Genomic DNA, 114,596 nt, shown 5'->3' on the forward strand with positions numbered 1-114,596 from the left:
TTGCCGTCATCGGCAGTCACGACGATGGTCGCCGTGCCCTCGTTCTGGGCCGTGCCTGAAATGACCCCGGTCTGGGCGTCGAACGTCAGCCAGGCCGGAAGAGGATCCCCATTGCCAAGCGTGGCGCTGTAGCTCAGCGCGTCACCATCCGAGTCGAAGAACGTATCGGTGGGAATGGCGATGTTGAATGTTTCACCAACGGTGACGGTCTGATCGGCAATCGGATTGGACACCGTGGGTGGGGTGTTTCCGGAAGCATCACCCACGGTCCAACGCAAATAGACCGCGTTGTCGGCGTAATACTGGTCGCTCCAGATCCATTCGGCTTCACTGCCCTCAGGAAGGGACTGTCCGGTTCCGGCCAGCCGTCCGGTCGAGGCCGTTCCATAGCTCGTCGCTTGCGCCCAGCCACTGTCGTCAAAGCCCGACTGGAGCCAGCCATCGCCCGAAACACTGGTCGCCACGCGCCAGTCCGTCCCGGACCCGTATCGCGTGCCGTCCTCATATGCGATATCGACGAATACCTCACCGGCCCCACCGGTGTCCGTCGCACTCAGCGCAATGACATCGCCTGCCTCGATATCAAGATCGGCCGTGTAGACCTGCGCCCAGCTCGAACCGGAAAGAACCTCGACGCCATTCAGATAAAACGTAAATAGATTGTCCGCACGGACGCTTACCGTCGCCATTCAAATTCCACCCCTACCAATCCTCGCTTTGGTCACGGCAAATGGCAGTCGGTCAATCAACCAAATACTGCCCCCCAGCGCGCCATGCACCAGCCGAGACAATATTCGTTAGCGTACCAACTTTATAGCTCCATCATGTGATACGGTATATCAATCGGCAGGTTCTTGCAGATTTGCATCGATAAGAGACTCATAGATCAGCTCTGCGACCAAATCTGCACCATCCTTGTTCACGTGATTGGTATCACTGAACAGGGGCCGTCCTTTTCCGTCTAGCGCCCTGCACATTGTGGAATCACAGAACAAATCATGCACGGGCACGACGTCGGCGCTGTCAATACCTGCCAGAATTGCGAATGCCTCGGCATTCCGCTTCTCGAATTCCTCACGCGTCACCGCCATTTCGTTTCGATCGACAGGTTGGCCAAATAGCCTGACCTTCTCGACATAGTCATGAACACGTGACGTGAATTCAGGACCAGGACCAAGAATGATCACATTCTTTCCTTCCGAATTCAGCTTCTCGATAGATTGCGTCAGCGCTGTTTCCAGAAGTTCGGGGTTCTCAGAAATGTCGGCAGATCGCACGCCATTCAAGGTCGCCGCGGACGGGACGAGCTTGTCACGCCACCCTTGGGTATAGATACCCCAGTTCAGAACCAGAACCACATCCCGGATACTCTCGTTCTGCAGTATCTTCTCGAAGGATACCTCTCGTTTTGGTCCGCACTGGTTCCCGTATCTGTTCAGCACGAACCCGAGCGCGGGCGGGCAGTACGCCTCGCTGAATGTCCAGAAGCCGCGATCATCCGTGACACCCAGATCATCCAAGGCGTCCAGAAGGGCGCCGGCGTGACTGTCACCAATGATCGCCGCATGAATTTCCTCACCGCCGACCGTGCAGATATCACCGGCCTCGATCTCATCAATGCTCCGCCGACCTTCGTTGAAGCAGTGCGTGGTCCGGACCGTGGGCAAATCTATCACAACCTGCTGCATCATCGGTCGATAGGGGTGGTAGCCCCAGGTAAGCTGTCCACCGACACCGACAGCTGCAATCGCGACCAGCGACACTGCGCTGAACCCGAATATCACGGGGCGAGAAACGGTATTCCTGTTCCGGAACGGCCGTTCGACGAATTTCCAGCTCAGATAGCTCAGCATGACGATCGCAGCGATCATGAGCGGCCAGGGACCGTCCACGGGTTCTTGGGACATCCTGTAGCGATAGAAGGCGAATACCGGAAAATGCCAGAGATACAGACTGTAGGAAATCAGTCCTATACCTGCGAGCAACCTGGACCCCAGCAAACGCTGAACTGGCGATCCCCTGCGGGAAAACAGGATGATGAGAGCGGCCCCGATCGTCGGCACGAGGGTATACGCGCTCGGATGCGGCGTTTCGTTGGTATAGAAGAAAATCGAAGCAAGAATCATCAGAAGGCCGGCGGTTTCCGCCAGGATGGCTGACTTGCTCCGTCGGCTCCCGCGCCCGCGATTGTGCAAATAGAGAGCACAGAATGAACCGATCAGAAGCTCCCAACCGCGCGTCGGCAACAAATAGAAACCGGCGGAGGGCGCATTGTAGGCAGTCCACTCGGATGCAGCCAGGCTCGCGACAAACATCAAAGCGAGACATGCAGCGGTAACCTTGTAGCCAAACCGGAAGATGACAATCATCACCACGGGAAAGATGATGTAATACTGTTCTTCGATCGCCAGACTCCACGTATGGAGGAGCGGCTTCAGTTCAGCTGCGGTATCGAAATATCCCGTTTCCGACCAGAACACGACATTGGACAGAAAGGTCGCAACCCCCAGAAGGCTCTGGGAGAAATCCTTCATGTCCTCGGGCAGAAGCCAGAACCAGGCGAACGGCAAACAACAGAGAACAACCAGCATCAGAGCCGGCAGAATTCGACGCGCGCGACGCTCATAGAATTTGATGAAACTGAATTCCTTGCGGGCAAGATCATCCAGTATGATGCTTGTGATCAGAAAGCCGCTGATCACGAAGAATATGTCCACGCCCAGAAATCCGCCTTCGGGAACGCGAAAACCGGCGTGATAAACAATTACAGATACAACAGAAATCGCTCTCAGGCCATCTATCTCGGGCCTGTACTTCAATTTCATCACACCCACTATACCCCCGAACTGAACTCATGACGCACGCAAACAGCAAGAAACACGCAAGACGTAACTTGGAGACAATTCGATTGGAAGCAAATTTTCGCCTATTTGCAATCTTCGTGTACGCCCGGGACGCGGATTGGAGATCACGTTTTTTTGTTGGCGCTCATGAAGGCAGATAGCGCGATACCACAACCCATTTCGATACCAAACGAAGCATCCAGCAGAACGAACTGAACCGGGTGGATTGCGAAAGCTATTCGATCGGTGCAGCCACACGGATAAAGTTGAAATTCGCAAAGGCGCTAGGATGCTTACCCTTGAGCAGGATCGCTGTCCGCCATGATGCGTGCCACGCCGTAGCCAAAGCGTCGACCGCCAATGCCTCCATCCTCGACCGAAAGCGCCCTGAAGAGAACGCTATGGGGAAGAGGATCCAAGTCGCTGATCTGACTAGATTATCTTTACCAACGCCCGCTCACCGCTGCCCAGGCGAGCCGTGCGCGTGCCGAAAACTCCGAGAGCACCAAACCCTTGGGGTCAAATCCGTCCCGACCCTTGCGGGCCGCATCGAGCCGCGCGGCGGACAGCGTGCCGTGCAGCATCACCGGCAGCGCCTCGTCCCCCACATCCCCGCGCCGGGCGCGGGCTCCCGCGATTCGCTCCGAGGCGCGAGCCGCTACATCCGCAGGCTCGAGGCCGCGCGGCAGAGGAAAACGCCCATGCGCCTCATAACCCGGCAGTGCTGCCAGAAAGCTCACCAGCCCCGCACCGCAGGCAAACTCCCGCACCACGCCAAGTGATCTGTCATCCGCGCCCAGAAGCACCGCGGCCAGCACCGCCACATGCCCCGCCGTCCGGTTCACATGCGCCTCGAGGGCCGCCAGATCCGCGAAGGGCGCCGCCTCCAGATCCCGCCGTCGCGCGTCGATGGTCTCGTCGAAAAGTGCCCGCGGCGGCCGCAGTTCCCGAATTGCCGCCGCTAGGGGCAGAACGACCTCGTGGCGACGCGGCGCGGCCCCGCCATAGATCTCCTCGAGCGCATCGCGCCACCATTGTAACCGGATCTCCGCCAACATCGGCTCGGACGCAACCCAAGGCGCCCGCGCGATCTCGAGATTGAAGGCATAGAGCGCCATCAGCCCGCCGCGCACAGCCTCCGGCGCCGCCATGGCCGCGCGCCAGCGGTCCTCGTCCCCGCGTCGGACAAGCTCGGAACAGGCCTCCGCGCTCACGCAACCCCCGCGACCTCGGCCTGATCGCGTACCAATTTCCACAGGATCGCGTCATGAACCGCCTGGAAACTGGCATCGACGATATTGGCCGAAACCCCCACAGTGGACCAGCGCCGCCCCTGCTTGTCCTCGCTGTCGATCAACACCCGCGTTACGGCCTCGGTGCCGCGCGTGGTGATGCGCACCTTGAAATCCACCAGCTTCATCTCGTCGATGGATGTCTGGTAGGGACCGAGATCCTTCGCGAGCGCACGCGACAGTGCGTTGACCGGCCCCTGATCCGCATGGCTCTCGGGGTCGCGGCTCTCGGAAACGCTCATCATCCGCTCGTCCCCGATCCTGACCACCACGACGGCTTCAGAGACCGTCACCGGTTCGCCTGCGGCATCGAGCCGCCGTTCCACCGTCACCCTGTAGCGCTCCACATCGAAGAATCGCGGCACGGGCATCAGCCCCAGCACCTCGCGCGCGAGCAACTCGAAACTGGCGGAGGCACTGTCGTAGGAAAACCCGCGTTCCTCGCGCGCCTTCACCTCGTCCAGGATGCGGCTCAGCCGTGGATCGCCCGCTTCCACCGCAATGCCCGCCTCCGCCAAACGCTTGCGCAGGTTCGACTGCCCCGCCTGGTTCGACATCGGCACGAACCGCGTGTTTCCCACCACTTCGGGCGGCACATGCTCGTAGGTGGTCGGGTCTTTGAGGATCGCGCTCGCGTGCAATCCCGCCTTGTGCGCAAAGGCCGAGGAACCGACGTAAGGTGCACTCCGGTTGGGCACGCGGTTGAGGATCGTGTCGAGCATCCGGCTCACCCGCGTCAGCTCCGCGAGCTTGGCCCGGCTCACCCCGATCTCGAAGCCGCTGGCATAGGGCTCCTTCAGGAGCAGCGTCGGAATGAGGCTCACCAGATTGGCATTGCCGCAGCGCTCCCCCAATCCGTTCAACGTGCCCTGGATCTGGCGCACGCCCGCATCCACCGCGGCAAGACTGCCCGCCACCGCCTGTTCGGTGTCGTTGTGAGTATGGATGCCGAGCCGGTCACCGGGAATGCCGCCCGCGATGACCTCAGCCACGATCCGTCCGATCTCGCCCGGCAGCGTCCCGCCATTGGTATCGCAAAGCACGATCCAGCGCGCGCCCGCCTCATGGGTCACCCTGAGGCACTCGAGCGCATAGGCGGGGTTGGCCTGGTAGCCATCGAAGAAATGCTCGGCGTCAAAAAGCGCCTCGCGCCGCAACGCAACCAGATGAGCGATGGAATCCCGGATATTTACGAGGTTTTCCTCAAGCGAGATGCCAAGTGCGGTATGGACGTGAAAGTCATGGGTCTTGCCCACGAGGCAGACGGAACCGGTCCGGGCATTCACCACTCCGGCGAGCACATCGTCGTTCTCTGCTGAGCGGCCTGCGCGCTTCGTCATTCCGAAGGCCGTCAGCTCCGCGCGCGCCAGTTTCGGCGAACTGGCAAAAAACGCGCTGTCGGTCGGGTTCGCCCCCGGCCAACCGCCCTCGATATAGTCGAGGCCCAGGTCGTCGAGCGCCTTGGCAATCGCCACCTTGTCCTCGGTCGAGAAATCCACGCCTTGCGTCTGCTGCCCGTCGCGCAGCGTCGTGTCATAGAGATAGAGCCGCTCGCGGGTCATTGTCCGTATCCTCCGCTGGTCGGTGGCAGCGCCCCGGCCCGAGGGTGGAAGCGCGAAGCGCGCCCGCCCTGGGGGGCGGGTCGGGCGCGCTGCCCGTCGCGAGCTCCGGGCGAAACGGCAGGTCTGGGCGTGAAAAAGGTCCTGGTCATCTCAGCGCCTCCAGTTTCGCCGCGTCGAAGTCGGGCGCAAGTTCCCAGGTCGCTCCCGCCGCCGTGTCCTTCACCAGAACCCCGGCTGCGGCAAACCCATCACGCAAGGTGTCGGCCCGCGCGAAATCGCGCGCCTTCCGCGCGGCCGCGCGCTCGGCCAGAAGCGCCTCGATCGTGGCTCCCACATCCGCATCCGCCGTGGGTGCTTCGGCCCATGCGCCAAGATCATCGCTTAGAAGCCCCAGAAAACCGGCAGAAGCCTTAAGGCCCGCGGCATCGCCGGCACTCGCGAGCTTGTGCAGTTCCGCGATGGCACCCGCCGTATTCACATCGTCCGCCAGGGCATCGACGACAGTCGAGGCCGCGCTGGAAGAGGGTTCGATGCCCTCGATCAGCGCCCGCCACTTGCGCAGCGTCTTGGTCGCCTCCTCCACCTTCGCCTCCGTCCAGTCGATGGGCTGGCGGTAATGGGTGGAGAGCAGCACGAAACGGATCACCTCGCCCGGCACACCCTTCTCGAGCAGGTCATGAACAGTGAAGAAGTTGCCGAGCGACTTCGACATCTTCTCGCCCTCGACCTGGAGATAGCCGTTGTGCATCCAGATCTTCGCGAACTGGCCCTCGGGATGCGCGCAGCAGGATTGCGCTACCTCGTTCTCGTGATGCGGAAAGGCGAGATCGATCCCGCCGCCGTGAATGTCGAAGCTCTCGCCCAACAGGTCATGGGCCATGGCGGAGCACTCGATATGCCAGCCCGGCCGGCCGCGCCCCCAGGGGCTCTCCCACCCCGGAAGGTCGTCGCTCGAGGGCTTCCAGAGCACGAAATCCATCGGATCGCGCTTGTAGGGCGCCACCTCGACCCGCGCACCCGCGCGCATCTCGTCGAGTGAGCGCCGCGAGAGCTTGCCGTAGTCGGGATAGCTCGAGACCGAGAACAGCACATGCCCCTCGGCGGCATAGGCATGACCCTTCGCCACCAGCGTCTCGATCATCGCGATCATCTGGCCGATGTATTCCGTCGCCCGCGGCTCGAAACTCGGCCGGAGCGCACCGAGCGCGTCCATGTCCTCGTGATACCAGCCGATGGTCTCGTCGGTGATGTCGCGGATCGCGCGACCGTCGCGCTGCGCCCGTGCGTTGATCTTGTCGTCCACATCCGTGAAATTGCGCACATAGGTCACATGGCTTTCGCCATGGACATGCCGCAGCAGGCGAAACAGCGTGTCGAACACCACCACGGGGCGCGCGTTGCCGATATGCGCCCGATCATAGACCGTCGGCCCGCAGACATACATCCGCACGTTCCGAGGGTCGATGGGCGCAAGGCGTTCCTTGGCCTTCGTCCGGGTGTTGTAGAGCGTGATCTCGGTCATGTCGCCTCGCACTGCCTCGGATCTGCTGCCTTGTCGGCGCGGCGAGCTATCACATGTATCCGGAAATGGGAACGAAGAAGCGCGCCGCGGAACGGGTCAGCAGCAAATCGAGAGCGTAATCAGGTCAGCCTGCTTCTTCATGGGCCATGGATGCCCCAGACCGACCCGATTTTCAAGACCGAAGGCGCAGGGCCCTATTTCCTGCGACGCGCAGAGCGTCCCAGTTCGACTGCCGCGAGGAACGCCTCCGCAAGATCGTCCACCCCGATCTTCGCCTTCGGCAGAGGCTGACGCACGCGCGAGGCGGATGCGAAAGCCACCGCCAGAAGCGCGACCAGGAGCGACACGCAACCCAATATCGCCGAGGCCGCCACCGCGCCCAGATGCACCTCCATCCAGAGCCAAAGCGCCGCGCCGAGGAACCCTAGCCCCCCGATCGCGGCCACCAGCGCCAGGAGAGACCAGAGGATCGACCGAACCAGTGCCCGAGTGCGCAGCTCGGCCGACAACATCATGTGTTCGCGGATCATGCGCTTACTTGCGGGCCGAAAGCAGACCGAAAAGCATGCCGATCCCGGCCGCGATCAGAAGCGCCGTGGCGGGCCGCTCGCGCACCGCGTCCGTCGCCTGCTGGCTCAGATCGTCCGCCGTGCCGCGCAGGTAGTCGACCTGGTCCTGGCCCTTCTGACGCGCGAGCTCGTAGCGCCGGCGCCCGACCTCGACCGCCGTGTCCTTCGACTGGAGCCCCAGTTCGCGCAACGTGCCGACGATCTGCGACATGTCCGCCTTCAGCGTCTCGATATCCTGGGAGAGCTTCTCGGTGCTCACCTTTTCCGCCACGTCGCCCTTCGTTTCGTTTGCCATCCGACTTGCCTCCAAATGTCCTGATAACCTGATCTTAGGTTAGAACTGTGGTCAGCCGGTGCAAGCCTTCGATCTTGAAGAACGCATGAAATCCGCGGGTCAGGCCACCCGGTGGAAAACCTGCTCGCCAAGCCGCCGCTGGAGATAGGCGCGATTGAGCTCGGCCACGTCGAAGAGGATCTCGACCTCGTCCATGTCCCAGGTCACATCCGCCCCCGCCTTGCGTGAAAGCGCCAGGAACGACTTGTTGCCCGGCATGGTAAAAGCCACGATCTTGCGCACGCCCCGCTGCGCCAGAAGCCGCGCGGCCGTCTGGATCAGATAGGTGCCCACGCCACGACGGCGCAGCCCGCGATCGACGGAAACCCCGACCTCGGCCATGTCGCCGTTAACCGAAAGCTCGGCCATTGCCCGGATTGCGCCGGGCCGGTTGAACGGGCCGGACCAGAGCGGCCCGTCGTGGGCCGTGATCGCGAAGGAGCTGCGCTCCCAGATCCCTTCGGCGTGGCGGACCAGATGCGCGTCGTTGACCGTGGTGCAGAAACGCATCCGCCGGTCTTCCGGGTCAAGCGCCCGAAGATGCGCAATGATTTCAGGCTCATCGCCCGGTTGCGCCTCGCGGAACCCCAGCCCCGCATGTCCCGCACAGGGGACGGGAACCGGGTATCCCAGGAAACTGATGTGCGGCAGCCCGTATGCCATCTGTTTTTTCCTTACTGACCACTCTACCGGCATTGCGCGCGCTTATGGTTAACAAGACCTTTCCGCCGCCAAGGTTTTCGCTGCATTTGCGAAACCCACTTGAACGAATGTTCAATTATTGCACGCAGTGCATTCCTAAGAAGGACATATTTGCCAATCCGATTATTTTGCAATGCAGCAATTGACACGAGGTTAACCGCGTGTCGCCTCCGGGCCACAGTTCGCCCTTAACGCGAAACCCTGCGTCAATGATCGCCAAATCGGTAAGGTCTGGAGAGCACCAGTATTTTCCGAAGCGCGCTCGCTCCGACCGCGCCCGTGAGGCCGAGGATTCCAACCCAAGGGGCCGGAATTCACTTTCACGTCAACTGGTATACCAGCGAGGCAGATGCCTCCCCTACCGCCCCCTGATTCGCGGATCGAGCGCATCGCGCAGCCCGTCACCGATGAAGTTGATGCTGAGCACCGTGAGCGAGATCGCCAGCCCCGGCCAGATCACCCGCGCGGGCGTCAGCGTCATGAAATTCGCCCCGTCATAGAGCAGCCGCCCCCAGGTCGGGAAATCCGACGGGAAGCCGAGCCCCAGGAAGCTCAGCGCGGATTCGGTGATGATGGCGTTCGCAACCCCCAGCGTCGCCGAGACCATGATCGGCGAGAGGATATTGGGCAGGATATGGCGCGAGATGATCCGCCGCGACGGCGTGCCGATGGAGCGCGCCGCCAGTACGAACTCCCGCTCCTTCAGCGCCAGCACATCGCCGCGCACGATCCTCGCGGTCTGCATCCAGCTCGTGATGCCGATCACGAAGACAATCAGCAGAAAGATCCCCGATTCCGGCCCGAACGCCGAACGCAGCGAGTCGCGAAAGAGCATGATGATGACGAGCAGAAGCGGCAGAAGCGGCAGCGCAAGGAAGAGATCCGTCACCCGCATAAGCGGACCGTCGAGCCAGCGGAAGAAGCCCGACAGAACGCCCACGAGGGTCCCGAGCACAAGCGAAAGCAGCATCGCCGTCACGCCCACGAGAAGCGACACCCGCCCGCCCTGAAGCACCTGCGCGAAGAGGTCGCGGCCGATGTTGTCGGTGCCCATGGGATGCGCGAGCGAGGGCGCGGCGTTGCGCGCGCGCACGTCGATGTAGTTCGGATCGACATTGTGAATCGCCGGCCCGAAGATCACCGCGAAGACGATCACCAGGAAGATGATCATGCCGAGCATCGCTCCGCGATGGTGGCGGAACTGATACCAGACATCGCTCCAGAGCGAATGCTCGGGCGTCGTGATGTCTCCGGGGCTGGTCTGGGCGGTGGCGTCAGTCATAGCGGATCCTCGGGTCGAGAATGCCGTAGAGCAGGTCGGCGATCAGGTTGAAGAGCACGATCAGGATCGCGAAAATGAAGGTCAGCGTCTGCACCAGCGGAATATCCGTGCCCTGGATGCCGGTGATCAGAAGCTGCCCCAGCCCGTTTACCCGGAAGATCTGCTCGGTGATGATGGCACCGCCGAAGATCTGCGGCACGCCAAGCGCCACCACCGTCACCACCGGGATGAGACTGTTGCGCAGCACATGCACGAGCAGCACCTTGCTCTCGCCCATGCCCTTGGCCCGCGCGGTGCGGACGTAATCCTGGTTGAGGTTGTCGAGGGTCGAGGCGCGCATGAAGCGGCTCGTCTGCGCCGCGAAATAGAGCGCCAGCACCCCCACAGGCATGATCATCTGCTTCACCTGAAGCCAGAACGTCTCGAGGTTCGTCACCTGGAGGTTCGTGTCGTAGATCGAGGGCAGCCAGCCGAGCTGCACCGAGAAGATCACGATCACGAGGAGCCCGGTGAAGAAGGTTGGCACCGAGAACCCGACCATCGAGAAGAACGTCCCGAACTGATCGAACCAGGAATACTGCTTGTAGGCGGAGATCACCCCGATCGGAACCGCGATGAGCGTGCCCACCACGTAGGACATTCCCACGACCCAGAGCGTCTGCGGCATCCGCTCGACGATCAGGTCCACCACCGGGGAGCGGGTCTGCCAGCTGATGACGCGCATCCGTTCGCCATCGCCCACGGTAATACCCGTCATCTGCTCGAAGACGTTGAGCGGCTCATTGATGCAGAACTGCTCGAGCCACTTGAGGTAACGCACGAAAAAAGGTTCGCCGAGCCCGAGGCTCATGCGGATCTGCTCGCGCACTTCCGGCGGGATCGTGAGCGGCAGGTTGGAGGTCGGATCCCCCGGCGAGAGATCCAGCAATGCAAAGATGATGAAGCTGATCACAAGCAGCGTCGGAATGGCGAAAAGCAATCGCCGGATCGTATAGGTAAACATGCCGGGGCGTACTCCGTCGGCTGGGCGGATGGCGCGCTCACGCCACCCGCCGCGCTGGGATCATTCCACGCGATACCAGTCCGCGGTGTTCCAGATCTCGCTGTCGACCGGGTTCATGACGACACCGCCGAGGGTGTTGGACTTCGCCGCCACACGACCACGATAGACCAGCGGGATGTACGAGCCGGAATTGACGATCATGTCGTTGAGCTTGATGATGATCTCGGCCCGTTCCTCTTCGCCCGCGGTCTTGCCGAGCTCGGCCCAGAGTGCGTCGTATTCTGGATCGCAATGTCGCGCGTCGCCGCTGCCCTGCCACTGGGTCTCGGGGCGCGGCACCTCGGCGCAGGTCCAGTCGCCCAGATACTCTTCCGGGTCCGTGCCGTTGTAGTTGTTGGCGTATTCCTGCACGTCGGCATAGAATTTCTGGAACGTGTCGGGCGAGCCCGGATCACCGCCGAAGAACACCGCACCGTCGATCTGGCGCAGTTCCACCTCGACACCCAGTTCGTTCCACCACTGCTTGATCAGTGCCTGCGCGGCCTGCCGCACGGAGTTCGTGGAGGTCTGGTAGAGCACGCTCAGGCGCACGCCGTCCTTCTCGCGGATGCCGTCGCCGCCGCGCGTGTAGCCGGCCTCGTCGAGCAGGCGGTTGGCCTCGTCCATGTCCTGGGTCATGCACCAGTCGTTGTTGGTCGAGACGTTGATCTCCGGCATGGGGATGATGTTGCAGGTGATCTTGCCCGCCGCACCATAGCCCGCCTCCACGAGGATCTCGCGGTCGATGGCGAGGCTCAGCGCCTTGGTCACCGCCTTGTCGGTCAGGAACGGGTGCGGATGCGCCAGCGTGGAGCGCTCGTCACCCAGTGCCGGGTCCGGGTTGGACTGGTTGATCATCAGGCGCTCGACCAGCGATCCGAAGGCCGCGATGATTTCGCCGTTCCCCGCCGCTTCCATCTGCGCCAGGATCTCGGGCTCCACCTGCGGGTTCCAGGCATAGTCGAACTCGCCCGTTTCCAGCACCGAGCGCGCCGCCGAGGCTGCATCCCCGCCCCCCTTGATGAGCGCGGAGGCAAATGCCGGCTTCTCGGGATCGCGGAAATTCGGGTTGGCTTCGAGATAGACAAGGTCGTTGGCCTTGAAATCCTTCACCACGAACGGCCCCGTGCCGATCGGATAGAAGTTCGCCTCGGTGCATTCCGGTGCCCGCGCACCCATGCAGTCCGCGAACTGCGATTGCTGGATGATCGGCGAGAAATGCCCCACGAACGGCCCGTAGGGATAGGGCTTCGGCTCGGAGAAGGTCACCTGCACCGTCAGGTCGTCCAGCGCCTCGACATTCTCCACGCCGGAAAAGTTCGTGGCCTGTGCGCAGCCGCCTTCGGGGTGCATGCAGTATTCCCACGTGAAGACCGCGTCCGCCGCCGTCACCGGCGAGCCGTCGGACCAGAGCAGGCCTTCCTTCAGCTTCCAGGTGATGGTGGTGAAATCCTCGGAGAAGCCGCCGTTGTCCAGCGTCGGGATATCCTGCGCGAGCCAGGGCACCATCTCGCCCCTCTCGTTGAACCGCGCCATCGGCTCGAGCACCAGGCTGGAGGCCTCGAGATCCTTGGTGCCGTTCGACAGGAACGGGTTCATCGTCGAGATCGCCTGCCAGTAAAGGATGTTCACCTGCCCATCCGTGCCGCGCTCGGCGAAGGCAGATGTGGCACCGAGGGTCGCCATCGCGACACCCGCCGCCAGTATGGGTCTCAACTTCATCCGTTTCTCCTTGTAAATCGCTGCTTGCATTCAGAATTCCCGGTGGCTCGGCTCACGCGGCCACCTGCGCTTCCTCGATCAGGTGACAGGCCACCCGCCGCCCCTCGCCCGCGTCCCTGAGTTCCGGCACCTCCACACGGCACCGGTCGAAGACCTTCGGGCAGCGCGTGCAGAAGACACAGCCCTTTGGCGGATTGCTCGGGCTCGGCACGTCCCCGGTCAGCACGATCCGCTCGCGCGCGCCCTCTGCTTCCGGATCGGCCTCCGGCACCGCCGAGAGAAGCGCCTCGGTGTAGGGATGAAGCGGGTTGGCATAGAGCCCGTCGCGCGGACCGATCTCCATGATCCGGCCCAGGTACATCACCGCCACCCGCGTCGCGAGATGGCGCACCATCGAGAGGTCGTGGCTGATGAAAAGGTAGGTCAGACCGTGACTTCTCTGCAGATCTTCAAGCAGGTTCACAACCTGCGCCTGGATCGAGACGTCGAGGGCGGCAATGGGCTCGTCGCAGACGATGAAATCCGGGTTCAGCGCCAGCGCGCGCGCAATCCCGATCCGCTGCCGCTGCCCACCGGAAAACTCATGCGGATAGCGATTGGCAAAGGAGCGGTTCAGCCCCACCTGGTCCATCAGTTCCAGCACCCGCGCCCGCATCTCCCTGCGACCGAGGGCGGCGTGCTCGGCCAGGGGCTCGGCGATGATCGAGCCCACGGTCATGCGCGGGTTGAGGCTCGCTTGCGGGTCCTGGAAGATCATCTGCATCCGGGTCCGCAGCTTGCGCAGCGCATCCCCCTTGAGCCCGGAGATCTCGCGACCGTCGAGCTGGATGGAGCCGGCCGTCGGATCATAGAGCCGCAGAAGCGCACGCCCCGCGGTCGATTTCCCGCAGCCGCTTTCCCCCACCAGCCCCAGCGTCTCGCCGCGTGCGATCTCGAAGCTGAGATCGTCCACCGCCTTCACCACGCCCGTCTGGCGCCGGAAGAGCCCGCTGTAGATCGGGAAATGCATCTTCAGGCCATCCACCTGCACCAGCGGCCCGGCCTCGGCAGGAGGCTCCGTCACGGCTTCCTCCGCTTCCGGCACCTCGCCCGCGGCACCATCCTCGCGCTGGCCCTCTTCGTCCGTGCGACCCAATTCATCCGCCACGATAGGCCTCATCGGTTCGGAAATCCCACCAGCAGGCCACGTCATGGCCATCGGCCACGAAGCGGCGCGACGGGTTCTCCACCCGACAGCGGTTGAACACATGGCTGCACCGCGGCGCGAAGGGACAGGACCGCGGCTCCTCCATCAGGATCGGCGGCTGTCCCTCGATGGAGGCGAGCCGCTCGGCGCGCGGGCCGGTTAGGTTCGGGATCGTGCCGAGAAGCGCGCGGGTATAGGGATGCTGGGGCGCGCGGAAGATCCGCTCCACCGTGCCGTGCTCCACCACATGACCCGCATACATCACCATCACCCGGTCCGCGATCCCGGCCACGAGACCGAGATCATGGGTGATCCAGATGATCCCCATCCCGAGCTTCTCGCGCAGATCGCGCACGATCTCGAGGATCTGCGCCTGGATGGTGACATCGAGCGCCGTCGTGGGCTCGTCCGCAATCAGAACCTTTGGATCGCAGGAAAGCGCGATGGCGATCATCACCCGCTGGCGCATGCCCCCCGAGAACTGGTGCGGGAAATCGTCGAGCCGCCGCCGCGCATCGGGAATGCCCACCAGGTCGAGCAGATCGGCGGCCCGCGCCCGCGCCGCGCGCTTCGAGAGGCCCAGATGCTTCCGGATCGGCTCCACGATCTGGTAGCCCACGGTGAAGACCGGGTTGAGGCTCGTCATCGGGTCCTGGAAGACGAAACCGATCTCGCCGCCGCGCAGCCGCCGCATCTCCTTGGCCGACCGCCCGCGCACTTCGCGCCCCTGGTAGAGGATCGAGCCCCCGGCGATCTTCGCGGGCGGGCTCGGCAACAGCCCCATGAGCGCCATCATCGTCACGGACTTGCCCGATCCGCTTTCGCCCACGACCCCCAGAAGCTCGCCTGCCTGAATGGAAAAGGTGACACCATTGACCGCATGGACATCGCCGTCGCGCGTCGCGAACACTGTCTTGAGATCCGACACCTGCAGGATCGGATCCGATCCATCCAGCATATGGCTACCCCCTTGTATCCGACCGCACGCCTTGTCATTCACTCGACCAAGGCGCATGGAACCAGCAATCAACGCGATGACTAAACATCAACTTCCAAAGCCGCTCAACAGTCAACTGCGTCTTGACGCTCCGGGGCAGAATCCCGAGGCTCGCGCTTCAGATGTGAAGGCTCCCCAATGCAGAACCGGTTCAGCACCCGCGACATGCTCGCCCGCCTGGTCTCTTTCCCGACGGTCTCCACGCGGAGCAACCTCGGCCTGATCGGCTTCGTGGACGCATACCTCGCCTCCCACGGCGTGCCGACCTGGCGCGTGCCGGACGAGACCGGCGAGAAGGCCAGCCTCTTCGCCCGGATCGGCCCCGATGTACCCGGCGGCGTGGTTCTCTCGGGCCATACCGATGTGGTGCCCACCGAGGGCCAGGACTGGTCGAGCGACCCCTGGACACTGACCGAACGCGAAGGTCGGCTCTTTGGGCGCGGCACCTGCGACATGAAGGGCTTCTGCGCGGCCAGCCTCGCCATGGTGCCGGAAATGCTTGCGGCGAACCTCCAGCGCCCGATCATCATTGCGCTCAGCCATGACGAGGAAATCGGCTGCCTCAAGGCACCCGAAATGATCGACGCGATCCTCGCCACCCTGCCGCGCCCCGAAGCGGTGATCGTCGGCGAGCCCTCGGACATGCGGGTCGTGACGGGCCACAAGGGCAGCTGGGAATTTCACGGCCATGCCCGCGGCTACGAGGTGCATTCGAGCCTCGTCCACACCGGCGTCTCCGCCATCTCCATGGCCGCGCGCATGGTGAACTGGACGAACGAGGTCATGGCCGAGAACGCCCGCAACGCCACCGACAACGCATTCGTGCCGCCCTTCACCACGCTCCATGTGGGTGTGATCTCCGGGGGTACCGCGAAGAACATCACCGCGCGCGATTGCAGCTTCATCGGTGAAATTCGCGTCATGCCCGACGAGGACATCGGCGAATGGCAGAAGACGATGGAAACCGAGGCCGCCAGGCTCGAGGCGGAAATGCGCGTTATCCGTCCCGAAGCCAGCCTCACGCTCGAGAGCACCATCACCATTCCCCCGCTCGAACCCGAAGCCGACGGCCCCGCCGAGCGGATCGCGCGCAGCCTCACCGGTGACAATGGCACCCATGTCGTCTCCTACCAGACCGAAGCGGGGCAGTTTCAGGAGAAAGGCCTCTCCACGGTGGTCTGCGGCCCCGGCTCCATCCTCCAGGCCCACCAGCCCGACGAGTTCATCACCCTCTCGCAACTCGACGCGGCAGACGATTTCATGCGACGCCTCATCGACCATCTCGCGAACTGAGTACCCCACATCGGCCATGGACTCTCGGAGACCCGAAGCATGACCCGCTCGCACCGCTTTTGCCTTCCGGGGGGCCGCTGGCTGGCCTGGCACGAATGGGGCACCCCGGAGGGCCGTGCCGTAATCGTCTGCCCCGGCGCGGGCATGGCAGGCCCAATGCCGTTCGGAGAACGCGAAGCCGAACGGGAAAGCCTGCGCCTGATCTCAGTTGATCGTCCCGGTCTTGGCGGCTCCGAGCCTGACAGCGGCAAGAGCTTCACCAGTTTCGCGCGGGACGTGCGCGCTCTTCTGGACCATCTCGGCCTCGATGCCGTCGCGGCAATCGGCTTTTCCCAGGGTGCGCCCTTTGCGCTCGCGCTGGCCGCGGAAGGCGTCGTTCCGGCGGTCTCCCTTGTCTCGGGTCAGGACGAGCTGGCACACCCGGATGTGCTGACGCAACTGCCCCCGCCGGTGGCCGATTTCGTCCGTCGTGCCGCGGGCGACGGCCCGGCGCTTGAAGAGGAAATCACGGCGACCGCGACGGCCGATTGGCTCTGGCAGATGATCGAGACCATGAGCAGCCCGCAGGATCGCGCCTTCTACGCCAGCGAGACCTTCGCCCAGCTCTATCGCGCGAGCCTTGCCGCGGGCTTTCGGCAGGGTGCCGCCGGTTATGCCCGCGACACGATCCTCGCCCTCGCGCCCTGGCCGTTCCGGCTTGAGGATCTCGACTGTCCGGTGCGGCTCTGGTTCGGGCGCGAGGATGCCAGCCCGGTCCATTCCCCCGATCTCGGCGCCACCCTCGCCGCGCGCCTGCCGGATGCCAACCTGAACCGGATCGACGGGGCCGGCAGCGCCATTCTCTGGACCCATGCCGACGCGATCCTGCGAGAGATCGCACGGGGCATCTGACGAAACGGAGTATCGGGCAACCCTCCGCCCCAAACACAAACACCCAGGCCAAGGGCCTGGGTGTCCGGTCGCGTTCGACACGGGTTTCCTCCCTTCACGTGAACCTCACTCGCGGTCCGCCCGAATATCGCCGATCACTCGGAGATCAGTTCCAATGCCGCGCCCGCCGCCGATGCAGCGCCTTCCGTGGAAAGATCGCCCAGCGAGACGATGCCCACCAGCTTCTTCTCGCGATCGACGACCGGCATCCGGCGGATCTGCTGCTCACCCATGTTCCGGGCAACTTCGCCGACATCCTGATCCTGGTAGCAATAGTAAAGGTCGCTCGACATGGCGTCTCTCACGGCACTGTCCGCCGCCTTGCCCTGGGCCAGTCCGTTGATGACGATGTCGCGGTCCGTGATCGTTCCGATCAGCCGATCGTTCTCACCGACCGGGATGAACCCGGTATCGATCCGGCGCATGATTTCCGCGGCCTCGGCCAGCGTCTGCTCGGGCGCGACCGTCACAGGATGATTGCTCATGACGTCCTTGATCTGCATGTCTGACTCCTCAATTTGCCTCTGCGGCATTCCAGCCGCGTCTGAGTGTGCCAACGCGGGCCGGGCCCGATTGTTCCGAGAAAGAGCCACAAGGGGCGTCACGATCCGCGGATCATCGCCGCGACGGGGTCCATCCGGCATCGAGGTCCGCACGGGGATGCGCATTGCCCACATGCCGAATTCGTATGTATGAAATCTGCATGAGATATGCATTTAATATGCATGAGCTAAACCCCTGTTCGCCCGAAGAAACCCGGCCCGCGCGCCCGTCCCGCGCCGCTCCCGGGTCCGGGCAAGCCCGGATCCCTGCCGAACCGCCTGAAAGGACACCATGCCAGTCGTCAACCGCTTCGCCGATCTCGCGCCCGCAATCACCGAATGGCGCCGCGACATCCACCGCCACCCGGAGATCCAGTTCGAGACCCACCGCACCAGCGCCCTCGTCGCCGAAAAGCTCCGCGCCTTCGGTTGCGACGAGGTCGTGACGGGTCTGGGTCGCACCGGCGTCGTCGGCGTGATCCGGGGGCGCTCGAACGGTTCAGGCAAGGTGATCGGGCTGCGCGCGGACATGGACGCCCTGCCCATCCTTGAGGAAACCGGGGCGCCCTACGCCTCCGAAACACCCGGTGCCATGCATGCCTGCGGCCACGACGGGCACACCGCCATGCTGCTCGGCGCCGCGCAATACCTTGCGGAGACACGGAATTTCGACGGCACGGCGGTGCTGATCTTCCAGCCCGCAGAAGAAGGCGGCGGTGGCGGGCTCGAGATGGTGCAGGACGGGTTGATGGAGCGTTTCGGCATCCAGGAGGTCTACGGCCTCCACAACGATCCCACCCGCCCCCTGGGCGAGTTTGCCACCCGCCCCGGCGCCTATCTCGCCTCATCCGACAATTTTCGCATCGAGATCACGGGTCGCGGCGGCCATGCCGCCTACCCCCACACCTGCATCGATCCCACGGTCGTCGCGAGCCAGGTCGTGCTCGCGCTCCAGACCATCGTGGCGCGCAACATGGACCCGGCAAAGGCCGCCGTGGTCTCCGTCACCGGGCTGAATACCGAGGGCTCGGCCTTCAACGTCATTCCCGAGCGGGCGAAGCTGCGCGGCACCGTGCGGGCCCTCGATGAGGAAACCCGTGATTTCATCGAAGGCCGAATGAAGGCCATCGTCGAAGGCACCGCCGCGGCCGCCGGCGCGCAAGCGAGCCTCGATTACATCCGGGGCTATCCGGTCACCGTGAACCACGCCGCACAGACCAGCTTCGCAACGGACGTCGCTCGCGAGATCTCCGGCCCCGACAGCACGCTCGGCGACGTCCCGCCCGTTCTCGGTGCGGAGGATTTCTCCTACATGCTCCAGGCCCGCCCCGGCGCCTTTCTCTTCATGGGCATTGGCGAAGGCCCCGCACTTCACCACCCGAAATACGATTTCAACGATGAAGCCATCCCAACTGGCTGCTCCTACTGGGCCAGGCTCGTGGAGCGCGCGATGCCAACGGCGGGCTGACCCGCGCCAAACTGAGGGTCGCCGCAAGGAGGGCGCAAGGCAGCGCCCCCCTCCATCGGGCTCTAGTGGCCCGAGAATACCAGGGTCTGAACCGGGCCGAGCATGACCTGGATTCGCAGGATCAGCGCGTGGATCAGGCCCACCGTGTCGACCATGTGCAGGAAGAGGTAGGTTCCCAGGCCGAGATCCTCGTCATGCAACCGGTCGTGGTTGTTGGTGTAGGCATTCGCCAGACACTTGCTTCCCGGCGGGATCTCGTCGAACTGCCCTTCATAGAGCGGCTCCATGTAGACCGTGAGCGTGCCGGGGCGCGCCGAGTCCTGCAGGTCGATGAGCTGATCCGTGGGCCGGATCTGCCCCGCCGAAATCACGTTCTGCACATCCGTGACCACCATGGGATAGATCTTGAAGGCCCGCGTGAAGCAGCTCACCTCGGCCACCGTGCCAGGCTTCACGACCGTTGCAGCGAGCTGCCCGAAACCCGCCTGAACCCGCCCGAAGCCCGCATCCGCAGGGATCAGGATGCCCGCAGGTCGAAGGATCGGATTGAGATAGTCGCCCGGACGCAGGGTGAACTGCTCGACCGTGCCATCGACACCGGCATAGATCACCGTCTTTTCAAGCTCCACCTCGGCCTGGGTGAGAGCTGCACGCGCGCTGGCAAGCTGAGCCGGGAGAACGGTTTCGAGATTGTTCTCCGCAACCGTCTTCTGTGCCTTCGCCGCTTCGAGCGCCCCCAGGCGCCCCTGAACGGCGTTCTCGAGCTGTTCGAGCTCGCGGGTCGTGACCACATTCGGATCGCGCGCCATGAGCGCGACGCGGGTCTCGTATTGTTCGAGCGCCTGCTGATAGGCCCCTTCCGCCTGCTGGATCAGACCGTCCTGAACCAGGATCTGGGATTGCGCGACCGAGAAGCTCGCCTCGACCTCGGCAACCTTCTGCTCCGCCGCCGCCACGGCCGCGCGCTGGGTCGAATCGTCATAGGCAAAGAGCCGGTCGCCCGCTTCGACGAACTGATCGTTCCCGACATAGACCTCGCGCACCCGGCCGCCGACTTCCGGCAGGATCGTCTGGGTACGGAAGAACGGCGTCACATTGGTCGTCGTCGGGTGGTAGAAGAACACAATGGTGATGAGGGTCACCGTCAGGAGCACGCAGGCCGTGATCCCCCAGCGCAGCTCGTACCACATGGTGAAGAAGGTGATTTCCTTGCCCCAGCGCTTGCCCTGGAAATGGCGGCGCAGGAAATAGTCCGGAAAGACGGTCAGAAGCGAGCAGAGAAAGAGTTCGACCATCGGTTCAGACCTCCCCGCCCCGGCTCTGCGTCTCGCGGGTCACCGGCTCCGCCTCGGGTGCGCCCGTCCCGGTTGGTGCCGGGTCGAAATCGGGCTTGATCCTCCGGCCCTCCCGACGTTCCAGCGAATCCGCGATGGCATTGAGCGGCGTGCTGATATCCGGCCATCGGACCACGGCAATGAAGAGCGCCAACACCCAGTAGATGTTGTTGTGGGTGAAGAGCGCGAGCAGAGCGAAGATCGTCACCGCCTGCTGCTGGGTGTGGTTCGTGGAGTGCGCCATGCGCTCCGGGACGGCATGCAGCCTGAGGTAGAGGTTACCGATCACCAGCAACAGGCCGATCATCAGCCAGACCGTGAAGGTGAAAAGCCCGTCGCTCCCATCCGGTCCCGGCAGATACCAGGGGATGTGATGCGGGGCCAATGGGTGAATACTCGGGTCCATGGGGTCTCCGGCGCTCGATGCTGCCCAAACGATTGTCTGCCGGGATAACTGGCAGACCAGTCATCCGCAATCACTTCCTGATATCGAGAATCCGACGGGAAGGTAATGCGGCCTGAACAGGCAACACCCACCCTGTGACAGGCCTGAGGCCCAATATACGATCATTCAATCTTGCACGACACAGCCAATTAAAACAGTCTCTACTTGTTCAAAACGCATTCCACCGCAGCTTTTGAGAAAAACCCGCAGTAAATAAATGGATTTTCTGCCATGGCATTTTCACATTCCCACGAAATTTCCGTGGAGTTCACCGGCTACGATGCGATCGACGGCCTCATCGCCGGAGAAAAATGGGAGAATCCGGAGATCTTCTACAGCGATCCTGACAGTCGCGCCGACTTCGGAGATTGCTACAGGTATGACACCGACGAGGACGGCATCCTTGTGCTCGACGAACCCGGTTTTGGGCAGATCAGCAACCTCCAGCTCCGGTCCGTCCATCTCGGGCTGAACACCGCCTCGCTCTCCCGCTACGAGGCTGCGCAGGCCTTTACCGTCAGCGGGTTCACCAATCTCGAACTGACCTATGCTGGCAGCGGCAGCACGGAGGCCGAGATCCGCGTCACAAAGTCATCCGATTATAGCGGTGGCTATGCCTTCTACCCGGACGACAATGAAGAAGGTGGCGACGTCTGGCTATCGGACTTGGACCCGCAGATCGGGAATGACCATCACCTGATTGTCCTGCACGAACTTGGCCATGCTCTCGGGCTCAAGCACGGCCACGAAGAGGGATACAGCGATCGCCTGCCTGCGCAGGTCGACAGCAACGAGTTCAGTATCATGACCTACCGCACCTTTATCGGCGGCGGGACGGAGGACGAAGATATCGGCGCCTACGAGGAATGGGGCGCCCCCCAGACCTTCATGGCACTCGATGTGGCAGCGCTCCAGCACCTCTATGGCGCGAATTTCGAAACCAATGCTGGCGACACGGTCTACCGCTGGAGCCCCGACAGCGGAAACACCATGATCGACGGCGAGGATGCCCTCGAACCCGGCGAAAACCGCATCTTCGCCACGATCTGGGATGGCGGTGGCATCGATACTTACAACCTCTCGGACTATGACACCGCGGTTTCGATCAACCTTCGGCCCGGCCGCTGGTCGGTCTTCTCGGAAGACCAGCTTTCGTATCTCGGCGGCGGCCCGAACGACGGCTTCGCCCGCGGAAACATCTTCAATGCACTGCAATACGCACAGGACCCCCGCTCCCTGATCGAGAACGCCAGGGGAGGTTCGGCGGGCGACTGGCTGCGAGGCAACGTGGCCGACAACACGCTCCAGGGCAAGGGCGGCGACGACAGTTTGCGCGGCGACATCGGGGCCGACACGCTCATCGGCGGCAAAGGCAACGACATCTTCGTTTTCCGGAGCCATTCGGAATCAAGAACATCCGACTTCGACACCATCATGCGCGGCGACGGCTCACGCGCGTTCAAGAAGCCGGGCGACGGGAAAGGTGACCTCATCGATGTCAGCAAGATCGACGCGAACTGGGGGACAGTCAGAGACGAGGCCTTCAAATTCGGCAAACAGACCGGTGAAGGGCGGCTCTGGGCGGAAAACAGAGGCAGCGACACCTACATTTTCGGCAATACGGACGACGACGCAACAGCCGAACTGAAGATCGTCATCGCGGACGGCTCGAACCGGGCCTCGGACTACACAGCCAACGACTTCATCCTCTGATGGACCGTCCAGCCCGGCCAGGCCCGGCCAAATAATGGTTGTCGCCACGGGCAGGCGCGTTAAGAGTCCGGCAACGACCCTCCGGAGCCTCCATGACACTGAAGATCTGCACCTGGAACATAAATTCCGTCCGGCTGCGCGAACCCATCGTGCTCAAGCTTCTGGCCGAGGAGGCACCCGACATCCTCTGCCTTCAGGAGACGAAATCCCCCGTCGAGAAGGTGCCGCTCGAAGGCTTCCGCCAGCTCGGCTACGAGCACGTCGTCGCGCGCGGCCAGAAGGGCTACAACGGTGTGGCGATCATCAGCCGGGTGCCGATCGAGGATGCAGGACAGCGCGATTTCTGCGCCAGGGGAGATGCGCGCCATGTGGCGGCACGGCTTCCCTCCGGTGCATTGATCCACAATTTCTACGTCCCCGCCGGCGGCGACGTGCCCGACCGAGCCGTGAACGAGAAGTTCGGCCACAAGCTCGATTTCCTCGAGGAGATGCGCGGCTGGTTCGGTGCAGAGCCGCCCCGGCAATCCATCCTTGTCGGCGACCTCAACATCGCCCCGCGCGAAGATGACGTCTGGAGCCACAAGAAGCTCCTGAAAGTCGTCTCGCACACGCCGATCGAGGTCGAGAGCCTTGCGGCCGTCCAGGGCTCCGGCAACTGGATCGACGTGACCCGCAAGGACATCCCCGACGGCCTGCTCTATTCCTGGTGGTCCTACCGTGCCCGTGACTGGGACGCCGCCGACAAGGGCCGCCGCCTCGACCACATCTGGGCCAGCCCCGATCTCGCGGAGAAATCCGGTGGCAGCCGCATCGCCCGCCATGTTCGGGGTTGGGACAAGCCCAGCGACCACGCGCCCGTCTTTGCCGAATTCGAGGTCTGAACCCATGATCGACAGCGAAATCGAAGGCCCCGTGGGCCGCATCACCCTGAACAAGCCCGAAGCGCACAATTCGATCAACCGTGCGGCCATTGCCGAGATGTCCACGCTTCTCGAAGAATGGGCCCGGCTGGACGAGCTTCGCGTCCTCGTCATCACCGGCAGCGGCAAAAGCTTCTGCGCCGGGGCCTCGCTCGGCGATGTCGCGGGCAGCGACTGGACGGAGAACCCGCTCACCGCGCTCTGCGACAGGATCGAGGAATTTCCCGTCCCGACCATCTGCCGCCTCAATGGCGGGGCCTATGGCGGCGGGGCCGAGCTCGCGCTCGCCTGCGATTTCCGGGTCGCGGCAACCGGCGTGAAGGCCTTCGTGCCACCCGCCCGCCTCGGCATCCACTACGAGCCCGCCGGCATCCGCCGCGCAATGGACCGGATGGGTCCGCAGGCCGCGCGCCGCATGTTCCTGCTGGCCGAACGCTTCGAGGCCGAAGACCTTCTCTCCCTCGGCTTTCTCGACTTTCTCGTGCAGACCGGCGAGCTGGACACCAAGGTGGGCGAGCTTACCGAGATCCTCTCCAGCCTCGCGCCCCTCGCCCTGCGCGGCATGAAGCGCACGATCGTCGAGCTTTCCCGCGGCTGCCTGGACACCGAGGCGGCCCGCGCGCGCGTCAGGGGCTGCTTTGCCTCCGCCGACCACGCCGAGGGCATGCGCGCCCAGCGTGAGAAACGCCCACCGGTTTTTCAGGGAAAGTGATCCGATGACTGCACCTCGAGACCCCCGCGGCTTCCTCCGGTCCCTCTTCGACGCAGCCGTTGCCGCCGCGCAGCCGGAACGATCCGTCGCCGCTTTCCTGCCCGAGAAACCTAAGGGCCGGACGGTGGTGATCGGCGCGGGCAAGGGGGCGGCCCAACTTGCCCAGGCCTTCGAACAGCACTGGGATGCGCCGCTGGAAGGCGTCGTCGTCACCCGCTACGGCTACGCCGCGCCCTGCGAGCGGATCGAGGTCCTCGAAGCGGCCCACCCCGAGCCGGACGAGGCCGGACTTCTGGCCGCCAAGCGCCTTCTCGACACGGTTCAGGGTCTGACGGAAGACGATCTGGTGGTCGCACTCGTCTGCGGTGGCGGTTCCGCGCTTCTGCCCGCGCCCCCCGAAGGGCTGACACTGGCGGACGAGCTGGCCGTCAACAGGGCGCTTCTGGCCTCCGGCGCGCCGATCACCCAGATGAACACGCTCCGCAAGCATGTCTCCGAGATCAAGGGCGGGCGGCTTGCGCGCGCCGCGCATCCGGCAAAGGTCGTTTCACTGATCGTCTCGGACATTCCCGGCGACGATCCGGCGATGGTCGCCTCCGGGCCGACCGTGCCCGATCCGGCGGGGCCGCAGGCCGCGCGCGAGATCCTCGCGGAATATGCGCTCGACCTGCCCCAAGCCGTGCGTGACCACCTCGCCAGCGACGAATGCGCCGCCCCCAGCCCCGACGATCCCGCCTTCGCGAACAACGAAGTCCATATCATCGCGTCGGCCGCGGTCTCGCTCGAAGCCGCACAGGCCAGGGCGCGCGAACTCGGTGTCGAGGCGGTGATCCTGTCAGACGCGATCGAGGGCGAGAGCCGCGACGTGGCCCGCGTCCATTCCGCACTCGCGCGGGAGATCGCTGCGCGCGACCGTCCCTTCACGAAGCCGGTCGTCCTGCTGTCGGGGGGCGAAACCACCGTCACGCTCAAGGCCAAGGGCAAGGGCGGGCGCAACTCCGAGTTCCTGCTCTCCCTCGCGCTCGATCTCGACGGGATCGAAGGCGTGCATGCCCTCGCCGCCGACACGGACGGCATCGACGGATCGGAGGACAACGCAGGCGGCTTTGTCGATGGCGGCACCGCAACCCGGATCCGCGCAGCCGGCGCCGATCCCCGCGCACTTCTCTCTGGCAACAACGCCTGGACCGCGCTCGACACGGCAGGCGACCTGCTGGTCACCGGCCCCACGGGCACCAACGTCAACGACTTCCGGGCGATCCTGATCGTCTGAGACCTATCCGTAGACACGATCCGGCGGTTCCGCCCCCGTTTTAGTGGCGCGGCGCAAGGATCTCGTGGTTCTGCCCCCACCCGTGCGGTTTGCCACATCCTGCACGGGCGCATTCAGGCATCTCTTCCCATGTCAGGCGCGCTCGAGAACTTGGCGCCGAATTAACAGGGAAGGAAATTTCAGATGCAGGGTCACATGATGCTTTTCCGGGACGCAATGTGTCGCTCGAACCGCCACCCGGCCAGCACCGCATTTCGTCCATTCAGACGCATCCGCGATGGCGTGACCCCGAAACCGAGCGCCTTTCTGGGCAGCGCCACTGCGGGCACCATCCGCGCACTCCCCGCGAAATCGAAAACAGGGCCCGAAGGCTGATCCTGCCGCCCCTCAGGGTTGACGTTCGAGAACCTGTTCTGGGCCTGACCGGTAGGTCAGGCCCTTTTTCTGTCCGGCATCCAGAAACACGTCGGTCATTTCCCTGAGCCGGTCATGGGCCGGGGCCTTGATGCAGACCGGATCTGTCGCCGTCGGATCGCCCGCAATCGCCATCGCCTGGCAGCGGCATCCGCCGAAATCCTTCAGCTTGCGCTCGCAGGACCGACAGGGCTCCTGCATCCAGTCCGTGCCGCGAAACGCGTTGAACGCAGCACCGCGATACCAGATCTCGGCGAGCGGCTTCTCGCGTACGCTATCGAACGTGAGGCTCGGGATCGTCTGCGCCGCATGGCAGGGCAGTACCACGCCATCGGGCGCGACATTGAGCCCGGTCGAACCCCACCCGCCCATGCAGGTCTTGGGGTATTTCGCGTGGTAATCCGCCGGCACGTAGTCGATCACCAGCACGCCCTTCAAACGCTCTCGGGCCTCACGCACGACGGCACTCGCCTCCCGCGCCTGGTCGAGCGAGGGAACCAGCGTCTCGCGGTTGAGCATCGCCCAGCCGTGGAACTGCACCGTGGCAACCTCGATCCGTCGCGCCCCCATCGCCACTGCCATGTCGAGCGCATCGGGCAACTGGTGCATGTTCTCGCGGTGCATGACGAAATTGAGCGTCAGCGGGATGTCCCGCGCGCCGATCCATTCGGCCACCGCCATCTTGCGCGCATAGCCGCCCCGATAGCCGCCGATCCGGTCGGCCATCGCCGCATCGGTGCCCTGAAGCGAAAGCTGGATGTGATCGAGCCCGGCCTCGTCGAGCTGGCCCAGCCGCCGTTCGGTCAGGCCGATCCCGGAGGTAATAAGATTGGTGTAGAGCCCCGCCTCGCGCGCCGCCGCGACAAGCTCGATGATATCGCGCCGCGACACCGGTTCGCCGCCCGAGAGATGCAGCTGCAACACGCCAAGCTCTGCCGCCTGCCAGAACACATCCACCCAGGTTTCCGTGTCGAGCTCGGTGTCCTTGCGCGCAAGCTCCACCGGGTTGGAGCAGTAGGGACAGGATAGCGGACAGCGGTGGGTCAGTTCCGCCAGCATGGCAATGGGGGGCTGCACGGTCATGGTCCCACCTCCAGAATGCGCCGCTCCGCCAGCGCCTCGATGAATTCGCCGCTGTCTCGGGCCACGTCCTCGATGGGCGCCCCGAAACTTTCGGCCAGATCGCGGGTGATCGCGCCGAAATCGCGGGTGCCATCGATCCGCGAGAGGATCGCATGGCCGATCTGATCGAGCGCGATGGCGCGTTCCGGCGCAAGCAGCACCCAACCGCCCCGCACCCTGTCCTCATGCAGCCGCACGCCCCTCGGCATCCGCGGCACGCTCTGGGCCGCGAGGCTCATTGTGCCGCCGCTTTCGCAGCCATCCCCTGTCCCGGTTGCCAGGCTCCGGGCGGAATGCGCGCGGGCGAAACGTAAGCCGCGTCAAGCGCATCGAGCTGCGACCAGAGCACATCGGTCTTGAAGGTGAGCGCCGCCGCCGCCGCATCCTGCTTCTCTTGCGTGTCGGCATGATCGAGCACCCAGGCCAGCCCGAAGGCCACGTCCTTGGGAGCCTCGTTCAGCCGGTTGCGGAAATAGGACAGGCTGCTGTCATCGGCGAAGTCGTAGTTCTGAAGCAAGCCCTCGATCCGGGCCGCATGGATCGCGGGGGCGAAGAGCTCGGTGAGCGAGGCCGCGACCGCCTCCAGCAAAGTCTTGTCGCGCACGAACCGGACGTAGGCGTCCACCGCGAAGCGCGTCGCGGGGAGAACCCCTTGGGTGCTCGCCACGTAGTCGGGGTCGAGCCCAACCGCTTCCGCCAGCCGAAGCCAGCGCCGAATGCCGCCCTCGTTGCCCTCGCGCCCGTCGTGATCCTCGATGCGCGACCGCCAGGCCCGGCGCAGATCCGGATCCTCGACCCGGCTCATGAAGGCCGCATCCTTCATCGGAATGCGCGCCTGGTAGTAGAAACGGTTGATCACCCAGGCCCGCACCTGGTCGGGCGTGCATTGCCCGCCATGGAGCCGGTGATGAAACGGATGCTTGTCGTGGTAGCGCTCGGCGCCGATCTGGCGCAGCCTGGCCTCGAATGCCTCGCGAGACTGGGTCATAGCGTGATCTCCATGCCGTCCTGCGCGATCCGCCACCCGGCGGCTTCGGCCTCGGCGCGCTCAGGCGACACTGGCCGCAGAACGGGATTGGTGTTGTTCATGTGAACGAAAATCTTCCGGGCAATCCCCATCTCCGCCATCGCGGCAATCGAACCCTCCGGCCCGCTCATCGAGATATGCCCCATGCGCCGCCCGGTCTTGGTGCCAACCCCCGTGCGCTGCATTTCATCGTCGGTCCAGAGCGTGCCATCGAAAAAGAGGAGATCCGCACCCCGAATGCGATCCGCCAGCCGCTCCGTCACCAGCGCGCAGCCGGGAATGTAGAAGATGCGCTCCGGCCCGCAGACAAGCTCGACACCCACGGTCTGCTCACCTTCCAGATCGGTCTGCACCTCGGCCGCCTCCATGTAGAGCGGAACCTTGCCCGGCACGGGAAAGAGTGTCGCCTCCATTCCCTCCAGCAGGTCAAACGGCGTTCCCACCTCGATGGACTGTCGCGAGACCTTCTCCGCCGAAAGCGCATCGAAGATCGGATTGGCCGACAGAACCCCGTGGATTTCCCCGGTCGCGAACAATGTGAAAGGCTGCTGCTCCCGCAACGAAAGGAGCCCCGCCACATGGTCGATGTCGCCATTCGTAAGGAGCACCGAGCGGATCGGACTTTTCCGCGGCCCGGTGGGATGCAGACAGGCATTCGCCGCGATCTGCTCGCGAATGTCGGGCGAGGCATTCAGCACCGCCCAGGTCTCGCCGTCGGCGCTCACCGCAAGCGAGGACTGAGTGAGGGATGGGATCGCCCCGGACCGGGCCAACCCGCAATTTTCACAGCCGCAGTTCCACTGGGGCAGACCCCCGCCGGCTGCGGCGCCTAATACGCGTGCGCGGAATGCCATCATGCCCTCCGCGCGTCAGCCATTCAGAACAGGACGTCCTGATCGTCCTCTGCGGGGCCGTACATGTTGATTTCCATGCCGCAACTTACTTCGCGCAGAGCAGGTTTGGTCCAGGCCATTATAGTTCCTCCGGTTGGTTCGATCAGATTCTTCTGCATCAGTAAGCGAAGTATATGGATCGTCCCTCCGATCCGGCAACATCAATTCCCACAGACAATGCCTAGACATTGGTCGCAGCGCAGATCGCCGCGCATCGCGAGGCCCGACCCGTCACTCCGCAAGCGGCGCGAGCTCGAGAAAATCGTCCAAGCTCAGACGCTTGAGGCAATAGTCCGGCGCAAGGCCGAGCCCGAGCGGATCGGCCACATTCTGCGCCCCGTCGACCGATTGCACGCTGAGACCCCCGCCCGTCCCGCCGAGGTCGCAGTCCTCACCCTGCACCGACAGCCCCGGTTCGAGTCGCGCCGTGATCGTGAAACTGCAGGAGCGCAGGACGCCCTCCGACGAAGGCGCGATATCGCCGCAAAGCGCCGATCCCGCGCGGAACTGCTTCACCCCGAAGACGAGACCCTCTCCCTCCGCCCGCCAGGCACCCATCGTCGTGCTCTCGAAATCATTGGCCGTCACCAGACCCGTTTCGGCGTCGATCGGTTCGTCGTGGCCCTCTTCGGCCCCGAAGATCACCGCTCCGTCCGCCTCGAAGGCAACCATGAGCCCCTCGCGCACCGCGCCACTCGGCAGGTTGAGCACCACAAACCCGTGATAGACACCGGCAAGATTGGAACCCGCCCCCTGGGCGTGGACGAGGACCGGCGTGCCGCATGGGCCGGCGGCAAAGGCGGAAAGGGCAAGGATTTTCGTGACAGAGGTCATGTTTCAGGCTCCAGGATGCGCGCGTCGAACTCCTGCGCTTGAACTGCAATCCCATCGCGCCGGAAAACCGGACACGAGGCAGCGACACGCCCTCACTCTACCACGAAACCGGAAACCGCAAACCGCCCTACTGGTGCAGCGTCAGCTTCTCGTCCGCCCGGTGCCGCCCGATCATGATTGCGGCCATCACGAGCCCCACGTGACTGAAGGCCTGCGGGAAATTGCCGAGCATCTGGCCCTTGTGTGGATCGTATTCCTCGGCGAGCAACCCGAGATCATTCGCAATTGCCAACAGCCGCGAGAAAAGCTCCTCCGCATCCTCGATCCGCCCGAGCAGCGCATAGACCTCCACGAGCCAGAAGGAGCAGAGCAGGAACGCGCCCTCATGGCCGTCGAGCCCGTCATGCCCGTCGGTCTGGTAGCGCAGCAGGAAACCGTCGCGCATCAGCTCGCGCTCGATGGCCTCCACCGTTCCGACGATGCGCGGGTCGGTCGGCGGCAGGAACCCCACAAGCGGCAGCATGAGCAGGCTCGCATCGACCGTGGTGCTGCCGTAGTACTGGGTGAAGGTGCCCAGTTCCGCATTGTATCCCTTCTCGCAGACCTGCACGCGCACCTCGTCGGCAAGCCCTCGCAGCCAGACCTCCTCATCATGGTCGCCCGCGGCCTTCGCGGCCTTCGAGGCATGATCGAACCCGACCCAGGCCATGACCTTGGAATAGACGAAATGCTGCGGATCGCCGCGCACCTCCCAGATACCCTCGTCCGGCTCGCGCCAGCGTTCGGCGAGGAATTTCATCACCACCTTGCGGTATTCCTCCTGCCGGTGGTGACGCGGCAGCCCGCGCCGGGTGGCGAGCGCCAGAACATCCGCCACCTCGCCATAGACATCGAGCTGGAACTGGTCCGCGGCCGCATTGCCGACACGCACCGGCTTCGAGTTGGCAAATCCCGGCAGCCAGTCCACTTCCCACTCGGTCAGCACGCGTTCGCCCGCGAGCCCGTACATGATCTGGAGCTGGTCGGGCGAGCCCGCCACGGCCCGGATCAGCCAGTTGCGCCAGGCCTCTGCCTCGCGCCGCAACCCGCATTCGAGAAAGGCTTGAAGCGTGAAGGCGCTGTCGCGCAGCCAGCAGAACCGGTAGTCCCAGTTCCTCACGCCGCCCATCTCCTCGGGCAGCGAGGTGGTTGCCGCCGCGGCAATCCCGCCTGACGGGATGTAGGTCAGCGCCTTGAGCGTCAACAGCGAGCGCATCACGTTGTCCTGCCACTTCTTGGGCAGCTTGCGCGGCAGGCGGATCCGATCGGTGAAGGCATCCCAATAGGCCCGCGTCGATTCCAGCGCTTTCTGCGCGGGGGGCGGCTTTGCCACGCCACCGAAGGAAGGCCCGTGCGACAGCACGAAATTGCGCACCTCCCCCTCGGCCACGGTGAAATGGCCGACCGTGTGCAGATCCTCGCCATGCAGTTCCACGTCCGAGTGCAGGATGTAGAGATCCGGCCCGGCAATCGCGTGCCACTCCCGCGGCCCGTCATGCTCCACCCACGGCACGGTGCGGCCATAATCCGCCCGGATGCAGAGATCGCAATCCATCGCCACCCGACCCTCGATCCCTTCGACCTTGCGGATGATGGTCGGCGGCCCCTCCGGCATGGACATGAAATCGACCACGCGCACCGTCCCGGTATCGGTTTCGTGGATCGTCTCGAGGATCATGGTGAAAGGCTCGTAGGAGCGCGTGGTGCGCGCCTTGCCGGCGGGCGCAATCAGCCAGCGACCGTTCTCGCGCGTTCCCAGCAATGCCGCGAAACAGGCCGGGCTGTCGAGCCGCGGCCAGCAGAGCCAGTCGATGGACCCGCTTTTGGAAACCAGCGCGCAGGAGCGCCCGTCCGCAATCAGCCCGTAATCCCCGATTGATCTGGTCGGTACTTGCACATTCATGGGCAGACTGCCTCTTTCTCAACATACTCGGGCACAGACTTCCCGAAAGAAACGGGGTTCACAAGACCTTGGGGGGGGAACCTTTCCAAACTGTTCGCTTTTCGAGCATACGGCGCGCGTCGGTTGCAATCCGAACACAATGAGAAACCTGCACCCGCGATCCTGCCTCAACCTCACACTCTGCCCGGAAATCCGTTCCCGAACGGTAGTTTCTCCGGCATGATACCGGGTCGGCCGGGGGTGCCTAACCGTGCTTCCCGCGACTCTCAATCCACGTGGAACACCTCTTCCATCGGCGCCCACCATTCCCCCTCCTTGGCGGAGGAAAGTGGCGCCTGGCACGGGTTGCAGTAGGTCCACCAGCGCTGCGTCTCGGGATCGGCGGCCATCTTGGCCTCGTCCGCTGCCCAATCCGACCCATGGTATTCGAAATGGGCGAACAGCAGGTTCTCCGGCTCGCGGAGATAGATCGTGTAGTTGCGGATGTTGCACTCCGCGATCTTCGCCAGCACCCCGGGCCAGACATCCGCATGCAGCCGCTTGTATTCCTCGATCTTCTCGGCGTTCACGCCGATCACCTTGCCCATTCGAACCATGTCAGCTCCCCCTGCACTCTTTCTGTCTCGCGCCATATACCAGTGCGATCAATGCCTTCTGTCCCCGAGCGTAGTTGAATCGCCGCGCGACACAAGGGGCGGGATGCGCTAGACAGACTGCAACGAACGAAGGTACGAAGGGGAGGAACCATGCACGAAACCAAAGGCGCGCCCGAGGAGATTCTCGACACGCATCTGCATCTGATCGACCGGGTGCGGCTCGACTACTCTTGGCTCAGGGGCGCAGGCCCGCTCGACCGCGACTGGACGCTGGAGGCCTACGCAGCGGAGGCCCGCCGCATCGGGATCGGTGCCGCGATCCACATGGAGGTTGATGTCGATCCCGAGTATATCACCGCCGAAACCGCCTGGATCGAGGAACTCGCCGCAAGCGGCATCTTCCCCATTGCCGGGATCATCTCCTCCTGCCGCCCCGAACTGCCCGGGTTCGAGGCGGAAATCGAGCGCGCCCAAAGCCGCTCTGCCGTGGTCGGGTTCCGGCGCATCCTGCACGAGGTGCCCGATGACGTCTCGCAGACCGAAACCTTCCGCGCAAACATCCGCAAGCTCGGCGCAGCCGGCCTGCCCTTCGACATCTGCATGCTCGCGCGCCAGCTTCCGCTCGCCATCGAACTGATCGACAGCGCCCCCGAAACCCGCTTCGTGCTCGATCACTGCGGCGTTCCCGACATCGGGGGCGGCGAGTGGGACAGCTGGGCCACCAACATCCGCGAAATCGCCAGGCGCCCCAACACCTTCGCCAAGCTCTCGGGCGTCATCGCCTATGGCGGACCGGACTGGACGCTCGCCGAAATCTCCCGCTACGTCTCCCATGTCATCGACTGCTTCGGCCCCGCGCGGCTCTGCTGGGGCGGTGACTGGCCGGTCTGCACGAAGGGCGGCGGCCTCTCCACATGGGTGGCAGCCAGCCGGGCAATCATGGCATCCCTGAGCGCCGAGGAACGCGCCCGGATCTGGCAGGGCACCGCACGGGATATCTGGAACCTCTAGCGCCCTTCACCCAAGAAGCCCCCGCGCCGCGAGATTGGCCATCAGGGCGCGGGCCCCGAACCACCAGGGCGCGCAATCGGTGCAGAGCCGCACGGTATTGGTCAGCGTGCCGAGCCCCGGCGCGGAAATGCGTACCACATCACCCAGCTCGTGGGTGAACCCCTCACCGGGCAGCTTCCGATCCGCCACGGGCGCGAACAGCGTGCCGAGATAGAGCATCAGCCCGTCGGGATACTGGTGATGCCGCCCGATGGTCTGGGCCACCAGATCCTCGGGTGCGCGGCTGATCTCGGCCATGGAGGAATGACCCCGCATCTCGTAGCCGTCCGGGCCGCGCACCGTCACGGTCAGCTCCAGGTCCCGAATGGCCTCGATCCCGAAGCCGTCATCGAAGAGCCGGATCATCGGCCCGATCGCGGCAGACGCGTTGTTGTCCTTCGCCTTGCCCAGCAGCAGCGCCGAGCGCCCCTCCACATCGCGCAGGTTGACGTCATTGCCCAGGCTTGCCCCCACGATGCGCCCCGTGGAGGCAACCGCCAGCACCACCTCGGGCTCGGGGTTGTTCCAGGTCGAGATCGGGTGCAGCCCCACATCCGCCCCTGGCCCCACGGCGGAGAGCGGCTGCGCCTTGGTGAAGACCTCCGCATCCGGCCCGATCCCCACCTCGAGATACTGGCTCCAGAGCCCTTCTTCCTGCAAGGCCGCCTTCACCCGCGCGGCCTCATCGGAGCCGGCCCGCAGGTTGCGCAGCGAACGTCCGATCAACCCGCCGATCCGGTTCCGGATCGCCTCCGCCCGCGAAGGATCGCCCGCCGCGCGCTCCTCGATGACCCGCTCGATCATCGACCGCGCGAAGGTCACACCGCAGGCCTTGATCGCCTGAAGATCGCAGGGCGCCAGAAAATGAAGCGCTGCCGCATCCCCTACGCGCGCCGATGCGATCTCCTCCAGCGCTCCCAGATCCCGTCCCGGCGCGGATCGCACGTAGCCCGCCGGATCGTCCATCTCGCAGATATCGCGCACCAGCGGCGCAGCGGCGGAGGTGATGTCGATGACCCGGCCCTCGCGCAGGGTCACGACCGCAGGCCCCCGCACCTCCGGCAGCCAGACACGGCCCAGCCATGTTCCCGTCATGTCGTCGATCATGGCCCCTCCCCAATGCGCCGTTCATCCCGGTCCTCCCCTCGATAGATCACGGAGGGCGACAGGAAAACCGCGCTGAAGGTGGCAGGGCGTCAGCCCGGCTTGCTCCAGGCAAGCGCCGGGTCGCGGATCGAGAACTGTTGCAGCCCCTCGATATCGCTCACCCGCACAAAGTGCCCCTTGACCTCGACGCCCGCTTCGCGCTTGAGCCGCGAAAACGCCCGCGACAGGCTCTCGGGCTTCATGCCGAGCCGCCCGGCCAGCAGCACCTTGTCATGCGGCAGGTTGAATTCCACGGCTCCCGCCTCCACGCCGGCCTGATCGAGCAGGAACCGCGCCACCCGTTGCGCACCGGTTCGCGCCTTGAGATCCTCGATCTGACGCACAAGCGCCTGCATGATCTGGCAACTGGCGGTGAGCAGCGCCGCAAGCGCATCGCGATCCGAGTCTATCGCCCTCAGGAGCAGGTCGGCCTCGATCTGCAACAGCCTGCAATCGGAAACCGCCTCACAGCTCACCGGATAGGGCATTCCGCGACAGGCCACGGTCTCCCCGAAACTCTGCCCTTCGGTGAACACGGCAATGACAGCTTCCGCGCCGCTCTCCGTCATCCGGTAGACCTTCACGCATCCTTCGAGCACGAGGAAGAACCGCCGCGCCGGTTCGTTCTGCAGGAAGATCGTCTCGCCCCGTGCGTAGGAGCGATCCATGCCCTGTGCCAACAGGTTACACGCCAAATCCCGCGGCAGCGCCGAGAGCAGAACGGAATTCCGCGCGACCTTCGGAAGGTCCCGCTCTGCCGAAACCCCGCGAGGCGCCGCGCCGGAATGAATCTGGGCTGCGCCGTCCTCCGCGAGCAACTCGTCCAGCGAGTCCAGCTCCTCATCGGTATGCATGTCGTCCCCGCCCTGACCTCTTTTGGTCCCATGCATACTGCTCCTCCCCCGTGAGTCGACATCAGTCGCCGCAACTATTTCGGCTCGCGGTTGAACCTAAGGGGACGGGAAGAGTCTAACGTTGCGATATCGCAAAGTGCGGATGGAAATATGCGGCAAACTTGACGCCGGACCTTCGGGAGACGGCCGATGACCACACCGCCCATTTCTCGGCACACGCCACTTGCAGAGCTCTACCACCGCTGGCCCGAAACGGTACCCGCGTTCATGCAGAGGGGAATGCAATGCCCGGCCTGTCCCTTCGCGCCATTCCATGACATCGCCGATGCCGCCCGCGAATACGGGCTGGACCCGGACGTATTCGCCCGCGCCCTGCGCGAGACAGTCGAGAGATCTGCCGAAGCCGATTAGGACGAAAAGCAGGAGCTTGACCTCGGCCGGAGATTTTCATCGTAAGGTCCTTCGCGCCGCAGGCGCCACGATCATCGAGCGGGCGACCCGCATCGAGATCGACACCAGTATCATCCTTCCGTTCGCGCAACCTGACTTGAGTATTGATCCGTGAGAGGCGCAATCTTTCGCTCCCACTTACGGCCCTTTGAGTCAGGTCTCGCCATGCTGCCTTATTTTGCTCGTTCCACAAAGGCATCAAGCATCGCCTCGGCGCCCCTTTGTATCTCTTCGGATTTGGAGAGATGGATGCGCGCGTAGGTGATTTTCAGCGTTGAGTCGCGATACCAGCTGAACTGTGCGCATTGTGGATTGCGGAAGGGCGGTTGCTTTGGCGAGCAATCGATGAGTAGCGAGACAACGCTGCCCTCGCGCTTGAAGAAGATATCACTACCGCGGTCGCTATTGGTGCGGAAGAAGCCGTTTTCGACAGGATAGTGTCCGAATGGGTCCGCCCCTTTTGCGTAGACGCCGAACGCGTGGAGCAAATCAGCGTCTGGTTCCAGGCCCGGTCGAGTGGCATTAAGCAGAACATTCATGGTCATCTGCGGACCGCCATCGCGCCCCTCCATCTGTTCGCGGTTCTCCCGCGTCCAACCTTCGAAGGTCGGGAGCAGCACACGCAGCAGGAAGCCGCCTTCTTCCGTGTCGCAGCCGATTGGCGGATAGCGGAAGTAGTTGCCGGGAATGGCGTAGCGCGTTCCGCTCACCCGAAGAAACACCGGGTCAAAGGATTTGTTCGGCATATACGGAAGCGGGAGCGCGCTTTCGGCGGCTTCCGCTGCCTGCTCGCATCGGTCATTCGGATGGCTCCAGCCAGGCAAGAAACCCAGGTGGCTCATGACCATCACGACTGCGATCGCCAGCAAGGCAACTTGCGTCGGATTTCCTACTGAACGGCGGAGCAAATGTTTCATTGGAGGCAGCATTCGCCCGATTTTGTTTGTGACCGATTAACCCGGCTGGACAGCTTCCGGGTTGCCAGTGCGGAACACCTCGCGCATCCCTCCCGTTCCGGACGGCCCCGTCGGCGAAACAATGCGGACAAGGACGCGTTTCACGCAATCTGACTTGAGGATTGATCCCGTGAAACGAGTAATCTTCTGCTCCCTCTCCACCCATGGGATCAGGTGTCGAAGCACTGTCCTAATTGGCTCTTTCCACAAAGGCATCGAGCATCGCCTCAGTTCCTTTCTGTATCTCTTCTGATCTAGAGAGGTGGATGCGCGCGTAGGTGACTTTCAGCTTTGAGTCGCGATACCAGCTGGACTGTGCGCATTGTGGGTTGCGGGGTGGCGGTCGCTGCGGATCGCAATCGATGAGTAGCGAGACAGCGGTGCCCTCGCGCTTGAAGAAGATGTCGTCGCCGCGGTCGTTGGTGGTACGGAAGAAGCCATTTTCGACTGGATAGTCTCCAAATGGGTCTGCTCCACGCGCATAGGCACGGAACGCCCGGAGCAAGTCTGCATCTGGCTCCCGACCCGATGGGGTGGCATTAAGCAAAACATTCATGGTCATCTGCGGACCGCCATCGCGCCGCTCCATCTGTTCGCGGTTCTCCCGCGTCCAGCCTTCGAAGGTCGGGAGCAGCACACGAAGCAGGAAGCCGCTTTCTTCCGTGTCGCAGCCGATTGGCGGATAGCGAAAGTAGTTGCCGGGAATGGCGTAGCGCGTTCCGCTCACCCACAGGAACACCGGGTCAGAGGATTTGTTTGGCATATACGGAAGCGGGAGCGCGCTTTCGGCGGCTTCCGCTGCCTGCTCGCATCGGTCCTTCGCATGGCTCCAGCCAGGCAAGAAACCCAGGTGGCTCGTGGCTATGACGACTGCGATCGCCAGCAAGGCAACTTGCGTCGGATTTCCTAGTGAACGGCGGAGCAAATGTTTCATTGGAGGCAGCATTCGCCCGATTTTGTTTGTGACCGATTAACCCGGCTGCACGGCACGCGGGTCTCAATCTGGTTCACGCAGTGGAAACTCCCGGTATAAACGTGCGGAAGTCCGCGTCCCATTCTCGGCTCGCAGCCTGCGGGTGATACTTGATGGCCCGCTGAATGAACTCCGTGAAGGTGATCGACACACCTCAGCCGGAGGCCCCCGGCAAGGGGGCTTGTCGCTTCGGCGAAGAGGCATGATAGCGCGGGTTGCACTTCTCGGGCGGCTGCTTCATCAGCAGACCACGGTGCCCTTTGAAGGCTCTCCGGTAATGGCTTTGCCCCAGGGCGCGCCACTTGTCAGAGATGACTGCTCGAAGCGTTATGGCACCTAAGCCGATGTTTCCGAAGCGCTATCAAGCTGAGTCCACACAAAGCTTGGATTGCGCCGAGAGTTAACAGTGTCTTGAGCAGGGTATGTATGGATTCCATACGGTTTCCATACGGTTTCCATACCGAAACCCGACGCGATTTTCCGCGTTCTGGCGCCGGATCTTTAGATCGCCGGGCGGCACGCGCTCAGATCGGGCGCAATGCGGATCATGTCCCCAAGCACCTGTCCCGCAACGGTTTTTCGCCGGATCAGCGCGGCCGGAACGGTAATCGCGGCCCTCAAGGCGTCCTCCAGCCCGACGCCCACGAGTCCGACCAGATTGCGGACCGCCGTCGTAAGATCGAGATCCGCCCCCGCCAACGTCCCGTCCTCCAGCGTCAACCGGCCCGCATTTCGCCGTATCATCCGCCCCCCGAGTCGAAATTCGGACAGGTCCGATCCCGCCACCGCCATGGCATCACTGACCAGGAAGATCCGTCCCGGACCAGCCTTCGACGCCCATGCCGCGCGCATCGTCGCCGGATGCACGTGGATGGCATCCGCGATCAAGCCGGCCGAGAGCGCCCCATTGGCAAGCGCGGCACCAACAAGACCCGGCTCCCGGCTTCCGAGCTGGCTCATGGCATTGAACAGATGCGTCGCAACCCGCGCGCCAGCCGCTGCATAGCGCTGGCAAGTCTCGAAATCCGCGTTCGTGTGCCCGATCGAGACGATCACCCCGGCCCGAGACAACGCCGCCACCTGCGCCTCGGACACACTCTCGGGTGCCACCGTGACCATCAGCGCAGGCAATGCCCGGGCCGCCGCAAGAAGATTGTCGAAATCCTCCGGCTCCATCGGCCGGATAAGCGCGGGATCATGCGCGCCCTTGCGGGCCAGCGAAAGATGTGGGCCCTCGAGGTGGAGCCCTGCGACCCCCGCGAGCCCCCTTTGCGTCGCCTCGATCGCCGCGGCAATCGCGGCAGCGGTTACCTCGCGCGTATCGGTGATCAAGGTCGGCAGGATCGCAGCTACGCCGAGGTTCCGATGGGCATCGACCATCCGTTTCAGGGTTTCGACGGAGGGATCGTCGTTCAACATCACCCCGCCGCCCCCATTGACCTGCAAGTCGACGTAACCCGCGCTCAGGATATCTCCCCCGAGATCGACGGCATCTTCCGTATAGGGGGCATCGGCCTCCGGGATCAGGGCCGCAAGCTGCCCGTCTTCGAACCGCGCCACATGGCCGTCGTGGAGCCTCTCACCGTCGAAAACGCGCCCGTTGCGAAAGGTGACGACCTTGCCGCTCATAGCGTTTCCGTGACCTTGTTGAGGTGGCGTGGCTTGTCCGGGTCGATGCCGCGATGAAGCGCCACCGTCTCGACCATCCCGTAGAAGGAGACCACCATGGCAATCGGATCCGTGAGCCAGTGGTCCGTGCGCACATGAGGCAGTTCCGTCGCGCGCCGGACACGCCCGGTCGTGGCAAAGACGCGCGCACCCTTGGCCGAGAGTTCGTCCGCCGTCGCCGCAATGCTCTCCTCCGCTGCGTCCCCGGCGGCAAAGGCGATGACCGGAAAACCCTCCTCAACGATCGACATGGGCCCATGGTGCACCTCGGCCGAGGAATAGCTCTCGGCGTGAATGAGGCAGGTTTCCTTGAACTTCAGAGCGGCCTCGTTCGAGATCGCCCAGGACGGGCCGCGACCCAGGGTGAAGAGCGAACGACCCGAAATGGCCTCTGCCGCACCCGACCAGTCGCAGCGCGTCGCCGCCTCCAGCTGGGCCGGCAGCGCGCGGATCGCGGAGAGAAGTTCCGCCTCTCCCTTGATCTCGGCAACGAGCCAGAGACCGGCGACGAGCGACGTGACAAAGGTCTTTGTCGCCGCAACGCTCAATTCGGGCCCGGCATGGATCGGCAGCGTGGCAGCGGCGACATTGCCGAGCCGCGAGTCCGGGTTGTTGGTGATGGCGACTGTCATGGCACCCGCCGCGGCCAGGCCTTCGGTCATGCGCGCGATATCTGGGCTCTGCCCCGACTGCGAGATCGCGATGCAGAGCGCGTCCTTCGCCATGAGATCGACGCCATAGATCGAGGCAACCGATGGACCGATGGATGCCATGGGCCGACGAAGAATGAGCTCGCTCGCATATTTGAGATAGCTGCAGGCATGATCCGAAGAGCCCCGCGCGACCGAGATGAGGAAACGCGGGTCAAGCTCCCGCGCGGCCCCGGCCGCCGTGGCAATGGCCTCGGCCCCATTGGTCAGCAGGCGATCGACCGCTTCCGGGATCTCGAGGATCTCCCGACGCATCAGCGTCTGTTCACTTGGCATGTCTGTGCACTGGCCTTTCGTCATCTAGAGTCGCAACTCGGCCACGAAATCATAGCCGTCGCCGCGGTAGAGGGAGCGCGTGAGTTCTGCCACGCGACCGTCCGCAAGGAAGGAGGTCCGCTCGATGCGGAGACCCGCGGCACCTTCGGCCACGCCGAGAAGGTCTGCCTCGCGGGATTCGAGATTGATCGCGGAGATCTTCTGCACTGCACGCACGGGCCGTTTGCCGAGCTTGTCTAGCACGTCATAAAGCGAAACGGTGACCTCGATTGGGTTCGGCAGGATGCTGAGCGGAAGCGCCGCCCGTTCAAGCGCCATCGGCCGCCCGTTCGCCTCGCGCAGCCGGTAAATCCGCGCGACCTGCTCGCCATCCTTGAGGCCAAGCGCCTGCACTTCATCCGGTGCGGGCATGAAGACTCCACGTTCAAGCCAGCGGGATGTGGTCTCCACCCCCCGGCGCTCCATGTCTTCCGTGAAGGAGGTCAGGTGCGATAGCGATTGCTCGACCCGTGTCAGCGGCTCGCGCACGAAGGAACCAGACCCCTGCCGCTGCTCGATGAGCCCGTCACGCACCAGTTCGTGGATCGCCTTGCGGACCGTGACCCGCGAAAGCTCGGTGATCTCGGCGATCTCCCGCTCGGGCGGCAACGAGGAATTGGCAGGCAGAAGCCCGGACGAGATCCCCTCCTCAAGCCGCCGGCGGAGCTGGACGTAGCGCGGCCCGCCGGCCTGCCCGAGCCATCCCTCCGGCCGCAGGAAGTCAGTGGCGTCCATCGGAAATCTCCCTGGCAAGGTCGCGCGCAAGTGCGAGCGCACCATCGAGCGGCTGGCCTTTCGGCTCCGCCAGGCCGGCCTGCATGTCCATGGGCAGGAACCGGGCAAAATGCGGCCCGATCCCGCCGGTCAGGCATAACGGGAGACCGGGCGTCCAGCCGATCTGCGGCAGGGTGTGCGCGATCCTGGCGGCACCCTCCTCCATGATGCGCATTGCCAGCGCATCGCCGCTATCGGCGCCTTGCGTCACCAGGGGAGCCAGAGCGCCGAACTCCGCTGGCGTGGCCCGTCCTGCAAACGCGACGATTCCGCCCGTGCCGCCGTATTCGGAAAGAAGCCGCGCCGACAACCCGGAGGGCGCAAAAAGCCCATCGGCCTGATCGAGCGCGACGCGAAGCGCCCTGCGCCCGACCCACTGTGCCGAGGCCTCATCGGCCAATACAGGCCCCCAGCCACCGATGACGCGCATTTGCCCCCCGACCTGGGCGGCGAAGAACGTGCCCGTTCCGCAATGTGCCAGAGCACCGTCACGCGCCCCCAGAACGCCCCGCACGGCAGCCGGGCGGTCATCCTCGATCCGCACACGCGCAAGCGGAAGCGCCATGCGCAATTGGTCCGCGATCTCTGCCGATGTCATACCGGCGAGCCCGATGAAAGCGGGAACATTCGTCAGTGCGTCGAACGCCATACCGGTCTTGCCGGCCAACGCGTCCAGCCCGTTCAGAATCTCACGAACCGTCGCGTCGAAATTGCTCGAAACATTCGCCGGCCCCGCCTCGACGACCGCAACCGAAGGGCCACAATCGAGCGCGAGGCGGCAACGGGTTCCGCCTCCATCAATCCCGATCACCATTGGTTTGCCCGAATCGCTCATGAAAATACCTTTATAATACCTATAGCGGCATTAACAGCCCTTTCCACAACCAAAACCCGCCATGTGAGCGCAGATCTCGGGTTAATGGACTGATATTAAGCAACCAATCCTGCTTTCAAGTGACCTCCGTAAAAAATGGTAGACAAAAGGTATTGTAAAGGTATCGTGACTTCACCGAGGGGAGATTCGATTGATCAGCGTCACGACAGAAGCTCGACACCAGAAAGCAAGTGGACTGGACGCGCGACCCCTGCGCGAAAGCGCCGAGATCCTTGCCGAAGGCCAGATCGCGGCCGCCACCTCTCTCCGTGGCGCTCTGGACCACCTACCCGCCGCAGCATCCGCCATGGCCAACACGATCCGCACCGGGGGCGTGCTGCACTATCTCGCCGCCGGCTCTTCCGGCCTGATGGCTGCGGCCGACGCGCAGGAACTCGGCGGGACATTCTCCATTTCGGCAAGCCAGTTGCGCATCCACATGGCAGGCGGCCTGCCCACCGGCGTCGAGATGCCCGGTAACACCGAGGATGCGGTCCACGGGCTCGAAGAAGAACTGACAGACATCACGCCGCGCGACACGATCATCGCCGTCTCGGCCAGCGGAACGACCCCTTACACGATTGCCGGCGCCAAGTTCGCCCGGCAGCAAGGCGCGACGATTGTCGGGATCGCCAACAATCCGGGCTCGGCGCTGATCGAACTGGCGCACCACCCGATCCTGCTAGAGACGCCCCCCGAGCTGATTTCCGGCTCGACCCGCATGGGCGCGGGCACGGCCCAGAAGATTGCGCTCAATGTCCTGTCGACACTGATGGCAATCGACCTCGGCCATGTCCATGACGGAATGATGGTCAATCTTCGGGCAGACAACATCAAGCTTCGCGCGCGAGCTGCCGGAATCGTTGCGAAAATTTCAGGTTGCGGGGAGGATGCCGCAAGGTCGGCGCTGCAAGCGGCCGGCGGTCGCGTCAAGACTGCCGTCCTCATCGCCGCCGGCGGGCTTTCCCTGCCCAGCGCCCAGGATCTTCTCGACGAGACGGGCGGACACCTTAGAGCAGCTCTCGCACGGCTGACTTGAAGCCGGCACTCAGACATCAACCGGGAGACCAAAGATGAAAAGCAGAATACTCAAACTCGCCCTTGTAACTTCCGCTCTCTCGGCCGTCGGCGCCCAGGCCCAGGACGTGACGCTCACCATCGAGAGCTGGCGCAACGATGACCTGACGCTCTGGCAGGACGAGATCATCCCCGCCTTCGAGGCCCAGTATCCGGACATCAAGCTGCAGTTCACGCCCAGCGCACCGGCGGAATACAATGCCGTTCTCAATTCCAAGCTTGATGCAGGTTCGGCCGGAGATCTCATCACGTGCCGGCCCTTCGATGCCTCGCTCGCGCTCTTCGAGGCCGGCCACCTGACCGACCTCAGCGATCTGGATGCCATGTCGAACTTCTCCGACGTGGCAAAATCGGCCTGGCAGACCGATGACGGCTCCGCGACCTTCTGCGTTCCCATGGCCAGCGTCATCCACGGCTTCATCTACAACAAGGAAGCCTTCGAAGAGCTCGGACTGGAAGTTCCCGAAACCGAAGACGAGTTCTTCGCGGTTCTCGACGCGATCAAGGAAGACGGCACCTACATCCCGATGGCGATGGGCACCAACGACCAGTGGGAAGCCGCCACCATGGGCTACAACAACATTGGTCCGAACTACTGGAAGGGCGAGGAAGGTCGCCAGGCGCTGATCGCCGGGGAACAGAAGCTGACCGATCCGGCCTGGGTCGAGCCCTATGCCACGCTGAACCGCTGGAGCGCCTATCTGGGTGATGGCTACGAGGCGCAGACCTATCCCGACAGTCAGAACCTCTTCACGCTCGGGCGTGCGGCGATCTATCCGGCCGGTTCCTGGGAAATCGCGGGCTTCAACACCCAAGCCTATTTCGAGATGGGCGCCTTCAAGCCGCCGGTCAAGGAGGCAGGCGACACCTGCTACATCTCCGATCATACCGATATCGGGATCGGGATGAACGCAGCCACCGAGCACCCCGAAGCCGCACGCACGTTCCTCGCCTGGGTGGCAAGCCCGGAATTCGCCGAGATCTTCGGCAACGCCCTGCCGGGCTTCTTCCCCCTCTCGGACACGCCCGTCGCGCTCGAGGACCCTCTGGCCCAGGAATTCGCCAGCTGGCGCGAGGAGTGCGACTCCACGATCCGCTCGACCTACCAGATCCTGTCGCGCGGCACCCCCAATCTCGAGAACGAGACCTGGGGCGCATCCGCAGCCGCGATCAAGGGCACATCGACCCCCGAGGAACTCGGCCAGAAGCTCCAGGACGGCCTCGCAAGCTGGTATGAACCGCAGCAGTGACCTGACGGGCGCAACCTGATCCGGAGGTCTCAATGAATCGCCCACGAATACGCTGGCACATCCTCGTGTTTCTGGCGCCGGCTGTCATCGTCTACACGGCGGTGATGATCTTCCCGCTCTTCAACACGCTTCGGCTCGCGCTCTACAGCAAGGTCGAACAGGAGCGCGTGTTCGTGGGCCTCGAGAACTTCCAAACCCTCTTCTTCGACCCGATCTGGGCCGACCAGTTCTGGAACGCGCTCGGGAACAACTTCTGGTTCTTCCTGATCCACATGCTCGTCCAGAACCCGATCGGCATCGCGCTGGCCGCTCTTCTGAGCCACCCGCGCCTGCGCTTTGCCGCCCTCTACCGCTCGGCGATCTTCATCCCCACGATCCTGAGCTTCGTCATCGTGGGCTTCGCGTGGAAGCTCATCCTTTCGCCGATCTGGGGCATCGCGCCTACGATGCTGGATGCGGTCGGCCTCAAGGTCCTGTTCGCCCCCTGGCTGGGCCGCGAAGAATATGCGCTAACCACACTGGCGCTGATCTCGGTCTGGCAGTTCGTCGGCATCCCGATGATGCTGATCTACGCCGCGCTCCTCTCGATCCCCGAAGAGATCCTCGAGGCCGGAGAGATCGACGGCATCACCGGCATGTCGGCCTTCTGGAAGATCAAGCTGCCCCTGATCCTGCCCTCCATCGGGATCATCTCGATCCTGACCTTCGTGGGCAACTTCAATGCCTTCGACCTGATCTATGCCGCCCAGGGCGCCTTGGCGGGACCGGATTTCTCCACCGACATCCTCGGCACGTTCATGTATCGCACCTTCTTCGGGTTCCAGCTCCAACTCGGCGATCCGCACATGGGGTCTGCCATCGCCGGTGCGATGTTCGCGATCATCCTCGTGGGCGTCTGCATCTACCTTTTCGGCATCCAGACGCGGATGCGCCGCTATCAGCTCTAGGGGGATCGCGATGAACAAGGCCCGCAGCAACCCGCTTAACACGGCCGCCATGCACGGTGCGCTGATCCTCTACACGCTGATCGCACTCTTCCCGGTCTTCATCATCCTGATCAACAGCTTCAAGGAGCGCCGCGCGATCTTTCGCGAGCCCCTGGCCCTGCCCGATGCCGAGAGCTTCTCGATGATCGGCTACCAGACCGTGATGAAGCAGGGAGATTTCTTCCTCTACTTCCAGAACTCGATGATCGTCACCGTTGCCTCGCTCTTCTTCATCCTGCTCTTCGGGGCGATGGCAGCCTATGCGCTCAGCGAATACCGGTTCCGGGGCAACATGCTCATGGGGCTTTATCTCGCGCTGGGGATCATGATCCCGATCCGCATCGGCACCGTCGCCATCCTCGAGATGATGGTGGCAACCGGCCTGGTGAACACGCTCTGGGCGCTGATCCTTGTCTACACGGCACAAGGCCTGCCGCTCGCGGTCTTCATCCTCAGCGAGTTCATGCGCCAGGTCTCGGATGACCTGAAGAATGCAGGGCGCATTGATGGCCTTTCGGAATACACCATCTTCTTCCGGCTTGTCCTGCCGCTGGTGCGCCCCGCGATGGCCACGGTCGCGGTGTTCAACATGATTCCGATCTGGAACGACCTCTGGTTCCCGCTGATCCTGGCACCCTCAGAGGAAACCAAGACCCTCACGCTCGGCAGCCAGGTTTTCATCGGTCAGTTCGTCACCGACTGGAACGCCGTCCTCTCCGCGCTCTCCATGGCGATCCTGCCAGTGCTGGTGCTCTACGTGATCTTCTCCCGCCAACTCATTCGCGGCATCACCTCGGGAGCCGTAAAATGATGCGGGTTCTAATCGCGGGTCTGGGCAACATGGGCAAGAGCCACGCGCTGGCCCATCACACCCATCCCGGCGCGGAGATCGTTGGCCTCGTCAATCGCTCGCCCGTGGATCTGCCCGAAGAGCTTGCCACCTATCCCCGCTTCACGAGCTTCGAGGAGGGTCTGGCAACCTCCCCCGATCTCGTCGTCATCGCCACCTATTCCGACAGCCACGCGGACTATGCCTGCATGGCGATGGAGGCTGGCGCGCATGTCTTCGTGGAAAAGCCGCTCGCGACCAATGTGGCGGATGCACGCCGCGTCGTGGCCAAGGCCCAGGAAACCGGCCGCAAGCTGATGGTTGGCTACATCCTGCGCCACCACCCGAGCTGGGTGCGGCTGATCGGAGAAGCCCGCGCGCTCGGCGGACCCTTTGTCTTCCGCCTCAATCTCAACCAGCAGTCCTCGGGCGCCGAATGGGAAACCCACAAGGCCCTGATGGCCACCACCAGCCCCATCGTCGATTGCGGTGTTCACTATGTGGACGTGATGTGCCAGATCACCGACGCCGCACCCGTCCGCGTTCACGGCATCGGGCTGCGCCTCACCGACGAGATCCCCGAGGGCATGTACAACTACGGCCAGTTCCAGACCCTCTTCGCCGATGGCTCGGTCGGCTGGTACGAGGCCGGCTGGGGACCGATGATGTCCGAGACCGCGTTCTTCGTGAAGGATGTGGTCAGCCCCAATGGTGCGGTCTCGATCACGGAGGCCGACAAGGGTGCGTCTTCCGATATCGACGGTCATACGAGGGTGGGCGCGATCCTCGTCCACACCCCCGACGGTGATCGCCTGATCGAGATGCCCGAGGAACCAGGCCACCAGGCGCTCTGCGACGCCGAACAGGCCTACATGCTGCGCGCCATCGCCGAGGATATCGATCTCTCGCGCCACATGAGCGATGCCGTCCAGTCGCTCGCCATCTGCCTGGCCGCGGACGAGAGCATAAGGACGGGCAGAGCCGTAGACCTGAAGGATTTTGCATCATGACCGCCCTCGCGCTGACCGACGTGAACAAGTCCTTCGGTGACACCCATGTCCTCAAGGACATCAACCTCGATGTGGAGGAAGGTCAGTTCGTGGTTTTCGTCGGCCCCTCGGGCTGCGGGAAATCGACGCTGCTGCGGGTGATCGCGGGACTCGAAGACGCCAGTTCGGGCGAGGTCCGCATCGGCGGTGAGGTCGTCAATCTCACGCCTCCGTCGCGGCGCGGGATCGCCATGGTGTTCCAGAGCTACGCGCTCTACCCCCATCTCAACGTGCGCGGCAACATGTCCCTCGCACTGAAACAGGAACGGAAATCGAAGGAGGTGATCGCCGAGCGCATCGCCACCGCCAGCCGGATGCTGAACCTCGAACCCTATCTCGACCGCTACCCGTCGGAGCTCTCCGGGGGCCAGCGCCAGCGGGTCGCCATCGGACGCGCCATCGTGCGGAAGCCCAAGCTCTTCCTCTTCGACGAGCCGCTCTCGAATCTCGATGCCGCGTTGCGCATGAATACGAGGATCGAGATCGCGAACCTCCACCGCCAGCTTGGCGCCTCGATGATCTATGTCACCCATGACCAGACCGAGGCCATGACACTGGCCGACAGGATCGTCGTCCTGCGCGATGGCCGAGTCGAGCAGATCGGCAGCCCGATGGAGCTTTACAACAACCCCGCCAACCAGTTCGTTGCGGGGTTTCTCGGCTCGCCTTCGATGAACTTCTTCCCCGCGTCACTCGTTCACGATGCAGCCGGTGACACGATGGGAATCCGACCCGAAGACCTGTTCATCTCCGGCGATGGGCCAATTGCCGCGCGGGTGAACCATGTGGAGCACCTGGGCGGGGACACCAACGTGATCGCGCAGGTGCAGGAACACCAGATCACCGCCCGTCTCTTCGGACAGCACCCCATCCGCGAGGGTGAGGACGTGCGCTTCGGCTTCCACCCGCAAAAGGCCTTCCACTTCGGCCAGGACGGCCTGCGGCTCTGATGCCGGGGGGTCACGGCTCGCGAAACGGTCCTGCCCTGCGCGACTGCGCGAAGGTGTCCCGCCAGAGCGCGAGGAACCCCTCACGCTTTTGCCTGTCGAGACCGACAAGCAGGACCGGTGACAGCGCAACGGGCCGCAGGACGGCCTCGCTTTCCGCGGCCGGATCGAGCCAGCTTCCATCCGATGTCGTGACATCCACGAAGAGCTCATCGGCGGCCAGAACCCGCTGCCCTGTGTCGGAGAGCAGGAAATCCAGCAGAAGACCGGCGGAAACGGGGTCGCGGGAATATTTCGGGATCAACGCCCCCCGCGCCAGAACGAGCGTGTAGTCCTGCGGTGCAACCACGATGAGATTGTCGGCCTCCCGCGCCCGTGCAAGTGCGTAGGATCCCAGCACGTTGTAGGCGAGCAGATACTCCCCGCTCGCGACCCCGTCTATGATCTCCGCCGAGCAGCAGGTCGAAACTGCCCCGGACCGCGCGAAGGCCTCGATCAGGCTGCCAAACGTGGTGGCCTGCTGTGCATCGAGAAAGGCGAAGAGATACCCCAACCCCGAGGCTTCGATATCGTATGTCGCGACCTTGCCGGCGAAACGGCTTTCTGGCGAGCGCAGCAGGTCGATCAGGTCGAAGCGCGTTCGGGGCGCTTCCGATGCCGGCACGAGATCACGATTGTAGACAATGACCGCCGGTTCGCGGGTGATGCCGAAGACCTCGTTTCGCCAGTTGAGATTGTCCGGCAGCGATGCCGTGAGACCGGAGACATGCGCGCGCGCGCAACCGTCATTGACGAGCTTGACTTGCAGGTCCACCGCAGAGCTGATCACCAGATCGGCGCTCGAAATCCTCTTCCTGCAATCCTGCCGGGTCAGGGCATCGAGATCGTTGGATCCCCATTGCTCGTAGACAACCGCTATGTCGGGACTGTCGGCCACGAAGGCCTCGAGCACACCGGCAAAGAGATCGAGATCGGTGGTTCCCCGGACCGTGACCTCCAGTGCCGCTTCCTGCCAACCGAACCGCCGGACGTGCTCGGGCCCCGGCTGGGCGAAGGCCGCTTGGGCAAGCCAGACGGCAAGCATGGGCGCAAACTTCAACGATGTCATTGCGGTCCCTTCTCGCGCAACGGAAGCCTGATCGAGGCTTCGAAACCCGAAGGAGAAAGGTTGCGGAATTCGAGCCTGCCGCCCTGCGCGGCGGCGACCGAGGCGACGATGGCCAGCCCGAGCCCGGCGCTGTCTGCGGATGCACCGCTCCTGCGTGCAAAGCGGGTTCCCGCATCGGTCCAGTACTCTTGCGGAAGTCCCGGTCCCGCATCCCGAACCGCGATGGATGCCACGCCCTCACGGACCGAGACGGACAGGAACACGGGCTCCTGCCCGTGATTGAGAGCGTTTGCCGCCAGGTTCTTCACCGCTTCGACCAGCGAAAGCCGGTCGCCATCGCACCAGACCGGATCTTCAGCCAGTTCCAGCTCCACCGGACGCTCCCGTCCAAAATGGGCATGCTCGACCTCCTCCATTGCCGCGATGGCCACCTTGCGCAGGTCGAGCCGCTCGAGCGCGACCGCATCGGCCCGGTGAATGATCAGGGCATGTTTCAGAAGCTGATCGGTCAGCCGGCCAAGATTGACCGACCGGGCATGAACCCGCTCGAGGATCTGGCGCAGCCTCGCCGGGTCCTCTTCCTCGGCGGCCAGCTCTGCCTGCGCCCGCATCGCGGCAATCGGTGTGCGCAGCTGATGAGAGGCATCGGCAATCAGGTTGCGCATGATCTCGAACTGCCGGTCCAGCCGGGCCATGAACCGGTTCAGCGCCTCGACCAGGCTGGAGACCTCGCGCGGCGTCGCGACATCGATCGGGGTCATGTCCTGGGGCGAGCGCAGGCGCAGGGCGCGTTCGATCCGGCGGATCGGTGCCAGCGCGGAGAAGACGGCAAGCGCGGCCAGTCCCGCCATCACGAGGGTGATGAGCGCCGCGGTGACCAGCGCGTTCCGGGTGATCTGCGCTGCAAGATCCTTGCGCGCTTGAAGTGTCTGCCCCACGAGCACATCGATCCGGCCGGAATAGGTCCGTTCGGCGAAGGGGCGGCTGACACGCACCGCGCGGATCGGTTCCCGCGCAAACTCCGTCCGGAAGAACCGGACATCCCCCTCGGGCGGCACCAGCTCTTCATAGCCGGTGATCAGCCGGCCCATGGCGTCATAGACCGCATAGACCACGCGGTCGTCGGGCGCGAGGGCGAGCAGCTCGAACGCGGACACCGGCAAATCTATGACCACCTCGCCACCCTGCAGCGTGACGGAACCTGCAATCTGGTTCGCGGCACCGACCAGAAGCCGGTCATAGGATTGTTGCGCCGCATTGCGGCCAAAGGAAAAGGCGGCAATAGCCACCCCTCCGCCGCCGAGCGCGATGATGACCGCAAAGGCGAGGCCGAGACGGCGCGCAAGCGACCCCCCACGCATCGGCCCGGCGAATTCAGGCATCTGCGACAAGCTGATAGCCAAGCCCGCGCAGCGTCCGTATCGCCACTCGGCTGGGTTCGAGTTTCCGGCGCAGGCGTGCAACGTAGAGCTCGACCGTGTTCACCCCGACCTGTTCATCTTCGAAGGAATACATGCGTTCGAGGATCTGCTCCTTCGCGATGACCCTGCCCCGGTTCGACAGCATGATCTCGAGCAGGCTGAACTCCCGGCGGGTCAGCGAGACCGGCTCGCCGCCGATCTCGAGTGTGCACCCGGCCGGGTCGAACACGAGATCCTGGAACTCGATCCTTCCACCGCGATCCGGGGTCGACCGCCGCATGAGGGCCCGAACGCGTGCCTCCAGTTCGCGAAGATCGAAGGGTTTGACAAGGTAGTCGTCCGCACCCCGATCGAGCGCCGAAATGCGCTCGTCGATGCCGCCGCTGGCGGTCAGCATCAGGACGCTGGTGGGTTTTCGGGCCGAACGCAGGGCGGCCAGCGCATCCCGGCCCGAACCGTCAGGCAGGCCGATATCGAGGATGGCGATGTCGTAGTCCTGCACGGCGATGCAATCGAGCGCATCCGCCAGCGTCGCTGCATGGTCGACAGCATCCCCCCGCCGGGCGAACGCGGCAACGATGGCCTCGGCGACATCCGTGGCATCCTCGAGCAGCAGGATGCGCATCCTTTCCCCCTTCATACAGACTTCTTGCTTGTTGATGCGAGAATACGCCCACACCAACAGGGTGACAATTCGGGAAACGGAAAGGTTGACAGGTTCACGACAGTCTGGCCCGTTAACAACGGGAACTCCGGTGCATCAAGCCCGAAAGTACGGGCGGCACCGGTTGAGACACCCATGTGGGAGGAAAAAAGAATGTTCGGAATCAAAACCATCGGCGGCGGCGTTTCCGCAGCCCTGCTCGCAAGCTCCATCCTGGTCGGCCCGGCGCTGGCCTTCGAACCGGAGCAGACCGAGTGCATCGCCCCGGCAAATCCCGGCGGCGGCTGGGACTTTACCTGCCGGCAGTTCGGCAAGGTCGCGCAGGACCTGGGACTCATCCCGGGCACCATGCAGGTGACCAACCTCGCAGGCGGCGGCGGCGGCGTTGCCTTCGCAGAGGTCGTCAACAAGCGCGGTGACGACAACGATCTCATCGTGGCGGCCTCCACCGCAACCGCGACCCGCCTCGCGCAGAACGCCTATCCCGGCAACACCGCCGACCAGGTTCGCTGGCTCGGCGCACTCGGTGCCGACTATGGCGTGATCGGTGTCGGTGCCGACAGCGAGATCAACACGCTTCCCGAACTGATGGAGCAGATCAAGGCAGACCCGCGTTCGATTGCGATTGGCGGTGGCTCGGCCGTGGGCGGCTGGGACCACCTCAAGGCTCTTATCGTGGCGAATGAAGCCGGCGTGGAAGACGTCCGGAACGTCAAATACATCGCCTTCGCGGGCGGCGGAGAGGCCATCACCCAGCTCCTTGCCGGGTCGCTTCAGGCCTACAGCGGCGATCTCTCGGAAGCCAAGGGCTTCGTCGATTCAGGCGATCTCAAGGTCCTCGCGGTTCTGGCGCCCGAACGTCTGGAAGGCGAATTCGCGGACTTCCCGACCGCCATCGAACAGGGCATCGATGCAGAAGGCGCCAACTGGCGCGGCTTCTACGCGCCGGGCGGCATGACCGACGAAGCCTACGATTACTGGACCTCGACGATCGGCGAACTCTACGCCAGCGACGAATGGAGCCAGGTCATGGAAACCAACGGTCTTGCACCGCTGGATCTCACCGGCGCCGACTTCCAGCAGTATGTGGACGAGTCGATCTCCCAGATCGAGTCGCTCTCGCGCGAGATCGGCCTCATCAACTAGGCCTCCTCACTGAAGACGGTGTCTGCTTCCGGCCCCACTGGCCGGAAGCCTTTTCGCTATTCCATTGCTGGAGGTCTCCATGAGCGACCGCATATTTGGCGGGATCGGGCTGATCCTTGCCATCTTCTTCGGCGTGCAGGCTACGATGATCGAGGTCGCCTTCATCAGCGACGTGGTCGGCCCGTCCGTCTTTCCCCTCATCGTCGCTACCGTCATGGGCATATCGTCGATCTACTTTCTTCTGAAACCCGACCCGGAACCAGACTGGCCCCAGGCAGGTCGGCTGGCGGAGATCGGCTTTGCCGTTCTCGTGCTCTACGCCTATGCGCAGCTCCTCCCGGTGCTCGGTTTCGTGATCGCGACGATCTTTGCCGCCGGCTATCTCGCCTGGCGCCTCGGTTCCAGGCCGCTCGAAGCCGCCCTGGTCGGGGTCGGCACATCTGTCGGCATCTTTGTCGTCTTCCGGTTGATCCTCGGCCTCTCGCTGGCGCGCGGCCCCCTCGGTTTCTAGGAATCTGATCCATGGACGTACTCTCATCACTGGGTGACGGGTTCTTGGTCGCGCTGACCTTTCAGAACCTCGCCCTCGCTCTCCTGGGCTGCCTTCTGGGGACCATCATGGGCGCCTTGCCCGGCCTTGGCCCCTCGAACGGCGTTGCCATCCTCATTCCCCTCGCATTCACGCTGGGGCTCGGCCCGACACCGGCGCTGATCCTGCTCACATCGGTCTACTACGGCGCGATGTATGGCGGCCGGATCTCCTCGATCCTGCTCAACATCCCCGGCGACGAGCCGGCAATGATGACCTGCCTCGACGGCTATCCGATGGCCAGGAAGGGACAGGCTGGGCAGGCCTTGGCACTTTCCGGCCTCGCCTCATTCGTCGGTGCCTTCTTTGCCACCTGGGGTCTCGTCTTTCTTGCACCGCAGCTCGTGAAGGTCGCACTACTCTTCGGACCTGCGGAGTATTTCGCCCTCTTCGTCCTGGCATTTGCCACGCTGGGCGGCATCAGCTCGACCAATCAGGCGAAATCGGCCTTTGCCGCCGCCCTCGGCCTCGGCCTCGCCATGATCGGCGTCGATACCCAGACCGGCGTGCCCCGCTTCACCTTCGGCGAGGTGCATCTCTATGACGGGATCGACTTCCTCGTGGCGATCGTCGGGCTCTTTGCGCTGTCCGAGGTCTTCATCTTCCTCGAGCACCGCGGCACCGACAAGGATGCCTCCACAGGCCCGAAGATGGAGATCGGCCGGATCGTTCCGCCCTGGTCGATGATCCGCTCCTGCATCCCCACCATGGGACGGACCTCAATCCTTGGCTTCATCGCGGGCGTGCTGCCCGGCGCAGGCGCCTCGCTCGGCTCCTTCATCTCCTACTCGATGGAAAAACGTCTGGTAGACCGGAAGAATACCTTCGGCACCGGCGATCCCCGCGGCGTCGCGGCCCCCGAGACCGGCAACAATGCCGCGGCCGGCGGAGCCCTCGTGCCGATGCTGGCGCTCGGCGTGCCGGGGTCGGGCACCACCGCCGTTCTGCTTGCGGTCTTGCTCGCGCTCAACATCACGCCGGGGCCGCTGCTCTTCACCCAGAACCCCGACGTGGTCTGGGGCCTGATTGCGGCGCTCTTCATCGGCAACTTCATGCTGCTCCTGCTCAACATCCCGATGGTGGGCCTCTTCACCCGCGTCCTGATGGTCCCACCGCGGATCCTGATGCCGATCGTGGCGATGATCTCCTTCGTCGGCATCTACGGCATCTCCGGCTCGACCTTCGATCTCGTCGTGATGATCCTCTTCGGGATCGGCGGCTGGGTGCTGCGAAAGCTTGACGTGCCGCTCGTGCCCATCATCCTCGGAACCCTCCTCGGCAACGAGATGGAGGTGAACATGCGCCGCGCGGTCAACATTTCGGACGGGGATTACACGGTCCTGTTCGGCTCGCCGCTGACCATCCTGCTCTGGACGATCGCAATCGTCGGTTTCGTCGTCCCGATGGTCTCGGGCAAGCTGCTGAAGCGCCGGATGCAACTCGCAAGGACCTCCGGTGACGAGGCCGACCTGGTCGACTGATATTCGGTCCACCCCGGCAGCGCGCCCATACAGGTGTGCTGCCGGACTATTCTCCGCATTGCGGCCTCCTCGGGATTGGGTTAGACACCGCGCCCATTCCAGAAACAGAGGACTGCCGCCATGGCCGCCCGCATTCTTGCGGTAGACTTCGGAACGTCGAATTCTGCCGCCGCCATCCTCGACGGATCGACCCCCCGCCGCCTGACGATCGAACCGGGTGCGGAAACCCTGCCCACCGCCGTGTTCTTCCCGACGGAGAGCCGCGAGATGCTCATCGGGACGGCCGCGATGGAGGCGCTGATCGGCGGCGAGGAAGGCCGCTACATGCGCGCGCTCAAGAGCGTTCTGGGCACATCGCTCTTCCATGAGGAACGGCGCATCGGCGGCAAGCGCCGCACACTCGCAGGGATCGTGACAGCCTTCATCGAGGCAATCAAACGCCGCGCGGAGGCACAGACGGGGGAAGTGTTCACCAGCGTGCTCTCCGGTCGCCCGGTGCACTTCCATACCGCCGATCCCGAGCGCGATGCCCGGGCGGAGGCGGATCTGCGCGCCTGCTACGAGGCGGCGGGCTTCGAGGACATCCGGTTCCGCTTCGAACCCGAAGCCGCGGCCCTCTCCTCCCACGGCCTCGGAAAAACGGGCGAAACCGGCCTGATCGTCGATATCGGCGGCGGCACCTCGGACTTCAGCGTGTTCCGCTCCGGAACCGACGGCATCGAGATCCGCGCAAGCCACGGCATCCGGCTCGGCGGCACGGATTTCGACCAGGCGATTTCCATGTCGCACGCAATGCCGCTCCTGGGCCGGGGCGGCGAACTGCGCCGTTCGCTCGGCGAAGGTCTCCTGCCGGTGCCGAACGCGATCTATGCCGATCTCTCGTCCTGGGCGAAGATCCCCTTCGTCTACACTCCCGAGACCCGGCGCGCAGTGAAGGACATGCAGCGCCACGCGGTGAAGCCCGAGAAAATCGCGCGCCTCGCAACGGTGATCGACGAGCAACTTGGGCATGAACTGGCCTTCGCGGTGGAAGCGGGCAAGATCAAGGCAAACTCCGGCGACGCTCCGGCGCGGATCTCTCTGGGATGTGTCGAACCGCAGCTCACCGCCCCGATAGATCGCCAGTCCCTGGACACCGCCCTCGAGGAGTTTCGCCGCCGCCTGCGCGAGGCCATGGAAGAAACCCTGCGCCTCGCAGGTGCCGCGCCACGCGACATCGGGTCGATCATCCTCGTCGGCGGGTCCAGCCTGATGCACATGGTCGCAACGGAGGCGAGCGGCATCTGCCCCGATGCCGAATTGCGACGGTCCGAGGCCTTCACGGCGGTGGTCGACGGTCTCGCCCTCTCGACAGGGGCGCGCGAACTGCAAACGTCCTGATCTTCGGGCCTTCCGCCATCTCCCTCTTGGCGGAACGGAACACGCCGGGTAAGACGTCCCTCCGACACGGAGAGACAACCTTGACGACAACCGCAGATCCGCAGACCGGGGCCCGCATCAACCGCGCGATTGCCCAGGAAATTTCCGCCACGCCCCAGCAGGTCGCCGCGGCCGTGGAGCTTCTCGACGGGGGCGCGACTGTGCCCTTCGTCGCGCGCTACCGCAAGGAAGTCACCGGCGGGCTCGACGACACCCAACTGCGCAACCTCGCAGACCGGCTGGCCTACCTGCGCGAGCTGGAAACCCGGCGGGGGGCGATCCTCAAGTCGATCGACGAACAGGGCAAGCTGACCGACGACCTCAGGAAAGCCATCGCGGGCGCGGACACCAAGGCAACGCTCGAGGACATCTATCTCCCCTACAAGCCCAAACGCCGCACCAAGGCGATGATCGCGCGGGAAAACGGGCTCGAGCCGCTCGCGCGTGCCATCCAGGCCGACCGCACCATCGCACCGGAAAAACTGGCGGAAGCCTATCTCACCGAAGCCGTGCCCACGGTGAAGGACGCGCTCGGAGGCGCACGCGACATCCTCACCGAAGAGCTCTCGGAGAACGCCGATCTTATCGGCCGGCTGCGCGAGTTCATGCACCGCGAGGCCTTCGTTTCCACCCGCGTCATCGAGGGCAAGGAACAGGCGGGCGAGAAATTTCAGGACTATTTCGACTTCCGCGAGAAATGGTCCGACATCCCCTCCCACCGCGTGCTCGCCATCCTGCGCGCCGCGAAGGAGGAGGTCGTGACCATGGAGATCGCGCCCGACGCGGACGAAGGCACCGAGCGGGCCATCTCCATGATCGCCGCCACGCTTCAGACCCGTAGCGATGCGCCGGGGGATGTCTGGCTGCGCACCGTGGCGAAATGGGCCTGGCGGGTGAAATTCTCCACCTCGCTCTTCGTCGACCTGCACGGCGACCTGCGCGCGCGCGCCCATGAGGACGCGATCACCGTCTTCTCCCGCAACCTGAAGGATCTGCTGCTCGCGGCTCCCGCCGGCGCGAAAGCCACACTCGGCCTCGACCCCGGCATCCGAACGGGTGTGAAGGCGGCGGTCGTGGACCGGACCGGCAAGCTTCTGGAGACCGCGACGCTCTATCCCTTCCAGCCGAAGATGGACGTGCGCGGCGCACAGGCCAAGATCGCCGAGATGGTGGCCCGGCACGGGATCGAGCTCATCGCCATCGGCAATGGCACCGCCAGCCGCGAGACCGAACGCCTCGTGGCCGACACGATCAAGCTGCTGCCCAAGGGCAAGCCCGTCCCCACCAAGATCGTCGTCTCGGAGGCGGGCGCCTCGGTCTACTCGGCCTCCGAACTAGCAGCACAGGAATTTCCCGATCTCGACGTGTCCCTGCGCGGCGCGGTCTCCATCGCGCGCCGGTTGCAGGACCCTCTGGCCGAACTGGTAAAGATCACGCCCCAATCCATCGGCGTCGGTCAGTATCAGCACGACGTCGACCAGCGCCGACTGGCCCAGGCCCTCGATGCGGTGGTCGAGGATGCGGTGAACGCGGTCGGCGTCGATCTCAACATGGCCTCCGCCCCGCTTCTCGCACAGGTCGCGGGCCTCGGGCCGTCGCTTGCGCAGTCGATCGTGGCACACCGCGACCAGAACGGCGCCTTCCCGTCGCGCAAGGCACTGCTCAAGGTCTCCGGCCTCGGCCCGAAGGCTTTCGAGCAATGCGCGGGCTTCCTGCGCATCCGCGATGGCAAGGAACCGCTCGACGCCTCGTCTGTCCACCCGGAAGCCTATGACGTGGCGCGCAGGATCGTCGCTGCCTGCGGGCGCGACATCCGCGAGATCATGGGCGCATCCGGCGCGCTCAAGGGTCTGCGCGCACAGGAGTTCGTCACCGACACGTTCGGCCTGCCCACCGTCACCGACATCTTCGCGGAGCTCGAGAAACCCGGCCGCGATCCGCGCCCCGAGTTCAAGACCGCGACCTTCACCGACGGCATCGAGGAGATCAAGGATCTCAAGCCCGGCATGAGCCTCGAAGGCACCGTCACCAATGTCGCGGCCTTCGGCGCCTTCGTCGATATCGGTGTGCACCAGGACGGGCTCGTGCATGTGAGCCAGCTGGCCGATCGTTTCGTGAAGGACCCCCACGAGGTGGTGAAGGCCGGCGACGTGGTCCGCGTCCGGGTCGTGGAGGTCGATGTGGCGCGCAAGCGCATCGGGCTGTCCATGCGCAAGGATGCGGGCGCGGCCCAGAGCGGGCGGCCGCAACGATCCGACAAGCAGCCGCCGCGCGGGCCGAAGCCGGGCCGTGCGCCCCAAGGTGGCGGCAAGAGCGGGCCGAAACCCTCGCAGACCGGCGGCCTCGGCGAAGCGCTCCTCGCTGCGATGAAGAAGAAATAAGGCAAGGGGTGCTTCCGACCCGTCACGACATCGGTGCTGGGAAACAATAGCACGGAACAAGCCGAAGGCGCCGTGCCTGCGACGGCCCGTCCGGGCGGGCTGGCGCATTGTCGATGCCGGGGCACACCGCGGGTTTGGGCAATGTCGTCACCGTCAATTGCGTCGAAAAGACAGCTCTGCGCCACCCCCCGGTCCGCCGCCGGCCCGGCTTTGCAAACGGCGGCTCCCCGCCCTTCTTGATGGGGCCGTTACAGGCACCCGCGCGATCGAGCACCTGCCGCGAGCGGCGGGAAGGTCCGCATTCCGGGCCAATACGCTTTGCGCATACCGCAAAATCGTATGCATGGAATATGCATTGTTTATGCATCGCCCTGAAGCGGTACCGGGAGGGGTCTGGCTCTGCCTTTAAAGGGGCTCCGTGTCCTGTCACGCGGGGTTGACCCTACCCCATGCCAGACCGGCATCTCCGATCAAAAGGAAACCGTATTCACCCGGTCTGGCTTGCGACACATTCGGCACGCCACCGCCGAAATTCGGCACATATTTGCCTGAAAGGCATTGTGGTTTTTCCCGCATCATTCTGAAACTGTTCGGAAACTTCGGGATACCCTATCGATGTCACTCCCCAGACATCGTGAGCAAAGGGTTCCCGAATGCGATCAGCCTGTCTTCTCCCACTCCTCGGATTGCTGCCAGTTGCAGCCCTCGCCGGCGATGTGCCGGCACCCGTCGATCAACATGACCTGAACCGCCTCCTGCGCGAGGGTGAGCCGGGAGAAGCCTTCCTCTACGCGTTCGAAGCCGGCGACGAATTGACCGAAACCAGTTTCGACGCCACCCGCGGCGTCGGCGCGCATATCGGCGAAGGTCGCAGATTCACACGCTTTCCACGCGCCGATCTGGATGGGCCGAAGGAATGGGCAAACCACTTTCCGCCGCGCGAGGGCGGCGCAAATGCAACCTCCTGCATTGCCTGTCACAACGCGCCCTTTGCAAACGGAGCCGGCGATGTTGCGCTGAATGTCGTGGTCGACCCGAACCATACCGGCGATCCGAGCATGTTTCTCGAGCGCAATACGCTTCCGCTCTTCGCTCTCGGCATCCCTCAGCGGTTGGCGGAGGAGATCAGCTCTGACCTTTACGAACAACGGGACGCAGCGCGGGAACGGGCCTGTGCAACTGGCAGCGCCACGGCCCAGCTTGCCTCGAAAGGTGTCGATTATGGCATCCTTGAAATCACTCGCGTGAACATGGCGCCCTGCAAGGTTGAGATGGACACGTCGAAACTCGATGGCATCGACGGAGATCTCGTGATCAAGCCATTCGGCTGGAAAGGGAACCATGCAACCATCCGCGGCTTTACACGGGATGCCGCTCACAACGAACTTGGCCTGCAGGCGGTGGAACTCGTAGGGGATGAGGACGGCGATTTCGATGGTGTCCTCCACGAACTGAGCGTGGGCGACATGACTGCGCTTACGATCTACATGGCCGCGCTTGAACGCCCGGTCAGCACGCTCGAACTGGCCGAACTCGAAATTATGAACCTCACATCGCAGGTCCGCGCCGACATTCACGCCGGCGAAGAACTCTTCGAACAGGTACGATGCGCGACGTGCCACGTGCCCGAAATGACATTGCTCGAGCCGGTCTTCAGAGAGCCCAGCAATGTGGTGGGGTTCCACGACACGAGCTTCCCGGACGGATCCCCGCCGCTCTCACATGGCCTCTCCCCAGAGGCGGCCATAGCCATTGACCTGACCACCGATCAGCCCAACAACCAGATCGTTACTGATGACGGGAAGTTGCATCTGCTCGGTGGGGTTCCACGCAATGCGGACGGCACTGCCGTGGTGCGCTGGTTCACCGATTTCAAGCGCCACGACATGGGCGAGGCGCTCGCCGATCCCGACGACGCTCTTGGCCTCGGCGCGGAGATGTTCCTTACTCGCTCGCTCGCCGGTGTCGCCTCCACCGGCCCGTGGCTTCATGACGGCCGCGCGACTTCACTGGAGGAAGCCATCCTGGCCCATGGTGGCGAGGCAGAGGCAAGCGCTTCGCTCTATTCGGACCTTGAAGCCGCCGACCGTGAGAAGATTATCGGGTTTCTCGAAAGTCTTGTAATGTTCGAGGCGGCAACCGAAGAGGCGGAATAAGGGCTTGTTAAGCGGCAGCACGGGCAAGGCTGGGGCCTGGGGCCCCGGAAGACTGGTCAGGCGTTGACTATAGCGACATCCAGGCGAGATTCCGACGTGTCGATATCGACCAGCGCACCTTTGCCCATGATCACCTTGCCGGCCACGCGGGAGGCCATGACGATCCGCTCGCGGACAGAAAGTCCTGTATCCGCTCCGGCAAGGAAACCCGCATTGAAGCTGTCGCCTGCTGCTGTCGTGTCCACGACCCCTTCAACTGGTGCGCAAGCGACGTGCCCCGCATCGCCGTAGTCCGTGAAATAGACGTCGCCGGGGCCGTTCTTGACGATCACTGTTGTCGCGCCGGCCTCTGCATAGCGCGTGGCGGTCGCCTCCGGATCCGCGTCCCCGAAATGGTCCGCTTCATCCTCGAAGGACGGCAGCACGATGTCGCTGACTGCTGCCCCACGCATGATGGTCGAAGTCATTTCCCCGGCGTCAGACCAGAGCCGTGGCCGCAGATTGGGATCGAAGGCGATGGTCTTTCCCTCCAACCGTGCAGCCAACAGCGCATCAAGCAGCGTGGTGCGGCCCGCCTCGTCGAGAATGGCAAGCGAGATCCCGGAGAAATAGATCATGTCGCCGCCGGTGAGCGCACCGGATAGGGCCGCCCTTTCGTCCGCAAGATGGCGTGCAGCGGAGCTTTCCCGCCAATAGGAGAAACTGCGCTCTCCGTTCAGAAGCGAGATGATGTAGAGCCCAACCGTATACTGGGACAAGCGACTGATCTGTTCGGTCCCGATTCCAGCGGTATTCATCGCCCCAATCATCTGATCGGAAAGCGCGTCGGTTCCAGCCGCGGTGTAATAGGAAACCGGGAAATCCGGACGCAATTTCCGCAGATACCAAGCCGTGTTATAGGTATCGCCCGCAAACCCGAGACGATACTCTCCGTCCGTCTCTGCTGGCGCGAACTCCGCCATGCATTCGCCAATTGCCATGAAGTGCACTTGGAAGTTCCTCCTTGTCTGAGGGACGCGCAAGGCGGACCCTCGAAGGCTCCGCCCGGCGACGCGGCGATCAGCTGAAGAGCATGCCGCCGTTGATGTCCACGTTTGCGCCGGTGATGAACGCCGAGTCCTCGCAAGCAAGGAAAAGAACCAGGTTGGCAATGTCCTCGGGCAGGCCCTGCCGCCTGACGGGTGCCGAAGCCTCGAGTGCCCGACGTGCCTCATCCTTGGTATGGATGTTGTGGAAATCTGTATCGATCATGCCCGGGCATAGTGCGTTGACGCGAATGTCGGGTCCGAGTTCCTTGGCCAGTCCGCGTGTCATCGTCATCACGGCGCCTTTCGACGTGGCGTAGGCAACCGCACCGGGACCACCACCATCGCGGCCCGCCTGACTGGCAAGATTGACGATCGCACCGGTGGACATATGCGGCAGGCAGGCGGAAATCATCAGGAAAGTGCTGGTGAGATTGAGTTCCATCACCGCATTCCAGTGCTCGAGCGACATCTCCTTGATCGGAACACGGGATATCAATCCGCCCGAGTTGTTCACCAGGATATCGACCCCACCGAACGCCTCGACCGTTTTCGCGACCAGCGCCTCGACATCGCCCTGCTTCGAAAGATCGCCCTGCAATGCGATGGCTTTGCCGCCCCCGGCTTCGATCTGCGCTACGGTTTCGTTCGCGCCCTTGCTGCTTGAGAAATAGTTGATGACGACATTGGCCCCCTCGCTTGCCAGTTTCACGGCACAGGCACGCCCGATATCGCGTCCACCGCCGGTGACAATCGCGGTCTTTCCCTGAAGTTTCATCGACTTTCCCTCTCGCAATGCGCGGCCGCCTCGGAGCGGTCACGCGAATTGTCCTTGATTGAACGTGTTTCCGGACCCGCCCAGACGTCGCCAGATGACGAGCGGAGAGCGGATCCGGTTATTTCGAAGTTACTTCTCGAGCTTCAGGAAGTAGTCGAAGATCTCCGGGACATTGCCATTGCCCATACCCGCATCGACGGCGGCCTGAAGGTTGTGCGAGGTCCCTTCCGCGATCTCGGCCCGCGTGCCCAGATCCTCAGCCATCTTGAGGAAATAGCCGAGATCCTTGTTGGCGTTGGCGATCGAGAAGCCCAGATCGCTCACCCCGTCCACGGCGTAGTTCTTGCAGAAGCCCATGAAGGGCGAGTTCGACGGACCGGTCGACATGATGTCGTAGAGTTGCTGACGGTCCACACCGGCGCGATCTGCCACGGCAAAGGCCTGGCTCATGGTGCAGACGGTGGTCATGCCCATGAAGTTGTTGATCAGCTTGGTGGTATGACCGGCTCCAAGCGCACCAAGATAGAAGACATTCTCGCCCTGTTCGTCGAGAACCGGCCTGACCTTGTCGAAGGTCTCCTTGTCGCCGGCGGCCATAATGTTGAGCAAACCGTCCTTGGCGTGGGCGGGTGTGCGACCGAGCGGCGCATCAACCATGCCCGCACCCTTGGCGGCGAGGTCTGCCCCGATCTTGCGGGTCGAGGCCGGGATGGAGGTTCCGAAGTCGATCAGAACGGCACCTTCCTTGATCCCGGCGAGGATGCCCTCGTCGCCGTACACGACCTTCTCAACCACTTCGGACGTAGTGAGGCAGAGCATCACGATGTCGCTGGCCGCTGCGAGTTCCTTGGGTGTCGAGGCTTCCTTGGCATTGCCGCGCTCCAGGACCGCCGCGACGGCATCCTTGTTGAGGTCCATAACAACCAGCTCGAAACCCTTCTTCTGAAGGTTTTCAACCATGTTGCCGCCCATAAGGCCGAGGCCGATGAAGCCGATGACTGGTTTGGTCATGCTCGGTGCTCCGATATTCTGTCTATTGAATTGAGTGGTTCAGATGAAATCTTCACGGTGTGGGGTGAAGATATCGAGGAGTGTGCCCGCCTCGAGGCATGTCGCCCCGTGGACAATGTTGGGCTGCTTGTAGAGCGAGTCCCCCGCGGAAACGACATAGGTGTCGTCCCCGACCTTGAACTCGAACTTGCCGGAGATGACGTAGGTGATTTGTTCGTGGGGGTGGCTGTGAAGCGCTGCCACGGTTCCGGTCTCGAAATGAACTTCGACGCACATCACATTGTCGTTGTAGGCAGCAACCTTGCGCGTCAGCCCGCCCCCGGCATCGAAAAGCTTGTTCTCACCTGCGGGAAAGAAGTTCTTTACGGTCATCAAACATCTCCATGACGTGTCTTGAATTCAGGGGAGTGCCGACCGGACCTGCAAGGCCCGCTCGGCAATCGCCCGTGTCTGTTGCGGGTCAGGTGTTCGCCAGTTTCTTCATGACGACCCTGAACGAGTTCTCGTCCGAGTCCGTGAAATAGAGATCCGCGTCGTAACCCTGGTCGTCGAGGAAATGGAAGATGCGCTTCGGCTCGGTGAGCTTGTAGGGAACCAGCAGCGTTGCGATCCGGTGGCGCGTCGCGGCCGGATATTGCGCGGTCAGGCAGGTGCTGACCGGGAGACCCTCGTATTCCTTCGGATCGACATCGGGGAACCCCGTGTCCTGCGTGATCTTCGGCTTTCCGGCCTCGGACCAGACGACCTGACCATAGAAGCCCGCGCGCTCGCCGGTATTGCGGAAGGAGGTCTTGCCGAGTTCGAACGGGTTGTTCGCATGCAGCAGCCATTCGACAGTAACCGGCTTCTCCGCGTCGACCTTGTCCACGATCACGAAGTAGCTGTTGCGCACGAAATAGATCTCGCGCTCGGCCAACGTGACCTCTGGAGAAAGGCTTTGATAGGCAGGCGTCGCGTCACCGCAGATGTAGATATGATCCTCTCGCTCTTCGGCGGCGACGATCCTGCCGGTCGCGGCCATGGCCTTGGCCTTGTCCTTCTCGGCATACTGACCCTTGCCATTGATCAGGATCGCGTTCTTCGACCGGGTCTGACGCCGCCACAGGCGGTGCATCGTAGAATTGAACGCAACGTAGTGCCCGGACTGGATCGCCAGATCCTCTCCATAGCCCGCAATGCAGAACGCGTTCTGATCGCCGTGACTGTGACTGATGGAGCCAAAGGGCGAGGACTTGAACACGAGCTGGATATGGTTGTTAGGATCGTCCATGGCATGCTGCACGCCGACCCAGCCGATGCCGCGGAAATGGCGCAAGCCCCCTTCGGGCGACGTGGCCTCGACCTCCGGATAGTCGGTCCGGAAGACCATGTCGTCGAAGTTGGTGTCCCACCAGCCCCAGTTGTAGAACGCCCCTTCGGTGCCCGGATTCAGGCGCAGGTTCTCTTCGCAATACCACTGGTAGGCGCCATTTCCGGTCACGCCGGCATACTGCCGGAGGTTGAGCCCGGTCTTGATGCAGGGAAGGTCGCCCATGGTGCTGTCGTCCCCAAAGGTTGCGCGGCGCGTGTTGGGCGCCTTGCAGAACAGCGGGAAGTCACCGGTGTTGCGGAAGAACGGCCGCTTGTAGAGATCAAGCCCGGTGTAGGACTTCAGCCGGTTCGCCGCATCGATCAGATAGGCCATGCCCATCATCCAGTAGTTGGTGCCTTCGGCCCAGCCACCGTCACTGTCGCCCCAGGGGGAGTAGACCGTGTAGAGAAACTCGATGCAGTAATTCAGCCAGTCGCGAACCTCGTCGTCCTCGTCCTCGCCAAGAAGTGCAATGCAGGCAGGCACGATTGTCAGAGAGACCGAACGCACTGCGTGACTGTCATAGGGGAAAAGGTGGATCTTGGCGTTGATGATCGCGTGTTCGGCGATGTCACGGGTCCGCTCCAGCAGGGACGCCCGCACCGCTGTCCGCTCTTCATCGCTCAGGTCGTCGTGCAGCCAGTCATAGCCCCATGCGAGCGCGTTGTTCACCCGGTAGGCCCACTCGTCTGTATAGGCCCTTGAGGTCACGCCCATCGGGTCCCAGGATGCGACTTCGAGCAGCCACTCCTTCGCACGGGCGGTCATCTCGTCGTTGCCGGTAACCTTGCCACCTATGGCAAGATGACGGATCGCGTACCAGGCTTCCTGGAGATCGATATAGGTCTGGCGCCAGATCGGGGCGACACGCTTGTTGTTCGGGTAGCCCGCCGGCTCCTTCATGACCTCTCGATTCATCCAGGGCAGGACCGATTTCTCGTAGAAGTTCGACCAGCCACAATGGTCCGGATCGGCCTTCACGGCCTTCTTGAAGTCCTTGAGCCTATTCGGCGTCAGCCAGAGCCGCGGGTGGGCAGTCGTCGCGCCCTCGAAGCGTTTCTCGCGGCTCGGTAGCGGCGTCTCCGGCAGGTCCTCGGTGATCGTGAAGCTACGGGTCGTGCTCCAGTCGCTCAGTCTCTGGCCGGTTTCAGCATCGGCAACGGCATAGCCCCAGTGCCAGCGGCCCGGTGCCAGGGCAATATCGGGCGTAAAGAAATTGAGCGGGATCGGCCCGAAAACCTGCGTGCTGTCCTCGTCGAACCCCGCATCGGTGGAGAGGCGAACGAGATAGCAAGCCTCTTCCTCGATGACGGGAAGCCAGGTAAAACGCGGCGGATTCTCGGCGAGTTCCGTCTGTTCATCGGGAGAATATTGAATTGTGAGCCGGCCAGGCTTGGGCTGGTCGAGCGGCGGAAGAGGCTTGTCGAGCATCGGGTCGGTTCCGTTCTGCGCGAGTGAATTTTGGTGGGCGGCCGGATCGACCACCCACCCTGTTCAATGGATCGAAAGCTTCGCTCAATCGTACTGGCGTTGATAGGCCGAGTTCATCACTTCGATGACTTCTTCATACCCCATCTTGTCCAGCGTGTTGATGTAGCTGTCCCAATCTGCAACCACGTCACCCGATCCGAGGATCCATGCCTGCTGGCGCTCCAACATGTAGGTCTCGATCGACGGCCAGTAGCGGTCATAGATTTCCTGTTCGTCCTTGTCGAATGCCACGCCCAGGAACTGATCGACCAGCAGATCCTCCGAGTCGTAGAGCTCGATCCCTTCACGTGCGGCCTGCGACGTCCACTGCCATTCGTAGCGGTAGTCCATCCAGTAGCCCCGATAGATCTGCGCGCCTTCGAGGTACATCTGGCTGTTGACCGGCGTGCTGGAGTTCAGAACCTCCGGCTTGTAGACCGGCTCGCCATCGACCATGTCCCAGGTCTTGCCCTCGACGCCAAAGTTCGACAGGTTCCGGCCTTTTTCCGTGAACCAGAAGTCGAAATACTTGATGGTCTCGACGGGATGCTCGTTGGCATAGCTGATCGCCCAACCATCCGGCTTGATCGGAATCCGGCGGTGCTCTTCCATGCGCACACCGCTCACCGAAGCAGGCGGCAGGAACGGGACGAAGTTGAAGCCTTCGATCTTGTCCTGAAGCGCGTCGTTGTAGCCGGAGGTCGACGCGAACCAGTCATGGGTCATGCCGCCGAGGTCTTCCGAAAGGAGATAGTCGCGCGAGGACGAACCGCGGGTAAAGATTTCAGGGTCGATGAGGCCCTCTTCATACCATTTCGCGATATTGGCGATGCCGTCGCGGTATGCTTCCTGAGCGTATGGATGGACGATCTGACCTTCGTCATTCACGTAAAAGTCGTGATAGGTGTCGGATCCAGAGGACCGCGCATCCCAGAAGGTAAGAAGCCGGTTCACTTCCTCCCAGTCGCGGGCGAAATACGGCACTTCATCCTTGCGACCGTTGCCGTTCGGATCTTCGTTCCGGAAAGCGGTCAGCACTTCGTAGAGTTCGTCTACGTTTTCGGGTTGCTCGAGACCCAGCTTGTCGAGCCAGTCCTGACGGATATACCACGCCCGGCCATACTTCCCGTCCGGAAGATACGGGATGTAATAGATGTTGCCGTCATAGGCCGCGATGGCCTGCTTCAGCTCGGGGCGCTCGTCGAAGAAGGCCTTGATGTTCGGCGCATGCTCGTCGATCAGCTCATTAAGCGGAAGGAAAGCGCCTTCGGGGCCATACTGGTTGACCGGCTGCTTGATCCGGTTTCCACCGACGATATCGGGCAGATCGCCCTTGGCCAGAAGCAGGTTCATGGCCTCGTTGTTGTCGGTGGTATTACGGCCGGACGTGTCATCCACAAGGTGGATGCCGGTCAATTCGCGCGCGACCTCTTCGACCGGGTAGATCTTGCTGGTGTCGCCACCGGGCCCATAGCCCTGGGCGCGCGGCCAGTGCATGTGAATGCTGAGTTCCAGCGGGTCCTCGACGATACGGTAATCTTCGTCCTGGGCCAATGCCGGAACCGCGGTTGCGAGAACGCCGGCCAGGGCGATGATGGATGTCGTGTTTTTCATTCTGTTATCCTCCCAAATAGAATTCGTGGTCATTCCTTCACCCCGCCGAGCAGGATGCCCTTGGTGAAATACTTCTGCAGGAACGGGTAGATGAGCAGCACCGGAATGATCGAGCAGACGATGATCGCGGCACTGACGGTCTCGAACGAATACGCTGCGGTCAGAAGCGAGCTTGCGAACTCCTCGTCATCCGATAGCTCGACGATGACGTGGCGCAAGTAGACCTGCAGCGGAATTTTGTTCTCGTCCTGCAAGAGAACCATGGCCCAGAAGAAGCCGTTCCAGCGCGACACCACACAGAAGAGGGCAACCGTGGCGATGGCGGGCTTGCTGAGCGGCATGTAGACCTTCCAGAGCACCTGGAACTCATTGGCGCCATCCATCCTTGCCGCCTCCTCGAAGGACTGTGGAATGCCCTCGAAGAAGTTGCGCAGAAGGATGATATTAAAGCCGTTCACCGCAAAGCCGATGATGATGCCGAAGTAGCTGTCCAGCAGCCCCAGGTCCCGCATGTTCAGGAAAAACGGGATGAGCCCAGCGTTGAACCACATCGTAAAGGCAACCATCAGGTTCCAGAACCGGCGCCCGTAGAGCTGCGGCCGCGAGAGTGCGTAAGCACCCGGAATGATGAACAAGAGGCTCATCAGCGTGCCGAAGATCGTGTAGATGAACGTGTTCCGGTAAGAGATCCAGAACATCGGCTCGGACAGCACCTGCTTGTAGGCCTCAATGGTGAAGCCCACAGGCGTCAGGAGGACGTTGCCCGCGCGGGCTTCGAACCCGGTGCTGAGCGAAAGCGACGCGATGTAGATGAACGGGTAGAGAGTCGAGATCGTGAAGATGCCGATCAGCACCATGTTCATGATCACGAAAGCCTTGTCCCCGCGGGAGTAGAGGTTGGTATTAAGCATGGTTCCTTCCCCCTACCAGAGCGAGGTGCGCGAGTAGCGCTTGGAGATCGAGTTCGCACTCATCACGAGAACGAAGGCGACAACGGCGTTGAAGAGGCCTGCGGCAGCAGCGAGGTCATACTGTCCGCCCTGGAGACCCTGTCGGTAGATGAAGGTGTTCACCACGTCCGCAGTCTCGTAGGTCGCTGGCTGATAGAGCAGGATGATCATCTCGAAGCTCACCTCGAGCATGTTCCCGATCCGTATGATCAGCATGATGATGATCGTCGGCAGGATCGAGGGCAGCGTGATCTTCCACATCATCTGCCAGCGCGAAGCGCCATCGACGACCGCACTCTCGTAGAGCGTGGGTGATACACCGGCAATCGCGGCAAGATAGACGATCGACTGGAACCCGGACTCCTGCCAGATGGTGGTTCCGACGAAGATCGGCCTGAACCACTCCGGTTTTGTCAGGAAGTAGATCGAGTCGAGCCCGAACCAGCCCATGATCGTGTTCACGATACCCGCCGAGGGCGAGAAGGCCGTGATGACGATACCTGCAATAATCACGGAAGAGATGAAGTGCGGCAGGTAGACGATGGTCTGTGCCGTCTTCTTGAAGGTCTGGTGCAGGATCTCGTTGAACATCAGCGCCAGAAGGATCGGCATCGGGAAGCCGAACAGAAGGCTCATGAAGCTGATGTAGATCGTGTTGCGCAGCGCGCGCAGGAACTGGTCATTGTTAAACAGGGTCTCGAAATGCTCGAAACCGATCCAGGGGCTGCCCGCGACACCGCGGAAAACACTGTAGTCCTTGAAGGCGATCTGAAGCCCATACATCGGCTTGTAGAGGAAAACGAGCAGCCAGATGATGGTGGGCAGCAGCAGGACATACAACTGCCATTCCCGGCGCAGATGGTCGCCGATGATTTCGATCCGCTTGCGCCTGCGGGACCGCTGCGCCTCGCGTGCCTCGATGACCAGCTCTTCGGTGGTCGTACCTTCGATATCGGTGGTATCGGTCATGCCGCACGCACCTGCCCGGGCAAGGCATTGCCTGTCTCGGCATCGAAGACATGGATCAGATCGGGCGAAACGCTGAAGCCGGAGATGTCATCAAGGCGGTTCATCTTGCCGACGGTCTCGGTCCGGATCACGAAGGGCGAACCGGCCAGTGTCGTATGGATGAGCGCCTCGGACCCTAGGGTTTCGATCAGGTCGACTTCCACATCGACGCGGTTCGGTGAGCTGTCGTCCTCGACGGACACGAATTCGGGACGGATGCCGATGACTACCTCACGGCCGGCACTGTTCTGCAGGGCAGATAGTGCTGGTAGACGCACCTTCTGTCCGGCGAATTCCGCGACAGGGGCATCCGTGCCGGAAGCCACGGTCGCACGCACCATGTTCATCGGCGGGGCACCGAGGAAGGCCGCGACGAATGTGTTGGCCGGGTTGAGGAAAAGCTCCATCGGCGAACCGATCTGCTCGATCCGGCCATCCCGCATGACGACGATGCGGTCGGCAAGCGTCATCGCCTCGACCTGGTCATGGGTCACATAGATGCTGGTGGCACCAAGACGGCGGTGAAGCCGCTTGATCTCGGCGCGCATCTGCGTCCGCAGCTTGGCATCGAGGTTCGAGAGCGGTTCATCGAAGAGAAAGACCTTGGGGCGGCGCACGATGGCACGGCCCATGGCAACACGCTGACGCTGACCGCCCGATAGATCCGCCGGACGGCGCTCGAGGTAGTCCCGCAGCCCGAGAATGCCGCTCACTTCCTGAACCGACGCCTCGATCTGCTGCTTGCTTTCGCGACGGATACGAAGACCGAAGGCAATGTTGTCCGCGACGTTGAGATGGGGGTAGAGTGCGTAGTTCTGGAACACCATCGCGACATCGCGATCCTTCGGCGCGACGCGGTTCATCACCCGCCCGTCGATGGTAAGCTCGCCACCGGAGATTTCCTCCAGCCCGGCGATCATGCGCAATGTCGTGGATTTGCCGCATCCGGAAGGTCCGACGAGAACGACGAATTCCTTCTCCTGCACGTCCAGGTCGACACCATGCACGACCTGCGCAGCACCGTAAGCCTTTACGATGCCTCTTAAACTGACTCCGGCCATTACTCCTCCCAAGCCTTGCTTGTTCGTGCGGCGCGTTTGTCGGCCGCTTCGTTTGCTTGCCCCTCACGAAGCCTTGCGATTCGTGCTGGACTTTAATGTGGTATACTAGTAATCATACTGGAATACTAGTATGAAAATAACGAACCATAAGATGCCCGAATACGGGGAGGGTAAGACACGATGAAAGATTTGGATACCGCCGTCAGACGATGGCGCGGACAGGATTTTTTGCACTCGAGCGCACGGATCCGGTCGCCAGGAAACCGGGCTGGAAAGGCTGTACACAGGTCAAAATTGACCTATGCTAACAATCTGCATTATTCTCGCATGAGCCGTGGGTTCGCTCACGGCACCCGCCAGGCCCTGAAGAAGGTGCATGTCCATGTGCCCGATGGTTCGGATCGTGAATTCGAACCGGTTCATTCGGTGCCCGCACGGGCACATTGTCCGAAGGGTCAGGTGGTTTGTGAGGATAGTGACGGTACGGTGGATATGCTGAAGCACAGCCCGAAAGGCTGTTACGAGGCAACCGCGGCATTCGGTGAAACCCGAGGGAGGCGACGCTCGCACTGGGCGGACGTGGCATAACGAAAACATGAAGAATGAAACAGGGGTTTCAGCAATGGTGCAGATCAACCAGATCCGGGACCGGCGGACGAGTGTCGAACGCATATTCGACTACCTGAACGACGAGATCAATTCGATGCGCCTCAAGCCGGGAGACAGGATCTCGGAGGCGGAAATCGCGGCCAAGTTCGGCGTTTCGCGGCAACCCGTTCGAGACGCCTTCACGCGCCTCGCCAACCATGATCTGCTCCTAATCCGCCCCCAACGTGCGACAGAGGTCAAGAAGTTCTCCCCGCGCGACGTGGAAAAATCGCGCTTTGTCCGCGCGGCTGTCGAGGCAGAGATCCTGCGTCGTGCGGCGCGGCGCTGCAGTGTGGCGGGAGCCGCGCTGCTCGACGATTGTATCGCGGAGCAGCATGAGGTGCTCAAACAGAAGGATTACAAGGCCTTCGGCGCACTCGATTACGCGTTCCACGAAGCACTGTGTCACGTGGCCGAGGCGGATTACGCCTTCGAGGTGATCTCGATGGAGAAGGCAAAGGTCGATCGCCTCTGCACGCTGAGCCTCTCACAGGAAGACCGCATGCCGCTGCTCGTGGAGGATCACGAGGCAATTGTTCGCGCCATCAAGAACGGCGATCCCGAAGCGGCGGTCGATGCGGGCATGTTGCATCTTTCCCGCCTTGATGCGACGATCGCGCAAGTCTCGAAAACCAACGCAAACTATTTCGAGAACGACCTCGACTGATCAGGGTTCTGGGGCGCCCCCCTCTCCCTGCCCCACCTGCGCGCTCTTAATCTCTCGGTGCGTGCCGGTACACCAACAGGAAGCGTTCGTAGTATTGGATACGGACGGCTTCTCTACTCATTTGATGGAAGACCCATGTCTGGTTTCCGCTGCGAAGCGCCCTCGGCCGGCGCCGTGTTTCGTATTGCCTGGCCCCTGACCCTCAAAGCAATCATGCTGCACGGCGTCGTCGTCATCGACGCCTACCTCGTGTCCCCGCTCGGAGAAACCGCGCTCGCAGCGTTGGGGCTCGCCTCAGCAGTCGCCGGGCTGGTGCTCGGCGCACTTCTGGCCTTCGCCAATGCAATGCAGATCCGCACCGCCCAGGCGGTCGGCACCGGCGAGATGACCTTTATCCGTTCGGCGTTCGTGTCCGGTCTCGTCACCAGCGGCATCGCGGTCAGCATCGGACTTGTTCTGGTCTGGAGTTTCGGGCGCGATCTGCTTGCCGCCGTTGCGCATGATCCGTCCATCGCCGGCGAGGCTTGGCGCTACCTGTCGGTCTTTTCCATCGTCCTGGTCATCGAAGCCTTGGGCCAGCCCCTTTCGAGCTACTTCAATGGTAGCGGCGAAACCCGGACGCCATTCCACAGCTACCTCCTTGCAGTGCCGGTAAATGTCGCGGCTAGCGTAGTGCTGATCCACGGCCATTTGGGCCTGCCCGCGTTCGGCGTCGCCGGGGCCGCCATGGGGTCGGCCGTCGCCGCGCTCGTGCAGGTAGGATATTTGGGCTTCTGCATTTCCCGCCGTATGGCTGATTTCCGCCGCGCAAGAGGCTGGCAGGGCGGCACATTCTCCCGCGCGCTATGGCGTCACCTGGCCTTTGCATTGCCGATCGCTGCGACATTCGTCAGCGCGACCGCGGCTACCCATGTCTGCTCGATGATCTATGCCCGTCTCAGCGTGAACGAATTCGCCGCGCTTACTCTGATCACGCCCTGGGTCATGGTCGTCGGCACGGTCGGCATGTGCTGGGCGCAGGCCACCGGCATCATCGTGGCCCAACTCCTCGGTCAGAAAGCCTCGAGTGACATTCTCGATCGCTTTCTCGGTACCGCGTGGAAAGCGGCATTCGTAGCGGCAACGCTCGTTTCCGCCATCTATGCCGGGGTCTGCCTTGCCTCACCATGGATCTATCCGACCCTGCATCCGGAAACCCGCGCCACGCTGCTGCAATTCCTCCCGATACTCGTCTTCCTGCCCTTCCCGAAGCAGTCGAATGCGATCTGCGGCAACACGCTGCGCGCGGGCGGGGAAACCATCTATGTCATGAACATATTCGTCTGGGCGCAGTGGCTCTTCCGCGTGCCGGCGACCGCCCTGCTCGTGCTCTATTTCCATCTGCCCGCGGCCTGGGTGTTCTCTCTCATCCTCATCGAGGAGGTCATCAAGTTTCCGGCCTTTCACCTGCGGCTCTTCAAGGGGCGCTGGAAAAAGGGCATCGACCCACAATAACTCCGCGCTTCAGATGAATTCGAGCCAGACGAGGCGAATGGAGAGGATCACGAGAAAGACCATGATCACGCGATCAAAGGTGCGCGCGCTGAACCGCCGCCCGATCCACTCGCCCACAGGCAGCGCCAGGAACATTGGAACAAGCGCCGACAGCCCCAGAATGGCAATCTCCGGCGTGAGCAGGCCGTAGTAGGATTGCACCGCCGCCTGCCCCACGCACATCACGGCGAAGAAGCTGGAAATCGTGTGTATGAACGCCATTCGGGGCATCCGCATCGCATTGAGAAACGTGACCGAGGCCGGCGCCGAGATGCCGGTCGCGCCTTGAAGCACGCCTCCCGTGAACCCGGCGGGCATGACCAGGGCATGCGCACGTGAGGCTCCGATCTGCACATCCGGACGGGCAAGCCGCAGCACGATGTAGCAGATGATGATCCCCACCATTGCAAGCTGCATGACGGTGATCGGCAGCCATACAAGCAGGCTCGTCCCGACGATGGCCCCTGCAACACCCGACGCTGCAAACTTCAGGCCGAAACCGCCCTCGATACGGTCGGCGCGGTATTTCCAAACCTGCCAGAAATTGGTCACGGCATTCGGCATCACCATCAGCGCAACGGCGATCCGGACGTCATAGACCGCGCTGATGACCGGAATGGCAATGACAGGAAGCCCGGCACCCGTTGCCCCCTTGAGAATGCCGCCGAGAAAGAGCGCAACGAAAACGGCCGCCAATCCCGCGGGATCGGCAATGGAAAGCTGTTGCATGGGACCTCAAGGCAATGACCTGCACAATGCGCGCAAGCTGTAGCAAACGTCCGCTCACGGCAATGTACCCGAATGTATGACTGTGAGGCAGGGAATGCCCCCTGAAATATTGGCTTGGATGTTGGCCCTTGCGCAACGCGTATCACCACGGCTTTCTTGCATTCCGCGCCCGAGACCTTTCCACAGGAGGCAGCCGAATGACCAATCACCTCTATGACGCCCTGTTCGCGCCGCACCGCGAGACCGACAGCGTTTTTCTGCGCACGGATGACGGGAAGGAGATCTCCTATCGCGCTTTCGTAGCGCGCGCAGCACAGATTGCGAACGTGCTGACAGGCAGCGGCGTAGAACCGGGGGACAGGATCGTGGTCCAGGCACCCAAACATGCCGACATGCTCGCCCTGTACGCTGCGACGGTGCAATGCGGCGCGGTTTTCCTGCCGCTGAACACGGCCTATACCGATGCGGAATTGAACTATTTCGTCACCGACGCCGAACCGCGCCTAGTCGTCTGCGACAGCAGGGCAGAAAACCGCCTAAAGACCATCGCGAACGCCGCTGGCGCCGCATTGCTCACACTCGACCTCAAGGGAACCGGCAGTCTCCAGACCGCTGCCGACAGCGCCCCGAGCCAATTCGAGACCATCCCACGGAAGTCGGGAGACCTCGCTGCCCTCCTATATACCTCCGGCACCACGGGCCGCTCCAAGGGCGCGATGCTGACCCACGAAAACCTTCTGAGCAACGCACGCACCCTTGTTTCGCACTGGCGGATCGAACGGGACGATCGGCTGATCCACGCCCTGCCCATCTTTCATACCCATGGCCTCTTCGTTGCGATGAACACGGTGCTTCTCGCGGGCTCGGAAGTGCTATTCATGGAGAAGTTCGACCTGGAGCGGATCATCACGGCTCTGCCCTCGCACACGCTGATGATGGGCGTCCCGACTTTTTACACCAGACTGCTCTCCGACCCGCGCCTCGACACGCAGAGATGCGCCAACATGCGGCTCTTCATCTCGGGAAGCGCGCCGCTGCTCGCCGAAACCCACGATGCTTTCGCTGAGCGCACGGGCCACCGCATCCTCGAGCGATATGGCATGACCGAGACCAACATGATTACCTCGAACCCCTATGACGGCGAGCGTCGCGCCGGCACCGTCGGCAAGCCGCTCCAAGGCGTGGAGGTGCGGATCTGCGACGACGAGGGCAACCCGGTGCCGCAAGGCGAGGTCGGCATGATCGAGGTGCGTGGTCCCAATGTCTTCAAGGGCTACTGGAACATGCCGGAGAAGACCGCCGAAGAGCTTCGCAAATCAGGCTTCTTCATCACCGGAGATCTCGGCCAGTGCAGTGCGGACGGGTATCTCTCCATCATCGGCCGGGCAAAGGATCTCATAATTACCGGCGGCTACAATGTCTATCCCAAGGAGATCGAGGACGTTCTGAACGCCCTCCCCGGTGTCGAGGAATCCGCTGTCTTCGGCGTGCCCGATGCGGATTTCGGCGAGGCCATCGTTGCCGCGATCGTGCCCTCGCCCGGAGGCGCCCCCGAGGAGGAAACACTACGCGCCGCCATGAGCGACACGCTTGCCCGATTCAAACACCCCCGCCACTTCGTGACCCTCGATGCCCTCCCGCGCAACACCATGGGCAAGGTCCAGAAGGCCCAGATGCGTGCCGAGTGGAAGGAGCCAGCCTGCGAAGGGACCGATTGACGCCTGCGATAGCCGGCCCCGCATCACGGGCATGGTGCAGATCAGACACCCGCAAATGTCCGTTCCACCGCACGGGACAGGCGGTCGACCATGCCATCTAGTTCCGCCTCGGTGGCGATGAAGGGCGGTGCCAGCAACACATGGTCTCCCAACCGGCCATCCCGCGTACCAGGCATCGGATAGCAGATAAGCCCCTCGGCAAGTGCTGCCTTCTTCAGCTTGCCGGCGAGCCCCAGTTTTGGATTGAACGGGCGCTTCTCGCTCCGATCCGCGACAAACTCGAGACCGCGAAAGAGACCTCGACCGCGGATATCGCCGACATGTGCATGCTGCGCAAAACGTTCCTGCAACGCCTGCTCGAGATATGCACCTCTCGCCTGCACCTGCGGGACAAGATCGCGCTCCAGCATTTCCTGCACGACCGCAAGCCCCGCGGCGGCGGCCACCGGATGCCCGACATAGGTATGCCCATGCTGGAAGAAACCTGACCCTTGGGCGATGGTTTCATAGATCTGTGCCGAACACAGCATCGCGCCAATCGGCTGATAGCCCGCGCCGAGCCCCTTGGCGATACAAAGGATATTCGGCGCCACACCATCCGCCTCGCAAGCAAAGAGATGCCCGGTTCGGCCCATGCCGCACATCACCTCGTCAAGGATCAGGAGTACGCCATGCCGGTCACAGATCTCGCGCACCCGCTTGAAGTAGCCGGGAACGGCCGGCACCGCTCCGAGGGTTGCGCCGACCACCGGCTCGGCGATGAAGGCCATGACCGTCTCCGGGCCAAGCCGCAGGATTTCCGCCTCCAGCTCGTCCGCCACCCTCTCACCGTAGGCTTCCGGGCTTTCGGCATCGTTCCGATCGGCATATTCGTAACAGGGCGCGATATGGCTCATCTCGACCAGCAGCGGCGCGAACTGCGCCCGACGCCACGCATTCCCGCCCGCCGACAGGGCACCCAGTGTATTGCCGTGGTAGCTTTGCCTCCGCGCAATCAGGTGCCGACGCTCCGGTTCGCCCCGTTCGAGATGATACTGCCGCGCCAGCTTGATCGCCGCCTCCACCGCCTCCGATCCGCCGGAAACGAAATAGACCCGGTCGAGACCGCCCGGCGCATGCTCGACCAGCAGGTCAGCCAGCGCTTCCGCCGGCTCGGAGGTAAAGAATCCGGTATGGGCGAAGGCGAGCTTGTCAACCTGAGCCTTGATCGCCTCGCGGACACGGTCGTTCGAATGACCGAGACAGGATACTGCCGCGCCGCCTGACCCGTCGAAGTAGCGCTTGCCCTCTGCGTCAATGAGAAAACATCCGTCTCCGCCCACGGCGGTGGGCAGGTCCGAATGACAGTGGCGTGGAAACACGTGGCTCATGAAAGCCCCCCTTCAAGTTGAGAGCGCAGCGCTGCAATCGAAGCTGCATTGTTGGTATGTGGCCTGCCATCCGGGCCGACGAGGCTGTTCTCGAAACCCGCCCGCAGCTTGCCACCTTCTAGCGTAGCCGAAACCAGGCAATCATGCTCGGCAGGCCCGAAAGCACAGACCATCCAGTCCGTGGCATCGGGCATCGCCTCGCGGAACGGGCGGAGATCATCGGGGGTCGAAACCTGTCCCGCCGCGTAACGTCCCAGAACGAAGATCACCCCATCCTGTCCGGGCCGGACGACACCGCGCCCGCGCCAGTTCCGCAGAAGTGCGACATCGCCTGTGTCATAGAGGATGTGCTGCACTTCGGTGCCCTGCTCGGCGCAGGCAGCGTAGATGCGCGGCGCCAGATCCATGTCGCGCGCGATCTCACGGATCGAAATTGAGGCCCAACCGGGCGCCACTCCCGTGAGGCAGTCGAGTTGCGCGCCGACGTCGAACAGCCCGGCCGCCTCGGTCGTGATCTGAACGCGCATACCAGGAACCTTGAGAGCCAGTTCGCCCAGCGCCTCCCGGTATCGTCCGGCATCCAGCGAATGAACGCCATCGGCATCGCGCACATGAAGGTGGAGCGCATCCGCGCCCGCAGCGGCGCAATCCGCAGCGCAGTCCACGATTTCGTCGATCGAGATCGGCAGAGCAGGATGCTCCGCCTTGCCCCGCCGGGCCCCGTTCGGGGCAACCATGATGAAGGGTCTTTGCATCGCTCAACCCTCGATCCGCGCCACGAATTGCAGGCTGAACCCCTCGAACCCGTTCGCCTTGTAAAAGCGATGCGCATCGTGACGCGAGAGCCCGCTGCATAGCCGGATATGATCGCACCCGTCCGCCGCCAGCCGCTGCGCCTCGGCGAGCAGATCACGTCCGATCCCGCCACCACGAAGCTTTGGCGAAACCACGAGATCATCGATATAGAACGTCCGCCCCCAGCACAGATCGTCGCTGATCCGGTAGCCGAGCGCTCCGATCATTGCCTCACCGTCCCAGGCCGCAAGCACGCGGTAGCCTTGGGCTTCGGCCCGCGCAAGCCGCTCCGTGAATTTCGCCTCATCGAGCGTGCTGCGCAGGATCCTCAGGAGCGGTGCGGCCTCCGCCGCGCACGGGAGAGCGGTAATCCGGATCATGCCTTCATCCTCCTGCCTTCGGGGTCGAAGAGTGCCCCCCTCACGACGGTAGCACCGAACATCTCGCGTGCGATATCGATCTGCACCTGCGCACCATGGGCAAGCGTTTCGAGCCCGTGCGCGAGCGCCACCGGTTTTCCGACGCGGTAGCCGAAGGCGCAGGAGGAAGTCTGCCCAACAATCTTCTCATCGAGATAGACCGGCTCATGACCAAGGGGCACCGCGCTTGCATCATCGAGCACCAGCGAGAAAATCCGACTGCTCGCACCCTCTTGGCGCGCTTGGGCCAATGCATCGGCCCCAATAAAGCCGCCTTCCTTGCGAGTCGCGAAATCAAGTCCGGCCGCCACCGGCGTCACGTCTCCATCAAGTTCGTGCCCCATGGCGCAGAACCCCTTCTCGATCCGCATCGAGGTCTGAGCATGGAGCCCGGCAGGCACGGCACCTTCTCCCGTCAGCGCCGTATAGAGTGACTTGGTATCGGCAACCCGGCAGGTGATCTCCCACCCCGCTTCCCCGACATAGGACAACCGCGCTGCCGTCACTTCGATCCCGGCGATCCGCAACTGCCCGAGCTTGAAATAGCCTGGCAGTGCCGGCTCTGAAGCGCCCAGTTCCGCCACGATCCGGGCTGCGTCCGGTCCCATCAATCCAAGTGTGGCATAGCGCTCGGTCACATCCGCCAATGTCACGTCGAAGCCCTCGGAATGGCGCCGAAACCAGGCGAAATCGCGCTTGATCGCATTGGTCCCGGTGAAAAGCCGATAGCGGTCCTCGGCGAGCCGATGCACGGTTATGTCGCTTTCATAGGTGCCGCGTTCATTCAGCACCGCCGAATAGATCACCGACCCGGGGGCGCGCTGAACCTGGCCTGCGCAGGTGCGAGACAGGAACGCCTCCGCGTCCGGTCCGACCACATCGATCTTGCCAAATGGTGAGGCATCGAAGATTGCCGCCTTCTCATGCGCAGCGCGCACCTCCGCCTCGACATTCCCAAACCAGTCGGGCCGGCCGAACTTGAGTGCGGGTTCCGCGGCCTTGCCGAAATAGAGCGGCCGCTCCCAGCCATAGACCTGGCCGAAATGCGCCCCTGCGGCGCGGTACTCCGCATCAAGCGGCAGACGACGCAAACCGCGAGCGGTTCGAAGCTGCCTCCCCGGATAGGCTATTTCGTAGTGCGTGCCCAGAATCTCGGGCGCGCGGACCATCAGGTGCTCGACCGAGTTGAACACCGGCGCGAAACGCTTGGCATCTGCCTCCGACAAGTCATAAGCCGTGTGTCCGTGAACAATCGCATGCGCGAGGTTCATTCCCGCACCGCCGCCTGACGCGATACCCACCGAGTTCATACCGCAGCCGAGGAACAGCCCCCGCGTCTCGGCCGTCTCGCCCAGCATGAAGGCACCATCGGGCGTAAAACTCTCCGGCCCGTTGAGCAGCATCTTCACTTCGGCGGTCTCGAGAGCGGGGAGCCGATGAAGCGCGTTCATCATCATCGGCTCGAAATGATCCCAGTCTTCCGGCAGGAGACCGAACTCGAAGGTTTCGGTCAAAACGCCCGGCGCGATCGGCTTGCCCATCGGCTCGAAGCATCCCACCAGCAATCCGCCGGAATCGTCGCGGATATAGAGGTGATTGTCATGGTCGGAGAGCGTCGGCGTGTTTCCCGCGATCCCGTCGATGGGTTTCGTGAGTAGGTAGAAATGTTCGCATGCCAGAAGCGGAATCTCCGCCCCAGCCATAGCACCGACCTCACGCGACCAGAGGCCGGTGCAAAGCGCGATCGCGTCACATGAAATCTCGCCTTTCGTCGTCTCGACCCCGGTGATGCGTCCGTCTTTCGTCAAGATACCGGTCACGCCGGTGCGCTCGAAGATCCTCGCGCCATGCGCCTTGGCGCCTTTGACCAGCGCCGCGCAGACATCCGAAGGCGAGACACGTCCATCGTCTGGCGACCATACCGCCCCCAGAACATCTTCGGCATTCATCAATGGCCAGCGTTCCTTGGCCTCCCCGGAGGAGATAGACCGCGCATTGAGGCCGTAGGCATGGGCCAGAGCCTCCTGTCTCCGAATGTGCGTCAGCCGATCCGGACTCGTGGCGAGCGATAGCGACCCCTTCTGGATCCAGCCTACCGATTGCCCGGTCTCCTTCTCGAGCTGCCCATAAAGATCGACGGAATACTGGATCATCCGCGTCAGGTTCTTCGAGTGGCGCAACGCGCGAACCTGCGCCGCGGAATGCCATGTCGTGCCAGATGTCAGCGCGTTGCGCTCCAGCAGGACCGCATCTGTCACACCCATTTTGCCCAGGTGATAGAGCGTGGAACACCCCATGATGCCGCCGCCGATGACGACGACCGACGCATGGGAAGGGAGGGGATCTGGCATGAAGTCTTTCCGCGTGGCTGTTCGCCTCTCAGGTGCGAACCATGCCGAAAATCCTTGCGCACAAAACATAAGCGGTCAACACTTCCAAAAAATAACACATGTTCTTTATTGACTCAAATGGACCCAACGCTTCGAACCCGAACACTCAACCGCTTGAAGGAAGAAATTCCCACGCTGTCGCGCGGCCTGCGCGCCGTGGCCAAGTATATCGTCGACCACCCATCGGATTTCGGTCTCGATCCCATCCGAGAGACCGCCCGCAAGGCCTCGGTCAGCACCTATACAATCGTCCGGCTTGCGGAGAGGTTCGGCTTCAGCGGCTATGACGAGATGCGGGAACCCTTTCGTCAGGCTCTCGTTTCCGCCTCCGTTTCCACCGAAAAGCCCGCCTGGATCGAGAGCCTTCGTGAAACGGGAGAGCTCGGCGCAGTGCAAGCCGATGCCTCACTCAGCAGCATGGCCAATGTAGAGCGCAGCCTGGAGGCGCAAAACCCGGAACAGCTCGACCGGGTCGTGAGCCTTCTTCTGGACGCGCCCAATGTCTATCTCACTGCTGCACGGGCCAGCTACGGGATCGCATACTACCTGCACTATGTCGGGCGCATGGCGCTGCCGTCGCTGCATCTGATCCCGCGGCACATGAACAGCCCCATTGACGACCTGGAATCCGCAAGCGTCGGCGACGCGATGATCGCCATCACGGCCACGCCTTATTCGCGCGAAACCATCGAGGCCTGCACCTTCGCGCGCAGCAAGGGGCTCAAACTGATCATGATTTCCGACAGCGAGATTGTCTCCCCGGAAGTCCGCGCCGACGAGACGCTGACAGCTTCCATGCTCTCGACCTATCACTTCGGCTGCTATGCCGGCGTCATGGCGCTGGTCGAAACGCTGATCGCGCTACTGGTCGCACGCGGTGGAGAAGCCGCGAAGGAGAGAATCAGATCCTACGAACAGCTTCGAAGCGAGAGCCATGCCTACTGGGAGGCCCGAAAAAAACGTTAGTTTTTTCGCACTCCCTTTGCGCCAACCTCCCGCTCAGTCCCGCAGCACCAAAACCGAACACTTCGCGTGGCGCACCACATGCGCGGCATTGGGGCCAACGAAATAGTCTCGCAGATCGGGCCGATGCGCGCCCATCACGATCAGCGACGGCGAATGCTTCTCCGCTGCGGCCAGGACCTCCTCATAGACACTGCCCTGGCGCAGGATATGAAGCGCCCTGGCATCCACATCTTCTCCCAGCGCATCGCGTATGACCCGATGGAGCATCTGCCCCGCTTCCGCGAAGGCCCGATCGGCCGCGCCCTCCTTGAACCACGGCGAGATCAGCGGCATTGCGAAATCGGGAAGAACGGAGATCACCGCAAGCCGCGCATCTTCTCCGCGCGCAAGCTCATCGGCCTTCCTGAGGATACGCCTCGTCTGATCCTCGTGGGTCAGATCGATAGCGGCCATTACCATGCCGGTCATGCCACTGCCTCCCTCTCATGCTGACTCCGGCGGTACTGCAGCAGGCAGATCAACCCGAACATCAGGAAGGCCGGGATGTAGAAGACCTCCTTCGGCATCCGGTCATTCTCGACCTCGACCCCGGTTACGGTCCAGTCGAAGTCGATCCCCTGCTGTTCGGCATATCCACCGAAGGCGATCATGTCGACGATCACCTCTCCATCGCGTTCCACCAGCTCCAGCCCCGCATTCTGAGCCAGACGGCTGAAACCATCACCGTTCGCCGCCCCCAGAGGCAGCTGGAAGGTCGAGGCGACAAAATCGCCATCAAGCGTCATCCCCTCGATTTTGACCCGCAGGGAGCCATCCGCGGGCGCGCTTTCTGCCAGATCGAAGATCTGCGCCGGCGGTTCGGAGAGATAGGCCGGTTGCACCTGATCGAGCCAGAAACCAGGCCGGAAGAGCGTGAGCGCAACGATGACAAGAACAACAGATTCCCAGATCCGGGACCGGGTCAGGAAATAGCCCATTGTCCCGGCGGCAAAGATCAGCATCGCGATCAGCGCAATGATGAAGACCACGATCGCATGCTGCCACGTGACATCGATCAGAAGCAGATCGGTATTGAAGATGAACAGGAACGGCAGAAGCGCCGTGCGGATCGAGTAGAAGAACGCCTGGAACCCAGTGCGCAGTGGATCGCCCCCGGAGATCGCGGCGGCAGCGAAGCTCGCCAGCCCAACCGGTGGCGTCACATCGGCCATGATCCCGAAATAGAAGACGAACATGTGCACAGCCACGAGCGGCACGATGAGCCCGCTCTGTGCACCAAGCTCGACCACCACGCCTGCCATCAGGGAGGACACCACGATGTAGTTTGCCGTTGTCGGCAGACCCATCCCGAGAATGATCGAGATGATCGCAACGAAGAACAGCATCAGCATCAGGTTGCCACCTGACAGGAATTCCACGAATTCCGCCATCACCTGGCCGATGCCGGTCAGCGTGACCGAACCGACGATGATCCCGGCAACTGCCATGGCACAGGCCAACCCGATCATGTTGCGAGCGCCCAGGATCAGCCCGTCGATGGCCTCGGAGAACCCGTCGTGAATGCCCTGTGCAAGATTTCCCTCGCCGCGAAAGAAGGCGCGGAGCGGCTTTTGCGTCAGTAATACAAGCAGCATGAAACTGGCTGACCAGAAGGCGGAGAAACCGGGCGACTTCCGCTCCACCATCAGCAGATACATCAGCAGCAGAAGCGGCAGCAGGAAGTGCACGCCGCTGCGGAAGATGTCGCGGGTCGGGGGAAGATGCTGCATGGATTCGACCGAGAGATCGAGCTCCGGCCCCCGCGCCGCATAGCGAACGGCCAGAACGTAGAGCGCGAGAAAAAGCGCCACGACCACCGGTGTTGCCGCTGCGCCAAGCGCTGCATCGAGAAGCCCCACGGCCTGTCCTGCGAGCCAGAGCGTGGCCCCCGACAGGATGATGCCAACGCAGATCATGAGAACGGCGGAGAGGATGAAGATCACCGGGTTGGTCCGGCTCGTGCCGGTCATGCCCATCTTCAGTGCCTCCAGATGGACAATATAGACCAGGGCCACATAGGAGATCGCCGCCGGCACGATTGCCGTCTTGACCACCTCGACATAGGAAATCCCGACATATTCCGTCATCAGGAAGGCAACCGCGCCCATCACGGGCGGTGTGAGAACCCCGTTGATCGAAGAGGACACCTCGACCGCACCGGCCTTCGCGGGCGAGAAGCCCACCTTCTTCATCAGCGGAATGGTGAAGGTTCCGGTGGTCACCACATTGGCGATGGAGGACCCCGAGATCAGCCCCGTCGCGGCGGAGGCGATCACCGCTGCCTTGGCCGGGCCGCCCCGAAGATGGCCAAGGGTGGCAAAGGCAAGCGAGAGGAAATAGTTGCCAGCGCCCGCCTGGTTCAGCAGCGCGCCAAAGAGCACGAAAAGGAAAACAAACCCCGACGACACGCCCAGCGCGACACCAAACACCCCCTCGGTCGTAAGCCAGAGATGGCTCATGGCGCGCTCGATCGAGGCGCCTCGCCAGCGGATCACATCCGGCAGAAGCTCGGAGGAGCCGAAGAAGACATATGCGAGGAACACCGCCGCCACCGCCATGAGCGGAAAGCCCAGCGAGCGCCGGGCCGCCTCCATGAGCAGCAGAACACCGATGCTGGCGAAGACCAGATCCTGCGTCGATGGCGCACCGGAGCGGGCAGCCAGACCATCCCAGAACAAATAGAGATACCCGGCGCAGAACGCCCCCACCAGCGCCGCGATCCAATCCTGAACCGGGATGGTATGGCGCGGGCTGCGCTTCGTGGTCGGAAAGGCCGTGAAGGCAAGAAAGACCGCGAAGGCCAGGTGAATTGAGCGCCCCTGCGCGTTATTCACCACGAATATGCCGAGTTCGTAAGGAATCGGCGAGGCTATCCAGAGCTGAAAGAGCGACCAGGCAAGCGGCACGATCCAGAGAACCTGCCGGTTGAACCCCCTCTCCGGAGCCCGGCCTCCCGTATCCGTATCTGCAATGAAATCGTCGACGGCCGAACCGTCGGTCTCACCTGCCGCTTTCTTGCTCAACGCCTGTCCCCCGGATCGTCTATGCTGGAAAAGGGCCCGCCCGCACCGGTGTGCGGACGGCCCCCGTTTGGCTTACGACTTACTGCCAGCCGCGCTCCTGGTAGTAGCGCACGGCACCGGGGTGCAGCTCTGCAGTGAGACCGGCCGAAATCATCTCGCTCTCGTCGAGATTCGTGAATGCCGGGTGCAGACGCTTGAAGTCTTCGAAGCTCTCGAAGACAGCACTCACAAGCGCATAGACTACGTCATCGGGCGTATCGGCGGAGGTCACGATGGTCGCCCGCGGACCCCAGGAAGGAACATCGTCCGGGTTGCCGGCATAAAGCCCGCCGGGAATCGTCGCCGCGGCATAGGCCGGGTTCTCTTCGAGGAGCTTGTCGATGTCCTCTCCCTCGAGCGCCAGCAGATCCACGTCACAGGTGGAGGTTGCTTCCTGGGTCGAACCATTCGGAAGACCCGCAGCCCAGACCGTGGCATCGATGTTCCCGTCGCATAGAGCGGAGGCCTGCTCGGCGGAAGCGAGCTCGGCGGTCAGCGAGAAGTCGTCCGTGGTGAGACCGGAGTATTTCATCTGCGTCTCGGCCAGTACTCGCGTGCCAGAGCCGGGATTCGCGATATTTACCCGCTTTCCTGCGAGATCCGCGACACTTTCGATCCCCGCATCGGCACGCACCATCAGGTGCACCGGTTCGGGATGGATCGAGAAAAGCGCGCGCAGTTCCGGGAACGCGCCGTCATCGGCAAAGGCGCCGGTGCCCTCCACAGCGGCCGACTGCACGTCGGACTGCACGACACCGAAATCGAGTTCGCCCTGACGGATCGTGCGGGTGTTGTAGACCGAACCACCCGTGGACTCGACCGAGCAGCGCAGCCCGTTCTCCGCCCGGTTCGCATTGACGAGACGGCAGATCGCGCCTCCCGTGGGATAGTAGACGCCCGTGACGCCTCCGGTGCCAATGGTAATGAACTGCTGGTCCTGAGCCATCAGGGGCGCCGCCAGCATCGATGCGGCCAAGGCCATTGGCAGGGACCGGTGGATGATCGTCATTCCATTCTCCTTGTCTGTTCTGTGAGGAACGGCACATGGGCGCCACGCCTCGCACAGGACAAAGAGTCGGCGATCGGAGTAAGAATGTCACGAAATAACTTGCATCTTCGCCACGTTGTTAACCTGAAAACTCAGGCTTTTCCCGATCAGAACCGCGGCTTCGGACCGCCCCGGCAGCTTGATTCCACCGTAGTCTGCATGAGCAATCGGCATGCGAACCACCCCAGCCATCCTCGATTGCTCACCTGGAACAGTTAACGCAATCTGCCGTTTCACGATTTGCGAACCGTATCCGCCCCTCCGGCAGCGAACCTGCAGAACCCCTTCCAACGAACAGTTAACCGCCCTCCGCATTTCCCGAGAAAGGTCGGGCCGCAATAACACTATTCTAAGCCTTTCCCGCCACATCTGGCCCCCTGGTCCGTCGATTATTCTGAGTGTCCCATGTTGCGTCCGTTCCGGCCTCTCGCCGCCTGCCTCCTGTTCCTCGCAATCGCACAGCAAGCCATAGCGTCCCAATGGACGGTCTCACAGGTCAGGGAACCGGCGAAATTCACCACCGATAACGAGACCTGGCAAGACATTCGTCCAGGCATGACCGTTCCGAATGCGGCCTGGGTCTATACCGGGCCGAAAGGCCGGTTGCTGCTCACACGGGACAGCGAGAAGATCATGTTCCGCCCGAAAACGATGGCCTCCATCGTCTCGCGCGGTTCGAATTCGGCCCGCACGGACATCGGGCAGCAGTTCGGGTCGCTCGTTCTCGACATCGAGAAGCGCAACTCCCCCCACACCACTGTCCACACGCCGTTCCTCGCCGCCGTGGTCAAAGGCACCCAGTTCGAGGTGAACGTGGGCCGTGACGGCGCGGCCGTGCGGGTCGACACCGGCACGGTCCAGGTAACGGACACGCGCCATGGCCACCGGGTCGACGTGCGCAAGGGCCAGTCGGTGGATGTCAAACCCGCGGGTCAGGGAACCTTCGAGGTCAAGGGCGAGGGCGTCATTGCTCCGGTCCAAACCGTTGCGGTCCAGCGAGCCCCCGTCAAGGTCAAGGCAAGCGCGGCAACGCTGGAAGAGACATCAAGTGCCGATGCCGGGACGGACGCTTCCGCGACATTCGACATCGCATCCATCGAAGCTGCCACCGCTGCGGCTGGTGCGGATACTTCGGCCTCACGCTCGAATTCCAGGAGTCGCGCCAACCGCAACGGTCGAACGTCGCCGGCCTCGCCGGCATCCGATGTGTCCAACCCGATGGCATTGAAAGCCACCGCTCATGCCCAAAGCGCGGCAACCAATGCTCAGAAGGCATCCCAGAACGCATCGGCGGCAGCAGCTGCTGCGGCCGAGGCCGCGAAAGACGCCTCGAAAGCAGCAAAGACGGCGAAAGACGCTGAGAAGGCCGCGAACAAGGCAGTGCAAGCCGCCCTGAAGGCAGAAAAGGCCGCCGAGAGGGAAGCAACCGAAGAAGCCCGCCAAGCTGCGGAAGAAGCCGCTGCAGCAGCAGAGGCCGCCGCGGAAAGGGCTGAAGCAGCTGCAAAAGAGAAAGCTGCGAAGGAAAGCGCTGAAAAAGCCGCAAAGAAGGCCGAGAAAGCTGCGGAAAAGGCCGCAAAGGCTGCTGAAAAGCAAGCCGACAAGGCCGAGAAGGCTGCCGAGAAAGCCGAGAAGGCGGCAGAGAAAGAGGCCAAAGCCGCAGAAAAGGCCGCAGAAATGGCGGCCGCAAAAGCCGAAAGGGCCGCCGAAAAAGCCCAGAAACAAGCCGAGAAGGCCGCGAAGAAGGCCGCTGACAGTGAAGAGGACGAAGAATCCGACGACGGCAAGGAAAACGGAAACAGGAACAGGAACAAGGACGGCGACGAAGACGACGGCGACGACGATGACGACGATGATGATGATGACGACGACGATGATGACGACGACGATGACGATGATGACGACGATGATGACGATGATGACGACGATGATGACGACGATGATGACGACGATGATGACGACGAAGACAGCGATGACGACAAAGCCGACCCAAAGAAGAAGTCGAATAAAAAGTCGAAGAAGAAATCCCGGAAATGAGAAAGGCTGACATCCGGCCAGTCCCCGTCATCTCCGAGAAACGACGCCGATGCAGGACATTGCCCGCCCATACGAGATCGATCGCTACGAGACGTCCTTGCCCGGCGTGTTGAGCGGAGCGTAGCTTATGGCGAGATCCTTGCGAGACGCCGTCGCGACGATCGGCCTGGCTCTGGCGCTGGCCCTGACGTCGGGCCTCGCCTTCAAGGCGGGCCTCCTGCGCACCGCGGACAACATCATTTCCGAAACCCGAATGGCGCTCGACAAGCGAGCGGCCTCGGGAGATTTCGTCTTTCTTGCCATCGACAAGAAAAGCCTCGATGCGATCCCCGTCTGGCCCTGGCCTCGCTCGATCTACGGCGAGATCGTGAGAGGCCTATCGGACGGTGGAGCCATGGATGTCTATTTCGACATCGATTTCAGCGCAGCCTCCAATCCGGAGATGGACCAGGCCTTCGCCGACGCGATCCGGGATACGGATCTTCTCGTGGTTCTCGCAGCCTTTGCTCAATCCGCTGGCGTGGGTGAATCCGGGAAAGGCGCACTAGCGTTCAACCGCCCCCTGCCGCTCCTCTCGGAATATGCTTGGCTCGGCGCGGTCAATGTCGTTCCGAACCGCGACGGGATCGCCCGGGAGGCGCTGTATGGCATGCTGATCGACGGCGAGGACGTAGCATCCTTTCCTTCACTCATGTCCGGCGAATTCGGGCCGCCGGGCATGGGCTACGCGATCAACTTCGCCATCGATCCCAAAACCGTACCGACCCACTCGGTGATTGATCTCCTGCACGGCGAGATCGACGCAAAAGACCTGTCAGGCAAAACCGTTCTCGTAGGCGCGCATGCACTCGAGCTGCGCGATACTTTCACCGCGCCCGTGGTCGGTGCCATCCCTGGCCCACTCCTGCAGATCATCGCGGCCGAGACCCTGGAGCAAAACCTCGTCCTGCGAACCATGTCGCCCATCCCCGTCCTGGCAGGTCTCTGCGCTCTCGTGATCGCCGCCCGGCTCCGGGGGCGCTGGCGCCGGTTCCGCGGCTTTGCCGTCTTCGTCCTCGCCATGGCGCTCGTCTTGGAAAGCACCGCGACGTACCTCCAGATGCGTCACCAGATCGTTCTCCCAACAGCGGCTCCTCACGTACTGCTCGTCGCCCTCCTGCTCGCCGCCGCCGCGCACGAACTCGAACTGCGCAAGCTGTTCCTTCTTCTCTCTTCACGTGAGGCGCGAAACACCCGCGACATCCTTGCGCGCGTCATCGCCGATAGCGGCGATGCCGTTCTGGTGGTGGACGAAGATGGAAACATCATCGAATGCAACGTGCGCTGGCGGGAGCTGTTCGGTGACTCCGACATCGACGCCTCCGAGGGCGACCTCTTGATCGGCGGTGCGCCACCTGCCCTTTCCGCCGCCATCAGGGAAGCTTTTGCCCCGACGAGCGGCTCGGAGCCCCATGCGCCCGTGCTGCGCGAGATCGAATGGCAGCGGCCGGAAGGAACGCGCCATATCGAGTTCATGGTCACCCGCTCCCAGATCGTCAATTCCCATGGCCACAGGGACGAGCTCGCCGTCGCAGTCTCAATCGTTTGCGTCACGGCACGCGACGTTACCCTGCGACGCGAACAGGAAAACCGGGTCGAATACCTCTCCCGTTTCGACCCACTTACCGGAGCCATGCGGCGCAACGAAATTGCGAACCGCATCGGGGACCGCGTCGCGGCAGCCGAAAGCTCCGGTGAACTCGTCGCCGTCTGGGTGTTCAAACTCCTTCGGTTCAAGGTGGTCAACGGGACACTGGGGCGCAGTGTCGGTGACCAGTTACTCGCGGCCGTCGTGGAACGGCTGAAGGGGTTCGATGCGGGACTGTCCCTGAGCGCGAGGCTCGGCGGAAACGTCTTCGCGATCTACAACGAATGCCGCACCGTCACCCCGGAAGAGCTTACCGACATCGCGGCCCGGATCGCGGAAATCATCCGCATACCCTACGAACTTGAGGGGAACACGGTTTTCACGGATGCGACGATCGGCATCGCCTCCACTCTAGACGCGCGGGGCGAGACAGCCGCCCAAACCGCAGACCTCCTCCTCGACAATGCCGAAACCGCGCTCAACGAGGTCCGGCTGCGGGGTGAGAGCAATATCGGCACGTTCGACACCGGCCTTGTCGACCGCCAGGCCCGCGCGCGCCTCCTGGAACGCGAACTTTGGAAATCCATCGAGAACGGCGAACTGTTCCTCGTCTACCAGCCGCAGATCAATCTCGAGAACCTGAGCTTCTGCGGCGCCGAGGCACTGGTGCGCTGGGTCCATCCCGAACTGGGTTTCGTCTCTCCGGGAGAATTCATCCCTTCGGCCGAAACCAGTGGCTTCATTCAGCAGATCGGCCAATTCGTCCTTCGGAAGGCCTGCGAAGATTTCGCCCGCTCCGGCATTCCAGGTACCATCGCGGTCAATGTCTCGCCACAGCAGTTCCAGCGCGGCGACCTGCTCGGAAACGTGCTCGATGTGCTCGGCGACACGGGACTGCCCGGCACGCGGCTGCACCTGGAGATGACCGAGTCACTCTTTGTCGAGAGCAACGACCGCTTGCGAGAAATGCTGAGCGACATCCGATCGCTGGGCGTCTCCCTGGCGCTCGATGATTTCGGCTCCGGCTTCTCATCCTTCGGCTATCTCTCGCGCTTCCGCATCGACAAGATCAAGGCGGACCAGATGTTCGTCCGCAACCTGGAGGACAATCCGAACAACGAGGGCATCCTGCGCTCGATCAAACTCCTCTCGGACGAACTGGGCACCAAGCTGATCTGCGAGGGCATCGAGACTCAGGAGCAGGCCGACTTCCTGCGCAACATCGGCTGTGACGAAGCTCAGGGTTACTTCTTCGGCAAGCCCATGCCATTCGAAGAGCTGCTGACCTTCGCCCGAGAGTTCGGCACGCAGAAGCGCGCAGGTTAGCACAGCGCGCCTCAGCCACACTCACCGGTGCGCGCACCTTCTCCGGCGACTCGCGCGCCCCGGAATATTTCGCAAGACTGCGGTCCCTCTTCCTGCGCGCGACCGGACCGGAGCAACGATGCATGCGTCCGCAAATCGCCAGTTGACGCGAACCAGTTCGACCCGCCTCAGCGCCCCCGGTTGAGCGAGGCGCTAGATGCCGCTGCGCCGGTCTTCCCGTGCCTGGTAGATCAGGACCCAGGCGAGAAGAATGAAGATCGGATGACCCAACCCGCCCGAAATCAGGATCGAGGGCACCCAGATCAGGAAGGTGATGATCGCCACAAACGGCCGTCCCGCAAGCAGGATCGACAGGGGCGGAAGAAAGAGCGCAAGGACATAGTTCATGCAATAGAAATGGTGAAAACCACGCTGTGTTCAAGATCTGATGGAATTTCGACCATGCCACCGGTGTCCGGAAAGTGGTGCTGCTGGAGAGAATTGAACTCTCGACCTCTCCCTTACCAAGGGAGTGCTCTACCTCTGAGCTACAGCAGCCCGCTGTCTTCCAGTCTGCCTGAGCGGGGCGAGCCCGAAGAGGCGGGCTCCGGAAGAACCCTCATCCGGCCAGCGCCATCAAGCGCGTCGGATGCGCGGCCTTTTATCCGATTCCCGACCGCACGCAAGCCCAATCTGCTGCAAATTCACTCAGAACTCGCCTTTCACACCGATCGCGCGAAAAGCGGAGGCCGGGACACGCACGATCTGGACCCCCGCCCCATGCATGCGTTAAAGAACCCGCCATGAAAGACACGTTTCGTCCCACGGAAATCCCCAAGCACCCGGCGAAGTCGGAGCGATCCGCCAAGCTTGCCGAGGCGCTGCGGGCCAATCTCGCGCGCCGCAAGGCCCAGAAGCGCGCCCGCGCCGAGCAACCGCGCGGCAAGGACAGCCAGGAAGACTGATATCCCATGGACAGCATTCTCGTGCGCGGCGGCGCGGAACTGAATGGCGCCATTCCGATCTCGGGCGCAAAGAACGCCTGTCTCGCGCTGATGCCGGCGGCCCTCCTCAGCGAGGAGCCGCTCACGCTCACCAATGCACCGCGTCTGTCGGACATACGCACGATGACCCAGCTTCTGGAGTCGCTCGGCTGCGAAGTGGCGAGCCTCCAGGGCGGACGCGTGCTGGTCGTGGGCACCGAGCAGATCAGCAACCACACCGCCGAATACGACATCGTGCGCAAGATGCGCGCCTCCATTCTCGTCCTCGGGCCGATGCTGGCGCGCGATGGCCATGCGGTGGTCTCGCTGCCCGGTGGCTGTGCCATCGGTGCGCGGCCCGTGGATCTTCACCTGAGGGGCCTCGAGGCGCTCGGTGCCACGCTCGATCTCCGTGACGGCTATGTCCATGCCGAAGCACGCGGCGGGCTGAAGGGTGCGGTCTTCGAGTTTCCCTTCGTTTCCGTGGGCGCGACCGAAAACCTCCTGATGGCGGCCACCCTGGCCCATGGCACCACCGTTCTGAAGAATGCCGCGCGCGAGCCGGAGATCGTCGATCTTGCCCGTTGCCTCCGCGCCATGGGGGCCGAGATCGAGGGCGAAGGCACCAGCACCATCGAGATCCAGGGCGTCGAGCGCCTCTTCGGCACCACCCATCCGGTGGTCACCGATCGGATCGAGCTCGGCACCTACATGCTTGCCCCGGCGATCGCAGGCGGCGATGTGGAGCTTCTGGGCGGACGGCGCGATCTGGTCACGGCGTTTGCCGACAAGCTCGAGGAAACCGGCGTCGAGGTCGAACAGACCGATACCGGGCTCCGCGTCGCGCGCCGGAACGGCCGCGTGCGGGCCGCGGATATCGTCACCGAGCCCTTTCCAGGTTTCCCGACCGACCTGCAGGCGCAGATGATGGCGCTCATGTGCACCGCCGACGGCGTTTCCCATCTCGAGGAGCGGATCTTCGAGAACCGCTTCATGCACGCGCCCGAACTCACCCGCATGGGCGCCCGCATCGAGGTGCATGGCGGCACCGCGACCGTCACCGGCGTCGAGCGGCTTAAGGGTGCGCCGGTCATGGCGACCGACCTGCGCGCTTCCGTGAGCCTCATCCTAGCAGGCCTCGCGGCCGAGGGCGAAACAGTCGTAAGCCGCGTCTATCATCTTGACCGGGGCTACGAGCATGTCGAAGACAAGCTCTCGGCCTGCGGTGCCTACATCGACCGAATATCCGAGGCAGCCGAATGAGCGACAGGATCGAGGACGCCCGTTTCGAGGACGCCGGTGGCACGCCGCTTCGTCTTGCCGCCGAGGCACAGGAAGATCTGCCCGTGATCTCCGCGCTCCTGCAGGACAGCGTCACCACCCGCGCCGACATGGCCTGGCTGGCGAAGCGCCGGCGCTTCACCGCCCTGCTCAACCGGTTCCGGTGGGAGGATCGCGAGGCCGCGGAGCGCCAGGGTCGGCCCTTCGAGCGCGTGCGCACCATCCTGAGCATCGAGAGCGTGCTCAAGGTGCGCTCCGATGGTATCGACCCGAGCGACAAGGACGCCATCCTGTCGCTCCTCTCCATGAGCTTCACGCCGCTCGAGGATGGCGCGGGCACCCTGACGCTGGTCTTCGCGGGCGATGGCGAGATCCTGCTCGACGTTGAATGCCTCGACGTCAAGCTCGCCGACGTCACCCGCCCCTATGTCGCGCAGGCAAAGACACCGCCGCGCCACGCATTGGACTGAGCCGCCCATGGTCCAGTTTCTCGACACGACGGACGGGGATTTCGAAGCCCGGTTCACGGCGCTTCTCGGCCAGAAGCGCGAGGCGGATGCGGATGTGGATGCGTCCGTGGCCCAGATCCTCGCGGATGTCGAGGCGCGCGGGGATGCCGCCCTCCTCGAAATGACCGCCCGCTGGGACCGGCTCGAGCTGACACCCGCAACCCTTGCCTTCACGGCCGACGAAATCGACGCGGCCTGTGCCGAGGTGCCGGAAGCGGAGCGCACCGCGCTGGAACTCGCCGCCGCCCGCATCCGCGCCTACCACGAGCGCCAGTTGCCTCCCGATGCCCGCTGGACCGACGATACGGGCGCGGAACTTGGCTGGCGCTGGACAGCGGTGGATGCCGCCGGGCTCTACGTGCCGGGCGGGCTTGCCTCCTATCCGTCCTCGGTTCTGATGAATGCCATTCCGGCACAGGTCGCGGGCGTGAAGCGGCTGGTCATCTGCGCGCCCACCCCCGATGGCGCGGTGAACCCGTTGGTGCTGCTCGCCGCGCGGCTTTCGGGCGTCGACACGGTCTACCGGATCGGCGGCGCACAGGCCGTGGCCGCGCTTGCTTTCGGCACCGAGACCATCGCCCCCGTGGACAAGATCACCGGCCCCGGCAACGCCTTCGTCGCCGCCGCCAAGCGCCGTGTTTTCGGGCGCGTGGGCATTGACATGATCGCCGGTCCCTCGGAAGTGCTGGTCATCGCGGACGGCACGAACGATCCCGACTGGATCGCTCTCGACCTGATGGCGCAGGCCGAGCACGATGCCTCGGCGCAATCGATCCTCATCACGGATGACGCGGGCTTCGGACGCGCAGTGGCCGATGCAGTGGCTGCCCGGCTGGAAACGCTGGAACGCCGCGAGATAGCGGGGAAAAGCTGGCGCGACTTCGGCGCGATCATCACCGTGCGGAACTGGGAGGAGGCCGCCGGGCTCTCAGACCGCATCGCGCCCGAACACCTCGAGATCCTGACCGACGATGCCGACGGGTTGGCCGCGCGCGTGCGCCATGCCGGCGCGATATTCATCGGCCCGCTGACACCCGAGGCCATCGGCGACTATGTGGGCGGTCCGAACCATGTCCTGCCCACCGCGCGCTCGGCCCGCTTCTCCTCTGGTCTTTCCGTGCTCGACTTCATGAAACGCACCACCATCGCGCGGATGACGCCTGCGGCACTGGCCGCCATCGGTCCCGCCGCGGCCACGCTCGCCCGCTCCGAAAGCCTCGAAGCCCACGGGCTCTCGGTCCTCACCCGTCTAGAACGCCTCAACGCCAGGGAACGCCCATGACCGGATCCGATACCCCGTCGACCGACCGGCTCATCGAAGTCACGCTCGATGAAGCCGGACTTGCCGTCCCCACTCCCGAGATCGAGCAGGAGCGCAAGGTCGCGATCCACGATCTTCTCGAGGACAACGTCTTCGGCATCCCGAGTCGCGACGGCAAGGACATTCCGCCCGGTCCCTACAAGCTCCGACTCGCCGTGCGCGAACGTCGGCTGGTCTTCGAAGTGGCAACCGAGGCAGGCGGCGAGGCCGGCGAGGTTCATCTCGCGCTTACCCCATTCAATCAGGTCATTCGCGACTATTTCCAGATCTGCGAAAGCTATTTCGACGCGGTCAAGCACCTACCCCCCGCACAGATCGAGGCGATCGACATGGGCCGGCGGGGCATCCACAACGAGGGCAGCCGCCTGCTCATGGAGCGGCTCGACGGCAAGATCACCACGGATGCAGCCACCGCCCGACGCCTCTTCACCCTGATCTGCGTGTTGCACTTCAAAGGCTGAGCGCTGTGATCGGCGACCCGCATTCGGTCTTGTTCTGCTGCAATTACAATGCGGTCCGTTCTCCGATGGCGGAGAACTTCATGCGGAAATACTATGGTCGGCGGATCTTCGTGCAGTCGGCCGGCGTGAAGAACGAACTGGAGGTCGATGGGTTCGCCGTGGCGGTCTGCGCCGAGATCGGCCTCGAGATCGACACGCACCGGGTCCGCTCCTTCCAGGAGATGGAGGAATGGGGCGATCAGATCGGAGCCTTCGACCTGATCGTCGCCCTGTCGCCCGCCGCCCACAGGCAGGCACTTGAATACACCCGCTACTACTCGGTCGATGTCGAATTCTGGCCGATCTTCGATCCCACGGGCCTCGGCGAGACACGGGAGGCCAAACTGGCCGCCTACCGCCAGACCCGTGACCAGATCTCCAACCTTATCCTGAAGCATTTCGGCCCGCCTGACCCCGAACTCGAAGAGAAAAACGGGTAAATTAGGGCCGTCGAGCCGACAAAATCGAGCAGGCCGATCACATTAACCCCAATATTAATCTTCATCGTCCTTGATTCATTGAGACTTAGCCGTCATATAAGCGCCGTCGGAGCGGCTCAGGCCCCTGCGGCAAATCTGTAACAGCATCGGAGCAAACATGGCCAAGGAAGAGCTTCTTGAATTTCCCGGTGTCGTGACCGAGCTTCTGCCAAATGCGACTTTCCGGGTGGAGCTCGAGAACGGCCATACGATCATTGCACATACCGCGGGCAAGATGCGCAAGAACCGCATCCGCGTGCTCGCCGGTGACAAGGTGCAGGTCGAGATGACCCCCTACGATCTGACGAAGGGCCGGATCAACTATCGCTTCAAGTGACGTGGCGACCGCCCTGCCTGCCGCATCGGCTCCCCTCGCGGAGCCGTGCCTGATCCTTGCCTCCGCAAGCCCGCGCAGGCGAGATCTCCTGGCCCAGATCGGGATCAATCCCGCGGGCATCCGTCCCTCCGACATCGACGAGAGCCCGAAGCCACGCGAGAAACCGCGCGACCTGGCCCTGCGTCTTGCACGCGAGAAGGCCGAAGCGGCCATGCTGGCAGAGGGCGAGATCGTGCTGGCGGCCGACACGATCGTGGCGCTTGGTCGCCGCTCGCTCGGCAAACCCGGAAATACCGATGAAGCCCGCGCGTTCCTCCGCCTCCTGTCCGGCCGCCGCCATCAGGTGACCACCGGCATCGCCGTGCGCAATTCCACGCGGCTCTGGCAACGGGCGGTGACCACATCGGTTCGCTTCAAGCAACTCTCGGAGGCGGAAATCGACAGCTACATCAAAAGCGGCGAGTGGCAGGGCAAGGCCGGCGGCTACGCGATCCAGGGGATCGGCGCGGCCTTCGTGCCGTGGATCAGCGGATCCTACAGCAACGTGGTCGGCCTCCCGCTCACCGAGACCCGCAATCTCCTGATGGCGGCCGGCCTGCCCGTGGCGCTCGCATGAAGGGCCGCGAGATCCTGATCGAACCGCTGGGCGGTGGCGGGCTTGCGGCGGCGCTCCGGGTGGATGGCCGGCTCGAAGACCTGCTGATCGATCCGCCCGACAGCGACCCGATGCCCCGCCCCGAGGCGATATACCTTGCCAAGGCAGGGCGCCCGATGAAGGGCATTGGCGGTATCATCCTCGATCTCGGCGATGGCGCGAGCGGCATCCTGCGCGGCGGAAAACTCCCCGAACCGGGCCGCACACTGATCGTTCAGGTCGCGAACTGGGTCGAGGGCGGCAAGGCCTCGCCGCTGACAGACCGCCCGCTCCTCAAGGGGCGCACGGCGATCCTCACCCCCGGCGCACCGGGCAACAACATCGCCCGCAGCATCCGCGACGACGAGCGGCTCGACGCCCTCTCGGCCCTCGCTTCCGAGGCCATGGAAGGCGCGAGCGACAATCTCGGCCTCATTCTCCGCAGCGCGGCACAGGACGCGGATGAGGCGGAAATCCTTGGTGAAATTTCCGCCCTGCGGGCCGATTGGGAGAATGTCGAGAGCAAAGCGGCCCAGGGCGAACCGGGCCTGCTGCGGCCCGCGCCCGACAGTGGCGATCAGGGCTGGCGTGACTGGTTCACCCCCGGCACCACGATCACGGAAGGCAAGCGTGCTTTGGCCGAAGCCGGGCTTTGGGAAGACATCGCCGGGCTCCTGCGCCCGGAAGCCTCCCTGCCCGGTGGTGCCTTCATGTATATCGAGCCCACCCGCGCGCTCGTCGCCGTCGATGTGAACACCGGCCGCGACACTTCACCGGCAGCCACGCTGAAAGCCAACCTCGCTGCGGCAAACGCGCTGCCGCGCCAGTTGCGCCTGCGCGGTCTGGGCGGTCAGATCACGGTGGATTTCGCGCCGCTTCCCAAGGCCGAACGTCGCAAGATCGAAACCGCACTGCGCACGGCCCTGCGTCAGGACGGGATCGACACGGCAATCTCGGGCTGGACACCGCTTGGCAATCTCGAACTTCAACGCAAACGCGCGCGTCGCCCGCTCTCGGAACTCAAGTCTCAGATCGCGTAGCTGTAGCGCTGCGCCTCCCTGTGGAGCGGGTCGAGACAGCGCGCGACACGACGGGCGAGCGCCGGCCCCCTTTCCACGATCCGGAACCCGTCCGAATCCCAGCGGATCCGGGCACCGAACTTTTCCGTCGCCGCTTCGAGACCCGGACGCACGATGTTGCTGAAATCGCCGAACTCGGCCTTCAGCGCCACCAGATCGACCCCAAAGGAACAGACCAGCATCTCGATGGCCCGGCCCCGGACCTTGTCCTCAAGGCTCAGCATCGTGCCGCGATAGGCCGCTGACCGACCCTGATCCACCTGTGCGCGATAGGCTTTGGTGCATTGCTCGTTCTGCACCCGCCCGTGCCGGAAACTCGAAACCGCGGAAGCGCCGATCCCGATCACAGCCTCGAGCCGGTCGTCGGTATAGGCCAGATGCCTGCGCCGGAGTTTTCCCGAATGCGCCAGATCGAGAAGCGGATCGCCGTCACGCGCGAAATGCTCGATTCCCACCGGCCGGTAGCCCGCCGCACTCAACAGGTCGAAGGCCGTTTCGTATTGGGCCTGACGCGCTTCTCCCATGGGCAGATCCCGCTCGTCTATCATCCGCTGACGCTTGGCCATCCAGGGAACATGGGCATAACCCTGCAATGAGATCCGGTCAGGCGCCATTGCGACCACCGCCTCGACGGTCTTGCGAACGTTGTCCTGCGTCTGTCGCGGCAGGCCGTAGAGCACGTCGATCCCGACGTTGCCGACACCGGCGGCGCGCAGGTTCTCCACCACCTTCCGCGTCGTTTCCTCGCTCTGGAGCCGCCCGATCGCAAGCTGCACGTCCTGATCGAAATCCTGAACCGAAAGCGTCGCACGGTTCATGCCCTGGGACACGAATGTCTCGATGGCCCAGGGATCTGAACGGCGCGCATCGACCTCGACGGAGAAATCAACTTCCGACGCAACATTCATGTTCTCCCGCAAGCTATTGCAAATGAAGCCAACATCTCCCGCCGACATCACCATGGGCGAACCGCCGGACATCGCGATCCGTCGCACGACGAGATCGCCCGGCACCTGCTCCGCCATCCAGCGAATTTCCCGGACGAGCGAGCCGACATAGTCGGAAACCTGGCTCCGGCAGCGCACGGCCTGGGTGCGGCACGAACAGAACCAGCAAAGCTGTTCGCAGAAGGGCACATGAATGTAGAGACCGACCTCCGCACCCGGCGTCACCAGCGACAGCCATTCCTCGTCATGCAGCCCTGAAATCTCGGGCGTGAATTGCGAGAGCGACGGGTAGCAGAGATAGCGCGAGACCTTTTCCATCGTCTTTCTGCGGCTCCCGTTAATGCGAGGTGAACTCATGCCTTCAAAATGGCGAGCAGAGAGGCTAGAGTGCCTTGATCGAGGTCAAGATCAGCCACTTTGATGAAGATGTTCCAGGTGAAGCATTCGGACATGACCCAAGGCTCGGCACGAAAGCATCTTCAGCTGCATTGCGGCGACTGTCCGATCCGCCACCGTGCGATCTGTGCCTATTGCTCCAACGACGAGCTTTCCCGGCTCGACAGCATCAAGTCCTACCGCAGCTATGTGCCTGGAGACACCATCGTCTGGTCGGGCGAGAAACTTCCTTTCCTGGGCTCCATGGTCTCCGGCGTGGCAACCCTGTCAAGCACACTGGCTGACGGGCGCCGCCAGATGGTCGGCCTCCTGCTGCCATCCGACTTCCTGGGCCGTCCGGGCCGCGGCACCGCCGCCTACGATGTGGTTGCCGCCACGGAAGTGACGATCTGCGCCTTCCAGAAGGATGCGCTGGAGCGGATGATCCACGACAGTCCGAACCTCGGCAACCGCCTGCTGGAGATGACCCTCGACGAGCTCGACTCGGCACGCGAATGGATGCTGCTGCTGGGCCGCAAGACCGCGCGCGAGAAGATCGCGAGCCTCTTCGTCATCATGGCGCGCCGCGATGCGGCCCTTCACCAGGATTCGCCCCATGACGGGCTCGTTTTTCCGCTCCACATCACCCGCGAGGCGATGGCGGACTATCTCGGCCTCACCATCGAGACCGTGAGCCGCCAGATTTCGGCGCTGCGCCGCGAGAAGGTGATCGACCTCGCAGATGCCCGCACAGTGCGGGTTCCGAAGTTCGAGGCCCTGCTCGATGAAGCCGGCGACGACGCCGATGGCGGCGTGATCGATTGACCCGTCCCGGCACGTCCTGCCGGAATACTCGCTAAAGTTTCAATAGCTGCCACCGCGATCAACCCGATGTTATCGCGTGGTTTTCCGCATGCCCGGATGTCGAAACCGGCATCTGCAATACATCTTTTCCGCTGAATACGAAACTTGATCTGAATCATTGTTCGGAGTTCAGTAACCCGACAAGAGGCTGGCAACATACCCAAAACCCAGGGCCGGATCCTTTTCCGGACTATGCTCGAGGGAACTCAGGAGGCGGAATGCTGGATGGATTGAAGATAACGGCCATGGGCCTTCTGACATTCTTCTTCGCGATGGCGGCGAATTACGGTCAGGATCAGGTCTACCAGATACACGCCCTCCTGCTGATGCTGCTCTCCGCCGTCGGATTCATCTGGATGATCCGCAATGCCGGCTCGGGCGCCCCCGCCAGCATCGACGGCCCGGCGCCGCAAACCGGATACATGGACGAGGTCATCCGCTACGGCGTGATTGCGACCGCCTTCTGGGGCGTGGTCGGCTTCGCCGCCGGGACGTATATCGCCTGGCAGCTCGCCTTCCCGGCTCTGAACTGGGACCTGCCCTGGACGACCTTCGGCCGGCTGCGTCCGCTCCACACTTCGGCCGTCATCTTCGCCTTCGGCGGCAACGCCCTGATCGCCACCTCGTTCTACGTCGTCCAGCGCACATGCGCGACACGGCTCTGGGGCGGCAATCTCGCCTGGTTCGTGTTCTGGGGCTACCAGCTCTTCATCGTCCTGGCCGCAACCGGCTACGTGCTCGGCTCCACCCAGTCCAAGGAATACGCCGAGCCGGAATGGTATGTGGACCTCTGGCTCACCTTCGTCTGGGTCGCCTATCTCGCGATCTACATGGGCACGCTGGTGAAGCGGAAAGAGCGCCACATCTACGTTGCGAACTGGTTCTTCCTCAGCTTCATCGTCACCGTGGCGATGCTGCACGTGGTCAACAACCTGGCGATCCCGGTCTCGATCTGGTCCTCCCAGTCGGTGATCATCTTCCCCGGCGTGCAGGGCGCGATGGTGCAATGGTGGTATGGCCACAATGCGGTGGGCTTCTTCCTGACCGCGGGCTTCCTGGGGATGATGTACTACTTCATTCCGAAACAGGCCGAGCGCCCGGTCTACTCCTACAAGCTCTCGATTATCCACTTCTGGGCGCTAATCTTCATCTACATTTGGGCCGGTCCGCACCACCTGCACTACACCGCCCTGCCCGACTGGGCGCAGATCCTTGGCATGGCCTTTTCGGTGGTTCTATGGATGCCCTCATGGGGTGGCATGATCAACGGTCTGATGACGCTCCAGGGCGCCTGGGACAAGCTCCGCACGGACCCGGTCCTGCGCATGTTGGTGATCTCCGTCGGCTTCTACGGCATGTCGACCTTCGAGGGCCCGATGATGTCGATCCGCGCGGTGAACTCGCTTAGCCACTACACCGACTGGACCATCGGCCACGTGCATTCCGGCGCCTTGGGCTGGAACGGCATGATCACCTTCGGCGCGCTCTACTACCTCGTGCCGCGCCTGTGGAAGCGCGAGCGGCTCTACTCGCTCACCCTCGTCTCCTGGCACTTCTGGCTCGCGACCATCGGCATCGTGCTTTACGCCTCCTCCATGTGGGTCTCGGGCATCATGCAGGGCCTGATGTGGCGCGAAGTCGACGCCCAGGGCTTCCTCGTGAACTCCTTCGCCGACACGGTCGCCGCCATGCACCCGATGTATGTGGTGCGCGCCACGGGCGGGATCCTCTACCTCGTCGGGGGAATCATCATGGGCTACAACCTCTACAAGACCATCGTTGGCGCGGGCGAAACCAAGACCGTCACTGCGGTTCCAGCCGAATAGGAAGCGAGAAGAACGATGTCCCTGCTCAAGAAACACGCCTATATCGAGCGTAACGCGTTCCTCCTGCTGATCCTCAGCTTCCTCGTGGTCACGGTGGGTGGGATCGTACAGATCGTCCCCCTCTTCTACCTCGACAACGTGATCGAGGACGTGGACGGGATGCGCCCCTATTCGCCGCTCGAACTCGCGGGTCGCAACATCTACATCCGCGAAGGCTGCTACCTCTGCCACAGCCAGATGATCCGGCCCATGCGCGACGAGAACGAGCGCTATGGCCACTACTCGCTGGCAGCCGAGTCGAAATACGACCACCCCTTCCAGTGGGGATCGAAGCGCACCGGGCCCGACCTGGCCCGCGTCGGTGGCCGCTATTCCGACGACTGGCACGTGGGCCACATGCATAACCCGCGTGACCTGGTGCCCGAGTCGGTGATGCCCGGCTATCCGTTCCTCGCGGAAACCACGATCAGCCCGGCCTACATCGAGCAGACCATGCGGGCAAACAGGGCAGCGGGCGTGCCCTACACCGACGAGATGCTCGCCCAGGCGCGCGCCGACTTCGTGGCCCAAGCCGACCCGGACAACGGCGACATCGACGCCCTCTTCGAACGCTATCCCAAGGCGCAGGCCCGGTATTTCGACGGCAACCCCGGCCAGATCACCGAGCTCGACGCCCTGATCGCCTACCTCCAGATGCTCGGAACGCTGGTGGACTTCTCCACCTTCGAACCCGAAGCAAGCCGGTAAGGGGAGGCGGATTTGGAAACCTACACGAGCCTCCGGGCCTTTGCCGACAGCTGGGCGCTTGCCTTCCTGTTCCTCTTCTTCGTCGCCGTGATCTTCTGGGTTTTCCGGCCCGGCTCGAAGAAGGTCCACGAGGACGCGGCAAACATCATCTTCCGCAACGAACAGAAGCCGAAGGACGACTGAAATGGCCGATAATCGTGAAGTCGACGCAACGACCAACACCGAGACGACGGGCCATGAATGGGACGGCATCAAGGAACTCGACACGCCCATGCCGCGCTGGTGGCTCTGGACCTTCTACGCGACGATCGTCTGGGGCGTGATCTACACCATCCTGATGCCTGCCTGGCCGCTGATCAACAGCGCGACACCGGGTCTTCTGGGCTATTCCACCCGCCAGGACGCGGAACGTGAACTGGTCGAGCACGCGGAGGTGAACGCACCTCTCGACGCAGCCCTCATGGAACAGGCCATTTCCAAGATCGCCGAAGACCCCGAGCTTCTGAGCTACGCAACGGCGGGTGGGGCTGCGGTCTTCAAGGCGCATTGCTCCCAGTGCCACGGCGCGGGTGCGGCGGGCGGTGTGGGCTACCCCAACCTCCTCGACGATGACTGGCTCTGGGGCGGCACGGCTGCGGATATCGAGCAGACCATCACCCACGGCATCCGCTACGAGGACGATGGCGATACCCGCTATAGCGAGATGCCCGCCTTCGGCGACATTCTGGCCGACGAGGAAATCTCCCAGCTGGTGAACTACGTGCGCTCGATGTCCGGCCTCGATCATGACGGCGAACTGGCCGCACCCGGCGAGACACTGTTCGTGGACAACTGCGCCTCCTGCCACGGCGAGGATGGCAAGGGCCTGAACGAGTTCGGCGCGCCGAACCTGACAGACAGCATCTGGCTCTACGGCGGAGACCCGGAAACCCTCGAGGAAACCATCCGGTATTCACGTTACGGGATCATGCCCTCGTTCAGCTACACCGGCCAGCTCGACGAATCCGACATCCGCAAGGTCTCGATCTACGTCCACACGCTCGGCGGCGGACAGTGAAGCAAATGAGTTCGGCTCGGCGCCACGTCAGGGCGCCCGGCCGGTCTCAGTCCTCGGCCTCACCGGGATGGAACACCATCTCGCAGCGCACCCCTTCTGGCCGGTAGTCAAATGCCACCTCGGCGGAGAGGTTGAACTTCAGCACGGTGTTGATCATCTTGCTGCCGAAGCCTTGGCGTGTTGGTGGGGCAACGGGCGGACCATCCCGCTCCTGCCAGACAAGGCGCACCGGCCCCGTCTCTCTGTCCTGGCGGGCATAATCAACCTGCACATAGCCCTGGGGTTCCGAAAGTGCGCCGTATTTCAGCGCGTTCGTGGCCATTTCGTGGAGCGCCATCGACAGGCTCGTCACATGCCGCGGTGAAAGCATCACGCTGGGCCCGCTGATGCGGAACCGCTCCGGCCCTCCGGCCTCCTCCGCGGTGAAGGCCAGCAGATCGCGCAGATCGGCCCCCTTCTCATCCTCCGCCGTGAGCGCATCACTTGCCCGCGACAGCGCGTTGAGCCGCGCGACGAATGGGCGCTGCAACTGCACAGGCAGGGTCTGGCGCGCGATGCCGGAGACCACTGTAAGGGTATTCCTGATCCGATGCCGCATCTCGTGCATCGCCACCTTCAGCCGGTATTCGGCATTCTTGCGCTGCGTGATGTCACGCAGGACGACGGAATAGCACCGCTGGGCCGTCGGACGCTCGATCTCGTCGATCTGGACCACCGTGATCTCGAAATGCTGCCCCCGGTTGGCAGGGGTCTCGAAGACCTCTTCGCGCCCGGCGCGGATTTCCGCGATCGCGCGCGCGAACCAGTCCGGGCGGCCCTCGAAGAGAAGTGTTTCCTCGATCGATTTACCCATCACGGCGTCGGCGCTCTGCCCCAGCAGACGCTCGGCGGCCGCGTTCCAGCTCAGAATCATGCCCGCGTGATCGACCCGGAGGATGGCATTGGGCGAACTGCGCACGATTGCCGCAAGCTCGTCCGCCTGCCGCCGCGCCGCGCGCAACTCCTCCTCGTAGACATGCCGCTCGCGGGCATCGAAGATCGTGAAATCGAACCTGAAGGGCACCCCGTCAGCGTCGAGCCGGGCAATACCGCTCACCAGAACCGGCAGATGACCGCCATTCTCCAGTTCAAGGACACAGGCGATCTCGCGCGCAAACCCCTGCAACCGCATCATCGGCGAGACATGGGTCTCGTAGAAAAGCCGCCCCGGCAACGTCATGAGGTCCGGAAGCCGCCGGCTGCTCTCGGTCACGCCAGCCGGAAATCCCAGCCAACGGTTCAGCGTATCGTTCACGTAAAGCAGACGCGCGTCCGGGTCCGTCAGCACGATCCCGCAGGGCGCGTCATGGATCAGTTCGGCAAGAGCCTCCCGCTGTCCGCCACCCGAATCCTTTGCCATCAGCCCTGCTCCAGAAACTGGCGCATGGCCGCAACGACCTCGAACGGATGGGTCATGTGCGGACAATGGCCGGTGGCATCGAGGATCTTCAGTGTTGCGCCAGGCACATGCGTCTCCATCCAGTTCGCCACCGACATGGGAACAAGCGCGTCATTCGCACAATGGAGGATGAGCGCGGGCCGGGCCGCGGCCTCGAATGCGGAGCGCGCGTCGGCAAGGAAGGTGACGCGTCCGAAATGCTGCGCAATCGCGGGATCGGTCTGGCAGAAACTCCGGGTCAGATCGTCCGCCGCCGGCTCGTCGGCCGGCTGGCCAACGATGGTCGGAGCCATATGCGCCGACCAGCCCAGGTGGTTCTCGTCGAGAAACGCGATGAGCTGGTCGATATCATCCCGTGTAAATCCGCCGTGGTAGCCTGCCTCCGCATCCTCGAGAAACGAGGGCGTGGGAGACACCATCACCAGCCCCGAAACCCGCGCCGGGTCCCGGTTGGCCGCCAGAAGCGCGATGGTCGCACCGACCGAATGGCCGACGAGCAATGCACCGTCCAGGCCGAGCGCCTCCAGAATCGCCAGCAGATCCTCCGCATGGGCGTCGAGCGTGTCGTAGCGCCGGGTGTCATAGGCCGTAAGATCCGAGCGACCCATCCCGGTCAGGTCATAGGTCACGACCTTGCAATCGACCTCGAAGACCGGCGCAACCTGATGCCACATCGCCTGATTGCAGCCATAGCCATGCACAAAGACGACGGGTCGGCCTCCGGAACTGCCGGAAACCGCGACACGGTTGCGCTCGAGAATCATCGCGGCCCTTCCCGGCAACCCGGTATGTATATCCATCAGTCAGGATTACGCGAAACCGAGCCCCCAAGCTACGCAGAAATACCAAAACCTTAAAGGTAGGTAAATTATCCCTCCCGACCGGGGTTGAAGGGGGTCATCTCAGGTTGCGGCGCCCGAAGGCTGGACAGGCGTTTGGACCGAGCCGCTCTCCTCCCCGCCTTCCGCCCTTTCCGCCTCCGCCTCTGCTTCGGCCTCTGCTTCGGCTTCCCGCTCGGCTTCCGCGTTCTCCGCAGCCCAGACCCCGGCCGCCTCCACCGCCACCGGCGAAGCGGTGGGCAGAACACCGAGGTAGCTCTCGGTTTCGTCCACGGGAGCGGCCGCGCGCTGCGTCATGCGGTAAAGCGCATAAAGCGCGATGACAGCGAAAGTGCCGCCAAGTACCAGCCAGAAACCGTAGGGCCCCGCCGCCTGCATCGCCCAACCGGCCGCGAGCGGCCCGAGGATCGCCCCGAGCCCGAAGGTGAAGACCAGCCCGCCGGAGGCCGCGGGCATGTCCTCGACCGCGAGGTAATCGTTGGTATAGGCTAGAAACAGCGCATAGAGCGGCGTCGTGACGCCACCGGCGATGAAAGCCGCACCCATCAGCGACCAGAGCCCGGTGCCGAACAGCCAGCCCGCCGCGCAGGCGGACGCCCCGACCGCAGCGCAGCCGAAGATGAGCCAGCGCCGGTCCAGCCGGTCCGAGAGCCAGCCGATAGGATACTGCAGCACCAGCGCCCCGGCAAAGAGCATGGCCACGAACAGCGCGATCTGCGACGTGGTAAGGCCGATCTGGCTGCCGAAAACCGCGCCCATGCCCGATTGCGTCGCATAGACACTGCCCAAGAGGAAAATCCCGACGGTCCCCAGCGGCGAGCCGGAGAAAAGCTCGCGCAAGGGCATCGGGCGCGTCACCTCGGCGGCCGGAACCCGGCTCACCGTGAGCAGGATCGGCGCGAACGAGATCGAGACGAGGATCGAGGCGCCGATGAAGAGCACGGAGGTGCCCGCGTCACCCAGCGTCAGTAGCCCCTGCGCACCGATGATGCCCAGCGTCTGCGCGATCATGTAGGCCGACAGCACCTTGCCGCGGGTCTCGTTGGTCGCGGCATCGTTGATCCAGCTTTCCGCCGTGACGTAGATGCCCGACATGCAGAAACCGAGGATCACCCGCAGAAGCGTCCAGGCCCAGGGCTCGGCCAGCAGCGGCAGCGCGATCACGCTGGCGGAGACGAAACTGCCCAGCGCCGCGAAGACGCGCACATGCCCGACCCTCTGGATCATCAGCGGGGTCAACCGCGCGCCCGAAAGAAACCCGACGAAGTAACCGGAGGTCACAACGGCCAGTTCCGCCGCCGAGAACCCTTCGATGTCGCCCCGCAGACCGATGAGCGTGAACTGCATGCCGTTGCCCAGCATGATCAGCACGATGCCGATGAGAAGGGCCCAGACATTCGACAACACCTGAAACATGCGAACGCCTCCTGCCCGCCGAGGTCCAACCGATCGGGGACAGATCGCACGAACCGCATTCCGCGGAGCATGCTGCAGCGCCGCAAAATGAGCCGATTGCGACAAACCTGCCCAACACCGTGAAAAATCACCCTCGGCGCCGGTCGAGCGGGCACCTATCCGACTCGCAGCAGCCACAGTTCCCTGATGCAAAAGCCGCGCCATCCCGCTATTACCTCAGCGTCGGTCCGCTTGCAGCATCCGGCCAATACGGAATGCGGTGGTCTTGAGAGGGGGGAGTTCGCTCGCATGATCGAGGATGATGACGTCATCGCAAGGCTGAAGGCTATCGTCGGAAGCCGCCACGTGCTGACAGGGGAAAAGGCGACGGAGCGGTTCCGCAAGGGCTTCCGCTCCGGATCGGGCGATGCGCTCGCCGTCGTACGCCCGGGCCGGCTCATCGAGCTTTGGAAGGTGCTGGAGGCCTGCGTCGCGGCGGACAAGATCGTCATTCTCCAGGCGGCCAACACCGGTCTCACCGAGGGATCGACCCCGAAGGGCAGCTACGACCGCGATGTCGTCCTCATCAACACGCTCCGCATGAACGGCATCCACCAGATCCGCGGCGGTGAGCAGGTGCTGGCCCTGCCCGGCTCCACGCTCTTCGACCTCGAGAAGATGCTGGGCAAACTGGGCCGCGAACCCCATTCGGTGATCGGCTCATCCTGCATCGGGGCCTCCATCGTCGGGGGCGTCTGCAACAACTCGGGCGGCGCGCTCGTCCAGCGCGGCCCGTCCTATACCGAGCTTTCGCTCTTCGCCCGCATCACCGAGACGGGCACGCTCGAACTGGTCAACCATCTCGACATCGACCTCGGCGAAACCCCGGAAGAAATCCTGGAGGCCGTCGAATCCGGCAGGATCTCCGAGGATCGCATCCGCGACAGCAACCGCAAGGCCTCCGACAGCGCCTATCCCGAGATCGTCCGCAATGTGGACGCCGACACGCCCGCGCGCTTCAACGCCGACACCCGATGCCTGCACGAGAGCGCAGGCTGCGCCGGCAAGCTGGCGGTCTTCGCGGTCCGCCTCGATACCTTCCCGAAGAACAGCGCCGAGAAGACCTTCTACATCGGCACCAACGACCCCCTTGGCCTGACCGAATTGCGCCGCGAGATCCTCTCCCGGTTCCGCACCCTGCCCGTCAGCGCCGAATACATGCACCGGGACTGCTTCGACCTGTCCGAGCGCTACGGCAAGGACACGGTGATCATGATCGACAAGCTCGGCACCGACAAGCTGCCGCGCTTTTTCGCACTCAAGGGCGCGATCGACGCCCGCCTCAACCCGTTTCCGCCCCTGCGCGGCCTGTCGGATCGCCTCATCCAGGGCCTGAGCCGCCTCTGGCCCCGCGTGCTGCCCAGGCGGCTGATGGAGTTCCGCGACCGCTACGAGCATCACCTCATCCTGAAAATGCAGGACGACGGTATCGCGGAAGCGCGCGAGCTTCTAGAAACCCTCTCCAGCCGCAAGACCTTGAGCTACTTCGAATGCGATGCGCGCGAAGCCAAGATGGCCGGGCTCAACCGCTTCGCCGCGGCGGGTGCCGCGGTGCGCTATCTCAATCTCCACCGCCAGTCGGCCGAGGATGTGCTGGCGCTCGATGTGGCGCTCCCCCGCAACGAACGCGACTGGTTCGAGAAATTGCCGCCCGAGATCACCGAGCACCTGTCCCACAGGCTCTACTACGGGCATTTCATGTGTCACGTCATGCACCAGGACTACATCGTCCGGAAAGGCGCGGACCCAGCGGCGATCAAGAAGGCGATCCTCGCACTTCTGGACACGCGCGGTGCGGAATACCCCGCCGAGCACAATGTCGGGCATCTCTACACCGCCAAGCCGCCGCTTGCGGAGTTCTACCGGGAACTCGATCCCACCAACAGTTTCAACCCCGGCATCGGCAAGACCTCGAAGAAGAAAGGCTACGCCTGAGGGCCAGCCCACGGGGCGAAGGGTGAAGCCAACCCGATTGGCAGCACCAGCATGATCGGGCCAGCCGTGAAGGGGCCACCGCCGCTTCCGGAGCCGGGGCGGCATCAGGAAATGGCGGCGAAGATCATCCCCGTGCTCCATTCCGATTCACGACGCGTCGGGAAACACGTGACGTCATTTCTCGGTCGCAAGGCATCAGCTTGCCATTCTCCCGGGTTCCCCCGATGCTGCGGGCTGAATCCAGGTGCATCACGAACGGATCGGCCATGTCTCGACGTCTTGAACTGCTCGGAGTTGCCGCGATGGCCGCTCTTCTCGCCTCACCGGTCCTTGCGCAGGGACACGACGGCCCGCCGCCGGGCGATGGCGGCCCGCCGCCTATGTCGGAAGAGGATCAGGCGCTGAGCGAAGCGCTCCAGGCCCGCATGGGCGACACCAGCACACTGATGGAAACCGTGCCGATCCCCGACGATGCCGCGGATTGCGGTGACGCGCCGGGCTACGACCGGATGCTTTGCCTGATCGACCTGCTGAAGGCCGACGTGTCGGAGGATATCCTCGATCAGTTGCAACTGGAGTATTCCCGAACCGAGGCGGAATACTGGAGCAACCTGCCCGCCGGAGCCTTCCCCAAGCGACCGGGCGTTCTGCTGGGCGAGTTGAACACCAGGCAGCGCGGCCTTGTGAAGGCGATCATGATGGAAGCGACGAGCGGCGAAATCGACGAGGGCTGGGACGAGATGATCCAGACCCTGAATGCCGATGACTACATCAACACCGTGAGCACCGACTACAAGGCCGGCTATTCCTCTTTCAACACCAAGTTCGCCTTTCTGGGCACCCCCGGGCCGACCGGCGTATGGGAGCTCTACTACGGCGGGCACCACATGGCCTTCGCCAACACCTATGTCGACGGAGAGCTGGCAGGTGCCACGCCGTCCTTCCGCGGGGTCGAGCCCTTTCCCTATTTCGAAATGAACGGCCGGGTGAACGAGCCGCTCACGCAGGAACGCGACGCTTTCGCCACGCTGCTGAGCGCGCTGTCCGAGGATCAGCGCAAGGTAGCCGAACTGGAGGGAACCTATCGCGACATTCTCGCCGGACCACAGGCCGATGACGCGATCCCCGACAGCTTCGAGGGCCTGCCGGTCACCGAGTTGGACGAGGATCAGACCGCCCTGCTTCTGGCCGCGATCGAGACCTACGTCGGCGATATTTCCGAGCCCGACGCCGCAGCCTACATGGAAAGATACACATCCGAACTTCCCGAGACCCATCTGGGCTATTCCGGGACGCCGCAGCTGAGCGCGGAAGACGACTATGTGCGGGTGCACGGGCCATCGCTCTGGATCGAGTTCTCGCTGCAATCGAACAAGTCCACCGAGAAGGTCGGCAACCACCCGCATTCGGTCTGGCGTGATCTGACGGACGATTATGGCGGACAGACGGAGTGATCTGGCGCGCCGCTCTGCTCGGCCTCGCGATGCTCGCCGGCAGTATCAACGGGGTCTGGGCGCATGCCCTGCCGGGCAGCGTCCTTCTGCTGAGCCAGCAGGGATCGACCCTGCAGCTGACGATCCAGTTTCCGGCAGAGGATCTGATCATCGCCGCGCCCGAGCTCGAGGGGCTGGAGGAGGTCGCGGCGGGCCAGCCCTTGCCGCCGGAGCTGGCCGTGGCCTTGTCACGCTATCTCGAGCAACACCTGTCCTTGACGGAAAATGGCGACCCTTTGGCCCCGACGATGACCGATGCGCGAGTTCGCTCCACGTATCACGACCACCTCGGTCACTTCGCCCTTGTCGTCAGTCAGTGGCACATGACGGTTGCCGGAGATCGCTCAACCCCTCTGGTACTGACCTACGACGCGGTGATGCACGAGGTCCGCAATCACCGCGCCACGGTGCAGTGGATCGGACAGAATGGTGCATCGCGCCCGGTTGCGGAGTTCGGCCTTTTCAGTGCAACGGATGGCATTTCGCTTGATCCGCGTTTGGCCGCGCAGGAGTGATCGAGGCAGGAGTTCCACGAAGGGAACTCGGCAATGAAAGCTTGCCGGTCCGGAGTGCGGCGATGCGGATGCGTGCGACCTTCGCCTTTTTGTAAGCCGGGCCGGCGACAGACCGGGGGGTGGCGCAAAGCCGTCTATTCGGCGCAGTTGATGCTGGCGACATTGCCTCAATCGCCGGAATGCCACAGCATCGACAGTGCGCCAGCCCGTCCACCACCCATGCATTTCGAGGCGAACGAATGTGGCGAGTCCTTTTGACCTTTGCTACGCGGAACTTGTACGACAGACCTGCGCGGACCGCCCCCTTTTTGTTAGCCGGGCCGGCGACGGACAGGGGATTGGCGCAGAACCGTATGTTCGACGCATTTTATGGTGACGATACTGCCTAGATCTACGGGATGCCCCTGCATCGACGATGCGCCAGCCCGTCCAGCACCCATGCATTTCGCGGCGAACGAATGTGGCGAGCCCTTTTGACCTTTGCTACGCGGAACTTGTACGACAGACCTGCGCGGACCGCCCCTTTTTGTAAGCCGGGCCGGAGGTGGACCGGGGGGGGGTAGCGCAACGCCGCCTGTTCGACGCATTTTATGGTGACGATACTGCCTAGATCTACGGTATGCCCCTGCATCGACGATGCGCCAGCCCGTCCGGTCGGGCCGTCGCAGGCACGGCGCCTTCGGCTTGTTCCGTGCCATTGGGTCCCCGCACCAACGGCGTGACGGGCCGAAAGCAGTTCACTGGAGTTGAGAGATCTGGCTCCCCAGGTTTGACGCGCTCGGGGCGCGATCCTATCTTCCTCTCCTTCTATCGGGAGACAGGCCATGGCCGGAGGTTGGACGCGCGACGGCGCGGTGCAGGATCAGATCGACGCCTCGATCAGCGATGAGCTTTCGCGGCTCAAGGCCCGACGCGGCCCTACGGGCGAAAGCCTCACCCATTGCGCCGAATGCGAGGAGCCGATCCCCGAGGCCCGGCGAAAGGCCATTCCAGGCGTGAAGCTCTGCATCGACTGCCAGTCCGACCGCGACGCCCGCCCCGTGGCGCGGGGCGGGATCAATCGGCGCGGATCGAAGGACAGCCAGCTCCGCTAGAGCGCGAAGGGTTCAGGCCAAACCGCTCTGGGGTCGGTGGCGGTGCCATCCATTTTGCCGAAATTTATGCATATGAAATATGTATGAAATGCATATCAAATGCATACGCGCAAAACTCCCACTTTTTCACCGTTTCGAGCGGCCGAATTGAGGGCAGAATTTCCGCTCCAACTCCTCCCGGCAAAGGCCAAGATCGGCGAGGAGATGGTCGTCTAGCCGCAAGAGCGCGGCACGTTTTTTTCGGCGCAGCAGGCGGCTTGTCGCCCGAGCGATCGCCGGCAGAAGGACATAGGGCGGCTGCACGGGGACCATCACTTTTGCCCCCCTTTTCCAATGCTCGCGGCCGCCAAATTCGAGTGTAGTTTCGGCGCCTGAAAGGCCTCGTTGGTGTCGGCGCGCCCCCCGTTGGGCATGGGGGTCCTGCCCGCCGGAAACGCGCCCCTGCGCCCCAGGTCCCAGGCATCGAGCCGCGAGGCGACAAGAAGACTGTTTGAAAGCTCGAATAACATCTCTCCACTCCGCATCTGCATGACTTTCTCTCAACATTGTGGCAGATTGCTGTATGTTCGAGCGAGTCAGGAAGATCCTTGCTTTGTAAGTTGGGCTTACAATGAATTGGCGCGACATCCCGTCCTTGAGCGCCATGCGCGCCTTCAGCGCGCTGGCCCGGACCGGCAGCTACACCCGTGCTGGCGAAGCGCTGAACGTGAGCCATGCCGCGGTGAGCCAGCATGTGCGCGCGCTCGAAGCCGATCTCGGCGTTGCCCTGGTTCAGCGGGGTGGCCGCAGCATCTCCCTGACACCCGAGGGTGCGCGGTTCGCCCAGACGCTGAACGGGTCGTTCAACGCGATCTTCACCGCCGTCGAGGAGCTCAGGGGCATCGATTCCGGGCGCCCGCTGCAGGTGACGCTGACACCGAGCTTCGGCCTGCGCTGGCTGATGCCCCGGATCGGGGATTTTCGTCACCACCACCCGAAAATCGAGTTGATGATCAACCCCACCGCCGAGGTCATGCCGCTCGAACCCGGCGGCGTCGATGTCGCCATTCGCTACGGCTCCGGGAGTTGGCCGGGCCTGGAAACAGAGATGCTTCTGCCCACCGGATTTGCCATCGTAGGCGCAAGAAGTCTCGTGCACGATCGGCGGGTCAGCGAGCCGCGGGACATTCTAGAGCTGCCATGGCTTCAGGAATACGGCACGGACGAGATGTCCATCTGGCTGCGCACGCAAGGTGTTCTGTCTCCGAAATCTGAGAACCTGACCCACCTGCCCGGCTTCATGGTCCTAGAGGGGTTGATGAACGGAGACGGAATTTCCGTTGTAGCTCGGGCACTTGTGGAACCCGAAATCGAGAGCGGCAACCTCGTTGTGCTCTTCGAAGACAAGAGCGAGGGAAGCGGCTATCATGTCGTGACCCGCCCCGGCGTCCTGCGCCCATCCGCGAAATCTTTCGTGTCGTGGCTCCGCGGCCAAGCGCGCCACGAC

105 protein-coding genes and 1 tRNA gene (1 of these 106 running past the window's edge) are annotated in these 114,596 nt (G+C 63.3%); 47 read left to right on the top strand and 59 right to left on the bottom strand.

Going from position 1 to position 114,596, the window contains the following annotated elements:
* The 13 genes from ACP15W_RS13370 to ACP15W_RS13430 all read right to left on the bottom strand — a co-directional run.
* The coding region (locus tag ACP15W_RS13370; RefSeq protein ID WP_424933415.1) for a putative Ig domain-containing protein at positions 1-689 on the bottom strand (689 nt) is incomplete at its 3' end.
* A 150-nt stretch (positions 690-839) separates the two neighbouring features.
* A complete protein-coding gene (locus ACP15W_RS13375) occupies positions 840-2,825 on the bottom strand; it encodes an acyltransferase family protein (protein WP_424933416.1) in 1,986 nt (661 codons plus the stop codon).
* A 461-nt stretch (positions 2,826-3,286) separates the two neighbouring features.
* The gene (locus ACP15W_RS13380) at positions 3,287-4,057 is read right to left on the bottom strand and encodes a phytoene/squalene synthase family protein (protein ID WP_424933417.1); all 771 of its coding nucleotides are present in this window, start codon (positions 4,055-4,057) and stop codon (positions 3,287-3,289) included.
* On the bottom strand, positions 4,054-5,697 hold the full coding sequence (cimA, locus tag ACP15W_RS13385) for a citramalate synthase (protein ID WP_424933418.1): 1,644 nt from the start codon (positions 5,695-5,697) through the stop codon (positions 4,054-4,056). The genes ACP15W_RS13380 and cimA overlap by 4 nt, the downstream gene beginning before the upstream one ends.
* Before the next feature lie 145 nt (positions 5,698-5,842).
* The gene (gene cysS, locus ACP15W_RS13390) at positions 5,843-7,219 is read right to left on the bottom strand and encodes a cysteine--tRNA ligase (RefSeq protein WP_424933419.1); all 1,377 of its coding nucleotides are present in this window, start codon (positions 7,217-7,219) and stop codon (positions 5,843-5,845) included.
* A gap of 194 nt (positions 7,220-7,413) precedes the next feature.
* A complete protein-coding gene (locus tag ACP15W_RS13395) occupies positions 7,414-7,749 on the bottom strand; it encodes a hypothetical protein (RefSeq protein WP_424933420.1) in 336 nt (111 codons plus the stop codon).
* Between the two features lie 4 nt (positions 7,750-7,753).
* Entirely contained in the window at positions 7,754-8,083 is a 330-nt protein-coding gene (locus tag ACP15W_RS13400) for a DUF883 family protein (RefSeq protein WP_424933421.1), read from the bottom strand.
* Positions 8,084-8,182: 99 nt separating this feature from the next.
* On the bottom strand, positions 8,183-8,785 hold the full coding sequence (locus tag ACP15W_RS13405) for an N-acetyltransferase family protein (protein WP_424933422.1): 603 nt from the start codon (positions 8,783-8,785) through the stop codon (positions 8,183-8,185).
* A gap of 397 nt (positions 8,786-9,182) precedes the next feature.
* The gene (locus tag ACP15W_RS13410) at positions 9,183-10,106 is read right to left on the bottom strand and encodes an ABC transporter permease (RefSeq protein WP_424933423.1); all 924 of its coding nucleotides are present in this window, start codon (positions 10,104-10,106) and stop codon (positions 9,183-9,185) included.
* On the bottom strand, positions 10,099-11,109 hold the full coding sequence (locus ACP15W_RS13415; protein ID WP_424933424.1) for an ABC transporter permease: 1,011 nt from the start codon (positions 11,107-11,109) through the stop codon (positions 10,099-10,101). The genes ACP15W_RS13410 and ACP15W_RS13415 overlap by 8 nt, the downstream gene beginning before the upstream one ends.
* A 60-nt stretch (positions 11,110-11,169) precedes the next feature.
* Positions 11,170-12,870, bottom strand: a complete 1,701-nt coding sequence (locus ACP15W_RS13420) for a peptide ABC transporter substrate-binding protein (protein ID WP_424933425.1) — start codon at positions 12,868-12,870, stop codon at positions 11,170-11,172.
* Between the two features lie 52 nt (positions 12,871-12,922).
* Positions 12,923-13,933, bottom strand: coding sequence for an ABC transporter ATP-binding protein (locus ACP15W_RS13425; RefSeq protein WP_424933743.1), 1,011 nt, complete (start codon positions 13,931-13,933; stop codon positions 12,923-12,925).
* Between the two features lie 73 nt (positions 13,934-14,006).
* The gene (locus ACP15W_RS13430) at positions 14,007-15,014 is read right to left on the bottom strand and encodes an ABC transporter ATP-binding protein (protein WP_424933426.1); all 1,008 of its coding nucleotides are present in this window, start codon (positions 15,012-15,014) and stop codon (positions 14,007-14,009) included.
* Positions 15,015-15,191: 177 nt separating this feature from the next.
* Between ACP15W_RS13430 and argE the strand changes: the two genes are divergently transcribed.
* Together argE and ACP15W_RS13440 are read left to right on the top strand one after the other, a co-directional pair.
* A complete protein-coding gene (argE, locus tag ACP15W_RS13435) occupies positions 15,192-16,346 on the top strand; it encodes an acetylornithine deacetylase (RefSeq protein ID WP_424933427.1) in 1,155 nt (384 codons plus the stop codon).
* Positions 16,347-16,385: 39 nt separating this feature from the next.
* Positions 16,386-17,237, top strand: a complete 852-nt coding sequence (locus ACP15W_RS13440; RefSeq protein ID WP_424933428.1) for an alpha/beta fold hydrolase — start codon at positions 16,386-16,388, stop codon at positions 17,235-17,237.
* A gap of 134 nt (positions 17,238-17,371) precedes the next feature.
* On the opposite strand, the gene ACP15W_RS13445 is transcribed toward ACP15W_RS13440, so the two are convergent.
* Positions 17,372-17,779 carry a CBS domain-containing protein gene (locus ACP15W_RS13445; RefSeq protein ID WP_424933429.1) on the bottom strand — a complete coding sequence of 136 codons (408 nt, stop codon included), beginning with the start codon at positions 17,777-17,779 and terminating at the stop codon, positions 17,372-17,374.
* A 331-nt stretch (positions 17,780-18,110) separates the two neighbouring features.
* Here ACP15W_RS13445 and ACP15W_RS13450 point away from each other — a divergent pair, with 331 nt between their 5' ends.
* Positions 18,111-19,286, top strand: coding sequence for a M20 aminoacylase family protein (locus ACP15W_RS13450; RefSeq protein WP_424933430.1), 1,176 nt, complete (start codon positions 18,111-18,113; stop codon positions 19,284-19,286).
* A gap of 62 nt (positions 19,287-19,348) precedes the next feature.
* On the opposite strand, the gene ACP15W_RS13455 is transcribed toward ACP15W_RS13450, so the two are convergent.
* The gene (locus ACP15W_RS13455) at positions 19,349-20,581 is read right to left on the bottom strand and encodes an HlyD family secretion protein (protein ID WP_424933431.1); all 1,233 of its coding nucleotides are present in this window, start codon (positions 20,579-20,581) and stop codon (positions 19,349-19,351) included.
* A 4-nt stretch (positions 20,582-20,585) separates the two neighbouring features.
* The gene (locus tag ACP15W_RS13460) at positions 20,586-21,026 is read right to left on the bottom strand and encodes a hypothetical protein (protein WP_424933432.1); all 441 of its coding nucleotides are present in this window, start codon (positions 21,024-21,026) and stop codon (positions 20,586-20,588) included.
* Positions 21,027-21,296: 270 nt separating this feature from the next.
* Here ACP15W_RS13460 and ACP15W_RS13465 point away from each other — a divergent pair, with 270 nt between their 5' ends.
* The 4 genes from ACP15W_RS13465 to ACP15W_RS13480 all read left to right on the top strand — a co-directional run bounded on the left by ACP15W_RS13465 (position 21,297) and on the right by ACP15W_RS13480 (position 25,683).
* Complete coding sequence (locus ACP15W_RS13465) at positions 21,297-22,778, top strand: M10 family metallopeptidase (protein ID WP_424933433.1); 1,482 nt, start codon at positions 21,297-21,299, stop codon at positions 22,776-22,778.
* A 92-nt stretch (positions 22,779-22,870) separates the two neighbouring features.
* A complete protein-coding gene (locus ACP15W_RS13470) occupies positions 22,871-23,659 on the top strand; it encodes an exodeoxyribonuclease III (protein ID WP_424933434.1) in 789 nt (262 codons plus the stop codon).
* 4 nt (positions 23,660-23,663) lie between these two features.
* The gene (locus tag ACP15W_RS13475; protein ID WP_424933435.1) at positions 23,664-24,410 is read left to right on the top strand and encodes an enoyl-CoA hydratase/isomerase family protein; all 747 of its coding nucleotides are present in this window, start codon (positions 23,664-23,666) and stop codon (positions 24,408-24,410) included.
* Positions 24,411-24,414: 4 nt separating this feature from the next.
* Positions 24,415-25,683, top strand: coding sequence for a glycerate kinase type-2 family protein (locus tag ACP15W_RS13480; protein ID WP_424933436.1), 1,269 nt, complete (start codon positions 24,415-24,417; stop codon positions 25,681-25,683).
* A gap of 387 nt (positions 25,684-26,070) precedes the next feature.
* Here the strand turns inward: ACP15W_RS13480 and pqqE are convergent, their stop codons facing one another.
* The 8 genes from pqqE to ACP15W_RS13520 form a co-directional block, all read right to left on the bottom strand.
* The gene (gene pqqE, locus ACP15W_RS13485) at positions 26,071-27,180 is read right to left on the bottom strand and encodes a pyrroloquinoline quinone biosynthesis protein PqqE (RefSeq protein WP_424933437.1); all 1,110 of its coding nucleotides are present in this window, start codon (positions 27,178-27,180) and stop codon (positions 26,071-26,073) included.
* Positions 27,177-27,458 (bottom strand): pyrroloquinoline quinone biosynthesis peptide chaperone PqqD, encoded by a 282-nt coding sequence (pqqD, locus tag ACP15W_RS13490; protein ID WP_424933438.1) that lies wholly within the window; start codon positions 27,456-27,458, stop codon positions 27,177-27,179. Before pqqD ends, pqqE begins: the two co-directional genes overlap by 4 nt.
* A complete protein-coding gene (gene pqqC, locus ACP15W_RS13495) occupies positions 27,455-28,207 on the bottom strand; it encodes a pyrroloquinoline-quinone synthase PqqC (protein ID WP_424933439.1) in 753 nt (250 codons plus the stop codon). The genes pqqD and pqqC overlap by 4 nt, the downstream gene beginning before the upstream one ends.
* Positions 28,204-29,100, bottom strand: a complete 897-nt coding sequence (pqqB, locus tag ACP15W_RS13500; protein ID WP_424933744.1) for a pyrroloquinoline quinone biosynthesis protein PqqB — start codon at positions 29,098-29,100, stop codon at positions 28,204-28,206. Before pqqB ends, pqqC begins: the two co-directional genes overlap by 4 nt.
* Positions 29,101-29,123: 23 nt before the next feature.
* Complete coding sequence (gene pqqA / locus ACP15W_RS13505) at positions 29,124-29,219, bottom strand: pyrroloquinoline quinone precursor peptide PqqA (RefSeq protein WP_424933440.1); 96 nt, start codon at positions 29,217-29,219, stop codon at positions 29,124-29,126.
* Between the two features lie 151 nt (positions 29,220-29,370).
* On the bottom strand, positions 29,371-29,973 hold the full coding sequence (locus tag ACP15W_RS13510) for a hypothetical protein (RefSeq protein WP_424933441.1): 603 nt from the start codon (positions 29,971-29,973) through the stop codon (positions 29,371-29,373).
* A 127-nt stretch (positions 29,974-30,100) separates the two neighbouring features.
* Positions 30,101-31,915 carry a glycoside hydrolase family 15 protein gene (locus ACP15W_RS13515; protein WP_424933442.1) on the bottom strand — a complete coding sequence of 605 codons (1,815 nt, stop codon included), beginning with the start codon at positions 31,913-31,915 and terminating at the stop codon, positions 30,101-30,103.
* Between the two features lie 266 nt (positions 31,916-32,181).
* Positions 32,182-32,511 carry an L-rhamnose mutarotase gene (locus ACP15W_RS13520; protein ID WP_424933443.1) on the bottom strand — a complete coding sequence of 110 codons (330 nt, stop codon included), beginning with the start codon at positions 32,509-32,511 and terminating at the stop codon, positions 32,182-32,184.
* Between the two features lie 150 nt (positions 32,512-32,661).
* On the opposite strand from ACP15W_RS13520, the gene ACP15W_RS13525 reads away from it, so the two are divergent.
* The gene (locus tag ACP15W_RS13525) at positions 32,662-33,522 is read left to right on the top strand and encodes an amidohydrolase family protein (RefSeq protein ID WP_424933444.1); all 861 of its coding nucleotides are present in this window, start codon (positions 32,662-32,664) and stop codon (positions 33,520-33,522) included.
* 6 nt (positions 33,523-33,528) lie between these two features.
* On the opposite strand, the gene ACP15W_RS13530 is transcribed toward ACP15W_RS13525, so the two are convergent.
* Together ACP15W_RS13530 and ACP15W_RS13535 are read right to left on the bottom strand one after the other, a co-directional pair.
* Complete coding sequence (locus ACP15W_RS13530; RefSeq protein WP_424933445.1) at positions 33,529-34,668, bottom strand: fumarylacetoacetate hydrolase family protein; 1,140 nt, start codon at positions 34,666-34,668, stop codon at positions 33,529-33,531.
* An 89-nt stretch (positions 34,669-34,757) separates the two neighbouring features.
* Complete coding sequence (locus ACP15W_RS13535; RefSeq protein ID WP_424933446.1) at positions 34,758-35,597, bottom strand: Crp/Fnr family transcriptional regulator; 840 nt, start codon at positions 35,595-35,597, stop codon at positions 34,758-34,760.
* Positions 35,598-35,750: 153 nt separating this feature from the next.
* Here ACP15W_RS13535 and ACP15W_RS13540 point away from each other — a divergent pair, with 153 nt between their 5' ends.
* Positions 35,751-35,972 carry a DUF1858 domain-containing protein gene (locus ACP15W_RS13540; protein WP_424933447.1) on the top strand — a complete coding sequence of 74 codons (222 nt, stop codon included), beginning with the start codon at positions 35,751-35,753 and terminating at the stop codon, positions 35,970-35,972.
* A 16-nt stretch (positions 35,973-35,988) separates the two neighbouring features.
* Entirely contained in the window at positions 35,989-36,126 is a 138-nt protein-coding gene (locus tag ACP15W_RS13545; RefSeq protein WP_424933448.1) for a hypothetical protein, read from the top strand.
* A gap of 58 nt (positions 36,127-36,184) precedes the next feature.
* Here ACP15W_RS13545 and ACP15W_RS13550 read toward each other — a convergent pair whose 3' ends face one another.
* From ACP15W_RS13550 to ACP15W_RS13575, 6 genes are all read right to left on the bottom strand, one after another.
* Positions 36,185-36,928, bottom strand: coding sequence for a hypothetical protein (locus tag ACP15W_RS13550; RefSeq protein WP_424933449.1), 744 nt, complete (start codon positions 36,926-36,928; stop codon positions 36,185-36,187).
* A 229-nt stretch (positions 36,929-37,157) separates the two neighbouring features.
* Positions 37,158-37,901: a hypothetical protein gene (locus ACP15W_RS13555; protein ID WP_424933450.1), complete on the bottom strand. Its 744-nt coding sequence runs from the start codon at positions 37,899-37,901 to the stop codon at positions 37,158-37,160.
* Positions 37,902-38,441: 540 nt separating this feature from the next.
* On the bottom strand, positions 38,442-39,569 hold the full coding sequence (gene nagA / locus ACP15W_RS13560; protein ID WP_424933451.1) for an N-acetylglucosamine-6-phosphate deacetylase: 1,128 nt from the start codon (positions 39,567-39,569) through the stop codon (positions 38,442-38,444).
* On the bottom strand, positions 39,566-40,594 hold the full coding sequence (locus ACP15W_RS13565; protein ID WP_424933452.1) for an SIS domain-containing protein: 1,029 nt from the start codon (positions 40,592-40,594) through the stop codon (positions 39,566-39,568). The genes nagA and ACP15W_RS13565 overlap by 4 nt, the downstream gene beginning before the upstream one ends.
* A gap of 24 nt (positions 40,595-40,618) precedes the next feature.
* On the bottom strand, positions 40,619-41,368 hold the full coding sequence (locus tag ACP15W_RS13570; protein WP_424933453.1) for a GntR family transcriptional regulator: 750 nt from the start codon (positions 41,366-41,368) through the stop codon (positions 40,619-40,621).
* Complete coding sequence (locus tag ACP15W_RS13575) at positions 41,355-42,242, bottom strand: BadF/BadG/BcrA/BcrD ATPase family protein (protein WP_424933454.1); 888 nt, start codon at positions 42,240-42,242, stop codon at positions 41,355-41,357. Before ACP15W_RS13575 ends, ACP15W_RS13570 begins: the two co-directional genes overlap by 14 nt.
* 190 nt (positions 42,243-42,432) lie before the next feature.
* Between ACP15W_RS13575 and ACP15W_RS13580 the strand changes: the two genes are divergently transcribed.
* From ACP15W_RS13580 to ACP15W_RS13605, 6 genes are read left to right on the top strand one after another with little or no spacing between them, the layout of a single operon-like run.
* Entirely contained in the window at positions 42,433-43,320 is an 888-nt protein-coding gene (locus ACP15W_RS13580; RefSeq protein ID WP_424933455.1) for an N-acetylmuramic acid 6-phosphate etherase, read from the top strand.
* A 34-nt stretch (positions 43,321-43,354) separates the two neighbouring features.
* Positions 43,355-44,608 carry an ABC transporter substrate-binding protein gene (locus tag ACP15W_RS13585; protein ID WP_424933456.1) on the top strand — a complete coding sequence of 418 codons (1,254 nt, stop codon included), beginning with the start codon at positions 43,355-43,357 and terminating at the stop codon, positions 44,606-44,608.
* Between the two features lie 32 nt (positions 44,609-44,640).
* Positions 44,641-45,555: a carbohydrate ABC transporter permease gene (locus ACP15W_RS13590; protein WP_424933457.1), complete on the top strand. Its 915-nt coding sequence runs from the start codon at positions 44,641-44,643 to the stop codon at positions 45,553-45,555.
* 10 nt (positions 45,556-45,565) lie between these two features.
* A complete protein-coding gene (locus ACP15W_RS13595) occupies positions 45,566-46,405 on the top strand; it encodes a carbohydrate ABC transporter permease (protein ID WP_424933458.1) in 840 nt (279 codons plus the stop codon).
* Entirely contained in the window at positions 46,402-47,433 is a 1,032-nt protein-coding gene (locus tag ACP15W_RS13600) for a Gfo/Idh/MocA family protein (protein WP_424933459.1), read from the top strand. The genes ACP15W_RS13595 and ACP15W_RS13600 overlap by 4 nt, the downstream gene beginning before the upstream one ends.
* A complete protein-coding gene (locus ACP15W_RS13605; RefSeq protein ID WP_424933460.1) occupies positions 47,430-48,422 on the top strand; it encodes an ABC transporter ATP-binding protein in 993 nt (330 codons plus the stop codon). Before ACP15W_RS13600 ends, ACP15W_RS13605 begins: the two co-directional genes overlap by 4 nt.
* A gap of 10 nt (positions 48,423-48,432) precedes the next feature.
* On the opposite strand, the gene ACP15W_RS13610 is transcribed toward ACP15W_RS13605, so the two are convergent.
* The 3 genes from ACP15W_RS13610 to ACP15W_RS13620 are packed head-to-tail and all read right to left on the bottom strand — an operon-like array spanning position 48,433 to position 51,588.
* Positions 48,433-49,527: an ABC transporter substrate-binding protein gene (locus tag ACP15W_RS13610; RefSeq protein WP_424933461.1), complete on the bottom strand. Its 1,095-nt coding sequence runs from the start codon at positions 49,525-49,527 to the stop codon at positions 48,433-48,435.
* Positions 49,524-50,909, bottom strand: a complete 1,386-nt coding sequence (locus tag ACP15W_RS13615) for a sensor histidine kinase N-terminal domain-containing protein (RefSeq protein WP_424933462.1) — start codon at positions 50,907-50,909, stop codon at positions 49,524-49,526. The genes ACP15W_RS13610 and ACP15W_RS13615 overlap by 4 nt, the downstream gene beginning before the upstream one ends.
* On the bottom strand, positions 50,902-51,588 hold the full coding sequence (locus tag ACP15W_RS13620; RefSeq protein WP_424933463.1) for a response regulator transcription factor: 687 nt from the start codon (positions 51,586-51,588) through the stop codon (positions 50,902-50,904). The genes ACP15W_RS13615 and ACP15W_RS13620 overlap by 8 nt, the downstream gene beginning before the upstream one ends.
* Before the next feature lie 177 nt (positions 51,589-51,765).
* Here ACP15W_RS13620 and ACP15W_RS13625 point away from each other — a divergent pair, with 177 nt between their 5' ends.
* The 6 genes from ACP15W_RS13625 (at position 51,766) to ACP15W_RS13650 (ending at position 60,784) form a co-directional block, all read left to right on the top strand.
* Positions 51,766-52,758 (top strand): Bug family tripartite tricarboxylate transporter substrate binding protein, encoded by a 993-nt coding sequence (locus ACP15W_RS13625; protein ID WP_424933464.1) that lies wholly within the window; start codon positions 51,766-51,768, stop codon positions 52,756-52,758.
* Between the two features lie 79 nt (positions 52,759-52,837).
* Positions 52,838-53,269 (top strand): tripartite tricarboxylate transporter TctB family protein, encoded by a 432-nt coding sequence (locus ACP15W_RS13630; RefSeq protein ID WP_424933465.1) that lies wholly within the window; start codon positions 52,838-52,840, stop codon positions 53,267-53,269.
* Positions 53,270-53,280: 11 nt separating this feature from the next.
* Positions 53,281-54,828, top strand: a complete 1,548-nt coding sequence (locus tag ACP15W_RS13635) for a tripartite tricarboxylate transporter permease (protein ID WP_424933466.1) — start codon at positions 53,281-53,283, stop codon at positions 54,826-54,828.
* Positions 54,829-54,948: 120 nt separating this feature from the next.
* Entirely contained in the window at positions 54,949-56,208 is a 1,260-nt protein-coding gene (locus tag ACP15W_RS13640) for an Hsp70 family protein (RefSeq protein WP_424933467.1), read from the top strand.
* A gap of 80 nt (positions 56,209-56,288) precedes the next feature.
* A complete protein-coding gene (locus ACP15W_RS13645) occupies positions 56,289-58,628 on the top strand; it encodes a Tex family protein (RefSeq protein WP_424933468.1) in 2,340 nt (779 codons plus the stop codon).
* A gap of 653 nt (positions 58,629-59,281) precedes the next feature.
* Positions 59,282-60,784, top strand: a complete 1,503-nt coding sequence (locus ACP15W_RS13650) for a di-heme oxidoredictase family protein (protein ID WP_424933469.1) — start codon at positions 59,282-59,284, stop codon at positions 60,782-60,784.
* 56 nt (positions 60,785-60,840) lie between these two features.
* Here the strand turns inward: ACP15W_RS13650 and ACP15W_RS13655 are convergent, their stop codons facing one another.
* The 9 genes from ACP15W_RS13655 to ACP15W_RS13695 all read right to left on the bottom strand — a co-directional run bounded on the left by ACP15W_RS13655 (position 60,841) and on the right by ACP15W_RS13695 (position 71,052).
* Positions 60,841-61,764, bottom strand: a complete 924-nt coding sequence (locus ACP15W_RS13655) for a sugar kinase (RefSeq protein WP_424933745.1) — start codon at positions 61,762-61,764, stop codon at positions 60,841-60,843.
* 79 nt (positions 61,765-61,843) lie between these two features.
* Positions 61,844-62,587 carry an SDR family NAD(P)-dependent oxidoreductase gene (locus ACP15W_RS13660; RefSeq protein WP_424933470.1) on the bottom strand — a complete coding sequence of 248 codons (744 nt, stop codon included), beginning with the start codon at positions 62,585-62,587 and terminating at the stop codon, positions 61,844-61,846.
* A gap of 129 nt (positions 62,588-62,716) precedes the next feature.
* Complete coding sequence (locus ACP15W_RS13665) at positions 62,717-63,613, bottom strand: NAD(P)-dependent oxidoreductase (RefSeq protein WP_424933746.1); 897 nt, start codon at positions 63,611-63,613, stop codon at positions 62,717-62,719.
* A 24-nt stretch (positions 63,614-63,637) separates the two neighbouring features.
* Entirely contained in the window at positions 63,638-63,970 is a 333-nt protein-coding gene (locus ACP15W_RS13670; protein WP_424933471.1) for a cupin domain-containing protein, read from the bottom strand.
* Between the two features lie 88 nt (positions 63,971-64,058).
* Positions 64,059-66,380, bottom strand: a complete 2,322-nt coding sequence (locus ACP15W_RS13675; RefSeq protein WP_424933472.1) for a DUF4962 domain-containing protein — start codon at positions 66,378-66,380, stop codon at positions 64,059-64,061.
* A gap of 84 nt (positions 66,381-66,464) precedes the next feature.
* Entirely contained in the window at positions 66,465-68,033 is a 1,569-nt protein-coding gene (locus ACP15W_RS13680; RefSeq protein WP_424933473.1) for an extracellular solute-binding protein, read from the bottom strand.
* Positions 68,034-68,062: 29 nt separating this feature from the next.
* A complete protein-coding gene (locus ACP15W_RS13685) occupies positions 68,063-68,944 on the bottom strand; it encodes a carbohydrate ABC transporter permease (protein ID WP_424933474.1) in 882 nt (293 codons plus the stop codon).
* Positions 68,945-68,956: 12 nt separating this feature from the next.
* The gene (locus tag ACP15W_RS13690; protein ID WP_424933475.1) at positions 68,957-69,952 is read right to left on the bottom strand and encodes an ABC transporter permease; all 996 of its coding nucleotides are present in this window, start codon (positions 69,950-69,952) and stop codon (positions 68,957-68,959) included.
* Complete coding sequence (locus tag ACP15W_RS13695; RefSeq protein WP_424933476.1) at positions 69,949-71,052, bottom strand: ABC transporter ATP-binding protein; 1,104 nt, start codon at positions 71,050-71,052, stop codon at positions 69,949-69,951. The genes ACP15W_RS13690 and ACP15W_RS13695 overlap by 4 nt, the downstream gene beginning before the upstream one ends.
* Before the next feature lie 595 nt (positions 71,053-71,647).
* Here ACP15W_RS13695 and ACP15W_RS13700 point away from each other — a divergent pair.
* Together ACP15W_RS13700 and ACP15W_RS13705 are read left to right on the top strand one after the other, a co-directional pair.
* The gene (locus tag ACP15W_RS13700) at positions 71,648-72,367 is read left to right on the top strand and encodes a GntR family transcriptional regulator (protein WP_424933477.1); all 720 of its coding nucleotides are present in this window, start codon (positions 71,648-71,650) and stop codon (positions 72,365-72,367) included.
* 135 nt (positions 72,368-72,502) lie between these two features.
* Positions 72,503-73,861, top strand: coding sequence for an MATE family efflux transporter (locus tag ACP15W_RS13705; protein WP_424933478.1), 1,359 nt, complete (start codon positions 72,503-72,505; stop codon positions 73,859-73,861).
* A 9-nt stretch (positions 73,862-73,870) separates the two neighbouring features.
* Here the strand turns inward: ACP15W_RS13705 and ACP15W_RS13710 are convergent, their stop codons facing one another.
* A complete protein-coding gene (locus ACP15W_RS13710; RefSeq protein WP_424933479.1) occupies positions 73,871-74,629 on the bottom strand; it encodes a sulfite exporter TauE/SafE family protein in 759 nt (252 codons plus the stop codon).
* A gap of 197 nt (positions 74,630-74,826) precedes the next feature.
* On the opposite strand from ACP15W_RS13710, the gene ACP15W_RS13715 reads away from it, so the two are divergent.
* Positions 74,827-76,347: a malonate--CoA ligase gene (locus ACP15W_RS13715; protein WP_424933480.1), complete on the top strand. Its 1,521-nt coding sequence runs from the start codon at positions 74,827-74,829 to the stop codon at positions 76,345-76,347.
* A gap of 41 nt (positions 76,348-76,388) precedes the next feature.
* On the opposite strand, the gene ACP15W_RS13720 is transcribed toward ACP15W_RS13715, so the two are convergent.
* From ACP15W_RS13720 to ACP15W_RS13735, 4 genes are read right to left on the bottom strand one after another with little or no spacing between them, the layout of a single operon-like run.
* Positions 76,389-77,717: an aspartate aminotransferase family protein gene (locus ACP15W_RS13720; protein ID WP_424933481.1), complete on the bottom strand. Its 1,329-nt coding sequence runs from the start codon at positions 77,715-77,717 to the stop codon at positions 76,389-76,391.
* Positions 77,714-78,472 (bottom strand): 3-keto-5-aminohexanoate cleavage protein, encoded by a 759-nt coding sequence (locus ACP15W_RS13725; RefSeq protein ID WP_424933482.1) that lies wholly within the window; start codon positions 78,470-78,472, stop codon positions 77,714-77,716. The genes ACP15W_RS13720 and ACP15W_RS13725 overlap by 4 nt, the downstream gene beginning before the upstream one ends.
* A 3-nt stretch (positions 78,473-78,475) precedes the next feature.
* Positions 78,476-78,892 (bottom strand): GNAT family N-acetyltransferase, encoded by a 417-nt coding sequence (locus tag ACP15W_RS13730; RefSeq protein WP_424933483.1) that lies wholly within the window; start codon positions 78,890-78,892, stop codon positions 78,476-78,478.
* Entirely contained in the window at positions 78,889-81,282 is a 2,394-nt protein-coding gene (locus ACP15W_RS13735) for a GcvT family protein (protein ID WP_424933484.1), read from the bottom strand. Before ACP15W_RS13735 ends, ACP15W_RS13730 begins: the two co-directional genes overlap by 4 nt.
* A 153-nt stretch (positions 81,283-81,435) precedes the next feature.
* Between ACP15W_RS13735 and ACP15W_RS13740 the strand changes: the two genes are divergently transcribed.
* Positions 81,436-82,287: a MurR/RpiR family transcriptional regulator gene (locus ACP15W_RS13740; RefSeq protein ID WP_424933485.1), complete on the top strand. Its 852-nt coding sequence runs from the start codon at positions 81,436-81,438 to the stop codon at positions 82,285-82,287.
* A 33-nt stretch (positions 82,288-82,320) separates the two neighbouring features.
* On the opposite strand, the gene ACP15W_RS13745 is transcribed toward ACP15W_RS13740, so the two are convergent.
* The 3 genes from ACP15W_RS13745 to ACP15W_RS13755 form a co-directional block, all read right to left on the bottom strand.
* On the bottom strand, positions 82,321-82,755 hold the full coding sequence (locus ACP15W_RS13745; protein ID WP_424933486.1) for a universal stress protein: 435 nt from the start codon (positions 82,753-82,755) through the stop codon (positions 82,321-82,323).
* The gene (locus tag ACP15W_RS13750) at positions 82,752-85,349 is read right to left on the bottom strand and encodes a TRAP transporter permease (protein ID WP_424933487.1); all 2,598 of its coding nucleotides are present in this window, start codon (positions 85,347-85,349) and stop codon (positions 82,752-82,754) included. Before ACP15W_RS13750 ends, ACP15W_RS13745 begins: the two co-directional genes overlap by 4 nt.
* A 79-nt stretch (positions 85,350-85,428) precedes the next feature.
* Positions 85,429-86,370 carry a TAXI family TRAP transporter solute-binding subunit gene (locus ACP15W_RS13755; RefSeq protein ID WP_424933747.1) on the bottom strand — a complete coding sequence of 314 codons (942 nt, stop codon included), beginning with the start codon at positions 86,368-86,370 and terminating at the stop codon, positions 85,429-85,431.
* 621 nt (positions 86,371-86,991) lie between these two features.
* Between ACP15W_RS13755 and ACP15W_RS13760 the strand changes: the two genes are divergently transcribed.
* Positions 86,992-88,470, top strand: a complete 1,479-nt coding sequence (locus ACP15W_RS13760; RefSeq protein WP_424933748.1) for a FecR domain-containing protein — start codon at positions 86,992-86,994, stop codon at positions 88,468-88,470.
* Between the two features lie 127 nt (positions 88,471-88,597).
* Entirely contained in the window at positions 88,598-91,423 is a 2,826-nt protein-coding gene (locus tag ACP15W_RS13765) for an EAL domain-containing protein (protein WP_424933488.1), read from the top strand.
* A 192-nt stretch (positions 91,424-91,615) separates the two neighbouring features.
* Here ACP15W_RS13765 and ACP15W_RS13770 read toward each other — a convergent pair whose 3' ends face one another.
* Both ACP15W_RS13770 and ACP15W_RS13775 read right to left on the bottom strand, forming a co-directional pair.
* Positions 91,616-91,810: a hypothetical protein gene (locus tag ACP15W_RS13770; RefSeq protein ID WP_424933489.1), complete on the bottom strand. Its 195-nt coding sequence runs from the start codon at positions 91,808-91,810 to the stop codon at positions 91,616-91,618.
* 75 nt (positions 91,811-91,885) lie between these two features.
* Positions 91,886-91,960, bottom strand: a tRNA-Thr gene (locus ACP15W_RS13775).
* 245 nt (positions 91,961-92,205) lie between these two features.
* Between ACP15W_RS13775 and ACP15W_RS13780 the strand changes: the two genes are divergently transcribed.
* The 9 genes from ACP15W_RS13780 (at position 92,206) to ACP15W_RS13820 (ending at position 98,486) form a co-directional block, all read left to right on the top strand.
* A complete protein-coding gene (locus ACP15W_RS13780; RefSeq protein WP_424933490.1) occupies positions 92,206-92,367 on the top strand; it encodes a hypothetical protein in 162 nt (53 codons plus the stop codon).
* A 6-nt stretch (positions 92,368-92,373) separates the two neighbouring features.
* Complete coding sequence (gene murA, locus ACP15W_RS13785; RefSeq protein WP_424933491.1) at positions 92,374-93,648, top strand: UDP-N-acetylglucosamine 1-carboxyvinyltransferase; 1,275 nt, start codon at positions 92,374-92,376, stop codon at positions 93,646-93,648.
* Positions 93,649-93,656: 8 nt separating this feature from the next.
* The gene (locus ACP15W_RS13790) at positions 93,657-94,136 is read left to right on the top strand and encodes a DUF2948 family protein (RefSeq protein ID WP_424933749.1); all 480 of its coding nucleotides are present in this window, start codon (positions 93,657-93,659) and stop codon (positions 94,134-94,136) included.
* Between the two features lie 7 nt (positions 94,137-94,143).
* A complete protein-coding gene (hisD, locus tag ACP15W_RS13795) occupies positions 94,144-95,457 on the top strand; it encodes a histidinol dehydrogenase (RefSeq protein WP_424933492.1) in 1,314 nt (437 codons plus the stop codon).
* A complete protein-coding gene (locus ACP15W_RS13800; protein ID WP_424933493.1) occupies positions 95,454-95,957 on the top strand; it encodes a UPF0262 family protein in 504 nt (167 codons plus the stop codon). The genes hisD and ACP15W_RS13800 overlap by 4 nt, the downstream gene beginning before the upstream one ends.
* Before the next feature lie 5 nt (positions 95,958-95,962).
* Positions 95,963-96,436, top strand: coding sequence for a low molecular weight phosphatase family protein (locus ACP15W_RS13805; RefSeq protein WP_424933494.1), 474 nt, complete (start codon positions 95,963-95,965; stop codon positions 96,434-96,436).
* Positions 96,437-96,593: 157 nt separating this feature from the next.
* Positions 96,594-96,812: a translation initiation factor IF-1 gene (infA, locus tag ACP15W_RS13810; RefSeq protein ID WP_111428650.1), complete on the top strand. Its 219-nt coding sequence runs from the start codon at positions 96,594-96,596 to the stop codon at positions 96,810-96,812.
* Position 96,813: 1 nt separating this feature from the next.
* Entirely contained in the window at positions 96,814-97,428 is a 615-nt protein-coding gene (locus tag ACP15W_RS13815) for a Maf family protein (protein ID WP_424933495.1), read from the top strand.
* Positions 97,425-98,486: a ribonuclease E/G gene (locus tag ACP15W_RS13820; protein WP_424933496.1), complete on the top strand. Its 1,062-nt coding sequence runs from the start codon at positions 97,425-97,427 to the stop codon at positions 98,484-98,486. The genes ACP15W_RS13815 and ACP15W_RS13820 overlap by 4 nt, the downstream gene beginning before the upstream one ends.
* On the opposite strand, the gene ACP15W_RS13825 is transcribed toward ACP15W_RS13820, so the two are convergent.
* On the bottom strand, positions 98,474-99,790 hold the full coding sequence (locus tag ACP15W_RS13825; RefSeq protein ID WP_424933497.1) for a radical SAM protein: 1,317 nt from the start codon (positions 99,788-99,790) through the stop codon (positions 98,474-98,476). The genes ACP15W_RS13820 and ACP15W_RS13825 overlap by 13 nt on opposite strands.
* Before the next feature lie 132 nt (positions 99,791-99,922).
* Between ACP15W_RS13825 and fnrL the strand changes: the two genes are divergently transcribed.
* The 5 genes from fnrL to ccoP all read left to right on the top strand — a co-directional run bounded on the left by fnrL (position 99,923) and on the right by ccoP (position 104,341).
* Positions 99,923-100,672: a transcriptional regulator FnrL gene (gene fnrL, locus ACP15W_RS13830; RefSeq protein ID WP_424933750.1), complete on the top strand. Its 750-nt coding sequence runs from the start codon at positions 99,923-99,925 to the stop codon at positions 100,670-100,672.
* Positions 100,673-100,929: 257 nt separating this feature from the next.
* Positions 100,930-102,537, top strand: a complete 1,608-nt coding sequence (gene ccoN / locus ACP15W_RS13835; RefSeq protein WP_424933498.1) for a cytochrome-c oxidase, cbb3-type subunit I — start codon at positions 100,930-100,932, stop codon at positions 102,535-102,537.
* 15 nt (positions 102,538-102,552) lie between these two features.
* Positions 102,553-103,284, top strand: a complete 732-nt coding sequence (gene ccoO / locus ACP15W_RS13840; RefSeq protein WP_424933499.1) for a cytochrome-c oxidase, cbb3-type subunit II — start codon at positions 102,553-102,555, stop codon at positions 103,282-103,284.
* Positions 103,285-103,296: 12 nt separating this feature from the next.
* Positions 103,297-103,467 carry a cbb3-type cytochrome c oxidase subunit 3 gene (locus ACP15W_RS13845; protein WP_424933500.1) on the top strand — a complete coding sequence of 57 codons (171 nt, stop codon included), beginning with the start codon at positions 103,297-103,299 and terminating at the stop codon, positions 103,465-103,467.
* A gap of 1 nt (position 103,468) precedes the next feature.
* The gene (gene ccoP, locus ACP15W_RS13850; protein ID WP_424933501.1) at positions 103,469-104,341 is read left to right on the top strand and encodes a cytochrome-c oxidase, cbb3-type subunit III; all 873 of its coding nucleotides are present in this window, start codon (positions 103,469-103,471) and stop codon (positions 104,339-104,341) included.
* A 46-nt stretch (positions 104,342-104,387) separates the two neighbouring features.
* On the opposite strand, the gene ACP15W_RS13855 is transcribed toward ccoP, so the two are convergent.
* The 3 genes from ACP15W_RS13855 to ACP15W_RS13865 all read right to left on the bottom strand — a co-directional run bounded on the left by ACP15W_RS13855 (position 104,388) and on the right by ACP15W_RS13865 (position 108,034).
* Positions 104,388-105,740 (bottom strand): sensor histidine kinase, encoded by a 1,353-nt coding sequence (locus ACP15W_RS13855; protein WP_424933502.1) that lies wholly within the window; start codon positions 105,738-105,740, stop codon positions 104,388-104,390.
* Positions 105,740-106,543 carry an alpha/beta fold hydrolase gene (locus ACP15W_RS13860; protein ID WP_424933503.1) on the bottom strand — a complete coding sequence of 268 codons (804 nt, stop codon included), beginning with the start codon at positions 106,541-106,543 and terminating at the stop codon, positions 105,740-105,742. Before ACP15W_RS13860 ends, ACP15W_RS13855 begins: the two co-directional genes overlap by 1 nt.
* A 138-nt stretch (positions 106,544-106,681) precedes the next feature.
* Positions 106,682-108,034, bottom strand: coding sequence for an MFS transporter (locus ACP15W_RS13865; protein WP_424933504.1), 1,353 nt, complete (start codon positions 108,032-108,034; stop codon positions 106,682-106,684).
* A gap of 288 nt (positions 108,035-108,322) precedes the next feature.
* Here ACP15W_RS13865 and dld point away from each other — a divergent pair, with 288 nt between their 5' ends.
* From dld to ACP15W_RS13885, 4 genes are all read left to right on the top strand, one after another.
* Positions 108,323-110,008 (top strand): D-lactate dehydrogenase, encoded by a 1,686-nt coding sequence (gene dld / locus ACP15W_RS13870; protein WP_424933505.1) that lies wholly within the window; start codon positions 108,323-108,325, stop codon positions 110,006-110,008.
* Positions 110,009-110,274: 266 nt separating this feature from the next.
* Entirely contained in the window at positions 110,275-111,462 is a 1,188-nt protein-coding gene (locus ACP15W_RS13875) for a DUF3500 domain-containing protein (RefSeq protein WP_424933506.1), read from the top strand.
* Positions 111,459-112,016, top strand: coding sequence for a hypothetical protein (locus ACP15W_RS13880; RefSeq protein WP_424933507.1), 558 nt, complete (start codon positions 111,459-111,461; stop codon positions 112,014-112,016). Before ACP15W_RS13875 ends, ACP15W_RS13880 begins: the two co-directional genes overlap by 4 nt.
* Before the next feature lie 824 nt (positions 112,017-112,840).
* Positions 112,841-113,110: a DksA/TraR family C4-type zinc finger protein gene (locus ACP15W_RS13885; protein ID WP_424933508.1), complete on the top strand. Its 270-nt coding sequence runs from the start codon at positions 112,841-112,843 to the stop codon at positions 113,108-113,110.
* A 126-nt stretch (positions 113,111-113,236) separates the two neighbouring features.
* Here the strand turns inward: ACP15W_RS13885 and ACP15W_RS13890 are convergent, their stop codons facing one another.
* Positions 113,237-113,755 (bottom strand): DUF1127 domain-containing protein, encoded by a 519-nt coding sequence (locus tag ACP15W_RS13890; protein ID WP_424933509.1) that lies wholly within the window; start codon positions 113,753-113,755, stop codon positions 113,237-113,239.
* Between ACP15W_RS13890 and ACP15W_RS13895 the strand changes: the two genes are divergently transcribed.
* Positions 113,721-114,596, top strand: the 5' portion of a protein-coding gene (locus tag ACP15W_RS13895) for a LysR family transcriptional regulator (RefSeq protein WP_424933510.1). Its footprint extends 69 nt past the window's final position; 876 of the gene's 945 nt are visible here — the first part of the coding sequence; it begins with the start codon at positions 113,721-113,723; its stop codon lies beyond the right edge, outside the window. The two genes, ACP15W_RS13890 and ACP15W_RS13895, sit on opposite strands and share 35 nt — an antisense overlap.

Origin of the sequence: Amaricoccus macauensis, from assembly GCF_049800915.1 — a bacterium.
Taxonomy (GTDB): Bacteria; Pseudomonadota; Alphaproteobacteria; order Rhodobacterales; family Rhodobacteraceae; genus Amaricoccus; species Amaricoccus macauensis_A.

Excerpts from the sequence above, each read along its gene's own strand:
- ACP15W_RS13375 (WP_424933416.1), bottom strand. The coding sequence starts at position 2,825 with ATGAAATTGAAGTACAGGCCCGAGATAGATGGCCTGAGAGCGATTTCT.
- cimA (WP_424933418.1), bottom strand. The coding sequence starts at position 5,697 with ATGACCCGCGAGCGGCTCTATCTCTATGACACGACGCTGCGCGACGGG.
- cysS (WP_424933419.1), bottom strand. The coding sequence starts at position 7,219 with ATGACCGAGATCACGCTCTACAACACCCGGACGAAGGCCAAGGAACGC.
- ACP15W_RS13395 (WP_424933420.1), bottom strand. The coding sequence starts at position 7,749 with ATGATCCGCGAACACATGATGTTGTCGGCCGAGCTGCGCACTCGGGCA.
- ACP15W_RS13400 (WP_424933421.1), bottom strand. The coding sequence starts at position 8,083 with ATGGCAAACGAAACGAAGGGCGACGTGGCGGAAAAGGTGAGCACCGAG.
- ACP15W_RS13405 (WP_424933422.1), bottom strand. The coding sequence starts at position 8,785 with ATGGCATACGGGCTGCCGCACATCAGTTTCCTGGGATACCCGGTTCCC.
- ACP15W_RS13410 (WP_424933423.1), bottom strand. The coding sequence starts at position 10,106 with ATGACTGACGCCACCGCCCAGACCAGCCCCGGAGACATCACGACGCCC.
- ACP15W_RS13415 (WP_424933424.1), bottom strand. The coding sequence starts at position 11,109 with ATGTTTACCTATACGATCCGGCGATTGCTTTTCGCCATTCCGACGCTG.
- ACP15W_RS13420 (WP_424933425.1), bottom strand. The coding sequence starts at position 12,870 with ATGAAGTTGAGACCCATACTGGCGGCGGGTGTCGCGATGGCGACCCTC.
- ACP15W_RS13430 (WP_424933426.1), bottom strand. The coding sequence starts at position 15,014 with ATGCTGGATGGATCGGATCCGATCCTGCAGGTGTCGGATCTCAAGACA.
- argE (WP_424933427.1), top strand. The coding sequence starts at position 15,192 with ATGCAGAACCGGTTCAGCACCCGCGACATGCTCGCCCGCCTGGTCTCT.
- ACP15W_RS13440 (WP_424933428.1), top strand. The coding sequence starts at position 16,386 with ATGACCCGCTCGCACCGCTTTTGCCTTCCGGGGGGCCGCTGGCTGGCC.
- ACP15W_RS13445 (WP_424933429.1), bottom strand. The coding sequence starts at position 17,779 with ATGCAGATCAAGGACGTCATGAGCAATCATCCTGTGACGGTCGCGCCC.
- ACP15W_RS13450 (WP_424933430.1), top strand. The coding sequence starts at position 18,111 with ATGCCAGTCGTCAACCGCTTCGCCGATCTCGCGCCCGCAATCACCGAA.
- ACP15W_RS13455 (WP_424933431.1), bottom strand. The coding sequence starts at position 20,581 with ATGGTCGAACTCTTTCTCTGCTCGCTTCTGACCGTCTTTCCGGACTAT.
- ACP15W_RS13460 (WP_424933432.1), bottom strand. The coding sequence starts at position 21,026 with ATGGACCCGAGTATTCACCCATTGGCCCCGCATCACATCCCCTGGTAT.
- ACP15W_RS13465 (WP_424933433.1), top strand. The coding sequence starts at position 21,297 with ATGGCATTTTCACATTCCCACGAAATTTCCGTGGAGTTCACCGGCTAC.
- ACP15W_RS13470 (WP_424933434.1), top strand. The coding sequence starts at position 22,871 with ATGACACTGAAGATCTGCACCTGGAACATAAATTCCGTCCGGCTGCGC.
- ACP15W_RS13475 (WP_424933435.1), top strand. The coding sequence starts at position 23,664 with ATGATCGACAGCGAAATCGAAGGCCCCGTGGGCCGCATCACCCTGAAC.
- ACP15W_RS13480 (WP_424933436.1), top strand. The coding sequence starts at position 24,415 with ATGACTGCACCTCGAGACCCCCGCGGCTTCCTCCGGTCCCTCTTCGAC.
- pqqE (WP_424933437.1), bottom strand. The coding sequence starts at position 27,180 with ATGACCGTGCAGCCCCCCATTGCCATGCTGGCGGAACTGACCCACCGC.
- pqqD (WP_424933438.1), bottom strand. The coding sequence starts at position 27,458 with ATGAGCCTCGCGGCCCAGAGCGTGCCGCGGATGCCGAGGGGCGTGCGG.
- pqqC (WP_424933439.1), bottom strand. The coding sequence starts at position 28,207 with ATGACCCAGTCTCGCGAGGCATTCGAGGCCAGGCTGCGCCAGATCGGC.
- pqqB (WP_424933744.1), bottom strand. The coding sequence starts at position 29,100 with ATGGCATTCCGCGCACGCGTATTAGGCGCCGCAGCCGGCGGGGGTCTG.
- pqqA (WP_424933440.1), bottom strand. The coding sequence starts at position 29,219 with ATGGCCTGGACCAAACCTGCTCTGCGCGAAGTAAGTTGCGGCATGGAA.
- ACP15W_RS13510 (WP_424933441.1), bottom strand. The coding sequence starts at position 29,973 with ATGACCTCTGTCACGAAAATCCTTGCCCTTTCCGCCTTTGCCGCCGGC.
- ACP15W_RS13515 (WP_424933442.1), bottom strand. The coding sequence starts at position 31,915 with ATGAATGTGCAAGTACCGACCAGATCAATCGGGGATTACGGGCTGATT.
- ACP15W_RS13520 (WP_424933443.1), bottom strand. The coding sequence starts at position 32,511 with ATGGTTCGAATGGGCAAGGTGATCGGCGTGAACGCCGAGAAGATCGAG.
- ACP15W_RS13525 (WP_424933444.1), top strand. The coding sequence starts at position 32,662 with ATGCACGAAACCAAAGGCGCGCCCGAGGAGATTCTCGACACGCATCTG.
- ACP15W_RS13530 (WP_424933445.1), bottom strand. The coding sequence starts at position 34,668 with ATGATCGACGACATGACGGGAACATGGCTGGGCCGTGTCTGGCTGCCG.
- ACP15W_RS13535 (WP_424933446.1), bottom strand. The coding sequence starts at position 35,597 with ATGCATGGGACCAAAAGAGGTCAGGGCGGGGACGACATGCATACCGAT.
- ACP15W_RS13540 (WP_424933447.1), top strand. The coding sequence starts at position 35,751 with ATGACCACACCGCCCATTTCTCGGCACACGCCACTTGCAGAGCTCTAC.
- ACP15W_RS13550 (WP_424933449.1), bottom strand. The coding sequence starts at position 36,928 with ATGAAACATTTGCTCCGCCGTTCAGTAGGAAATCCGACGCAAGTTGCC.
- ACP15W_RS13555 (WP_424933450.1), bottom strand. The coding sequence starts at position 37,901 with ATGAAACATTTGCTCCGCCGTTCACTAGGAAATCCGACGCAAGTTGCC.
- nagA (WP_424933451.1), bottom strand. The coding sequence starts at position 39,569 with ATGAGCGGCAAGGTCGTCACCTTTCGCAACGGGCGCGTTTTCGACGGT.
- ACP15W_RS13565 (WP_424933452.1), bottom strand. The coding sequence starts at position 40,594 with ATGCCAAGTGAACAGACGCTGATGCGTCGGGAGATCCTCGAGATCCCG.
- ACP15W_RS13570 (WP_424933453.1), bottom strand. The coding sequence starts at position 41,368 with ATGGACGCCACTGACTTCCTGCGGCCGGAGGGATGGCTCGGGCAGGCC.
- ACP15W_RS13575 (WP_424933454.1), bottom strand. The coding sequence starts at position 42,242 with ATGAGCGATTCGGGCAAACCAATGGTGATCGGGATTGATGGAGGCGGA.
- ACP15W_RS13585 (WP_424933456.1), top strand. The coding sequence starts at position 43,355 with ATGAAAAGCAGAATACTCAAACTCGCCCTTGTAACTTCCGCTCTCTCG.
- ACP15W_RS13590 (WP_424933457.1), top strand. The coding sequence starts at position 44,641 with ATGAATCGCCCACGAATACGCTGGCACATCCTCGTGTTTCTGGCGCCG.
- ACP15W_RS13595 (WP_424933458.1), top strand. The coding sequence starts at position 45,566 with ATGAACAAGGCCCGCAGCAACCCGCTTAACACGGCCGCCATGCACGGT.
- ACP15W_RS13600 (WP_424933459.1), top strand. The coding sequence starts at position 46,402 with ATGATGCGGGTTCTAATCGCGGGTCTGGGCAACATGGGCAAGAGCCAC.
- ACP15W_RS13605 (WP_424933460.1), top strand. The coding sequence starts at position 47,430 with ATGACCGCCCTCGCGCTGACCGACGTGAACAAGTCCTTCGGTGACACC.
- ACP15W_RS13610 (WP_424933461.1), bottom strand. The coding sequence starts at position 49,527 with ATGACATCGTTGAAGTTTGCGCCCATGCTTGCCGTCTGGCTTGCCCAA.
- ACP15W_RS13615 (WP_424933462.1), bottom strand. The coding sequence starts at position 50,909 with ATGCCTGAATTCGCCGGGCCGATGCGTGGGGGGTCGCTTGCGCGCCGT.
- ACP15W_RS13620 (WP_424933463.1), bottom strand. The coding sequence starts at position 51,588 with ATGAAGGGGGAAAGGATGCGCATCCTGCTGCTCGAGGATGCCACGGAT.
- ACP15W_RS13625 (WP_424933464.1), top strand. The coding sequence starts at position 51,766 with ATGTTCGGAATCAAAACCATCGGCGGCGGCGTTTCCGCAGCCCTGCTC.
- ACP15W_RS13630 (WP_424933465.1), top strand. The coding sequence starts at position 52,838 with ATGAGCGACCGCATATTTGGCGGGATCGGGCTGATCCTTGCCATCTTC.
- ACP15W_RS13635 (WP_424933466.1), top strand. The coding sequence starts at position 53,281 with ATGGACGTACTCTCATCACTGGGTGACGGGTTCTTGGTCGCGCTGACC.
- ACP15W_RS13640 (WP_424933467.1), top strand. The coding sequence starts at position 54,949 with ATGGCCGCCCGCATTCTTGCGGTAGACTTCGGAACGTCGAATTCTGCC.
- ACP15W_RS13650 (WP_424933469.1), top strand. The coding sequence starts at position 59,282 with ATGCGATCAGCCTGTCTTCTCCCACTCCTCGGATTGCTGCCAGTTGCA.
- ACP15W_RS13655 (WP_424933745.1), bottom strand. The coding sequence starts at position 61,764 with ATGGCAATTGGCGAATGCATGGCGGAGTTCGCGCCAGCAGAGACGGAC.
- ACP15W_RS13660 (WP_424933470.1), bottom strand. The coding sequence starts at position 62,587 with ATGAAACTTCAGGGAAAGACCGCGATTGTCACCGGCGGTGGACGCGAT.
- ACP15W_RS13670 (WP_424933471.1), bottom strand. The coding sequence starts at position 63,970 with ATGACCGTAAAGAACTTCTTTCCCGCAGGTGAGAACAAGCTTTTCGAT.
- ACP15W_RS13675 (WP_424933472.1), bottom strand. The coding sequence starts at position 66,380 with ATGCTCGACAAGCCTCTTCCGCCGCTCGACCAGCCCAAGCCTGGCCGG.
- ACP15W_RS13680 (WP_424933473.1), bottom strand. The coding sequence starts at position 68,033 with ATGAAAAACACGACATCCATCATCGCCCTGGCCGGCGTTCTCGCAACC.
- ACP15W_RS13685 (WP_424933474.1), bottom strand. The coding sequence starts at position 68,944 with ATGCTTAATACCAACCTCTACTCCCGCGGGGACAAGGCTTTCGTGATC.
- ACP15W_RS13690 (WP_424933475.1), bottom strand. The coding sequence starts at position 69,952 with ATGACCGATACCACCGATATCGAAGGTACGACCACCGAAGAGCTGGTC.
- ACP15W_RS13695 (WP_424933476.1), bottom strand. The coding sequence starts at position 71,052 with ATGGCCGGAGTCAGTTTAAGAGGCATCGTAAAGGCTTACGGTGCTGCG.
- ACP15W_RS13700 (WP_424933477.1), top strand. The coding sequence starts at position 71,648 with ATGAAGAATGAAACAGGGGTTTCAGCAATGGTGCAGATCAACCAGATC.
- ACP15W_RS13705 (WP_424933478.1), top strand. The coding sequence starts at position 72,503 with ATGTCTGGTTTCCGCTGCGAAGCGCCCTCGGCCGGCGCCGTGTTTCGT.
- ACP15W_RS13710 (WP_424933479.1), bottom strand. The coding sequence starts at position 74,629 with ATGCAACAGCTTTCCATTGCCGATCCCGCGGGATTGGCGGCCGTTTTC.
- ACP15W_RS13715 (WP_424933480.1), top strand. The coding sequence starts at position 74,827 with ATGACCAATCACCTCTATGACGCCCTGTTCGCGCCGCACCGCGAGACC.
- ACP15W_RS13720 (WP_424933481.1), bottom strand. The coding sequence starts at position 77,717 with ATGAGCCACGTGTTTCCACGCCACTGTCATTCGGACCTGCCCACCGCC.
- ACP15W_RS13725 (WP_424933482.1), bottom strand. The coding sequence starts at position 78,472 with ATGCAAAGACCCTTCATCATGGTTGCCCCGAACGGGGCCCGGCGGGGC.
- ACP15W_RS13730 (WP_424933483.1), bottom strand. The coding sequence starts at position 78,892 with ATGATCCGGATTACCGCTCTCCCGTGCGCGGCGGAGGCCGCACCGCTC.
- ACP15W_RS13735 (WP_424933484.1), bottom strand. The coding sequence starts at position 81,282 with ATGCCAGATCCCCTCCCTTCCCATGCGTCGGTCGTCGTCATCGGCGGC.
- ACP15W_RS13745 (WP_424933486.1), bottom strand. The coding sequence starts at position 82,755 with ATGACCGGCATGGTAATGGCCGCTATCGATCTGACCCACGAGGATCAG.
- ACP15W_RS13755 (WP_424933747.1), bottom strand. The coding sequence starts at position 86,370 with ATGGCCTTGGCCGCATCGATGCTGGCGGCGCCCCTGATGGCTCAGGAC.
- ACP15W_RS13760 (WP_424933748.1), top strand. The coding sequence starts at position 86,992 with ATGACCGTTCCGAATGCGGCCTGGGTCTATACCGGGCCGAAAGGCCGG.
- ACP15W_RS13765 (WP_424933488.1), top strand. The coding sequence starts at position 88,598 with ATGGCGAGATCCTTGCGAGACGCCGTCGCGACGATCGGCCTGGCTCTG.
- ACP15W_RS13770 (WP_424933489.1), bottom strand. The coding sequence starts at position 91,810 with ATGAACTATGTCCTTGCGCTCTTTCTTCCGCCCCTGTCGATCCTGCTT.
- ACP15W_RS13780 (WP_424933490.1), top strand. The coding sequence starts at position 92,206 with ATGAAAGACACGTTTCGTCCCACGGAAATCCCCAAGCACCCGGCGAAG.
- murA (WP_424933491.1), top strand. The coding sequence starts at position 92,374 with ATGGACAGCATTCTCGTGCGCGGCGGCGCGGAACTGAATGGCGCCATT.
- hisD (WP_424933492.1), top strand. The coding sequence starts at position 94,144 with ATGGTCCAGTTTCTCGACACGACGGACGGGGATTTCGAAGCCCGGTTC.
- ACP15W_RS13800 (WP_424933493.1), top strand. The coding sequence starts at position 95,454 with ATGACCGGATCCGATACCCCGTCGACCGACCGGCTCATCGAAGTCACG.
- infA (WP_111428650.1), top strand. The coding sequence starts at position 96,594 with ATGGCCAAGGAAGAGCTTCTTGAATTTCCCGGTGTCGTGACCGAGCTT.
- ACP15W_RS13820 (WP_424933496.1), top strand. The coding sequence starts at position 97,425 with ATGAAGGGCCGCGAGATCCTGATCGAACCGCTGGGCGGTGGCGGGCTT.
- ACP15W_RS13825 (WP_424933497.1), bottom strand. The coding sequence starts at position 99,790 with ATGGAAAAGGTCTCGCGCTATCTCTGCTACCCGTCGCTCTCGCAATTC.
- fnrL (WP_424933750.1), top strand. The coding sequence starts at position 99,923 with ATGACCCAAGGCTCGGCACGAAAGCATCTTCAGCTGCATTGCGGCGAC.
- ccoN (WP_424933498.1), top strand. The coding sequence starts at position 100,930 with ATGCTGGATGGATTGAAGATAACGGCCATGGGCCTTCTGACATTCTTC.
- ccoO (WP_424933499.1), top strand. The coding sequence starts at position 102,553 with ATGTCCCTGCTCAAGAAACACGCCTATATCGAGCGTAACGCGTTCCTC.
- ccoP (WP_424933501.1), top strand. The coding sequence starts at position 103,469 with ATGGCCGATAATCGTGAAGTCGACGCAACGACCAACACCGAGACGACG.
- ACP15W_RS13855 (WP_424933502.1), bottom strand. The coding sequence starts at position 105,740 with ATGGCAAAGGATTCGGGTGGCGGACAGCGGGAGGCTCTTGCCGAACTG.
- ACP15W_RS13860 (WP_424933503.1), bottom strand. The coding sequence starts at position 106,543 with ATGATTCTCGAGCGCAACCGTGTCGCGGTTTCCGGCAGTTCCGGAGGC.
- ACP15W_RS13865 (WP_424933504.1), bottom strand. The coding sequence starts at position 108,034 with ATGTTTCAGGTGTTGTCGAATGTCTGGGCCCTTCTCATCGGCATCGTG.
- dld (WP_424933505.1), top strand. The coding sequence starts at position 108,323 with ATGATCGAGGATGATGACGTCATCGCAAGGCTGAAGGCTATCGTCGGA.
- ACP15W_RS13875 (WP_424933506.1), top strand. The coding sequence starts at position 110,275 with ATGTCTCGACGTCTTGAACTGCTCGGAGTTGCCGCGATGGCCGCTCTT.
- ACP15W_RS13885 (WP_424933508.1), top strand. The coding sequence starts at position 112,841 with ATGGCCGGAGGTTGGACGCGCGACGGCGCGGTGCAGGATCAGATCGAC.
- ACP15W_RS13890 (WP_424933509.1), bottom strand. The coding sequence starts at position 113,755 with ATGGCGCTCAAGGACGGGATGTCGCGCCAATTCATTGTAAGCCCAACT.